Origin of the sequence: Bhargavaea ullalensis (assembly GCF_042432615.1) — a bacterium.
Classification (GTDB): Bacteria; Bacillota; Bacilli; order Bacillales_A; family Planococcaceae; genus Bhargavaea; species Bhargavaea ullalensis.
Map to the genome: position 1 here is coordinate 1 of NZ_JBHLWY010000006.1, position 95,715 is coordinate 95,715.

A 95,715-nucleotide genomic window follows, 5' to 3' on the forward strand; every position below is an offset into this window, starting at 1 on the left:
CTGCTTCATTTACTCTGTGCATCCTTCGGCAGAAAGGGCTTTGTTTTGTTATGCAAACTCACCCAAATGCACCTAGCCTTCTATGAAGTTCGTGTTCCTCAGACCGGAGGTTTGCCGCCCGCTTCCTTCAGATTCCACCTCACGGTGGACACCCTTGCGTTAAGCTAACTGTTACTTCTGCCTTCACAGCTCGGGACTTGCACCCTATAGACTGCGCCCATGCTGGGCGCACAAAAAGTGCCGCCGGGCAGCGGAATCCTGCACGGCGGCACTTGAAGGGATGATAGTCAGTTTGGCAGGATGAGTGCGGTCGCACGCGGGCCGGAAAACAGTTCGTGCGCCAGCCGGTCAACCTGTTCTTTGTCCACCCGGCCGAACGAAAGGAATACCTCTTCGGGAGAACGGTGCTCGCCGATGAACAGTTCCGTTTTTCCGTTGCGGTTCATCCGGGCATCCGGGTCTTCCAGGCCCAGCAGGAGACTGCCCCTCATCTGGCTGACCGCGTCTTCGATCTCCATGACGGCCGCTCCCCCATCCGCCAGTTTGCGGACCTCCTCGTCAATCGCCGTCCGCATTTCATCCAACCGTTCCGGCGATGTTCCTCCGTAGATTGTGACGGATCCGTTGTCAGAATAAGACGAGTGGTAAGAGTAGACGGAGTAGGCGAGCCCCCGGTCTTCCCTCAGCGACTGGAACAGCCGGGAAGACATGCTGCCGCCGAGCAGGCTGTTCAGGATGATGAGCCCGTAAATATCCTGACTGTGGACGTCGAGTCCCGGATACCCGAGACAGAAATGGGCCTGTTCGGCTTCCCGCCTTTTTAAGATTTCACCGGGATGAAACACCGGGGCTTCCTGTGTATGGAATCTTTCTATTGGCAGAGTCCAGCTTCCGAAGAGCTGTTCTGTTTTACGGATCAATGATTCGCTGATTTTCCCGGCCAGGGAAATCACGATGTTTTCCGGCCGGTAAAACCTGGCCATGAAATTCCGTGCCTGTGCGGGAGTGAACGAACGAACGCTCTGCCGGGTTCCGAGGATCTGCCTTCCCATCGGATGATTTGGATACATCGCCGCGATCAGCTGCTCATGGACATCGTCCTCGGGATCGTCTTCCACCATTGCAATCTCCTCGAGGATGACGGATTTTTCTTTCTCCATTTCCCCTTCGTCAAACGCCGAGGAGAAGAACATGTCCGCCAGCACTTCCAGCGCGCCTTCCGCATGCTCGTCCAGCACCTTCATGAAGTAACAGGTCTCTTCCTTGGAAGTGAAGGCGTTCACCCATCCGCCTGTTCTATCAAACGCCACGGCGATGTCCCTCGCCGACCGTTTCCCGGATCCCTTGAACAGCATATGCTCGATGAAATGGGCGAGGCCCGCTTCGGTCTCGTCTTCGTTGCGAGAACCTGCCTTCACCCAGATGCCCGCAGAAACGGAGGAGACGGACGGCATCTTTTCGCAGACGATCCGGACCCCGTTTGGCAAAGTCATTTTGTTGATCATCATTGCTCCCCCCTCAGGAATGTCCGTATACTGCCGGACAGATAAAAAGGAACCGGCCAGCGGTCACCGGCCGGTCCCATCTATAGGTGTTCAGGATTGTTCTTCCTTCTTTTCCTGCTCTTCTTTGAGAACGATTTTGCGGGACAGGTTCACCCGGTTGTGATTGTCGATCTCCACGACCTTCACCCGGACGACGTCCCCCATCTTCAGGACATCTTCGACTTTGTTCGTCCGCTCTTCCTGGATTTCGGAAATGTGAAGCAGTCCATCTTTTCCTGGGAACAGTTCCAGGAACGCGCCGAACTTTTCAATCCGCTTCACTTTGCCGTCGTAATACTCGCCGACTTTCGCTTCACGGACGATGTTCTCGATGATGGACTTCGCTTTTTCGTTCATCGCCTGGTCCACCGACGAAATGTAGATCGTGCCGTCTTGTTCGGTATCGATTTTGACGCCGGTCTCTTCGATGATCTTGTTGATCTGCTTGCCGCCCGGTCCGATGACGTCCCGGATCTTGTCCGGCTTGATCTTCACGACGAGGATTTTCGGCGCATAGTCAGACAGACGGGTGCGGGGCTCCGAAATGGCACTCATCATGTTTTCCAGAATATGCATCCGGCCTTTTTTCGCCTGGCCGAGCGCTTCCTCCAGAATTTCACGCGACAGGCCGGCCACCTTGATGTCCATCTGGAGTGCCGTGATGCCCTTTTCGGTGCCCGCCACTTTGAAGTCCATGTCGCCGAGTGCGTCTTCCATGCCCTGGATGTCGGACAGAACAGTGTAGTTCTCCCCGTTTTTGACGAGTCCCATCGCGATCCCGGCAACCGGTGCCTTGATCGGAACACCCGCGTCCATCATCGCCATCGTGGAAGCGCAGATTGATGCCTGCGAGGAGGAACCGTTCGATTCAAGCACTTCGGAAACCACTCGGATGGTATACGGGAACTGTTCTTCGGTCGGGATGATCGGCTCGAGCGCCCGTTCACCGAGTGCCCCGTGGCCGATTTCGCGGCGGCCCGGGGAGCGGATCGGACCGGTTTCTCCGACGCTGAACTGAGGGAAGTTATAGTGGTGCATGAACCGTTTCGACTCATCGAGTCCGAGGCCGTCGATGATCTGGACGTCCCCGAGCGCACCGAGCGTACAAATGCTGAGCACCTGCGTCTGCCCGCGTGTGAAGAGCGCGGACCCATGCGTGCGGCCGAGCACGCCGGCTTCGGAAGCAAGCGGCCGGATCTCATCCGGGCGGCGGCCGTCAGGACGGATTTTTTCATCCGTGATCAGCCGACGGACCTCTTCCTTGACGAGCTTGTCCAGGATGGCCCGGACCTGTCCGAGATCGGCATCCTCGTCGTCCGCATAGCTTTCGAGCACTTCTTTTTTCACAGCCTGGATGGCTTCTTCCCGGGCATGCTTTTCCTTCACCTGGATCGATTCGAGAAGACGCGCCTCGGCTTGCTCTTTCACAATGCCGAACAAGTTTTCATCCAGCTCAAACAGCCGGATTTCCCGCTTGTCCTTCGCCATTTCAGCGGCGATCTCTTCCTGGAAGGCAATGAGGCGTTTGATCTCCTCATGCCCGAACATGATGGCTTCCAGCATCACGGATTCCGGAACTTCCTGTGCCCCCGCTTCGACCATGTTGACGGCGTCTTTCGTGCCGGCGACGATGAGATCGATGTCACTCTGGGCTTCCTGTTCGATCGTCGGGTTGATGATGAATTTCCCGTCGATCCGGCCGACCTGGACACCCGCAATCGGGCCGCCAAACGGTATATCTGACACCATGAGTGCCAGCGAGGAACCGAACATCGCTGCCATCTCGGAGGAGCAGTCCTGGTCCACGGACATGACCATGGAAATTACCTGGACTTCGTTGCGGAAGCCGTCCGGGAACAGCGGACGGATCGGACGGTCAATCAGCCGGCTTGTCAGGACCGCCTTTTCCGACGGACGCCCCTCCCGCTTGATGAACCCGCCCGGTATCTTCCCGACCGCGTACAGCCGCTCCTCATAATTGACGGTGAGCGGGAAGAAATCAAGCGGTTTCGGTTCTTTGGAAGCGGTTGCCGTCGAAAGCACAGCCGTATCCCCGTACCGCACGAGAACCGCACCGTTTGCCTGCTTGGCAAACTTGCCGGTTTCCACGACCAGATCGCGGCCGGCCCAATTGAAGGTGTACTTCTTCTCATTGACGTTCAAACGGATGTCTCCTCTCTTTAAATACCCATATTCATTTTGGTCATTTGTTCTGCCGGAAATACAGGAGCAAGCCCTACGGGAGGACCGCATCAGCGGGTCAGCCAGCCTTTGCCGCAAATCGGTTGTCTTTGGCCGGCTTCCCATCTCGGCACGCTCCGCTTTTCTTTGTCCAGCTGCGTGGGCCAGACCCTCGGGGTCATAAGTCCGACGGCTACTCGAAGCAGGCTTCGCTCCGCCGGCGGACTTATGCCTGTCGGGTCTAGGCGGCCCGCTCCGCTTTTCTTTCTATGTATCTAATTTAGTGTACCAAAAATGGCGGTGGGATGCGAAGGGATTTCGGGCATAGAAAAAAGCGGGCCGAAGCCCGCTTTTTTTAAAGGTCACGCGATTATCGGCGGAGGCCGAGTTTCGCGATCAGGTCGCGATAGCGTTGAACGTCGTTTTCACGAAGGTACTTGAGCAAGTTCCGGCGACGGCCGACCATTTTGTAAAGGCCGCGGCGGGAGTGGTGGTCTTTCTTGTGCGTGCGCAAGTGTTCGTTCAGGTTGTTGATCTCTTCCGTGAGGATAGCGATCTGGATATCCGGGGAGCCCGTATCCGATTCATGCGTGCGGAACTCTTGGATGAGTTCGTTTTTACGCTCTTTTGTCAATGCCATCCTGTTCACCTCCAAAACATAAAATGATATCCCCAATTCCCCAGCAAACGTAGGTGAATCGATTGCCAAGCAACGGTTAAGTGCTTCAGCACAAATAAATCATATCACAGCATCGGGTCCGATTCAACCGCGGGCGTGTCCGGAAAGAAGTTTTTCTGCTTCTTCTTTGTCGCGACTGATTTGTTCTTTCAGCGCATCCACGCCGTCGAACTTTCGTTCCTCGCGGATCCGTTCCATCCAGAGAACCCGGACTTCCTTCCCGTACAGGTCCCCTTCAAACCCGATCAGATTCACTTCGACCGACAGCTCGGTCTCCCCGGGATTCTTGAACGTCGGACGATAGCCCGCATTCAGGACGCCCGGGTATTTCACTCCGTCCGTTTCAAAGAACACGGCATAAACACCGGGAGCGGGCAAGAAGGATTCCTTTACGGGCTTGACGTTCGCTGTCGGGAACCCGATCAGCCGTCCGCGCTTGTCTCCTTCTATGACGGTTCCGTCAGTCATGAGCGGGCGTCCGAGAAGTCCGGCGGCTCCCCGGACGTCCCCTTCTCCGAGCAGCCGGCGGATTCTCGTTGAGCTCACTTTGTCGCCGTCCTCCTCGACTTTTCCGATGACGGAAACGCCATAAGTTCCCTCCGCAAAGCGGCGGAGGTCTTCGGGTGTCCCCTTGCCGAACTTGCCGAACGTGAAATCAAATCCGGTCGTGATGTGCCGGACGCCGATGCCTTTCACATAAGCGTCAATGAACATCTCCGGAGTGAGCGATGCAAATTCTTTCGTGAACCGGATGACAAACACCGCTTCTACTCCCATGCCTTCAAGAATTTCCATCTTCTGATCAATCGGCGTTATGTAGGTCACTTCTTTCTTGTTGCCGAGAACGGCGGACGGATGAGGATCGAATGTCATGACGGCCGGGATCAGCCCTTCTCTTTCGGCGACTTCCAGCGCATGCCCGATCACTTTCTGATGTCCGCGGTGGACGCCGTCGAAAAATCCCGCCGCGACGGAATAGCCGCCGGCACCCGTATCCGGCATAGCCGGGTATAAGATATTAAAGATTTTCACTGGTTTTCCTCCTTCTCTTCAGGAGATCCGAACATTTTTTCCGGCTTCATCAGTCCCGGTTTTTCGGGGTGCCTGCGGTAAACCGCGACGGCTCTCCCCTGTTTTGTGAAGACCATCCGCTCATTTTCCTCAAGCTGCCCGTGAGCCGGCAATACTTGACCGTTCAGGACGCGCGCAAACAGATCGTCGTCCAATTCTTCTGCAGGGAAACCGTCGAGTGCCCGTTCCACCGGAAAAATCGCTTCATCGAGCCGGCCGGCCTCCCGGAGGCTCTCCACCTCTTGCAGCGTCAGGCAGTCGCCGGATGAAAAAAGTCCGGAAGCCGTCCTCACGAGCGACGCCATGTGGGCCGGATAGCCGAGCTCCTCGCCGATCCGAACGGCAAGCGTCCGGATATACGTCCCTTTTCCGCATTCCACCCGGATTTTAAACTGCGGCTCCTCTCCTGCAAAAACCGGTTCGCCCGATAGCAATTCCATGCGGTGGATGACGACCGTGCGCGACGGCCGTTCCACTTCAATTCCTTTGCGTGCATATTCGTAAAGCCGGCGGCCATTCACCTTGACGGCGGAATACATCGGCGGCGTCTGGACGATTTCGCCTGTCAGGCTTTCCAGGACCTCCCGGACCCGGTCCGCCGGGATTTGCTTCTCAGAGAGGTCCGAGTCGACTGTCGCGCCACCCGCGTCTTCGGTCTCGGTGGCGCGGCCGATGCTGATCACCGCCTCGTACGTTTTGCCGGCATCTGTTATGTACTCGGCAGCCTTGGTTGCTTTGCCGAGGCAGATCGGCAGGACGCCTTCCACGTCCGGATCGAGCGTGCCGGTATGGCCGATGCGCTTCATCCGCAAAATTTTCCTCAGCTTGAACACACAGTCATGAGACGTCATGCCTTTCTCTTTCCAGAGCGGCAAGATCCCTTCATGCATTGCGGAACCCCCTTTCTGTCCGGCAGAAACAGACACCGTCATCTGTGCCTTCTGCCGGCAGCCACTGCGTATGTACGGAAAATGAGCCTGCGCCGATCCGGCTGCAGGCTCTTTTCCATTATTCCTCTGTCTCCGGCTTTGATTCATTGACCTGCCTGAGAAGAGATTCGATCCGGTTCCCGTAATCGACCGACTCGTCGAACTCAAAGAAGATCTCCGGAGTTTTCCGCAGGCGGATCCGATGTCCGATTTCGGACCGGATATACCCTTTCGCCTTCGTCAGCCCTTTGAGCGTCTCTTCCTTCTGGCGGTCGTCGCCCAGCACGGAAATGAAGATGGTGGCCTGCTGGAGGTCGCCGGTCACTTCGACGTCCGTCACCGTGACGAATCCGATCCGGGGATCCTTCAGTTTTCTGGCGATGATCTCCCCAAGCTCTTTTTTCATCTGCTCCGCCACGCGGTTTGCCCTCATTGTCATATTGAACACCTCGGCTTCCGCTATAAGTCTTGCTTTGTGCTTTCAGTCATCTCCCAGCCGGAATGGGACATCAGGAAATTCAGCACGCGGTCGACTTCCCGTTCGGCCGCGGTCCTCGATGAAGCCACAGCGACAACCGAAATGCCGGCCCGCTGCCACAGATCCTGATAGGCTGTTTCGGCGATGGAGACATTATATTGCTGTCTGACCCTGGTGAGCATGCGCTGCAGGATGGCCCGCTTGTCCTTCAAAGAATGGGTTTCATAAAGATGAAACTCGCATTCGGCGAGGATGATCACGCCCGCTCGACCTCTTGCATGACGAAGGCTTCGATGATGTCGCCTTCCTTGACGTCATTGAAGTTCTTGATCGTCATCCCGCACTCATAGCCGCGGGAAACTTCCTTGGCATCATCCTTGAAACGCTTGAGCGTATCGAGCTCGCCCTCAAAGATGACGACACTGTCGCGGATCACGCGGACGCCGGAATCCCGTGTCACTTTGCCCTCGGTCACATAAGCGCCGGCAATTGTGCCGACCTTGGAGACTTTGAACGTTTCGCGCACTTCTGCCTGGCCGATGACTTTTTCTTCGAATTCTGGATCCAGGAGGCCCTTCATCGCGGATTCGATTTCTTCAATCACTTTGTAGATGACCTTATGCAGGCGGATGTCCACGCCTTCCTCGTCGGCCGCCCGCTTGGCATTGACGTCCGGTCGAACGTTAAAGCCGATAACGATGGCATTGGAAGCCGCTGCCAGGCTGATGTCGGATTCCGTGATGGCACCGACGCCTGTATGGATGATTTTTACGTTGACGCCTTCGACCTCAATCTTCATGAGGGAAGCGGCCATCGCTTCGACCGTACCCTGCACGTCTGCTTTGACGATGAGGTTCAGATCTTTCATTTCGCCCTGTTTCATCTGTTCGAACAGATTGTCGAGCGTGACGCGGGATTTCTCGCCGCGCTGTTCCTGGATGACGTCCATGGCGCGGGATTCCCCGACCTGGCGGGCCGTCTTTTCGTCTTCGAATACGACAAAGCGGTCTCCGGCGAGCGGCACATCATTCAGCCCGGTGATTTCAACCGGGGTGGAAGGTGCGGCGTCTTTTACGCGGCGGCCGACGTCATTGACCATGGCGCGGACGCGTCCGAATGCGGAGCCGACAACAATCGGATCGCCGATTTTGAGCGTGCCGTCCTGGACGAGCAGCGTAGCGACAGAGCCGCGGCCTTTGTCGAGCCGGGCTTCAATGACAGTGCCGCGTGCGCGTGTGTTCGGATTGGCCTTGAGTTCTTCCACTTCGGAAACGAGAAGAACCATTTCAAGCAGCGTGTCGATGCCTTCATCTTTCAATGCTGAAATCGGGACAAAGATCGTCTCCCCGCCCCAGTCTTCCGGCACGAGCCCGTGCTCCGTCAATTCCTGCATGACGCGGTCCGGATTGGCGGACGGCTTATCCATTTTGTTGACAGCGACGATGATCGGCACTTCCGCAGCTTTGGCGTGGTTGATCGCCTCGATGGTCTGCGGCATAACGCCGTCATCCGCTGCCACAACGAGAATCGTAATATCGGTGATTTTGGCTCCGCGGGCACGCATCGTGGTGAATGCGGCGTGACCCGGAGTGTCCAGGAAGGTGATCTTCTTGCCTTTGTCTTCAATCTGGTAGGCACCGATATGCTGGGTGATGCCGCCTGCTTCGCCTTCCGTCACTTTCGTGTTGCGGATCGAGTCCAGCAGGGTCGTTTTCCCGTGGTCAACGTGACCCATGATCGTCACGACCGGCGGACGTTCTTCTTTGAGTTCCTCCGCGCCTTCTTCTTCCTCGAAGTAAGTTTCCAGGTCGGTGATGTCCACGCGGATCTCTTCTTCCACTTCTACCCCGTAATCGGCACAGATAAGCTCAATCGCATCTTTGTCGAGTTCCTGGTTGATCGTGGCCATCACGCCGAGCATGAAGAGCTTTTTGATGATTTCCGAAGGTTCCCGGCCAAGTTTTTTGGCCAGTTCGGCCACGGAAAGCGATTCATAGAAGGTGATTTTCTCCGGCAGCGGTTTTGGCGTGCGCGGAACTTGCTGGACCGGCTGCCGTTTCTTTCTGCCCTGATGCGTGCCGCGGATTGGACGCCCGCCCGGTCCTCTGCGTCCGCCCTGGCCTTGGCGGTTGCCGCCACCCTGGCCTTGGCGGTTGCCTGTGCCCTGACTCTGGCCTGCCGGACGATTGCCGCCGCTCTGGCTTTGGCCTGCCGGTCGATTGCCGCCCTGGCCCTGGCGGTTGCCTGTGCCCTGGTTCTGGCCTGCCGGTCGGTTGCCGCCCTGGCCCTGGCGGTTGCCTGTACCCTGGTTCTGGCCTGCCGGTCGGTTGCCGCCCTGGCCCTGGCGGTTGCCTGTACCCTGGTTCTGGCCTGCCGGTCGGTTGCCGCCCTGGCCTTGACGATTGCCGCCTTGGCCTTGGCCTGCCGGACGATTGCCGCCCTGGCCTTGGCGATTGCCGCCTTGGCTTTGGCCTGCCGGTCGGTTGCCGCCTTGATTGCCCGTGCGGTTGCCGTCACGCTTTGGCTGTCCGCCTTCCCGGCCGAACTTTTGGTCCAGCTTGGTGGTAGCGTTCCCGTCCAGCATGGACATATGATTTTTAACGTCAATATTCATTTTGCTCAGTTCGTCGATGACTTCCCGGCTTGATTTATTGACCGTTCTCGCATATTCATGGACTCTGATCTTCGTCATTCGGTCACTCCTCCTCTTGTTCCCTTAGCAGGCTGGACAGCTTTTTTGCAAAACCGCTGTCCGTTATTGCCACTACGACGCGCGCCTCCTTTCCGATTGCATGGCCTAGCTCGCAACGGGAGCCGAATTCATGCAGTGGAATTCCGTAATGGCTGCACTTGTTCTTCATCTTGTCCGCCGTGTTGGCCGAAGCATCGTTTGAAAGGACGACCACTCTCGCCGATCCGTTCCGGATGGCGCCGAGTACCAGTTCTTCACCTGTCGTAATTTTGCGTGCGCGCGCCGCAAGGCCGATCAGGTTGAACACTTTTTGCCGGCTCATGTCTCTCATAACAGTTTTTCTCTCAGGATGAGGCGAAGAACCTCATCATATAATTCATCGGGCACTTTCACCCCGAGCTGGTTTTCAAGGGCATTCCGCTTTTTCGCCTGTTTGACAGCCTCTTCCGATTTGGAGATGTAGGTGCCCCGGCCGGACTTTTTGCCCGTCGGGTCAACGGACACTTCTCCGTCCTTGGAGCGGACGATGCGGATCATTTCTTTCTTCGGAAACATGCCGCCCGTTGCCGCACATCTGCGGAGAGGCACTTTCTTGGCATTCGCCATCGCTTGTCATCCTTTCCGGTCAGTCTTCGTCTGCCGGCTCCGCTTCATCTTCGCCGGCATCTTCACCGTACAGGTCGATCTCGCCGGACTCTTCGGATTCAGCTTCATCATACAAATCATACTCTGCTTCACCGAACACTTCATCTTCCAGCCACTCTTCCCCGGAGCCGTCTTCATCCGACATCGCATCGCCGGTCACCGTCCGCGGATAAATGCCGAGCTCGCGTGCATCGGCTTCGCTCTTGATGTCGATCTTCCAGCCGGTCAGCTTGGCGGCAAGGCGCGCATTCTGACCCCTCTTTCCGATCGCGAGGGAAAGCTGGTAATCGGGCACGACGACGGTCGTCGACTTTTCTTCTTCGTTGACGAGTACATCCAGCACCTTTGCGGGGCTCAGTGCATTGGCGACGAAGATTTCCGGATTCTCGGACCATTCCACGATGTCGATCTTTTCGCCGGACAGTTCATCGACGATCGTCTGCACACGGTTTCCGCGGGCGCCGACGCAGGAGCCGACCGGATCCACGTCTTCGTTGTGTGCACAGACCGAGATTTTGGAGCGGTCTCCCGCTTCGCGTGCGATTGACTTGATCTCGACGATGCCATCATAGATTTCAGGCACTTCCATTTCAAACAGCCGGCGCAGGAGTCCCGGGTGGGTCCGCGAAACAAACACTTGCGGGCCGCGCGATGAGCGCTCCACTTTCGTGATGTATACTTTGATGCGGTCGTGGGGCTTGTAGGTTTCGGACGGAATCTGTTCGTTCGAGGGAAGAACGGCCTCCACCTTTCCGAGGCTGACGTAAATGTTCCGCGGATCCAGCCGCTCGACGACACCGTTGACGATGTCGTCCTGACGGTCTACGTACTCATCATAGATCATTCCGCGCTCCGCTTCACGAACACGCTGCGTAACGACCTGCTTGGCGGTCTGTGCGGCAATCCGTCCGAATTCACGCGGCGTCACTTCTTCTTCCACGACGTCCCCGAGCTCATAGAGCGGATTGATCTTGCGTGCTTCTTCAAGCGAAATCTGCAGGAGGTCATCCTCGATGTCATCCTCCATCACGACATCTTTACGCGAATACACGCGCATCGTGCCGGCGTCCATGTTCAGATCCACACGGACATTCTGCGCCTGGTTGAAGTTCCGGCGGTAGGCCGTCACAAGTGCCGTTTCGATCGCTTCAATCAGCACCTCACGGGAAATCCCCTTTTGTTTTTCAAGGGCGGTGAGCGCCTCAAGAAGATCACTGCTCATCTGCTATTCACTCCTGTCCTGACTTTATGCCTAGAAATCGATGGCCAAGCGCGCAAACGCGATCTTGTCCTTCGGTATCTCGATCTTGACTTTGCGGGTCTTCACTCTCATCTCGATCTCCGCTCCCTCTTCCCCGTAGGAAAGCAGGTAGCCCTCAAACTCCTTCGAACCGCCGATGGGTTCATACGTCCGGAAGTGGACGAACGAACCCACCGCATTTTCAAAGTCTTTCTCCTTTTTGAGCGGCCGTTCGGCTCCCGGAGAAGACACTTCCAAAAAGTAGTTCTGCGGAATCGGGTCTGTTTCATCCAGCTTCATGCTGAGCTGCTCGCTGACAGCTGCACATTGCTCGATGTCGATTCCTCCGCCCGGCGTATCGATGAATACCCGGAGGAACCAGTCACGGCCCTCTTTGACGAATTCAATATCGACCAGCTCCAGCCCTTCCTGATCAAGGATCGGGCTGACGAGCTCTTCGACTTGAGATGTGATTTTGCTCATAAAAACCTCCTTGGTTCCCGGAAAAAAAGCTCTCGACAAACAGAAAAGAGCGGGAGATCCCACTCTTCTGCGCGCGACTATCCGAACTTGTTGAGACAATTTTACCATAGCCGCATAGGTGTTGCAACCGATCAGAACAGTGAAAGCTGGTTCGCTTCGGGCATGCCTTCGAGGCAGCCGAGCTCGTCCATATAGTCGATGATGGCCCTTGAAACACGGCCCCTTTGCTGAAGATCTTCCTTGGACAGGAATTCTCCTTCCGCGCGTGCTTCAACAATCTGCCGCGCGACGTTGTTGCCGAGTCCCGGAACCGCGTTGAACGGCGGGATCAGGGCGTCGCCTTCGATGACGAACTCGGTGGCCTTCGATTTGTACAAATCGACTTTCGCAAAACGAAAACCGCGCTCGCACATTTCCAGCGCGAGTTCGAGGACCGTGAGAAGGCTTTTCTCTTTTGGAGAAGCATCCAGCCCCTTGGCCTCGATTTCATCGATTTTCGCCCGGATCGTCGCCGATCCCTTGTTCATGCCGATCAGATCAAAGTCGGACGCCCTTACCGTGAAGTAGGCCGCATAGTACAAAAGCGGGCGGTGGACCTTGAACCAGGCGATCCGGACTGCCATGAGCACGTAAGCGGCGGCGTGCGCCTTCGGGAACATGTACTTGATCTTTTTGCAGGAATCGATGTACCAGTCCGGCACACCCTGCTTTTTCATCTCGGATTCGAATTCCGGTGTCAGGCCTTTCCCTTTCCGGACCGATTCCATGATCTTGAAGGCGAGCGACGGTTCGAGGCCCTGGTAGATCAGGTAGACCATGATGTCGTCCCGGCAGCCGATCACTTCGGACAAGACGCACGTTTTGTTGTGGATGAGTTCCTGTGCGTTGCCGAGCCAGACATCCGTGCCGTGGGAAAGCCCGGAAATCTGGACCAGTTCAGAGAAAGTCGACGGCCTGGTGTCTTCGAGCATCTGGCGGACGAAGCGCGTCCCGAATTCCGGGATGCCGAGCGTGCCGGTCTTGCAGCGGATCTGCTCTTCCGTGACGCCGAGCGATTCCGGTCCGCTGAAAATCTTCATCACTTCCGGATCGTCCGTCGGGATTGTCTTCGGATCCATCCCGGACAAGTCCTGGAGCATCCGGATGACGGTCGGGTCATCATGTCCGAGTATATCCAGCTTCAGCAGATTATCATGGATGGAGTGGAAGTCGAAGTGCGTCGTTTTCCAAGGGGACTCCTGATCGTCCGCCGGATACTGGATCGGCGTGAAGTCGTAAATGTCCATCGTGTCCGGAACGACGATGATCCCGCCCGGGTGCTGGCCGGTGTTCCGCTTGACGCCGCTGCAGCCTTGAACGAGGCGGTCGATCTCCGCTCCCCTGATCGTCAGGTTGTTGTCGTTCATGTAGCCGCGCACATATCCGTAGGCCGTTTTCTCGGCAACCGTCCCGATTGTCCCGGCACGGTACACATAGTCTTCACCAAACAGCTCTTTTGTATAATTGTGCGCGCGCGGCTGGTATTCGCCGCTGAAGTTCAAATCGATATCCGGGACTTTGTCGCCCTTGAAACCGAGGAACGTCTCAAACGGAATGTCGTGGCCGTCCTTTGTCATCGGGACACCGCAGTCCCCGCAGTCTTTTCTCGGCAGGTCAAACCCGGAACCGATGCTTCCGTCCGTGATGAACTCTGATTTCTTGCACGAAGGGCATACGTAGTGCGGCGGAAGCGGGTTCACTTCCGTGATTTCCATCATCGTGGCAACGAGCGAAGAGCCGACCGATCCCCTGGATCCGACGAGGTATCCGTCGTCAAGCGACTTTTTGACGAGCTTGTGAGAAATGAGGTAAATGACCCCAAATCCGTGCCCGATGATTGACTTCAATTCTTTTTCCAGACGTTCGGTGACGATTTCCGGCAGTTTTTCGCCGTAGATTGAATGGGCCATCGTGTAGGTGAGATCCCGCACCTCATCGTCCGCGCCTTCGATGACGGGGGTGAACAGTTCATCCTTGATGACCTGGACTTCTCCGATCTGTTCCGCCACCCATCTCGGGTTGTCGATGACGATCTCCTCGGCCTTCTCTTCGCCGAGGAACGCAAACTCCTCCAGCATTTCATCGGTTGTCCGAAAGTGGACATCGGGCAGAGAATGCCGGTTCAGCGGATTGGCACCGCCTTGCGAACCGATAAGAATCTTCCGGTAAGCAGCCTGGTGATCCTCGATGTAATGGACATTCCCCGTGGCAACGACCGGCAGTCCAGTTTTTTTGCCGAGCTTCATCATTTTGCGGATGATGTCTTCAAGGTTCCATTCATCCCGGACAAGCTCCAGTTCGATCAGATGGGCATAGACCGGTTTCGGGTGTACTTCGAGGTAGTCGTAGAACTTCGCAATCTCCTCCACTTCATCGAGCGGCTTCTGCATGAGCCCCTCAAATACCTCTCCCTTGTCGCAGCCCGAGCCGATGAGCAGACCTTCCCGGTGCCGCTGGAGCACCGAGCGCGGAATGCGGGGAACCCGGTAGTACGTCTCCGTATGGGAAGAGGAGACGAGCTTGAACAGGTTTTTCAGGCCGGTCTGGTTTTTCACGAGAATCGTGCAGTGGGACGGGCGGGCGCGCTTGTAGGCATCCCCGCCGCCGATATGCAGATTGAATTCATTGTGGTTTTTGATCCCCAGCTCTTCCGCCTCTTTCAGCAGATGGACAAGCAGATGGCCTGTCGCCTCACAGTCATAGATCGCCCGGTGATGCTGGGTGAGGTCGATGCCGAACTTCTTGCAAAGCGTGTTCAGACGGTGGTTCTTCAGTTCCGGATGAAGCATCCGGGCGAGTTCAAGTGTATCGATCACCGGATGCGACCTTTCCTCGATGCCCGCCTTTTTATAGGCTTCGTACAGGAAACCCATATCGAAGGAGGCGTTGTGCGCAACGAGGATCCCCGTTCCGGCCCATTCATGGAACCGCCGTGCGACTTCTTCGATCTGCGGAGTTCCCCGCACCATATCGTCGGTGATCCCCGTCAGGTCAATCGTCGTGGCGGACAGCGGATGGCCCGGGTCCGAAAAGCTCTCGAACGTATCGATGATCTCCCCGTCCTTCACGCGGACCGCCGCCAGCTCGATGATCTTATCGTAGACGGCGGACAGGCCGGTCGTCTCCACGTCAAAGACGATGTATTCGGCGTCATCCAGGTTTCTGTCCACTTCCTCATAGGCGACGGGAACGCCGTCATTCACAATGTTCGCCTCAAGGCCGAAAATGACTTTGATGCCGTGCTTCTGGCCGGCGGTATAGGCATCCGGAAACCCTTGTACGTTGGCATGATCTGTGATGGCGACCGCCGGGTGCCCCCATTTCGCCGCTTGGGCGACGATCTCGCCCGCTGAGACGACCGCGTCCATTTGGCTCATGTTGGAATGAGCATGGAGCTCGATCCGCTTGCGGTCTTCCGGCGCGGTGTCTTTCCTGATGGCCGGGGTGATTTCCATGATGTCCTGTGCCATCATGATGAGGTCGCGGACGAATGTGTCGTTCTGGATCGATCCTCTTGCACGGACCCAGGCCCCTTTTTTGAGTCCGGTCATCGCCTCTGCGTCTTCCTTGTCCCGGGAGAACATTTTCACCTGGATCGAGTCGGTGTAGTCGGTCACTTTTGCCGTAAGGAGGGACCTGCCGCTCCTGAGCTCCCGGATTTCCACATCAAAGACGACGCCCTCGATCGTCACCCTGCGCTCCTCGTCCTGGATGAGGCGGATGCCGGTGATCGGCTCATCCGGTTTGATCGGAAGGCCGATGGAAAATGGTCCGGACGGCTTGCCGGACTCTTTCTTTTCCTTCTCGCGTTTTTGAAGGTCCGCAAGTGCGCGGCTCGCAAGCGCCTCTTCCTCGGCGCGTCGTTGTTCCAAGAATTTCTTGCGTTCTTCTTCGGCCCCCTCATCCTCTTCACCGAGGACAAATTCCACAGGGACGGGCGCAAAGCCGAATCCCGCATAGACCTCCGCCAGAATCCGGGCGTATTTTCCCTTCATCGTCTGAAGCTCCAGCTCGGAGCCGCATGTGAGCTGAAGGGATTGGCCGTTCCATGACGGGAGCTGACCTGACAGACGAGCCCTTACGGGAGGCGACATGTCCGGCAGTTCTTCCAGCACAAAGGGCCAGTAGCCCTGCACCAGCTTCTCATCCGCCGCCGGCTCTTCCGCCCGGATGTCCAAAAGGACGCGGGCCACCGGACTGAATGTCGCATCGATTCTCTTCCTGAACTCCGAAAAAACCGTGACCGGCAAAATCCGTTTCAGCGTGACGCGAAAATGCCAGACGCGCGACTTCTTGTGAACATCCAGACGTTCAAGCGCAGCGCCTCCGAAATACCCGGCCATCCCGTCGTCGGTCATGCCGATATGCTGCAGCAGGATATTAAAGCGCATCTTTGGATCCTGTTCCAACAGCTTTCTCCCCCTTCCATGCCCGGAGAGAAAAAAGAAGGGAAAAGCCCAAACCGGGCCATTCCCATCTTTTCCGAGCGTCGATTAGCCAAAGAACGAACGAAGCTTGTCCGTCAGTTCTTCCTTTTTCCATTCGACCGTATCGCCGGTTTTGCGGAATTTAACTTCCACAATCCCTTCGGCCGCTTTTTTGCCGATCGTGATGCGGACCGGCAGGCCGATAAGATCGGCATCTGCAAATTTGACTCCAACACGTTCAGGACGGTCGTCATAGAGGCACTCATACCGGTAAGAAGTGAGGAGGTGATACAGTTCATCGGCAAGCTGGCGCTGGTCGTCATCTTTCATATTCACCGGCAGAAGATGGATGTCTGCAGGCGCCATCTCCTTCGGCCAGGCGAGGCCGCTCTCGTCGTGGAACTGCTCGGCCATTGCCGACAGGATGCGCGATACGCCGATTCCGTAGCAACCCATGATGTATGGTTGTTCCCGGCCGTTGCTGTCGAGGAACTTTCCGTCCATCGGCTCCGAATAAGTCGTTCCGAGCTTGAAGATGTGGCCGACCTCGATGCCGCGGGCGAACTTGATCGTCCCCTGGCCGTCCGGCGACGGATCGCCCTCCATGATGAAGCGCAGATCTTCATAGCGGTCCACCGAGAAATCCCTCTCCGGATTGGTGTTTTTGTAATGGAAGCCGTCTTCATTGGCTCCCGTCACGGCGTTTCGCACCGATCGGACGGCGTGGTCGGCGATGACCCTGAGTCCCGTCGGCAGCTTGACCGGTCCGAGCGAGCCGATGTCGGTGCCGGTCGCTTCCTTGACCTGTTCGGGCGTCGCCAGTTCGACGACTTTGCCGTCCAGTGCATTTTTTACCTTGATGTCGTTGATCTCGTGATCGCCGCGGCAGAGCACGACGACCGGCTCGTCATCCACGATGAACACAAGCGTCTTGAGGCAGTCTGCCGGCTCTACCCCGAGGAAAGCGGACACGTCGGAAATGGTGCGGACGTCCGGTGTTTCGACTTTCTCGAGCGCCTTTTCGGTTTCTTCCGGAACAGCGTAATCCACATTGACTTCCGCCATTTCGATGTTGGCCGCGTATTCGGACGAATCGCTGTAGGCGATCGTGTCTTCCCCGATGTCGGAAAGCACCATGAACTCATGCGTGTCCTTGCCGCCGATCGCGCCGGAATCCGCGATGACCGCCCGGAAGTTGAGGCCGAGTCGGGTGAAGATGTTCGTATACGCCTGCTTCATGTCCGCGTATGTTTCGTCCAGACTCTCCTTGGAATCATGGAAGGAGTAGGCATCTTTCATGATGAATTCCCGTCCACGGAGCAGGCCGAAGCGGGGCCGCTTTTCGTCACGGAACTTCGTCTGGATCTGGTAAAGCGTCAGAGGCAGTTTCTTGTACGACTTGACTTCGTCTCTCAGGAGCGACGTGACCACTTCCTCGTGTGTCGGCCCGAGGGCAAATTCCCGGTCGTGGCGGTCGTGCAGCCTCATGAGCTCCGGACCGTAAGTGTACCAGCGCCCGGTTTCCTGCCAGAGTTCGGCCTGTTGCAGGGACGGCATGAGCACTTCCGAACCGCCGATTGCGTCCATCTCTTCCCGGACGATCGTCTCGATTTTCCTCAGCATCTTTTTGCCGAGCGGCAGGTACGAATAAACCCCGCTCGTATTTTGCCGGATGTAACCTGCGCGCAGCAGGAACTGATGGGAACGGATCTCCGCATCAGCCGGCGTTTCGCGCAATGTTGGTATGAACGTTTTGCTTTGTCTCATCGGATTTTGCACCCCGGATTCGTGAGTTATAGTAATTCGTCAGAAGAAGAACCGCTGGATATCGTTCCACGTGACGACGATCATGAGCACCATGAGCAGCATGATGCCGACCAGATGGACCATGCCTTCTTTCTGCTTGTCGATCGGCTTGCCCCTGATGGCCTCAAAGCCGAAGAACAAGAGCCGGCCCCCGTCGAGCGCAGGCAGCGGCAGGAGGTTCATGATGCCCAGGTTGATGCTGAGCACCGCCGCCCAGCTCATCAGGTTGAAGATGCCGTACTGGGCAACCTGGCCGGTCGCCTGGTAGATCCCGACCGGCCCGGACAGCGCGTCAATCGAGAATTTCCCCGTGACGAGCATGCCGAGCAGTTCGAAGATCCGCTTGAACCAGAACCAGGTCTGTTCTCCGCCGTAGACAAAGGCTTTCAGTGGGTTCTTTTCATAGACCGGTTCGTGGATCACGCCGATCTGGCCGATCGTCTGTCCTTCGACGTCCACCGAATCCGCCGTGAGCGGAAATTCCAGATGTTTGCCGTCGCGGCCGACACCGATTTGCAGTTGCTCACCGGGACGGTCCTGGATGATGGCGGCGAAAGCATTCCACGAATCGATTTTCTTGCCGTCCACCGACTCGATGATGTCTCCCGGCTCGATTCCCGCCGAGACGGCAGGCCCGTCATCCGTGACATCCTTGATGAGGGCTTCGTTTGTCGGAATGCCCTGGAACAGGCCAAGCAGCGTGAAGATGACGAAGGCAAGGATGAAGTTGAACAGCGGGCCGGCAAAGATCGTCAGCGCACGTGCGCCGAGCGGCTTGGATTCGAACTGCCGGTCATGCGGCGCGATGATCGTCTCTTGGCCCTTTTCGGAAATGACCGCATTCCGGGCTACCGGATAGCGGACCTTCTGTTCCTCCTCGTCATAGCCTTCGATGTACAAATCCTTCTCCAGATCCGCTTTTTCCACTTCCAGATAAAGCATATCCGGTGTGCGGTCGTTCTGGTTCAGGACAATCCGCTCCGCGTTGCCGTTTTGGTCCAGGACGAGACCGATCCGGTGGCCCGGCTGCAGTTCGAATGTGTCAAAATCCTCTCCGGCCATCCGGACATAGCCGCCGAGCGGCAGGAGCCGGATCGTATAGAGCGTCTCGCCCTTCGTGATGCCGAGAAGTTTCGGACCGAAGCCGATGGCGAACTCGCGCACCATGATGCCCGTCCGCTTGGCGAACAGGAAGTGGCCGAGTTCATGGAAAAATACAAGTGTGCCGAAGACGACAACGAATGCAATGATTGTTTGCATGGGCACCCACCTTCACCCGGACTGATGCCGGATTTCATATCACATCATTTTACCATATCGAGTACACTTTTTCTTGCAAGCGAATCGGCCTCAAGCACCGTGCCGAGGTCCGGCGACGAGATGACGGCATGGCGGTCGAGCACGCGTTCCACGAGTCCTTCGATTTCCGTGAATGCGATCCGGCCTTCCATGAACAGACCGACCGCCGTCTCGTTTGCGGCGTTCATGACAGTCGTCGCCGTGCCGCCCGTCCGGCCCGCCTCAAATGCGATGCGGAGCGCCGGATAGCGATTCAGGTCGACTTCTTCGAAATGGAGCGTGCCGATTTTGGCCAGGTCGAGCCGCTCGGTCCCTTTTCTCGGGAGGCGGTCCGGCCAAGTGAGCGCATATTGGATCGGAACGCGCATGTCCGGCGAACCAAGCTGCGCCATGACGCTCGTGTCGGCGAATTCCACCATCGAATGGATGATGCTCTCCCGGTGGATCAGCACGTCGATCCGGTCATAGGGCATGCCGAACAGATGATGGGCCTCGATCACTTCAAGACCTTTGTTCATCATGGTCGCGGAATCGATCGTCAGCTTGCTGCCCATCGACCAGTTCGGATGGTCCAGCGCCTGCTCGATCGTCACGCCTTCCAGTTCATCGCGCGTCTTGTCGCGGAAACTCCCTCCGGAAGCCGTCAGGATGAGCCGTTCGGCACGTTCTGCTTTTTCGCCGTTCAACGACTGGAACAGCGCCGAATGCTCGCTGTCGACGGGCAGGAGGGAAATGCCGTGACGGCGGGCTTCCGCCGTCACGATGTCTCCCGCTGCGACAAGCGTTTCTTTGTTCGCAATGGCGATGTTTCGGCCGTTGCGGATCGCTTCAATCGTCGGCTCCAGCCCGAGGCTTCCGACCACGGCACTGACGACCACGTCGGCATCCGACCGGGCCGCTACTTCGATGAGCCCTTCGCGCCCGTGGACAAATTCCACTTTCGGGAACTCACCCGAAAGCAGGGTTGCATCCGCCGGGGCGTCCACCGAGACGATCTCAGGTTCCGTCTCCCGGATGATTTCCCGCAATTTCCCGATATTTTTACCGGCAGCAAGCGCGGTGATCTTAAACTGGTCCGGGGCTTCCCGGACCACATCGACCGTCTGGGTGCCGATCGAACCCGTGGCACCGAGAAGGCTGATTTTCTTTACCATATGAATCTTCCTTTCAGGTCATCCGACAAAATGAAGAAGATTGAGCAGCGGCAGGACAAACAGCAGGCTGTCGAACCTGTCCAGGATGCCGCCGTGCCCCGGCAGGATCTTGCCGGAATCTTTTACACCGTAGTACCGTTTCAGCGCGGATTCCACAAGGTCTCCGATCTGGCCCATCACTGATGCCAGAATGGTCACGCCGATCAGGATCAGATAAGAATGCGTCACCGGCATGAACACCTGGAAGATGCAGGCTGCGATGACCGCCGCCGCAATGCCGCCGATGAACCCTTCAACCGTCTTGTTCGGGGAAATCTCCGGCCAGAGCTTCCGCTTGCCGATTGCCCTTCCCGTAAAGTAGGCGCCCGTATCGGTGAGCCAGACGACGATCAGCGCGAAGACGATATATTCAAGTCCCGCATCCCTTGTGATGATGAGGTAGTAAAAGCCGATGCCGAGATAAAGCATGGCAAGCACCGTGAATGCCGCATGCTCGAACGTGAATCGGTTTTTCACGACGACCGTGTAGACGAGAAGCAGCAGAACGAGCGCATAGACGACCTCAATCTTCGTATATCCGGTGAATGAAGCCACTGCATCCGCCCAGTGCGGCTTCAGCAGGAAGCTGAACAGCGCCAGGACGGCGAGCAATCCGGGAATCGAGGCGATGGAAATGTGTTTCATCCGAAGGAGCTCATACATGCCGATGGCCGCCAGCAGGAACACCGCAAGCGTAAACGGCAGGCCCCCGATGATGACGAGAGGGACAAACAGGAGGCCGGCGACAACTGCCGTGATGATCCGTGTTTTCATTTGACCTCCTCCTTGCCGATGCCGCCGTAGCGGCGGTTCCTTGCCCGGTAGACGTCGATCGCCTCGCGCAGGTCGGCTTCGCCGAAGTCCGGCCAGAGCGTGTCGGTGAACCAGAGTTCTGTGTAGGCCAGCTGCCAAAGCATGAAGTTGCTGAGCCGCACTTCACCGCTCGTCCGGATAAGGAGATCCGGTTCAGGGAGATGGGCGGTCATGAGTGCTTCGGCGATCATGGCTTCATTGATCTCCTCCGGGCGGACCGTCCCCTCTTTCACCGAACGCGCGATTTCTTTCACCGCGCCGGCCAATTCTGCCCGGCTGCCGTAGTTCATGGCGAAATTCAGGATGAGTCCGTCGTTGGAGGCCGTTTCGTCCATCGCCCGCCGGATCGCCCGCTTCGTGTGCGGAGGCAGGCTTTCATAGTCTCCGATCATTTCCACCCGGACGTTTTGTTCGATGAGCTCCGGCAGGTAGGTGCCGAGGAACTCATCGGGAAGCTTCATGAGAAATTCCACTTCCGGCTTCGGCCTCTTCCAGTTCTCCGTGGAGAAGGCATACACCGTCAGGACTTTAACCCCGAGCCGGTTTGCCTCGCGCGTGATTTTCCGGACCGTCTTCATTCCCTCATGGTGTCCGGCAATGCGCGGCAACGCCCTTTTTTTTGCCCAGCGGCCGTTGCCGTCCATGATGATGGCAACATGGCCCGGTACTCCGCGGCTGCCGGCATCTGCCGGGTCAGGGGCTTCCGCTTCTTGCCGTCCGCCTCTTTTGCGGATCAGTTTATCCAACATATTCTGAAATCCTCCACTCAACTGCAATTCGAGATTCATGCCTTTGTCTATCATAGCAGTTTTTGCACCACTGCAAAAGGCGTCCTGTCAGATTAGGACGCCTCTTCGCGGAAATGGTTCGGTTGTCAAACTTCCATGATTTCCTGTTCTTTCTCTTTTGCAATTTCGTCGATTTCTTCGATGTGGCGGTCGGTCAGCTTTTGGATATCTTCTCCGTAGCCGCGCAGATCGTCTTCAGTGATCTCTCCGCTCTTCTCCATCTTTTTCAGGCTGTCATTGCCGTCGCGGCGGACGTTCCGGATCGCGATCTTCGCGTCTTCCGCTTCTTTTTTGACTTGCTTGGCGAGTTCCTTCCGGCGCTCCTCGGTGAGGGCCGGCACGGCGATTCGGATGACGTTGCCGTCGTTTGCAGGCGTGATGCCGAGGTCCGACTTCAGGATCGCTTTTTCGATGTCGTTGATGACCGACTTGTCATACGGCTGGATGACGAGCAGCCGGGCTTCAGGCACCGAAATGCCCGCAAGCTGGTTGACGGGTGTGGGTGCGCCGTAATAATCGACCGTGATGCGGTCGAGGAGCGAGGCGCTGGCGCGTCCGGCACGGATGCTGGCCAGTTCCCTCCTGTAAGATTGGATCGATTTCGCCATTCGGTCTTTCGTTTCTTCGATGATTGCGTTCACCATTACGAATTCCTCCTGACGACCGTCCCGATTTCTTCACCGAGGACGGCCCGTTTGATGTTCCCGTTCTCCATGATCGAGAAGACGATGAGCGGGATGTCATTGTCCATACAGAGCGAGGAAGCAGTCGAGTCCATGACCTGGAGTCCATCTTTGATGACGTCCAGGTAAGTGAGGGCATCATATTTCACCGCGTCCGCGTTTGTTTTCGGATCGTCCGAATAAACGCCGTCCACGTTGTTTTTCGCCATCAGGATCACGTCCGCTTCGATTTCCGCCGCACGGAGCGCAGCCGTCGTATCCGTCGAGAAGTACGGATTGCCCGTCCCCGCGGCGAAAATGACGACACGCTTTTTCTCCAGGTGGCGGATGGCCCGCCTGCGGATGTAAGGCTCGGCCACCTGGCGCATTTCGATCGAAGTCGACACGCGCGTCTCGATGCCGAATTTCTCCAGCGCATCCTGGAGGGCGAGTGAGTTCATGACGGTGGCCAGCATGCCCATGTAATCTGCCGTGGCCCGGTCCATCCCCATCTCGCTGCCGATCTTGCCGCGCCAGATGTTTCCGCCGCCGACGACAACCGCCACTTCGACGCCGAGGTCGACCACATCCTTCACCTGTCCGGCTACGGATTTGATGATCTCCGGCGACAGTCCGAAGCCTTGCTCTCCGGCCAGCGCTTCCCCGCTCAGTTTCAGGACGACTCTTTTATATTTCGGTACGCTCATGAGGTCTCCTCCATCATCGCTGTTTTTTATCGAAAAATAGGGAACACAAATTTCGTGTTCCCCATGGAAATATTCGGCTGAAGATCAGTTGCCTTTGACCTGGTTCATGACTTCTTCAGCAAAGTTGTCTTCGCGCTTCTCGATGCCTTCGCCCACTGCGTAGCGGACAAATGCCTTCAGTTCGCCGCCGGAAGACTTGACGAAGTCGCGGACTTTCTTGTCCGGGTCTTTGACGAACTGCTGGTCAAGCACACAGATCTCTTCGAAGAATTTGCCGAGACGGCCTTCAACCATTTTTGCAACGATGTTTTCAGGCTTGCCTTCATTGAGCGCCTGCTCCGTGAGGACTTTGCGTTCGTGTTCGACTTCCTCTTCGGAAACCTGGTCACGGGAAATATATTTCGGATTGAGGGCTGCGATGTGCATCGCCACGTCTTTTGCGACGTTTTCGTCTGTGGAGCCTTCAAGAAGCGTCAGCACGCCAATGCGGCCGCCCATGTGGATGTAGGCGCCGAAAGCGTCTGCGTCCGTCTTTTCCATGATTTCAAAGCGGCGAAGGGTGATTTTTTCACCGATTTTCGCAACCGCGTTGGAAATATGGTCGGCAACCGTGTTGCCGTTTTCCATCTTCGAGGACAGGGCAGCTTCAACATCAGCCGGCTGTTCGTTGAGGATGTGGTCGGCGAGATCGGAAACGAGCTGCTGGAACGCTTCGTTTTTCGCGACGAAGTCTGTTTCCGCGTTCACTTCAAGGATGACTGCTTTGTCGCCGTCAACCTTTACTGCCACCGAGCCTTCAGCCGCGATGCGGTCTGCTTTCTTCGCTGCACTCGAAAGGCCTTTTTCACGAAGGAAATCAACTGCGGCGTCCATGTCGCCGTCTGTCTGTGTGAGGGCTTTCTTGCAGTCCATCATGCCCGCGCCAGTTTTTTCGCGGAGTTCTTTGACCATTTGTGCTGTTACTGCTGCCATTGGGCATTCCTCCCGGTCTGGATAAAATTTATGTGAGGCGGAGCCGAATCAATCGGGCGCCCGGTTCACCTTGGATTGTTCAAAAAAAGCGATAAGTGACGGTGAGCCGCTTATCGCCTTTCTGACAGTCTTACTCGGCTGCGACTTCCTCTGCCTGAGCTTCGACTTCTTCTTCTTCGCCTTGCTTCGATTCTACGAGCGCATCCGCCATCTTGCTTGTGAGAAGGCGTACTGCACGGATCGCGTCGTCGTTCGCAGGGATGACGTAGTCGATCTCGTCCGGATCGCAGTTCGTGTCGACGATGCCGACGATCGGAATGTTCAGCTTGCGGGCTTCAGCGACCGCAATGCGCTCTTTGCGCGGGTCGACCACATACATAACGTCCGGAAGGCCGTTCATGTCGCGGATGCCGCCGAGGAACTTGACGAGGCGTTCATGTTCTTTTTTAAGCTGGATGACTTCTTTTTTCGGAAGTACGTCGAATGTGCCTTCCTCTTCCATCTTCTCGATGTCCTTCATGCGCTTGACGCGCTTCTGGATCGTGCCGAAGTTGGTGAGGAGGCCGCCGAGCCAGCGTTGGTTGATGTAGTATTGGCCTGCGCGTTCCGCTTCTTCGCGGATTGCGTCCTGGGCTTGTTTCTTCGTGCCGACGAAGAGCACTTTGCCGCCTTCAGCGCCTGTTTGACGCATGAAGTCGTATGCTTCCTCGAGTTTTTTGACCGTCTTTTGAAGGTCGATGATGTAGATGCCGTTACGCTCGACGAAGATATATTTCTTCATCTTCGGGTTCCAGCGGCGTGTCTGGTGACCGAAATGCACGCCGGCTTCCAGCAGTTGCTTCATTGTGATAATTGCCATGTGTGTTACCTCCGTTTTGGGTTTTTTGGTCCTCCGCGCCGTTCGTCCTTCCGGGCGGCCTGTCGGCACCTGCCCGTCCGTCCCGGCGCGTGTGTATTCACACCATTTGACAATATACCACGGATATACCCTTTTTGCAACCCGCAAACACTCCGAATCCACTCACTCCGGCAACGCGCCCACTCACGATACCTAATGATTCCATTCACCTCGTCAACGCGCTCACTCACGGCCGATATGATTCCACTCAGCCCGGGCAACGCCGTGGATTGCGTCCAAGAACTCCGTCAGTAGAAGAAACCCGTTCGCTTACCGCGGGCGTCGCCTCAGCCGAAGCGAATCATTTCCGAAAGAAACGAACGCTGTGGATCAAAGCCGATAGACCGTGTAGCTGTTCCGGGCGACGATTCAAAAAGGGCTGCCCTCGATGGGCAGCCCGGTTACCCGCAGTGCGGGGATTATTTGGATTTGAGTTCTTCGAGCTGGGCGAGGAACTTGTCGTTCAGCACTTTAATGTAGGTTCCCTTCATGCCGAGGGAGCGGGACTCGATGACGCCTGCGCTCTCCAGCTTGCGCAGTGCGTTGACGATGACCGAGCGGGTGATGCCGACGCGGTCTGCAATTTTCGACGCGACGAGGAGGCCTTCACTGCCGTCCAGTTCGTCGAAGATGTGTTCGATCGCTTCGAGTTCGCTGTAGGACAGGGAGTTGATCGCCATCTGGACGACCGCCTTGCTGCGCGCTTCGGCTTCGATCTCTTCGGACTTCTCGCGGAGGATCTCCATGCCGACGACCGTTGCACCGTACTCGGCGAGGACGAGGTCGTTCTCGACGAATTCATTTTTTGCGCGTCCGAGGATCAGCGTGCCGAGACGCTCGCCGCCGCCGATGATCGGAACGATCGTCGTAAGCGCATCCTGGAACAGGTCTTTGTTCTCAACCGGGAACACGGTGTGTTCGTTGTTGATGTCGAGGTTCGGGGACGTCTCGGTGACGTTGAACAGGTTGCGGGTATATTCTTCCGGGAACTGGCGCCGTTCAAGCATTTCCTGCATGCGCTCGTTCTGGATTTCCTGATGGATGGTCGCACCGAGGAGTTTGCCCCGGCGGCTGACGATGAAGACGTTGGCTCCGATGACATGCGAAAGCGTATCCGCCATTTCCTTGAAGTTAACCGGCTTCCCTGCGGATGCCTGGAGCATGGAGTTGATCTCCCGCGTCTGGTTCAATAGTGACATAAAAATAATTCCTCCTAAGATGGGTGTGTGTGCTTGTTGAATATTCTAAAGGTTTTTAATCGTTTTTGGAACTAAAACGGTTTGATTACAGGATGAATTGTGACAAATCTTTGTTCTTTACGATATTGCCCAATTTACCGTCGACATACTCCGGCGTGATCTGGATGGAAGCCGGAGAGATGTCCGATGCCTGGAAGCTGAGATCCTCCAGGAGCTTCTCCAGAATCGTATGGAGGCGGCGTGCCCCGATATTCTCGGTTTCCGCGTTGACTTCGGTCGCAATCTCCGCGATCCGCGCAATGGCGCCGTCCGTGAAGCTGATTTCGACTCCTTCCGTCGCCAGAAGCAGGCTGTACTGCCGGATAAGGGAATTGTCCGGTTCCTTCAAGATCCGGATGAAGTCGTCTTTCGTCAGCTTGTCGAGCTCCACACGGATCGGGAAGCGGCCCTGCAGCTCGGGAATGATGTCCGACGGCTTCGCGATATGGAAGGCCCCCGCACCGATGAAGAGCATGAAGTCGGTCTTTACGGGGCCGTATTTCGTGGTGACCGTCGTTCCTTCCACGATCGGCAGGATGTCTCGCTGCACGCCTTCCCGGGAAACGTCCGCGGAAGACGAGCCGCCTCCCTGCCTTGAAGCGATCTTGTCGATTTCATCAATGAAGATGATGCCGTGCTGTTCGGCGCGGCTGATCGCCTCCTGTGAAATCTCTTCCCGGTCGACGAGCTTTTCGGCTTCTTCGAGTGCCAGGACGCGGCGGGCATCCTTCACTTTCATCTCCCGCTTGCGCTTCCTTTTCGGCATGAGGCCGGACAGGGCGTCCTGCATATTCATACCCATTTGTTCCATTCCCGAACCTTGCATGGCGTCAAAAAGGGAAGGCGGCTCCTCCGACACTTCGACGGTCACAAGCTTCTCCTCCAGCTTCCCAGCCTTCAAGTCTGTTCGGACGTCTGACCGCTTCGTCCGGATTTCCGGGTCTTCCTCCGCTTCTTCCCCGGCCTGGTTCTGCTGGCCGAACAGCATTTCAAACGGATTCTGACCGGTCTTTTCTTTTTTCAAAGAAGGCACGAGCAGCTTGACGAGCCGCTCCTCGGCAAGTTCTGCCGCCCGGTCCTTCACTTCCTCCATCTTCTCGGTGCGCACGAGGCGGATCGATGCCTCGATCAGGTCGCGCACCATCGATTCCACGTCGCGCCCGACGTAGCCGACTTCGGTGAACTTCGTCGCTTCCACTTTGATGAACGGCGCGTCGGACAGCTTGGCGATCCTTCGGGCGATTTCCGTCTTGCCGACGCCCGTCGGTCCGATCATGAGGATATTTTTCGGAATGATCTCCGACCGCTCCTCCTCTGTCAGCAGGCTTCTGCGGTAGCGGTTGCGCATGGCGACCGCGACGGCCTTCTTCGCATCTTCCTGCCCGACGATGTGCCGGTCCAGGCTTTCCGTCAGCTGTTTCGGGGTCAGTTCCGAAGACTTCTTCATCAGCCGATCACCTCCAGGATAATCCGGTCGTTCGTGAATACGCAAATGTCCGCTGCGGTTTCCAGCGCCGCCCTGGCGATCTCCTCCGCTCCGAGCCGGTCGCCGGCATGTGTTTTCAGCGCCCTGCCGGCAGCGAGCGCATAGTTGCCGCCGGATCCGATTGCCAGGATGCCGTCGTCCGGCTCGATGACTTCGCCGGATCCGGAAACAAGCAGCATCGACTTTTCATCCATGACGATGAGCATGGCCTCAAGCTTCTGGAGCATTTTGTCCCCGCGCCATTCTTTTGCGAGTTCCACCGCCGCCCGCTGAAGGTTGCCGTCATATTCCATAAGCTTTGCTTCGAACAGTTCAAAAAGCGTGAATGCATCAGCGACGGAACCGGCGAAGCCGGCCACCACCTTGCCGCCGAACAGCCGCCTCACTTTCCGTGCCGTGTGCTTCATGACGACCTGATTCCCGAGCGTTACTTGACCGTCGCCGGCCATGGCTCCCTTGCCGTTATGGCGGACCGCAAAAATTGTGGTTGCGTGCAGTTCCATGCCGTTCCTCCTCACTATGCTCTTGGATGGGCATTCATATAAGTATTCCTGAGATGGTCTTTCGTGACATGCGTGTAGATCTGCGTGGACGACAGGCTTGCATGGCCAAGCAGTTCCTGGACCGAACGCATGTCGGCCCCGTTGTTGAGCAGATGGGTCGCAAAGGTGTGCCGGAACATATGCGGGTGGACCGGCGAATGCAGCGCCGCCCGTTCGACCATCCCGTCCAGTATGTAGCGCACTCCCCTGTCCGTCAGCGGTGTCCCTTTCATATTGACGAACAGCCGGTCATGCTTGTTCCCCTTGACGATCCGCGGACGCGCCTGACCAAGGTAATCCCCAAGCGCCTCATGGGCAAAATGCCCGAACGGGATATACCGCTCGCGACGGCCCTTTCCCATCACCCGGACGATGTCGAGGGACAAGTCCGGATCCGCAGCCGACAGACCGGTCAATTCCGACACCCGCATGCCCGTAGCGTAAAGCAGTTCCAGTATGGCAAGATCGCGCAATTCCTTCGGAGACGTTCCGCGATTCGCCTCGAAAAGCCGCTCCATCTCTTCCTCGTAGAAGAACTGGGGCAGCCTTTCTTCCTTTTTGGGATGGAAGAGCGAGCGGAAGGCACTGTCATCGATCCCGTGCCTGGCGCTCGCAAACTTAAAGAATGACCTGAGCGAGGAAATCTTCCTCGAGATGGTCGCCCTGGAAAGACCCCGGTCATAGAGCCGGGTTACGAAAAGGCGCGCTTCCGGATACCGGATGTCCGGCGAATCGCCGATTCCTTCACTTTCAAGAAAAGCGAAAAACTCTTCCATGTCCTTCCTGTACCCGTCGACGGTCAGCGGCGAGAAGTTGCGTTCAAGACGGATATACGCCTGAAACGCATCCGCCGCCTCCAGCAGCCTGCTGTTCATCGCCTTCTCCCCTTTCAAAAAAGCGTGGGGTGGTCCGTCCATTCCAAACATTTCAATCCATTCCCCGTGCAAATACAAAAGCCTCTAAAAGTATAAGACATTTAGAGGCTTTGCACAATCAATCAGCTATTGTATTCATGAAATTTCGAATTGTGCCGAGCGCCCGTTCAGCCTGTTTTTCTGCGCGTTCGGCTTTCTTGCGCACTTTTTCGCCGAGCGGCGGAAACAGTCCGAAGTTGACGTTCATCGGCTGGAAGTTGGTCGGATCCGCTTCACTGATGTAGCGGGCCATGCTGCCGAGCGCCGTTTCATGAGGAAAGACGACCGGCTCCTGTCCGAGCGCGACCCGCGCGGCATTGATGCCGGCGACAAGTCCGCTGCCTGCCGATTCCACGTAGCCTTCGACGCCGGTCATCTGTCCGGCGAAGAACAGGGTGTTGCGGCTCTTGAGCTGGTAGGTCGGCGCCAGGACTTTCGGAGAGTTGACGAACATGTTCCGGTGGATGACCCCGTACCGGACGATTTCCGCTTCTTCAAGCCCCGGGATGAGCCGGATCACTTCACGCTGCGGTCCCCATTTCATGTGGTTCTGGAAGCCGACGATGTTGTAGAGCGTGCCCGCCGCATTGTCCTGTCGCAGCTGGACGACCGCGTACGGCGTCTTGCCGGTTTTCGGATCTTCCAGCCCGACCGGCTTCATCGGACCGAAACGGAGCGTATCCTTCCCGCGGCGCGCCATTTCCTCGACCGGCATGCAGCCTTCGAAGTATTTCTCTTCTTCGAAGTCCTTCAGCGGGACGGTTTCGGCCGTGATCAACGCCTCGTAAAACCGGTTGTACTCTTCTTCGTTCATCGGACAGTTCAGATAAGCGGCTTCCCCTTTGTCGTAGCGGGACTTCAGATATACCTTGTCCATGTCGAGCGACTCTTTTTCGATGATCGGCGCGGCCGCATCATAAAAGTAAAGATCGTATTCGCCCGTCAGGCTGCCGATTTCCTTGGCAAGCGCCTCGGACGTGAGCGGGCCGGTCGCGATGACGGTGATGCCGTCCGGGATTTCCGTCACTTCCCCGCCGATCACTTCGACGAGCGGGTGGTTTTTCACCTGTTCGGTGACGCGGCCGGAAAAGTCATGCCGGTCGACCGCAAGCGCACCGCCCGCCGGGACGGCGCTTGAATCGGCCGACTGCAAGATGACCGAGCCGAGAATCCGCATTTCTTCTTTCAGGACGCCGACCGCATTGGTCAGGTTGTTCGCCCGGAGCGAATTCGTACAGACGAGCTCCGCAAACTGGTCGGTGTGGTGAGCCGGCGTCTGTTTGGCCGGCCGCATTTCGTAGAGTCGGACGTTGACGCCCCTCTTGGCGATCTGCCAGGCCGCCTCGCTCCCCGCGAGGCCGGCTCCGATTACATTGACGACTGGTGACATGTCCAGTCACCCCCCTTTTCGTTCACTGTTGAGGCTGTTCTTTATAATCACAGTCTGCACACTGGATCTGCTTGCCTTTTTTCAGCTTTTTCTCGACAAGCATCCCGCTGCATTTCGGGCAAGGCCTGGAGATCGGCTTGTCCCATGAGATGAAGTCACAGTCGGGATACCGGTCGCAGCTGTAGAAGATCCGCTTCGTCTTGCTTTTCCGCTCGACGACTTCGCCTTCTTTGCATTTCGGGCAAGTGACACCGATCTTTTTCAGGATCGGCTTCGTGTTGCGGCAGTCCGGGAAGTTGGAGCAGGCCATGAACTTGCCGTAGCGTCCAAGCTTGATGACCATCGGCGAACCGCATTTTTCGCAATCTTCGCCGGCCGGCTCGTCTTTGATGACGACTTTCTCCATTTCCTCATCTGCGACCTTCAGCCTTTTCTCGAAGTCTTTGTAGAACGAATCAATGACTTCAACCCAGCGGTTCTGGCCTTCCTCGATGCTGTCGAGGTCTTTTTCCATTTCCGCCGTAAACTCGATGTCGATGATCTCCGGGAAAAATTCCTGCACCAGCGAATGGACGATTTCTCCGAGTTCCGTCGGCACGAACCGCTTGGCGTCAAGTGATACGTAGCCCCTTTTCTGGATCGTGTCCAGCGTCGGCGCGTACGTCGACGGGCGGCCGATGCCGAGCTCTTCGAGCGTCTTGACGAGCCGGGCTTCCGTGTAGCGCGGAGGCGGCTGAGTGAAGTGCTGCTTCGGTTCCACTTTGACGCTCTTCACGATGTCGCCTTTCTCCATCGGCGGAAGCATTTTTTCCTTCTCGTCCGACTTGTCGTCTTCCCCTTCCACGTACACTTTCATGAAGCCGGGGAATTTGATCTGTGAGCCGGTCGCTCGGAACATGACGTCGCCCTGGACGAGGTCCGCCGTGACGGTGTCCAGGACCGCCGGCGCCATGCGGCTGGCGATGAAACGTTCCCAGATGAGCCGGTACAGCTTGAACTGGTCGTTGGACAGCACCGCCTTGAGCGATGCAGGCGTGCGGAGAACCGACGTCGGCCGGATCGCCTCGTGGGCATCCTGCGCATTTTTCTGTTTCGACTGCCGCTCACCCGGTGCCCCGAACTCCTTGCCGTATTCCGAATCGATGAAGTCTCCCGCCTCTTTTTTCGCGGTGTCGGAAATCCGGGTCGAGTCGGTTCTCATGTAAGTGATGAGTCCGACGCTTCCTTCCTTGCCGACGTTGATCCCTTCATAGAGCTGTTGGGCGAGCATCATCGTCTTGCGGGCGCGGAAGTTGAGCTTGCGTGCGGCTTCCTGCTGGAGCGACGAAGTGGTGAACGGCGGTGCGGGATTGCGCCTGCGCTCTTTCTTGATGAGTTCCGCCACTTCGAACTCGTCGCCTTTCAGCTGGCCGAGCACCTTGTCGACGGACGCCCGGTCCGGCAGCTTCACTTTCTTTTTGCCATCGCCGTGATAGCCGGCGGTGAATTCCTTTTTGCCTTTGCCGAACGTGCCGGTGATCGACCAGTATTCTTCCGGCTTGAACACCCGGATTTCGTTTTCCCGGTCGATGATGAGCCGGAGTGCAACCGATTGCACGCGCCCCGCGGACAGGCCCTTCTTCACTTTCTTCCATAGAATCGGGCTGATGTTGTAGCCGACGAGCCGGTCGAGCACGCGGCGGGCCTGCTGGGCGTCGACACGGTCGCGGTTGATCGGCCGCGGATGCTTGAACGATTCCACGATTGCGTCTTTGGTGATTTCGTTGAAGACGACCCGGCAATCGGTGTTTTCATCGATGCCAAGCGCCTGTGCGAGGTGCCAGGCGATCGCTTCCCCTTCGCGGTCGGGGTCAGATGCAAGGAAGACTTTCTTCGCTTTTTTTGCTGCGGTCTTCAGTTCCTGCAGAACCGGACCCTTGCCACGGATCGTGATGTACTTCGGCTGGTAGCCGTGTTCGACGTCCACGCCCATCTGGCTGCGCGGCAGGTCGATGACATGGCCGACAGACGCTTTCACTTTGTATTTCTTTCCTAGATATTTTTCAATCGTCTTCGCCTTTGCGGGCGATTCGACGATGACGAGATAATCCGCCATTCAAACTGCCTCCTGTCGAGGTTGGCATTGCCATTGTAAAGAAAGTCCTGTTGCAAAATGTAATATAACTTCTATTTAAATGCAACCATTTTCGGTTTTCGCCCGTTTCACGGCTCGCCGCCTGGAGGTCCCCCAAGTACGGTGTAGCCGTCCAGTGCAGGGGTTGCGCCTTCCAGGATAAGCCGGTTCGGACCGGCCGACAGCGGCGCGTTGACGGCCCCCGGGACGGCCAGGACATCCTTTCCGTGCTCGAGGGCATGGTCGATCGTGCTCATCGTGCCGCTTTTCACTGCCGCTTCGGTCACGATGACCAGGTCGGACAGGCCGCTGATGATCCGGTTGCGCATCGGGAACTGCCACCTTTTCGGTCCGGCATATGGAGGGTATTCCGTCAGGAGAAGGTGTTCGCTCCCCATCACTTCATAAAGTCCGTTGTTTTCTTTCGGGTAGCGGTGGAACAGGCCATGTCCGAGGACGCCGATCGTCTTGCCGCCGGACGCGATGGCCGCTTCGTGCGCCATCGCGTCGGCACCCTTCGCCAGTCCGCTGACGATCGCGATGCCTTGCGCGACAATCGGCGGCACGATCATTGCAATCGCCTGCCTCGAATAGGACGTCGCTTTTCTGGAGCCGATCACGGCCGCTTTTTTGGGAATCGAAAGGATGGTCGGATCTCCCGCCGCATACAGCACGGCAGGAGGATCGATGAGGCGGTTGAGTGAAGATGGATACAGGGGATGGGTGTACGGGATCGGGATGATCGAGCGGGCGGCATACATTTCGGTGTACGGGGGGTCCGCCTGCCGGGCGATCCGGCTTTGGATCAGCAAGGCCTTCTTTTGGTCGAGGCCAAGCAGGAAAGCAAGTTCCGCTGCGCCCATGCGGCCGGCATTCTCCAGCTCGGGATCCGCGGCAAGGAGACGGTCCAGCCGGTTAAGCGGGGCCGGATAGGCATAATGCAGGGCGAGAAGCCGTTCTTCAAATTCTCTGATCTCCACAACCTCCTGTCCGTCGGGGGCCGGATAATAGTAAAAGTGCGGCGCGAGATGCGCCGCACTTTCATTTTAGTTCGTTTTGCACTTTTCGTACAGGCCTTTTTCTTTCAGGACCTCGATCATCGTCTGGCCGATGACGGACGGTGTTTCGGCAACTTTGATGCCGGCCGCTTCCATCGCCTTGATCTTTTCTTTTGCTGTGCCCTTGCCGCCGGAAATGATGGCGCCTGCGTGGCCCATGCGCTTTCCTGGAGGTGCGGTCTGGCCGCCGATGAAGCCTGTGACCGGTTTCGTCATGTTGGCCTTGACCCACTCGGCTGCTTCTTCTTCGGCCGTTCCGCCGATTTCGCCGATCATGACGACCGCCAGTGTTTCAGGATCCTCGTTGAATTCTTTGAGGACGTCGATGAAGTTCGTGCCGTTGACCGGGTCTCCGCCGATTCCGACTGCCGTCGTCTGGCCGATGCCTTCGGTCGTGAGCTGGTGGACCGCTTCGTACGTGAGCGTCCCGGAACGGGAAACGACGCCGACGTGGCCCTTCGTGTGGATGTAGCCCGGCATGATGCCGATCTTGCACTCGTCCGCCGTGATGACGCCCGGGCAGTTCGGCCCGATGAGGCGGGTTTTCTTGCCTTCCATGTAGCGGACGACTTTCACCATGTCGAGCACTGGAATGTGCTCGGTGATGCAGATGGTCATGTCGAGTTCCGCATCGACCGCTTCAAGGATTGCATCGGCTGCGAATGGAGCCGGAACGTAGATGACGGAAACGTTCGCGCCCGTCGCCTTGACCGCCTCTTCGACCGTGTTGAAGACCGGAACCCCTTCGACTTCCGTGCCGCCTTTGCCCGGCGTCACGCCGCCCACGATCTTCGTGCCGTATTCGATCATTTGTTTCGTATGGAAGAGGGCTGTGGAGCCCGTGATTCCCTGTACCAGAACTTTTGTATCTTTATCGATATAAATGCCCATCGTTTTCCCGCCTTTCTTAGCCTACGAGTTCGACAATTTTTTGTGCACCGTCCGCCATGGAGTCGGCAGAAGTGATGTTCAGTCCGGATTCGTTCAGAAGTTTCTTGCCCGCGTCAACGTTCGTGCCTTCAAGACGCACGACGAGCGGCACTTCAAGGCCGAGCTGCTTCGTGGCCTGGATGACGCCTTCCGCGATGATGTCGCACTTCATGATGCCGCCGAAGATATTGACGAAGATCCCTTTGACGTTTGGATCGGACAGGATGATCTTGAACGCTTCGGTCACTTTCTCGGCCGTCGCGCCGCCCCCAACGTCCAGGAAGTTTGCCGGCCTTCCGCCGTAGAAGTTGATCGTGTCCATTGTGGACATGGCAAGGCCCGCACCGTTGACCATGCAGCCGATGTTGCCGTCGAGGGAAACATAGCTGAGGTCATATTTCGATGCTTCGATCTCTTTCGGGTCTTCTTCGTCGAAGTCGCGGAGTTCCACGACGTCCGGGTGGCGGTACAGTGCGTTGTCGTCGAAGTTGAACTTCGCATCCAGCGCCATGACCTTGTCGTCGCCCGTGACGACGAGCGGGTTGATCTCGACGATCGATGCATCTTTGCTGATGAAGGCATCATAAAGGCCGAGGAAAAGCTTCGCAGCCTTGTTGACGAGCTTCGAAGGGATGTTCATGTTGAAAGCCATGCGGCGTGCCTGGAAGCCTGTGAGGCCTACAACCGGATCGATGACTTCTTTGAAGATTTTTTCAGGATTGGTTTCCGCCACTTCCTCGATGTCCATGCCGCCCTCTTCGGAGCCCATCAGGACAACGCGGTCCGTCGAACGGTCCACGACGAGGCTGATATAATATTCTTTGAGGATGTCGGATCCTTCCTCGATGTAGAGACGCTTGACTTCTTTCCCTTCAGGACCTGTCTGGTGCGTAACGAGGATTTTGCCGAGAAGTTCCTTGGCATACTCGCGCACTTCATCGACATTCTTGGCGAGCTTGACGCCGCCGGCCTTCCCGCGGCCGCCCGCGTGGATCTGGGCCTTGACGACAGTGACATTGCTGCCGAGTTCCTTCGCAGCCTTTACGGCCTCTTCCGGGGAAAATGCCACCATCCCTTTCGGAACTTCGACGCCGAATTCGCGAAGAATCTGTTTCCCTTGGTACTCATGGATATTCATCTTACATCCTCCAATCGAACTGCTGATAATTTCTTGCCATTCCCCATTGTAATCAACATGTCATAAGTTGTCCATAAATGTTGACGCTCACGACCGAATTCCGCTGGATTCGGCCGCAAACTCGGTGACCGGGGCGAATGTTGTCCTGTGCTCCGGGCAAGGGCCGTGCCGCCTCAGCGCCTCGACATGCCGGGCGGTCGGATAACCGGCGTGCTGCGCAAAACCGTACTCGGGATAACGGTCGTGGAGCGCCTCCATATACCGGTCCCTGTCTGTTTTTGCAAGCACGGACGCCGCCGCGACGGCGAGGCTCTTCGCGTCGGCTTTGACGATGTTGGCGCACGGCATGCCCGCATCGGGGCTCATGGCGTCGGCGATGACCGCGTCCGGCCGCACGGCGAGTCCCCGGATTGCCTCTTCCATCGAACTTTTCGTCGCCCGGTAAATATTGACCCGGTCGATTTCGGCGGCGGACTGCACATGGACAGACCAGGCGACCGCTGTTTGCCGGATAAGCGCAGCCAGCCGCTCCCGTTCAGTGCGCGTCATCGCCTTGGAATCATCCAGCCCGACAAGCGCCGGTGCATGGGCAGGCAGGATGACCGCAGCCGTGACGACCGGGCCGGCAAGCGGTCCCCTGCCGGCCTCATCCACTCCGGCCACCAGGCCGTCCGGATCCCGCCTGAAGCCGTCATCAAATTTTTCTTTTTCCAGGTGGATGCGACGGAGCTTTTCCGCCTTCTCCCGGCGGCGCTCCCAGGAGGCGACCAGCTTCTGCACGCCTGCACGGCCGTCTTCCCTCAGCGAGGAAAACAACTCCTCGCTTCCATCCGCTTCTTCCAGCCAATCCTTCACTTCCCGCACCGTCATTTTCCCAATCATTCACCGACCATCCTTCCGGTATGTATGAGGCGGGTCTACGTGAGCTCCGCCAATAAAAAACGGGCACTCCCCATGGGGCATGCCCTTGTTCAACAGTTGGCTCAGCGGTCTTCGGCGAAGTCGAACGACAGCCTGCCGAGCTGCTGATCCCGGATATCCCGGACGATCAGTTCCGAGACTCCGTCATAGTCGATCGTGCCGCCTTTTTCATACACCCTGCGCCGCTCGCCGATTTTCTCGTATGCCTCCGGAATCCCTTCGGACAGGTCCGCCAGCCCGTAGCGCTCCTCGAGCCTTTCGGGGTAATGGGCCTCGAGGAACTTCAGCCCGTAGACGGCCAGATCCTGCTTTTCCGTGATCGTATCCTTGATCGCTCCGGTGAGCGCAAGCTTGTATCCCGCTTCAGGGTCCTCAAATTTCGGCCAGAGGATTCCCGGCGTGTCGAGCAGCTCGAGTTCCTTGCCGACCTTGATCCATTGCTGGGCCTTCGTTACGCCCGGCGTGTTTCCGGTCCGGGCGATGTTCTTCCCGGCGAGCCGGTTGATGAGCGTCGACTTGCCGACATTCGGAATGCCGACGATCATCGCACGGATCGCCCTCGGACGGATGCCCCGCGCCTTCATGCGGTCCCATTTGTCCTTCAGAATGATCTTTGCCGCCTTTGTCACCTGCTGAAGACCTTTCCCGTCAAGCGAATTGATGGCGACCGCCTCGATGCCGTCCTGCCGGAAACGCTCCAGCCAGCGGGCGGTTTCCGCGTCATCCGCCATATCTTTCTTGTTCAGGATGACGAGCCTCGGCTTCTGGCTGATCACTTCATCGATCATCGGGTTGCGCGAGGATTCGGGGAGCCGGGCATCGATCAGCTCAAAGACGATGTCGACCATTTTCAGTTTTTCCGTCACTTCCCGGCGGGCTTTCGCCATATGACCGGGGAACCATTGAATCGTCATGCTGCCACCTCCTACCGGACGATCCCGAAATCGTCCATCGGCCAGAACACCAGGCTCGTGTTACCGATGATTTCATCAAACGCGATGACGCCGATATGCCGGGAATCCTTGCTGTATCGGCGGTTGTCCCCCATGACAAACACATGACCCTCCGGCACGGTGGCGCGCTGGATCTTGTCTTCAAGGGTGAAGTCCTCCGTGAGGGGACCTTCGGAAAGGCCGGAGAGCGCGGCCTTGTATTCGTCGAGATACGGCTCGTCGTACGGCTTGCCGTTGATATAGAGCTGGTCGTCCCGGTATTCGATATGGTCACCCGGCAGTCCGATGACCCGCTTGATGTAGTCTTTGCGCTCGGGCGCATGGAACACCACAATGTCAAACCGTTTCGGCCCGCCGATGGTGTATCCGATTTTGTTGACGATCATCTTGTCGCCGTTTTCAAGCGTCGGCATCATGGATTCACCGTCGACGACAATCGGTGTGAAGAGGAAATACCGGATGAGGGCCGCAAGCCCGAAGGCGATCAGGAGGACCTTCGTCCACTCCCATAACTCGTTTTTCTGTTTCTCTTCTTTCATGCCTCCAGGCCTCCCTGTTTTGTTTCTTCTATTGTACAGTGTATGAAAGAGCGAGGCAAAAAGAAAAGGAGCCGCTGCGGGCTCCCTTTCGAAGTGGCTTATCGGATTTCTTTGATGCGGGCAGCTTTTCCGCGAAGGTTGCGGAGGTAGTACAGTTTCGCACGGCGTACTTTACCGCGGCGAATGACTTCAAGCTTTGCGATTTTCGGCGTGTGCACAGGGAACGTACGCTCAACCCCTACACCGTAGGAAATTTTGCGGACAGTGAATGTTTCGCTGATGCCGCCGCCGCGACGCTTGATGACAACCCCTTCGTAAACCTGGATCCGTTCGCGTGTTCCTTCGACGACCTTCACGTGTACGCGTACCGTGTCGCCGGGGCGGAACGTCGGGAGATCCGTGCGGAGTTGCTCCTTCGTGATATCTGCAATGATGTTTGTCATGTTTCCCTCTCCTTGCTACAGATGCTCATGCATTGTTGCGCTGCAGCGGAACACCGTAATCGAGTGCTTCGCATGGAAGCACAGAATGAATGATAACACAACCGGCGTCTGCCGGCAAGTACCAGTTGAATTGAATGGAGCTGGCAAAGAAAAATCAAACCGGAGAATGGCTGATTTCCGCTGCAGGTCCTCGCTTGCCGCGGGCGTCGCCTCAGCCTCCTCGAGCTCCGCTCTGCGGGGTCTTCGACGGACGCTTTTCCCGCAGGCGTCTCGGATCTTCCGCTGCCATCAGTTCCACAATTGAATTGTGAAGTCCCCGATTTCAGGGCAAAACACCCGTTCGGCTCAGCCTTTCCAGCCGATGCTTTTCAGGTAGTTTTTCTGGCGGTCGGTGAGGTTGGCTTTGTGGAGCAGGTCGGGACGCCGTTCGAATGTGCGGGTGAGCGACTGTTCCTCCCGCCAGCGGTCGATTTCGGCGTGGTTGCCCGACAGGAGGACGTCCGGAACCTTCATGCCCCGGAAATCGGCCGGCCGGGTGTAGTGCGGATGCTCGAGCAGGCCGGTCGAGAAAGAATCATGTTCCGGCGAGGCTTCATTGCCGAGAACGCCGGGCAGAAGCCGGACCACGCTGTCGATGACGTTCATTGCGGCAAGCTCACCGCCTGTCAGGACAAAGTCGCCGATCGAGATCTCATCGGTGATGAGATGCTTCCGGATTCGCTCGTCGTATCCCTCGTAATGGCCGCACAGGAAGATCAGGTCTTCTTCTTGCGACAGTTCTTCCGCCTTGCGCTGGGTAAAGCGCTCCCCCTGCGGGCACATGAGAATGATGCGCGGAGTGCGCCCTGCTGCCGCCGCCAGGCTCTCGACCGCACGGAACAGCGGCTCCGGCTTCAGCACCATGCCCGCTCCGCCTCCGTAAGGATAGTCATCGACTTTGTGGTGCTTGTCGGTGGCGAATTCACGGAAGTCCCGGACGCTCAGACGGGTGGCCCCGCTTTCCTGCGCCCGCTTGAGAATCGAGGAGTTGAACACCCCTTCGAACATTTCAGGGAAGATCGACAAAACGGAAATGTTCATCAGGACAGCAGCCCCTCGATCGGATCAATCACAATCCGCTTTTCCTCCGGGTCCACTTCCAGCACCACGTCATCGATGTACGGGATGTAGTGCATCTTGCCTTCCTTCGGCTTGACCGCCCATACATCGTTCGCACCGGTGCCGATCACTTCGGTGACTTCCCCGATCTCCGTGCCGTCTTCCGCGTAGACTGTGCAGCCGACGATTTCATGATAATAGTACTCGCCCTCGCCCAGCTCGCCGAGATCCGCTTCCGACACTTTCAGCACGCCGTCGCGGTACTTTTCGACGTCATTGATGTTCGGATGTCCTTCAAACGTCAGCAGGTCGAAGTTTTTGTGGACACGGTGTGAGGCGACCGTCAGGATGACCGGCTCTTGCGCCCCCGGCATGAACAGGCCGAGGCGGGCGCCTTCGGCATACCGCTCCTCCGGAAAGTCGGTCCTGGAGATCACCCGCACTTCACCGCGGATGCCGTGCGTATTGACAATTTTTCCGACGTTGTACCAATTCATTGGGATTCCTCCTTGGCATTCATCCGGCCCATAATGAAAGAAAAAGGAAGGAACAGATGCTCCTTCCTTCCAGTCAGTCCATGATGTCCACGCGCACCCGTTTCCGGCCGGCGGCGGAAGCTGAGTTCACAACGGTGCGGATCGCACTGGCGACCCGACCTTGCTTTCCGATCACTTTTCCCATGTCATCCGGATGGACGGACAGTCTGCAGACGAGTCTGCCTTCCTGTTCCTCCGTCTCCACCCGGACCTGATCCGGATGATCAACGAGCGGTTTGACAATCGTCTCGATCAGCCTTTTCATCATGTCGCCCCCGTGAATGAATTATTTTGCGGTCTTGGCGTTGTGGTATTTCTCCATGATTCCCTGTGTGGCGAGAAGGTTGCGGACCGTGTCGGACGGCTTTGCGCCGTCTTGGAGCCACTTGAGCGCAAGCTCTTCGTCGATCTTGAGTTCAGCCGGCTTCGTGAGCGGGTTGTATGTCCCGATCGTTTCGATTTGGCGTCCGTCACGCGGGGAGCGGGAGTCCGCTACAACAATACGATAGAAAGGCGTCTTTTTTGCGCCCATGCGTTTGAGTCTGATTTTAACTGCCATTTGATAGCACCTCCGAGTAGTTTCACACAAGATAGTATATTATCAAGGGTTTTTCCGTTTGTAAAGTGTTTTTTCTTAACACATCATTTAAACAGCGAATCGAGCCCCGGAAGTTTCATCTTTTTCCGGCCTTTGCCCTGCTGCATGTTTGACATCTGCTTCATCATTTTCTTCATCTCCTCAAACTGCTTGAGAAGACGGTTCACTTCCTGGATGGATGTGCCCGAACCGCGGGCAATCCGCTTTTTCCGGCTGGAGTTGATGATTTCCGGGTTCGTCTTTTCCGCCGTGGTCATCGACTTGATGACGGCTTCAACGCGGCCCATCTGTCCTTCGTCGACCTTGGCGTTTTCAAGCCCTTTGATCTTGCCGGCGCCGGGAAGCATCTTCAGGAGCTCATCAAGCGGCCCCATCTTCTTCACCTGCTCCAGCTGTTCCAGGAAGTCGTCGAACGTGAACGACTGCTCCCGGAATTTCTGTTCAAGCTCCTTGGCCTTCTCTTCGTCGACACCCGCCTGCGCCTTCTCGATGAGCGACATGACATCGCCCATGCCAAGAATCCGGGAAGCCATCCGTTCCGGGTGAAACGGCTCGATCGCGTCGAGTTTTTCTCCCATCCCCGCAAACTTCACCGGCTTGCCCGTGACGGACCGGATCGACAGCGCGGCACCGCCGCGCGTGTCGCCGTCGAGTTTCGTCAGGACGATGCCGGTCACGCCGACCTGCTGATCGAACGTCTCCGCCACATTGGCCGCTACCTGTCCGGTCATGGCGTCGACGACGAGGAACACTTCATCCGGCGCAACGGCTTCATGGATGTCTCTGAGCTCGCCCATGAGCGCCTCGTCGATCTGGAGCCGGCCCGCCGTGTCGATGAAGACCACATCGTAGTGCTCTTCCTTCGCTTTCTCGACCGCCTGTTTGGCAATGTCGACCGGAGATGCCTCCGTGCCGAGTGAGAATACCGGCACGCTGAGCTGCTTGCCGATCGTCTCCAGCTGCTGGATTGCGGCGGGCCGGTAGACGTCGGCGGCTGCAAGGAGCGGTTTCCGGTTGTATTTCTTTCGGATGAGGTTTGCGAGCTTGCCGGTCGTCGTCGTTTTACCGGCACCCTGCAGGCCGACCATCATGATGACGGTCGGCGGCTTTTTGGCGAACGTCATCGCTTCGGATTCTCCGCCCATCAGCTCGGCAAGCTCGTCACGGACGATCTTGACGACCTGCTGGCCCGGCGTGAGGCTTTCCATCACGTCCGAGCCGACTGCGCGCTCGCTCACCTTTTTGACGAATTCCTTGACGACTTTGAGGTTGACGTCGGCTTCGATGAGGGCAAAGCGGACTTCGCGCATCATTTCCTTGACGTCGGCCTCCGTCACCTTGCCCTTGCCCTTGATCTTCTGAAGCGTATTCTGAAGGCGCTCGGCCAATCCTTCAAATGCCATATGTGCCCGCCTCCCAGTTATTAATCATACTGTTTCAGTTCCTCCAGGCGGCTGATGATGTCATCCGGCGCCGCTTCGCCCGAACGCACCGTTTCCGACAGCGAATCGATCGCATCTCGCCGTCCGCGGAACTTGCCGAAGAGCTGGAGCTTTTCCTCATACTCCTCAAGCATCGCTTCGGTGCGCCGGATGTTGTCGTACACGGCCTGCCTGGACACGCCGTACTGCTCGGCAATTTCACCGAGCGACAGGTCATTCAGGTAATACAGTTCCATGTAGCTGCGCTGCTTCTCCGTCAGAAGCGCCTGGTAAAAATCGAACAGGAAGTTCATGCGGGTCGTCTTTTCAAGAAGCATCCGAACCCCTCCTCCCGTCTCTTGACGATGTCATTTTATACAGGAAAGAAGGTTCTGTCAAGGTAATCACCTTGTCTGTCATTCTTCTTCTCCGCCCCGCCCGTCTTCGGCGGACTCCTCCTGTTCAAGTCCTTCCGCAAACAGCCCGTAGACGTAGCGTTCGGCGTCAAACGGCTGCAGATCGTCCATGCCTTCCCCGAGTCCGACAAGCTTCACCGGAATGCCGAGCTTGTTCCGGATGGCAAGCACGATCCCGCCCTTCGCCGTGCCGTCCAGCTTCGTGAGGACGATGCCGGTCACGTCCGTCGCTTCCTTGAACGTCTCGGCCTGGATGAGGGCGTTCTGGCCCGTCGTCGCATCAAGCGCAAGGAGCGTCTCATGCGGCGCACCCGGGATTTCCCGGCTGATGACCCGGTGGACTTTCTGGAGTTCGTTCATCAGGTTGACTTTGTTCTGGAGCCGGCCGGCCGTGTCGCAGATCAGGACATCGACTTTCCGGTTTTTGGCCGCCCGGATGGCGTCATACATGACCGCCGCCGGATCGGATCCTTCCGTCTGGCGGATCACTTCGGCGCCGACCCGGTCGCCCCAGACCTGGAGCTGGTCGATCGCCCCGGCACGGAACGTATCCCCCGCAGCAAGCATGACCGTTTTCCCTTCTTCGATGAATCTGCGCGCCAGCTTGCCGATCGTCGTCGTTTTCCCGACGCCGTTCACGCCGACGAACAAAAGGACGGTGAGTTCGCCTTCTTGGATGTTGAGCGCGCTGTCTTCTTCGCCGCCGCCGCGGTAGATGTCGACCAGCTTCTGGGAGATGACCGACTGGATGCCTTCCGTGTCCTTCACGTTTTTGCGCTGGACTTCAAAGCGGAGGTCGTCCATCAGGTCCATGACCGTTTCGAACCCGACATCCGCCTGGAGGAGCAGGTCTTCCAGCTCTTCGAAAAAGTCCTCATCGACTTTACGGTATCGGGCGATCAGGTCATTGACTTTTGAGGTGAATGAAGTGCGCGTCTTTTCAAGCCCTTCTTTGTATTTCTCGGTTGTTTCATCCGGTTTGCCGGAGATTTTGTCTTTCAGTTTTTTGAAGAAGCTCATGGCCGTCCCCTTTCATCCCGCGCCGCCGGCCGGTACGGGCTCTTCATATTCTACGCCGTCCCCTTCGGTCAGCTTGACCGAGACCGGCTTGGAGATGCCGGATTCCTGCATCGTGATGCCGTAAAGGACGTCCGCTCCCTCCATCGTCCCCTTCCGGTGGGTGATGACGATGAACTGGGTTTCATCACTGAACTTTTTCAGATACTGGCTGTAACGGAGAACATTCGCTTCATCGAGTGCCGCTTCCACTTCATCGAGCACGCAGAACGGCACAGGCCGCACTTTGAGTATGGCAAAGAGCAGCGCGATCGCCGTGAGCGCGCGCTCCCCGCCGGACAGCAGGCTCAGATTCTGCAGCTTTTTGCCCGGCGGACAGGCGACAATGTCGATTCCCGTAGTGAGCATGTCATCCGGGTTCGTCAGGACGAGTTCCGTCCGGCCGCCGCCGAACAACTCGCCGAACACAGTGCCGAACTGGCGGTTCACCGCATGGAATGTGCTGCTGAAACGCTCGGTCACTTCGGCGTCCATTTCACCGATCGTTTCTTCCAGTGTGCCTTTCGCCTCCAGCAGGTCGCTGCGCTGATCCGACAGGAACCCATGCCGTTCGGAGACGGCGGCAAATTCTTCGATGGCCCCCGTGTTGACCGGGCCGAGTTCATCGATCGACTGTTTGAGCAGGCGGACTTTCCGGCGCGCCGAATCGGCGTCCAGCCCTTCGGGAAACGGAAAATCGGCAACAGGCGCCTCGTCGAGCCCATACGCTTCCTGGAGAATTTCAGAAAGCGTCTCAAATTCATAATCCAGGCGTCCCGCCCGCAGTTCCGCTTCGCGGACCGAGCGTGCATGTTCCGCCTGTGCGGAAGAGGCTTCTTTGAAGCGGGTCTGCTCAAGGGAGGTTTTTCTTTCGAGCGCCGCCCGCCGGTTCACGGCGTCGGCCACCGCCTGCTCCGCGGCCGCTCTGCGAGTTTTCCATTCCGAGAGTTCACGCTCGATCTCATCGGGTCCGGGGCCGTGGCTCCCGTCTCCTTCCAGCCAGCCGATTTCTTCTCTCAGCCGGTTGGCGCGGAGATCCAGCGCCTCAAGCTCCGACTGAAGTGCCGAAGCGGCCGCAGACGCCTGCACAGCCTGCTCGGAAAGCACGGCAGCCTCGGAGCGAAGTTCACCGAGCCGGTCCATCATCCGGTCTCGCTCGTTGCGCCCCTGTTCATACAGCTCGCCGAGTTTCTCAATCTCATCGGAAATGTCCCTCAGTTCACCTGCCAGCTCGGCTTTGCGTTTTTCCGCAGCTTCAAGACGTTCGCTCAGGCCGCCCGCAAGACCGGCGGTTCCTTGTTCTTCATCGGTGAACAAAGCAGCCCGGTCTGCGAGCCGGCGTTCCGAAGACTTCAGCTCGGCCAGCTGTTCCCCCGCAGACTGTTCCTCGGCGCGCAGTTCTGCAAGCCGGCCGCGGGCCGCATTGCGCAGCCCGGAGATCTCCTGTTTCTTTTCTTTCAATTGCCCGACCGACTGCTCCGCTTTCCGGATGGATGCTTCCAGGCGGTCCAGATCTGCCGATGTGCTTTCCAGTTCGGCCTTTCTCATGAAGATCGGATTGTTCCGTTCCGACCCGCCGCCCGTCATCGAACCGCCCGCATTGACCACGTCCCCGTCAAGCGTCACGACCCGGTAACGGTATCCGGCCATCTTGGCGATTTCGTTTGCCCCCTTCAGCGAGGCCGCAAGGATGACGTTCCCGAGCAAGTTGCGCACGATCACCGCGTATCTGTCCTGTGCAGTCGCCACGGAATCGCCTGTGCCCGCGAAATCGGCATGGCCGCTCACCCGCGACAAGGTCGGGGAGTCAATCTGGCGTGGCTTCATGACCGGGAGGGGAAGGAATGTCGCCCTGCCTTTCCGGCTTTCCTTGAGGAAGGCGATGGCGCGCCTGGCATCCGCTTCGGAAGCGGCAACAATATGCTGCATGCCGCCGCCGAGCGCGGTCTCGATCGCCTTGGCGAATTCAGGACGGACGTCAATCAGCTTGGCGACCGCCCCTTCGATCCCGGGCAGCCGTCCGGAATCCGCCGCACGGAGCACTTCCTTGACACCCGAATGAAAGCCTGCGTGTTCCGCTTCCATGGCGAGAAGGGCTTCCTTCCGCCCCTTCAGCTTCTCCTGCAGGCTATAGGCCTTATAAAGTTTTTCCTGCTTCTCCGCCAGCTCCACGGCGAGGGACCGTTCGGCCTCCTCCCGCTCCGAATCCGCACCGGCCGCTTCATCAAGCTGTTCCCGGAGTTTGCGGGCAAGCTTTTTCGCTTCTTCCAACCGTGCGCGGACGTCCTTCAGCTCGGCGGCTGTTTCCTCGGCCCGGGAACGGTTGCGCTCAGCGGACAGCTTCTGCTGATCCGCCTGCATGCGAAGATGCTTCCGTTCGTTGTTCACCGCGGCTTCTTCGCTGAGCCGCTCGATGTAAAGGGCCTTCAGTTCCTCGATCCGCTCCTCCGTTTCTCCGAGCGGACGACCCGCCACTTCCTGAAGCCGGCGGATTTCCTTCCGCGAGCCGGACAGTGCGGCTTTTTTCTCCGCAGCGTTTCTTTCTGCGTCCGCCTTTTTCTTGTGCGCGGAACGGATGGAGGCCTCTGTTTCGGAAAGGTCGCCCTGCAGCCGTTCCAGCTGCCGGACCGCATTTGTGCGGCGCTCCTGCATGACGAGCTTGCGCCCTTCCCACTTCTCGGTGTTTTCCACCGCCTCGGAAAGAGCCTGATGAAGCCCGTCCAGTTCATCGGCCAGCGCTGCCGATTCGCTGCGGAGTCCGTTCAGCGCCGCTTCCCTCTTTTCAGCCTCCGCCGCGGCGCTCTTCTCTTTCTCGGCCGCTTCCCGCAGGACGGCGCGCGCGGTTTTCCTCTGCTTGCGGTTTTCTTCAAGGTCATGGGCGATAAGGGCCGTCTCGGCCGCTTTCAGTTCGCTGCCCATCGCCAGGAAGTCTTCGGCCGCCGACGCCTGGATGCGAAGCGGCTCCAGCCGGGCCTCCAGTTCATGAAGGATATCGAGGACACGGTTCAGGTTGTCCTCTGTTTCAAAGAGCTTATGCTCGGCTTTCCGGCGGCGTTGCTTGTATTTCAGCACTCCGGCCGCTTCCTCAAAAATCGCCCGGCGGTCTTCCGGCTTGCTGTTGAGGATTTCATCCACCCGACCCTGGGAGATGACGGAAAACGCATCTTTCCCGAGACCCGAGTCCATGAACAGGTCGGTGATGTCACGGAGCCTGCACGGCTGCCGGTTGATCTGATACTCGCTGTCCCCCGACCGGAAAACGCGCCGGCTGACGCTGATTTCCTGAAAATCGAGCGGCACACGGCCGTCCGAATTGTCGAGGATCAGGGAAACTTCGGCAAAGTTGAGCGGTTTCCTGGAATCGCTGCCCGAAAAGATGACATCTTCCATCTTTCCGCCGCGGAGCGTTTTGGCGGACTGTTCACCGAGCACCCACCGGATCGCATCGGTGACGTTGCTCTTTCCGCTTCCGTTCGGCCCGACGACCGCCGTCACGCCCGGGACAAAATCAAGGCCGATGCGCTCCCCGAACGACTTGAAGCCGAAGATTTCCAGTCGTTTTAAATACAAATCAGTCCGCCTGCCCTTCCGTTTTCTTCAGCTCGGCGATGGCATGGCGGGCTGCAAGCTGCTCCGCTTCTTTTTTGGATTTCCCTTCCCCTTTTCCCAGTTCCTCATGATCAACGGACACGGAAGAAACGAAGATGCGGTCGTGGGCGGGGCCTTTTTCCTCGATGATCTGATATTGCAGGTTGCCGCCCGACTTTTGCTGGACGATTTCCTGAAGCTGGCTCTTATAATCCATCACATGGGAAAAAGCACCGACTTTCACTTTCGGGAAGACGACGCCCTCGAGGAACTTGAGGACTTCATCGAAGCCGTGGTCAAGATAAAGGGCGCCGACAAACGCCTCGAACACGTCGGCCAGCAGTGCCGGGCGCGTCCGGCCGCCCGTCTGCTCCTCGCCCTTGCCGAGCAGGACATACCGTCCGAAACCGAGCTCGCTTGCAAACTGGACGAGTGATGGTTCACAGACGATCGCGGCGCGGAGCTTGGTCAGTTCGCCTTCGCTCATGGATGGATACGTGTCAAAAAGAAAGCGGGAGACGGTCAGCTCAAGCACGGCATCGCCGAGGAACTCGAGCCGCTCGTTGTCATCACGGATCCGCTTCCGGTGCTCATTCACATAGGATGAATGCGTGAATGCCTTGTACAGAAGGGACGGGTCGCTGAAGGTGATTTCAAACTCCTCCTGGAATCCCTCAAATTTGCGTTGGACGGATTCCGGATAAGAATCACGGTGTTGCCGTTCTTTTCGATTCATGGTCATGATGATCTGCCTTTCGGTTGGATATATGCACAGTTTAACTGTTCCCGCCATTTTTCGCAAAATGGAAAAGAGGCGGCCCGCTTTCCCCGAAGGTACGGCAGCCGCCTCCATTAAGCCGGTCAGCCGACTTTTTGTTCGATATAGTTGACGGCGTCGCCGACAGTACCGATCTTCTCCGCATCTTCATCGGAAATTTCAAGATCGAACTCATCTTCCAGCTCCATGACGAGTTCCACGACATCCAGAGAGTCGGCGCCGAGTTCTTCACGGAAGGAAGCCTCAGGCTTTACTTCGCTTTCGTCTACGCCGAGGCGGTCGACGACCACTTTCGTTACGCGTTCGAGTACAGTTGCCAAACCATTCACCTCCTCTCACGGAATTCATCCTTTCTTACATTACCATACCGCCGTCCACATGGAGAGTCTGGCCTGTAATATAATCCGAATCTGCCGACGCGAGGAACAGCACCGCATTCGCCACGCTTTCGGCGGAACCGAGTTTGCCGAGCGGGATCTGGCCGAGCATGCCCTCTTTCACTTCTTCGGGAAGCTTGTCCGTCATGTCGGTTGTGATGAAGCCGGGCGCCACGGCATTCACACGGATGCCGCGTGCGCTGAGCTCCTTCGCAGCGGTTTTCGTGAGGCCGATGACGCCGGCTTTCGCCGCCACATAGTTGGCCTGGCCGGCATTGCCTGCCACGCCGACGACCGACGCCAAATTGACGATGGCCCCTGCGCGCTTCTTCATCATCGGGCGGGCGACCGCCTTCGTGCAGAGGAAGACGCCTTTCAGGTTCGTGTCGAGTACGTCATCCCATTCGTCTTCCTTCATGCGCATGAGCAGATTGTCTTTTGTAATGCCCGCATTGTTGACAAGTATGTCTACCGAACCGAACCGGGACACTGTTTCGTCGACCATCCGCTTCACATCGTCGGCATCGGTGACGGATGCGCGGATTGCGAATGCTTCCCCGCCCGCTTCCTCGATGAGGCTGACCGTTTCATTCGCTTTGTCTTCGCTCCCGGCGAAGTTGACGGCCACGCGGGCCCCTTCCGCAGCGAGCCGGATCGCGATCGCGCGTCCGATTCCGCGGGAGGCGCCGGTGACGATCGCGGCCTTTCCTTCAAGCTTGCCCATTCATGACCATCCTTTCGCGGCCTCGACGGCCTTGTCAAGCGACTCCGCATCTTCCACTCGCAGGACTGTGACCGACCGGTCGATCTTGCGGATAAGCCCGGCCAGCACGCCGCCGGGTCCGCATTCGATGAACAGCGTCACGCCGTTTTGGATCATTTCACGGACCGATTCTTCCCAGCGCACCGGGGAATACAGCTGCTCGACGAGAAGTTCCTTCATCTTGGCCGGATCATGCTCCGGCCGGGCCGTGACATTGGAGACGACCGGATAGTCCGGTTGTTTAAAGATGACGGAATCCAGTTGTTCCCGGAGTTTTGACGAGGCCGGCTTCATGAGCGAGGAATGGAAGGGGCCGCTGACGTCAAGCGGGATCGCCCGCTTCGCACCCGCTTCCTTCGCCGCCTCGCATGCCCGCTCCACGCCTCTCTTGCTGCCGGAGATGGCAATCTGGCCCGGGCAGTTCAGGTTGGCCGGCTGTACCGGGTCGCCGCTTTCTGTAATGTTCTCCGTCACCCGGCCCAATTCCTCCGCGCCGAGCCCGAGAATTGCCGCCATCGCCCCTTCTCCGGCCGGTACGGCTTCGTTCATGTAGAGCCCGCGGCGGTGAACGGTTTGGGCCGCGTCGCCGAATCCGAGGACGCCGGCAGAAACGAGTGCCGTGTACTCCCCGAGGCTGTGGCCCGCCGCATAGTCGGGGCGGATGCCCGCCGACTTGAGCGCCGCGTCGATTGCCGCTCCCGCAGTCAGCAGTGCCGGCTGCGCGTTGTATGTAAGGGTCAGTTCTTCTTGCGGCCCTTCGATCATGAGTGTTCCAAGACCAAACCCGAGCCGTTCATCCGCTTCTTCCCGGAAATGTGCTCCGGACTTTCCTTCGCCGATGAAATCGGCAGCCATTCCTGCTTTCTGTGCTCCCTGTCCAGGGAATACGAATGCGATTTTACTCATGTTCCCCCATCCTTCCGATCGTTTCTCCGATCCTGGCCGCCACTTCAAACTCCGCCATCGTCTTTGCCTGCCGGATGGCGTTTTTGATCGCATTGGCGTTCGACGATCCATGTGCTTTGATCAGCGGGGCTTTCAGTCCGAAAAGGCCCGCCCCTCCATATTCCGTGTAATCCATTTTCTTTTTGAGGCCGCCGAGGTTGTCCTTGGCGAGAAGCCCGGCGATTTTGCCTTTCGTCGTCGCCATGAAGGCTTCCTTGATCATGTACATGAGCCCCTGCGCGGTGCCTTCGATTGTCTTGAGGACCATGTTGCCCGTGAATCCGTCGGTGACGACAACGTCTGCCACACCGTTCAGGAGATCGCGCGCTTCCACGTTCCCGATAAAATTGACGGGCGCGCGGCTGATCAGCCGGTGCGCTTCTTTTGTCAGTTCGTTGCCTTTGTTTTCTTCGGTGCCGATATTCAGCAGGCCGACACGCGGTTCCCGGATGCCGCGGACCTGTTCGGCATAGACGCTTCCCATGACGGCATACTGGGCAAGATGCTGGGCCTTTGCGTCCGCGTTCGCGCCCATGTCGAGCATCAGGAAGCCCCGGCCGTCAACCGTCGGCAGCGTCGGTGCGAGTGCCGGACGGTCGACGCCGTCCATCCGGCCGACAACGAACAGGCCGGACGCCATGAGGGCGCCGGTATTCCCGGCGCTCACCCCTGCGTCCGCCTCTTTGTCGCGCACGGACTGTGCCATCCGCACCATCGACGCATCCTTTTTCCTCCTGACCGCACGCACCGGCTCGTCTTCGCTCTCCACCTTCTCGGAGCAATGAACGACTTCAAGCCGTTCATGCCCGCCGGTGCGGGCTTCGATCGCCCCGCGGTCGCCGTAAAGGCGCACCCGGATATCGGAGAATTCCGCAAGCGCCTCCATGACGCCGTCCACAACCGCGTCCGGCGCGTGGTCGCCGCCCATCGCGTCTACTGCAATAATCATCGCTGTCCCTCTTTTCCGCGCTCATGGGTCCGGTACATCTCGAATGTCCCGGTGAAAACAGTGTCTTCCCCGACGGTCGAAACCACCTTGACGATGGACCGGCGGGGCTTTTCCGATCCCGGTTCCACTTCGGCCTTCGCCACGACACGGTCCCCCGCATGCACAGGCTTTCTGAACTCAAGCTCTGATCTGGCGGTCAGGGCGAGGTCGTCGTCGATCACCGCGACCGCCAGCGAATTCGCCTGCGCAAACAGATGGTGGCCGCGCGCGATGCCGTTCCGCTGAAAGACATGGTCCTCCGAAACATCAAAGACCGACACCGCACGCTTGTCCAGTTCGATGTCGAGAATGTCGCCGATCACTTCATCGATCGGCAGCGCCTTCACATCATCGAGCGTGCGGGCCGCCATGTCTTTCAGCCGCTCCCGCAATTCCGGGATGCCGAGCTCCAACCGGTCAAGACGGACTGTCTGGACACTGACGGAAAAGTGCTCCGCCAGGTCACCGTCCGTCAGCACCGGGTTTTCCCGGAGCAGCGCCGCCAGCTTCTGCTGCCGCTCCCTCTTCTGCAATCGCATGTTTTCACCACCGGATTAGCACTTGGTACTAACATCAGTATATAAACTCGGTTGGGAGAATGCAAGCAGGTTTCGGTGCGCCGGAACGGGGATTTCCGCAGTCGGCGGCTGCCGTTCCCCCAGATAGGGGTCCGGTTTCTTCTTGTTCTTTGTCATCCGGGACAAAAAATATCCGATGAACAGAGAGATTCAATCGATCCGTTCATCGGACATCGCCCCGGAATCTTCGACCATCTTCCGCAGGCAGGCATATTCGGTTTCATTCCAGAACTCATCGCTTGCGATGAGCCGTTCCGCATCCAGCCGGGCCGTGTTGAGCGCCCGGTAATCATGGACGGGATCGGCAACCTTGAAGTCGGGCATGCCGCTTTGCCGCTTGCCGAAAAAGTCACCAGGCCCCCGGAGCTCCAGGTCTTTTTCGGCAAGGCGGAAGCCGTCGTTCGTCTCCGTCATCGACTGCATCCGCTCCTTGCCGACTTCGGTTTTCGGGTCGGCCAGAAGCACACAATAGGACTGTTGCGTCCCGCGGCCGACCCTGCCCCGCAGCTGGTGCAGCTGGGCAAGCCCGAAACGCTCGGCGTCTGAAATGACCATGAATGTGGCATTCGGCACGTTGACGCCGACTTCGACGACGGTCGTCGAGACGAGCACATTCAGCCGGCCCTCTGCAAATTCACGCATCACCTGTTCTTTTTCATCGGGATGCAGCCGTCCGTGCATGAGTCCGACCCGGAAACGGCCGCCAAAGTATTGTCGGATCTGGTCGTACATATCAACAGCGTTCTGGACATCCAGTTTGTCGGACTCCTCGATGAGCGGACAGATGACATACGCCTGCCTGCCTGCGCCGAGTTCGTCCCCCATTCTGCGGAGCACGGCGGTGAGCGAGTCGCGCTTTGTCCAGTACGTTTCGATCGGCTGGCGGCCCGCCGGCATCTCGTCCAGCACCGAGACATCCATTTCTCCGAATGCGGTGATGGCAAGCGTGCGCGGGATCGGGGTCGCGGTCATGAACAGGACGTCCGGATCCTCGCCCTTTTCCTTCAGGACGCGGCGCTGGGCCACCCCGAAACGGTGCTGCTCGTCGGTGATGACGAGGCCGAGCCGCTTGAATGAAACATCAGGCTGGATGAGGGCATGCGTGCCGATCACGAGATCCAGTTCCCCGGACGCCAGCTGTTCAAGGATGATGCGACGGGCCTTCGCCTTCGTGGAGCCCGACAACAGGGCAATCCGGACTCCGTGCGGCTCCAGCCAGTCTGCCAGTGTCTGGGCATGCTGTTCAGCCAAAATTTCGGTCGGGGCCATGAGCGCCCCCTGAGCGCCGGCAGTGATGGCGGCATAGAGCGCAATCGCCGCCACCGCCGTTTTGCCGGAACCGACATCACCCTGGAGAAGCCGGTTCATGCGCACGGGTTCCTTCAGTTCCGCGCACAATTCGTTGACGACGCGTTTCTGCGCGCCCGTCAATTCAAACGGCAGCGAGTCGATGAACCGTCGGAGCCTGTCGATGTCATAATGCAGCACCGCCCCCTGCCCCGCTTCCTTCCTCACTTTTTTCATCGCCTGCATCTTGAGCTGATAGCCGAGGAATTCCTCATAGACAAACCGGCGGCGGGCGTGCTTCACGTGTTCGGCGCTCTTCGGGAAGTGCATGCCTTCGATGGCTTCTTCCATGCCGGGCAGCCGGTAGCCGTCCCGGATTTCAGCGGGCAGGCAGTCTTCAATCTCTCCGGCGACCGCATCCAATGCGGCCCTCATGTATCTCCTGAAAGTCTTCTGGTGCATGCCGCCTTTCAGGCTGTACACCGGCTCGAAATCCTCGCCTTCCCGCTTCGGGCCGTCCTTGAACGAGCTGACGTTGATGATTTGCCGGCCGCGGTCCCATTTTCCGGTTACGGTGATCGTCATGCCCGGGGCGAGCCGGTCTTTCAGATAATGCTGGTTGAAAAACACGGCCTTGACGAGATGGCGTCCGGCCAGCATCCGGATCTGCAGGCGGGATTTATTGCGCCCGGAAAAGAAAACGGAAGGTTCGCTTTCGACCCTTCCTTCAATGGTGACGCGTTCTTCATGCGGCGTTTCCGCCAGGTCTTTCAAACGGTTGTCATCGTGCCGGTACGGAAAGTGCATGACCAGGTCACCGACTGTTTCGATTCCGAGTTCCCCCAGATTCTTCGCCGCTTCCCTTCCGATTCCCTTCAGGGTATCGACAGGGTCACTCAACGCCACTTTCGGCTGCCTTCTTTCCGAAGATTTCCGATTCGAGCCGCTTGCCGGTCGGCGTCGCCGCAAGGCCGCCCTTGGCCGTTTCACGCAGTGCGGAAGGCATCGAACGGCCGATCCGGTGCATCGCCTCGATCACTTCGTCCGTCGGGATCACGCTGACGATACCCGCAAGCGCCATGTCCGCACCGACGAGCGCCTTCGCGGCTCCCATTGCGTTACGCTTGACGCACGGCACTTCGACAAGGCCGGCAACCGGGTCACAGACGAGGCCGAGCATGTTTTTCATGACGATCGAGAAGGCATGCGCGCTCTGCTGGGGCGTACCGCCCGCCATCTCCACGATGGCGGCCGCAGCCATCGAGGCGGCGGAGCCGGTTTCCGCCTGGCAGCCGCCCGCCGCTCCCGAGATCGACGCGTTGTTAGCGACAACGAAACCGAAAGCGCCCGACGTGAAGAGGAAGTTGACCATCTGCTCCCGCGTCGGATTCAGCTTTTCCTTCACCGCGAACAGCGTCCCCGGCACGATGCCTGCTGCCCCGGCGGTCGGCGTGGCGCAAATCATGCCCATCGCCGCGTTCACTTCATTGGTCGCGACGGCTTTGCTGACCGCGTCGAGCAGCAGATCGCCCGACAGCGAATTGCCGCTCTTGATATACGTCTGGAGCAGCACCGCATCTCCGCCGGTCAGTCCGGAAGTCGAGTGGACGCCCTTCAGCCCCTTCTCAACCGCCTCCTCCATGACTTCCAGGTTGCGTTCCATCTGCGAGACGACCTGTTCTCTCGTCCGCTTTGTAATCTGCATCTCCTGCTCGATCATGATTTCCGAAATCGGCTTGCCGGATTCCTCCGCAAGCGCGACCAGCTCTTTGACCGATGAGAATAAAATATCCAACGGGATTCCCCCTTTGTTAGTCTGCAAGAATCGAGACTTGCGTCACATTGTCCAGTCCGGAGATCAGGCGGATCATGGCCTCGTCGATGATCTGGTCAACCTCGATGACCATGAGCGCCATCTCCCCTTTTTCTTTCCGGCCGCATTCCATATGGGCGATGTTGATGCCCTCGGCGGCCAGTGCGTTGCTCACGCCGGCAATCACGCCGGGCCGGTCATGGTGCACGATGAGAAGCGCCGGATAATGGCCGGTCAAACGGAGTGGAAAGCCGTTCAGCTCGGTCACTTCCATCTTGCCTCCGCCGATCGAGATGCCCGTCAGTTCCATTTCCCCGTCTTTGTCGCCGATCCGCAGCTTCGCCGTGTTCGGATGCTCCGGCTCCTCTTCCTCGGCTATGAATTCATACCGCATTCCGAGCCGTTCGGCATCTTCAAAGGCCGTGCGGATCCGGTCGTCATCGGTATCATAGTCAAGCAGGCCGCCGACAATCGCCACATCGGTTCCGTGGCCTTTGTATGTCTCGGCAAACGATCCGTACAAACGGATTTCCGCCCATTCCGGCTGACGGCCGAACAGGGTCCTGGCGACGCGGCCGATCCGGGCGGCGCCCGCCGTATGGGATGAAGACGGCCCGACCATGACCGGGCCGATGATATCGAACACTGATCTGAATTTCATCGATGGTTGTCCTCCTTCAGGACTCTCTTTTCTTATTTTACACGATTTCGGCACCAGACTCAAAACACACGTTCGTCTTGAAAGCGCTTTCCGGCGCTTTGTTGAAACGGCACACCGGAATGCGGTGCGCCGTCCATTCACTCCACCGAGAGGATATACGGGTAAAGCGGCTGTTTGCCGTCGTGGATTTCCACTTCCACTTCCGGGTGGCTTGCTTCGATATGGGAAGCGAGCCGCTCTGCTTCTTCAGCGGTCGCACCGGTGCCGTACAAGATGGTCACAATCTCCGAATCGCCGTCGATCAGACCGTCGAGCAGGGACCGGGTCACTTCGTCGAGAGAAGCCCCGGACTTGACGATTTTCCCTTCCGCAATCGCCATGAAGTCGTCTTTTTGGATGGCGACGCCGTCGATTGTGGTGTCGCGAACCGCCGTAGTCACCTGGCCTGTCCGCACATGGGAAAAAGCGGATGTCATCGCATTGGCATTTTCCTCGACAGTGGCTTCCGGATTGAATGCAAGAATGGCCGCCAGGCCCTGCGGCACCGTCTTTGTCGGCACGACGGCCGCTTCGATTCCGGCCATTTCCGCCGCCTGTTCGGCAGCCATGATGATGTTCTTGTTGTTCGGCAGGATAAGCGCCCGTTCGGCGCCGACCCGGCGGATCGCTTCAACGATGTCTTCTGTCGACGGATTCATCGTCTGGCCGCCTTCGATCACCGCGGAGGCACCGATGCTCTTGAAGAGTTCTGCGATCCCCGGTCCCATCGACACCGTGATGACGGCATACGGATGGGTCTCGCCAGTCTTTGCCGGCCGTTCTGCCCGGTGGCCTTCCCCGACGATTGCGGTGTGCTGCTGGCGCATGTTCTCGATTTTGATGTTGATGAGACTGCCGTACCGTTGGCCGTAGGTGAGCACGTCGCCCGGCTCTTCGGAGTGGATATGTACTTTTGCGAGTTCGTCATCCGAGATGACGAGCAGCGAATCTCCATATCCGCTCAGGTCTTCGCGGAATTTCTGTTCATCGAACGGATGGTTCTCCGTCTTGTCCTTTTCAAAGCGCACCATGAACTCCGTGCAGTAGCCGAATTCGATGTCGGATGTATCCATGAAGGCCTGCACACTTTTGTGGTGCTCGGCGCTGATGAGGTCGTCCATCGAAACTTCTGCGCTGCGCTCGGGAAGCTTTTCGCCCTTCATCGCCGCGAGGAATCCTTCATAGACGAACACGAGTCCCTGTCCGCCGCTGTCGACAACGCCGACTTCCTTCAATACGGGCAGCAGGTCCGGCGTGCGCTTGAGGGATGCCCTGGCTTCGTCGGTGAGCGCTTCCATGACACGAATGAGGTCTTCATCTGCCTCGGCCGTTTCGACCGCTTTTCTTGCCGCGTCTTTCGCGACTGTCAGGATGGTCCCTTCCACCGGCTTCATGACCGCCTTATAGGCCGTGTCCACGCCTGCCTGGAAAGCGCCTGCGAATGTTTTGGCGGTCAGCTCTTCCTCCTGCTCGATCTCCTTGCTGAAGCCACGGAAAAGCTGGGACAGGATGACGCCCGAGTTTCCGCGGGCGCCCATCAGGAGACCCTTCGCCAAAGCCTGCGCGGTTTTGCCGATATGATCTTCTGCGACGCGTTCCGTTTCTTTTGCGCCGGAAGTCATGGACAAGTTCATATTCGTTCCCGTGTCGCCGTCCGGGACCGGGAACACGTTGAGCGAATCAACGTAATCTGCGTTATCGGACAGGTGATGGGAGCCCATCTTCACCATCTCCGCAAATCGATGCCCGTTTAAATGTTTCATAACCGTTCGCTTCCTCCTTTTACAGGTTCGTCACACGGACTCCCTGGACAAAAATGTTGACGGAGCCTACCGCCATTCCGAGCAGCCTGCTCAGCGTATATTTCACTTTTGACTGGACCTGGTAAGCGACTTCGGTAATTTTCGTTCCGTACCCGACGATCACATACATGTCGATATGGAGGTCATCGCCGACATTTCGCACGATGACGCCTTTGGTGAAGTTCTCTTTCCGGAGAATATCAGTCAGGCCATCGCGGATCTGATGCCTCGATGCCATTCCGACGATTCCATAGCATTCAACGGCTGCGCCGCCGGCCGCCTGGGCGATCACATCATTCGAAATTTCAATTTTGCCGAATTCATTTTCCAGTCCGATCGACATGGTAACGCCTCCTAAAGTCCAATTTGACTATCGTCATTGTACTATACCGTCCACTATTAGAAAAGGCGCATCCCGACGGGGTCTTTCGCAGTGTAAAGGTTTTTTTCTTGATGAACTCCCTGTTTCGTGTTGCAACGGCTCCCTCTTTGTGATAAATTATTTTAGTATGTGAGATGACGCAAGGAAGAACCGTCTTCATCTTCACCGAAGAGGAGGGAAATCATATGTCCAAGCAATGTGTAGTGACCGGACGCAAAGCCGTTGCAGGCAACAAGCGCTCCCACGCTATGAACGCCAACCGCCGCACTTGGGGTGCCAACCTCCAGAAAGTGCGCATCATGGTCGATGGCAAGCCGAAGCGTGTATGGGTATCCGCCCGTGCGCTGAAATCCGGCAAAGTCGAGCGTGTGTGACCTTTGATAAAGCAAGTGAAAATGCCGGGCTGACATAATGTCAGCCCGGCATTTTGCGTTTGCGCTTCTTCTTTTGGACGGTCGGGGCACTGCTGCTGCTTTCCTCCTTGAAGAACAGCTGCATGCATCTTCTAGCAACGCTGCTCACCATTTTGGGCAGCCGGAACGTGTACACTCTCATTTTTTCCGCTCCTTTCAGGCATCGGTGCTTCTTATCATCAAACATATGCCTGTCTGGAATGAGATAGTACAGACCTCCGAAAGCAGCTCATTGCTCGTATATAGGGTCGTGCCCGGCAAGAGAAGGCCGCCGTCCGCTTCATAGCGGAACCCGCGAAGGGTCATCCCCTCCACCCGTTCCCCGAAAGAAAAGAAAGAGACATAAGGAAATTCCGCCCGCTTTCTGATCCTGTTCTCCCCGGGGAGCAGAAAAGTCAGCTCATTGAACCGGTCGAGGATCCTGAAGCGGATCTCCGGATGGGCGGCCTGCAACCGGCATACCGCGTGCAGGGCGGACTGGGCGTGGTCAAGCCGGCCGCCCGTCACACCGGTCAGCGTGATCCGATCCGGCCCCGCAGCCACCGCCTCAAGCAGCGCCAGCTCGGTGTCGGTTTCGTCTTTTTCCGCCGGCATCCGGAGAAGACGGCCGCTCCCCGAACGGATCTCCTCGAGCTCCAGCTCCGAAACAGAGTCAAAATCACCGACGGAAACGACCGGTCGGATCCCGCTCCTCACAAGACGCAGCGCTCCCCGGTCGGCTCCGTAAAACACGGCATCCGGCCGGGAGAGGTTTTCAAGCGGCGGGATGCCGCTCTTTGGGCCCCCCGCCACGATCACCGCTTCCGCCGTCATTGCAGGGCAGCTGCAGCCGCGTTCCGGATTCCCTGAAGGGCGGCCGGCCGGTCTTCCTTCCCGAAGATGGCGGAACCGGCGACGAATACCGTGGCGCCGGCACGCGCACATTCGGCGACGGTGTCTTCGGTGACGCCGCCGTCCACTTCAATTTCGGTGTCCAGGCCGCGTTCTTTGATCATGGCCGCAGTGCGCTCGATCTTCGGCACGACTTCCCGGATGAACGACTGTCCGCCGAAACCGGGGTTCACCGTCATGATCAGGACCATGTCCAGCTCGCCGATCACATAATCCAGCACATCCGGCGGTGTGTGCGGGTTCAGCACGACCCCCGCCTTCACGCCGTGCGAGCGGATGAGCTGGACGGTTCTGTGCAGATGCGGGCATGCTTCTGCATGCACGGTGATGATGTCCGCCCCCGCTTCAGCAAATTCCGGGATATAGCGGTCCGGATTCTCGATCATGAGGTGAACGTCAAGCGGCAGCTCCGTCACGGGACGGAGCGCCCGGACGGCCAGCGGGCCAAATGTGATGTTCGGAACGAAATGGCCGTCCATGACATCGATATGGATATAGTCTGCGCCCGCACGTTCGACTTCTTTCACTTCTTCTGCCAGTTTTGCGAAGTCTGCGGACAAGATGGAGGGTGCGATTTTGATCATGAAGGATACCTCGGCTTTCGGTCAATGATTTCCTGCAGGAACAGCACATAGTCGTCGTAGCGGAACCGGGCGGCATCCCCGGCTTCGACTGCGGCCTTCACTGCGCATTTCGGTTCTTTCAGGTGCAGGCAGCCCCTGAACTTGCACTGTTCGGACAGCTCGGCAAACTCGATGAAACAATCCGACAGGTCTTCTTTTTCCATATGTTCAAAATCAAGAGAGCTGAATCCGGGCGTGTCCGCCACGAGGCCGCCGCCGTATTCGATGAGCTCCACATGGCGGGTCGTATGGCGCCCGCGGCCGAGCGCATCCGAAATCTCGTCCGTCTTCAGTTCCAGCTCCGGCATGAGCGAGTTCAAAAGCGTTGACTTCCCGACCCCGGACTGACCGGTGAGGACGGTCGTCTTCCCCTCCAGGAACGGCCGGATTGTTGCTGCGAGCCCGTCGTCCCCGATCCGGGTTTCAATGACCGGATAGCCGATTCCACTGTAGTAATCAACATACGGCCGGAGCTTCCTGGAATCTTCTTCGCCGAGCAGGTCCCCTTTGGTCAGGCAGATGATCGGCTCCACTCCGTACGATTCGATGACCGTCAGGAAGCGGTCCAGCAGCCTCGGTGCAAAGTCGGGTTCTTTCATTGAAAAAACGAGCAGCGCCTGATCGACGTTGGCGATCGGGGGCCGGACAAGTTCGTTTTTCCGCTCGTGGACGTGCGTGATCACGGCGTCATTGTCCCCGTCCGCCTCATAGTCCACGAAGTCGCCGACGAGCGGGGTCACCCCCCGGTTGCGGAACACGCCCCTTCCCCGGCTTCGGATGACCCGGCCGTTGTCGTACACGTAGTAAAATCCGCTCAGCGCTTTTCGGATCTGTCCGTTCTCCAAACTTTCACCTTCCCTTTCCTTGTCCGCCGTCATTCATACGGGATCGTCTCCTCGGCAATGACCTGGCCGTCCCGTTCGATCCGGTACGAGGCGCTTCCGCCTTCCTTGATCTCCATGCGGATCCGCTTTGTCGTGTCTTCCGTGATCTTGAACTCTTCGGCAGGTTCCTCGATTTTGTGCGACAGGTCACTGATATAGATGGTCACGGTTTGCTCGGCGCCTTCTTCCGCCGGCTCATACGGGATTGTGACGCCCTGGATGAACGTCTTGACCGGATTGGACTCAGGACCTTTGGAAAGCACCACCTGGATCGTCTCTCCGCGCTCCAGTTCCGTTCCGGCTGCCGGCTCCTGGGAAATGACCTTCCCCGCCTCGACCGAATCGGATGGACGTTCCGCCGTGATCCGGATGTTGAAGCCGGAAGTCCGGGCGTATTCATTCAGCTCGGCCTCATCGAATCCGGACAAATCCTTCGTCTTGATTTTCTCGATGCCGCTGCTCAAGGTCAGGACGAGCTCGGTTTCGGAAGGGATGATCTCCTCTTCCGCTTTTGGATCCTGGCGGATGATGGTCCCCTCCGGCTCATCGGAAAACTCGTTCTCGGTCCGGACGTTTTTAAAGCCGAATTCATCCAGGATATCCGAAATGGAATCCAGGTCGCGGCCGGTGAAGTCGGTCAGTTTGACGGGCTTTTCCCCTGCGCTGACGACCAGGTCGATCCCGGTTCCAAGGTCTCTCGTCTTGCCTGCCGCCGGTGAAGTGCGGATCACGGCGCCTTTTTCCACGTCGGGCGAATTTTCTTCGGTCTGCTTGCCGATTTCAAATCCTGCATCCTGTATGAGCGACACCGCTTCCTCGAGCGGCTTGCCGGCGACATCGGGCACATCCGCCTGTTTCGGGGCAAACACACCGAGCGAATAAAGCAGGATGGCCACGAGCGCAGCGAGGAGGACGACGCCTCCGATGAGCCAGGGCCATTTTTTCTTTTTCCTTTTTTTCTCTTCTTTCGGCACCGGCGGCACGGCGGTTGCCGGTGCTGCGGGTTCGGGCACCCGGGTGTCCCCCGGATCCGCACCCGGCAGATCCCGGATGGCCGGCATCGCCTTCGTCGCATCGTCATCAGGGGGAGGCGGGATGAACTTTGCCTCGTCCTTGCGCTCCGGCGACAGCACGGTCCTGAGGTCCTTCAGCATCGCCTCGGCGGACGGATACCGGTGCGCCGCGTCTTTTGCGGTTGCCTTCAAAATGACATTTTCCAGGCTCTGCGGAATATCCGGCCGCTCATCCCTGACCGGCGGCGTCTCTTCCTGGAGGTGTTTCAGGGCGATCGACACCGGCGACTCCCCGGAAAACGGGAGCTTTCCGGTCAGCATTTCATAGAGGACGATGCCGAGCGAATACAAATCCGACCGCTTTGTCGCAATGCCGCCGCGTGCCTGCTCCGGCGAGAGGTAATGCACGGTCCCCATGACGGAATTCGTGCGGGTGAGCGCCGTGGCGGAAAGCGCCATCGCGATGCCGAAGTCGGTGAGCTTCACGTTCCCGTCAAGGTCCATCAAGATGTTCTGCGGCTTGATGTCGCGGTGGATGATGCCGTGAAGATGGGCTGCGGAAATCCCTTCGCACAGCTGCATCATGATGTCCACTGCGCGGGCGGCGGGAAGAGGGGCTTTTTCCTGAATATATTCTTTGAGGGTCTGTCCCTCTACATACTCCATGACCAGATAGTGAAGGTCTCCGTCTTCCCCGACATCGTAAATGTTGACGATGTTCGGGTGGATGAGACTCGTGGCGGACAGCGCTTCCCGGTGGAACCGCTTCCTCAATTCTTCTTCGTCCGCCAGGTCGTATCGGAGGATTTTGATTGCGACCGGGCGGTCCAGGATCATATCCCTGGCAAGATAAACCGTGGACATCCCGCCGCCGCCGAGCAGGCCGAGGACTTCATAGCGCCCGCTGATCCGCTTTCCGATCATCGGACATCCCCCTCCCGGACACCGCGGTCCACGAGGACGACGGAAATATTGTCTTCCCCGCCCCGTTCATTCGCGGTGCCGACGAGCGCATCCGCCCGTTCACCGGCCGTGCCGCCCGAAAGGACCGCATCCGCCATTTCGTTTCCGGTCAGCTTGTTGCTCAGTCCGTCAGAACAGAGAAGAAGCGCCGTGCCGCGATCGAGCTCGGCAGGCAGGATGTCCGGCTCCGCTTCCGCATCGGTCCCGAGCGCTTTCATGATCACATTGCGCTTCGGATGCAGCACCGCTTCCTCTTCCGTGATTTCCCCGTTCTCCACGAGCATATTCACGAGGGAGTGGTCTTTCGTCAGCTGCACTGCACCGTCGCGGCGGATGAGATAGGTCCGGCTGTCCCCGAGATGGCAGACTGTCGCCTCGGCACCCGAGACGATCGCCGCCTCCAGCGTCGTGCCCATCCCCCGGCATTCTTCGTGTTCAAGCGAATGCTCGTACAGTTCGCGGTTGAGAAGCTCGGCCGTGCCGGACAGCCAGGCGGCCCGGCCTTCATGCGTCGAGAGCGTGACGATGTCGGCTTCCTCGAACTTCCGCTTCATGCCCTCCACCGCCATGCGGCTCGCCGTGTCTCCGCCTTTATGGCCGCCCATTCCGTCGGCGACGATCGCCAAAAGAATACGGCCGTTTTCTCTTGTAAAAACGGATGCATGGTCCTCGTTGATCCGCCTTTTCATTCCTACATGTGTTCGCACTGCAAATTCCAAATGAATCCCCCGCTTCCCCGGCAGGTGCCGGCGGCTCATTCCGTTCGTTTCCTGAATGCGGCGACGAAGAACCCGTCGCCGCCGAAATCCTGCGGCAAAACCTGGAGCATCCCGTCTTCAAGGCGAAGCCCATCCGGAAGGACATTGCCCAGTCCGAGCTTCTCCATGTCCGGGAATGCTTTAAGGAACCTTGCGGCCGTTTCCCTGTTTTCTTCCCGGTCCACCGTGCACGTGCTGTAGACGAGGATCCCGCCCGGCCTCAGCAGCTTTTGGGCCTCGCCGAGCAGGCTCAGCTGGATGTCCGGCAGGCCGCTGATGTCCTGTTCGGATTTTGCATATTTGATGTCCGGCTTGCGCCGGATCACTCCCAGGCCGCTGCACGGGGCATCCACCAGGATCCGGTCAAATGAACCCGGTTCCAGTTCTCCGGACAGTTTCCGGCTGTCGGCAGTGCCGGTCCGGATGCTGCGGAGCCCGAGCCGTTCCGCGTTCTCCTCGATCAGCTTCACTTTGTGCGGATGGAGATCATAGGCGAACACTTCGCCCCGGTCGTCCATCAGTTCCGCGATATGCGTTGTTTTCCCGCCCGGTGCGGCGCACATGTCGAGCACCCGCATACCGGGCTCTGCGCCGAGCGCCATCGCCGGCAGCATCGAGCTTTCATCCTGGATCGTGATGAGGCCTTCGCTGAACGCCCGGCTTCTGGCCGCATTGCCGCCGCTGATCCGGACGGCGCCGGGCACGACCGGGCTCGCCTGCGCCTCAAAGCCGTCTTCGCGGAGCGACGAAAGAGCTTCTTCCGCACTCCCTTTCGTCCGGTTCACCCGGACCGTCTGGACGGGCGGCGTGTTGTTCGCGGCCGCCATACGCTCTGTTTCCCCGCGTCCGTACTGATCCGCCCATCTGCGGATGAGCCATTCCGGGTGGCTCGATTCGATTGAGACCCGTTCCGTCCAGTCCCGGATTTCATCTGTGCCGGGAACGCCGTTGCGGATCACGGCACGCAGGACGCCGTTCACCATGGAAGCGATTCCTTTGTGACCGCGGCGCTTGGCGATTTCCACCGACTCGTTGACGACTGCGTGGTCGGGAATGCGCTCAAGGTACACGAGCTGGTAGACGGACAGCCGCAGCAGTTCGCGCACCCAATCCTCAATTTTTCCCCGGATGAACGGTTCCAGGTAATAATCCAGCGTCAGTCTGTGCTGCAGCGTGCCGTAGGTCAGTTCGGTCAGAAGCGCCCGGTCCTTCGCATCCAGCTTGTAATCTTCGATTGCCCGGTGCAGGAGCAGGTTGCTGTAGGCCTGGTCCCGGCTCACCGCCATCAGGATATCCAGCGCCGCGTCCCGGACAGATCCTTGGCGTTTGCCGTCTCTCCTGCGGCTCATCCGAACCGCACTCCTTCGGCAAGCGAAGCGCCGGCACCGTTCAGGAACCCGGCTGCGTCCATCCGTTTTTTGCCGGACGGCTGAAGCTCCGTGATGCGCAGGGCATGTCCGTCGCCGGCCTGGACGGTGATTGCCCCGCCTTTGACGGAGATGACTTCACCCGGTTCCGCCCCTTTCCTTCCCGGAACGGTCTCCGAGCGCCAGATCTTCATCGTTTTTCCTTCATGCTCTGTGAAGGCGCCCGGCCACGGCCGCAGTCCCCGGATCTGGTTGTGAACGGAAGCGGCCGGCATCGACCAGTCGATCTTTTCCTGCTCCCGCCCGATGTTGCCGGCGAACGTTGCCCTGGAATGATCTTGCGGGATCCGGTCATTTTCGCCGGCCACGACGGATGGCAGCGTTTCTTTCAGGAGCCGCGTCCCGGCTTCGGACAGACGTTGGAACAACTCTCCCGTGTCATCATCCGGACCGATCGGCACGCGGATCTGGGAGATGATGTCGCCGGCGTCCAGTTTTTCCGCCATGTACATGATCGTGACGCCCGTCTCCGTGCAGCCGTCGATGATCGCCTGGTGGATCGGTGCACCGCCGCGGTATTCCGGCAGGAGCGAGGCATGGACGTTGAGGCAGCCGAGCCGGGGGGCATCGAGTAACTCGTTCGGCAGAATCTGTCCATATGCCGCCGTGACGACGAGATCAGGCGCGAGTGCAATGATTTCGTCCAATTCTGTTGAACCCCTCAGTTTTTCCGGCTGGAGGACGGGCAGACCGAGGCGGAGCGCCTCTTCTTTCACGGGAGGAGGCGTCAGGATCCGCTTTCTCCCGACGGGGCGGTCCGGCTGCGTGACGACCGCCGGCACTTCATAGCCCTCTTCGATGAGCATGCGGAGAACGGGCGCCGAAAAATCAGGCGTGCCCATGAATATGATGCGGGTCATTCGCTCCCCTCCTCTTCGGCCGCCATTTCTTCCAGTTCCTCTTCGGTCACGATGCGGATGATTTTCGAGTCAAACAGAACTCCGTCGAGGTGGTCGATCTCATGCAGGATCGCCCTCGCCTCATAATCCTCCGCCTCCAGCTCGTACCAGGAGCCGTCCCGCTCCTGTGCATGGACCTTCACATGAAACGGGCGCTCCACTTCACCGTACAGTCCCGGAAAGCTGAGACACCCTTCGATGTCCGTCTCGGATCCCCCGGTTGCCACAACTTCCGGGTTGATCAGCCAGATCGGATCCTGGCCTTCTCCGAGGTCGACGATCGCCGCACGGATCCCTTCCCCCACCTGGGGTGCCGCTATGCCGATGCCGTCCGCCTCGATCATCGTTTCATACATGTCATCGAGCAGCGCATGCAGTTCCGCGCCGAAATCAGTCACCGGTTTGCACGGCTTGCTCAGGATCGGCGACGGGTGTTCCACTATTTTCCGGATTGCCATTTGAACATTCCTCTTTTCCGCTTAGCCGGCTCATGAAATGGAAGAAGGGTTCATATCGATCGACATGAGGAGCCCTTCCTTCATCCAGGTGTTCCGGTAAATCTGCACGAGATCCGTCAGAACGCCGGCCAGCTTCGGTTCTTTTTTGTATTTTATCAGACATTGATAGCGATATCTATTGTTCACGCGGGCCACTTCCGATGCGGTCGGACCGATGATGAGCGAGTCCGGTCCCAGCTTGTCCGTGAGCCAGGCGACTGCTTTTTGAGCCCTGTCCGACACAGTCATCAGGTCCTCATGGGAAAAGCGGATGAGCGTTATATAGTAGAAAGGCGGATAGGAGAATCGTTTCCGGTTGGCCATCTCGATGCCGTAGAACGGCTCGAACGCCTGGTCCTTGGCCAGTTCCACCGCATAATGCTCCGGCGCGTAGGTCTGGATGTACACTTCGCCCTCTTTTTCATGCCGCCCGGCGCGGCCGCTCACTTGGGTGAGCAGCTGGAATGTCTTTTCGGCGGCACGGAAATCGGACAGGCGCAGCATCGTATCGGCCGAAAGCACTCCGACAAGGGTGATGTTCGGAAAGTCCAGGCCTTTTGCAATCATCTGCGTCCCGAGCAGAATGTCGGCCTCCCCTTCGCCGAACTGCCGGAGCAGCTTTTCGTGGGAGCCTTTCTGCCGGGTCGTGTCCACATCCATCCGGAGCACGCGCGCCTCGGGCAGGAGTCGGTGAAGCTCCTCCTGCACTTTCTGTGTCCCGGTGCCGAAAAAGCGGATGTGTTCGCTTCCGCATTCCGGACAAGTGAGCGGGACTTGCTCTTCGTGTCCGCAGTAATGGCACTGCAGCCGTTCGGTCGCCCGGTGGTACGTCAGCGAAATGTCGCAGTTCGGGCACTGGACGGCGGTTCCGCAGTCCCGGCAGAGGACAAACGACGAATAGCCTCTTCTGTTCAGGAACAGAACGGTCTGCTCACCCTTTTCCAGCCGGTCCCGGATCGCCTCCGCCAGCTCGACGGAGAACATCGACCGGTTGCCGTTTTTCAGCTCCTCCCGCATATCGACGATCCGGACTTCCGGAAGCGGCTGCTGCTTTGCCCGCTCCGTCAGGCTCAAAAGCGTGTAGACGCCCTTGTGTGCCCGGGCGAACGATTCAAGCGACGGGGTGGCGCTCCCGAGGATGACCGGGCAGCCGTGCATTTTTGCACGCCGGATCGCCACATCCCGCGCATGATAGCGGGGGCTGTCTTCCTGCTTGTAGCTCGATTCGTGCTCTTCATCGAGGATGATGACCCCTATATTCCTGAAGGGCGCGAACACCGCGGATCTCGCGCCGACGACGACCTTGACTTCACCGCGCTGGATTTTCCGCCATTCATCGTATTTCTCTCCGGCGGACAGCCCGCTGTGCATGACCGCCACGAGCGGGCCGAACCGTTTTTTGAAACGGGAAGTGATCTGCGGTGTCAGCGAAATCTCCGGAACGAGGACGATCGCTTCCTTTCCCTGCTCGAGCACACGTCGGATCACCTGCATGTACACTTCCGTTTTGCCGCTTCCCGTGATTCCGTGGAGGAGGAACGTTTCTTCCCGGCCTTCGTCGGCAGATGCGGAAATGCGGCCGACCGCATCTGCCTGCTCACCGGTCAGGACGACCGGATCGCCGGCCGCCTCCGGCAGAAGGCCGACTTCCGGCTTCCGGTACACTTCCACCTGCTCCTCGGCCGCCGCGCCTTTTTCGATGAGCGCCCTGACGGTCGCACGCGTCGTGCCGGTCATTTCCATGACGTCACGTGAAGGAATCGTTTCACCTGCATGCGACTGCAGCCATTCCAGCAGTTCCGCCTGGCGACGGGCCCCTTTTTTCACCAACGCATGGACATGATCCAGTTGTTCAGGCCCGGCAATTACAAGAACCCGTTCCTTTTTGACCGCTGTCCGCTGACGGATCGCCGTTTCGATGGAGACGGCCCCTTCTTTTGCCAGCCGTTTCAGTGCCGGCAGCATCGGTTCGGGGAATTCCTTCACGGCGACTGTTTTCCGGCTGCCGACAAACCGGGCGACCTCTTCTCCCAGTTGCTCCGCCCGGATTATGTGGATGACCTTTTCGTATTTTGCCCGCAGTGCGGACGGAAGCATCACCTGCAAGGCATCGATTTCAAAGCAGAGTGTCGTCTCCCTCATCCAGTCGGCAAGCTCCAGCATTTCCGTCGACAGGACGGGCTCCAGGTCGAGCAGTTCGTCGACCGGCCGCAGCTTGTTCACCGGAACATCGCTCGTGTCTTTGAATGCCGTGACGAACCCGAGCACTTTCCGGTTGCCGAACGGAACCTTCACGCGTGCGCCGCGTTCGATCACCGCCTCCATCCGTTCGGGGACGATATAGTCGAACGGCCGGTCGACAGGGTGTGCCGATACATCGGTGATCACTTCAGCGATCATCCCGGGCACCCCCGAAAATCCGTTCGAGCAATTTCATCGCAAGCGCTTTTTTGTCCATGGCCGGGAACGGAACGGCCGTGCCGTCCCTGCCAAACAGTGTGACGACATTCGTTTCGCTGCCGAAGCCGCCGGCAGGGTCCGTCACGTCGTTGGCGATGATGTAATCCAGATTTTTGCGCTCCAGCTTGCCTCTCGCATATTCTTCGACACGGTCCGTTTCCGCCGCGAATCCGATGAGACACTGGTGATTCTTCCGCCGTCCGAGCGTCTTCAGGATATCCGCCGTCCGTTCAAGCTCGATGAGAGAATCGCCTTCCTGCTTTTTCATCTTGCCGGCATGGACGGTCTTCGGCCGGTAGTCGGCGACGGCCGCCGCCTTGATCACTGCATCGGCCGAGTCAAATTCCGCAAGGACGGCCTCCAGCATGTCCTGTGCGCTTTCCACCCGGACCGCCCGGACTCCCACAGGGACTTCCAGCTCGACGGGACCGGTCACGAGCACCGTTTCGGCGCCGAGTGCCGCTGCGGCTTCCGCCATCGCATAGCCCATTTTGCCGCTTGAGAAATTCGAGACATAGCGCACCGGATCGATGCGCTCCCGCGTCGGCCCGGCGGTCACGATGACCTTCTTCCCTTCAAGAATCTGCGGAAGGTCTTGTTGGCCTTCTTCCCGGAAGCGGGCTTCCACAAGCTCCACGATGCGTTCGGGTTCTTCCAGGCGCCCTTTTCCGACATAGCCGCAAGCGAGGAATCCCTCCGACGGCTCGATGAAGCGGAAGCCGTCTTCATGCAGCCGGCCGATGTTGCGCCCGACGGCCGGATGTCCGTACATATGCACATTCATCGCAGGGGCGATCCACACTTCCGAAGTGGCTGCGAGCAGCGTCGTCGTCACCATGTCGTCCGCAATCCCGTTTGCCAGCTTACCGATGACATTGGCGGTTGCCGGGGCGACGATGACGAGGTCGGCCCAATCCGCCAGGTCGATATGGGCGACGACGGACGGATCTTTTTCATCGAACGTATCCAGATACACATCATTTCTCGACATGACCTGAAAGCTGAGCGGATTGACGAACCGGGTCGCGGATTCGCTCATGATCACTTTCACATCCGCCCCCGCCTGCGCCAGCTTGCTTGTGAGTGCCACGGCTTTGTATACGGCGATGCCGCCCGTCACACAAACGAGGATCTTTTTGTTTTTCAGCATTCCGCAACTTCCTTTCAGAATGAAAACTCCCAAAGAACGAAGATTCTCGGGGAGTTTTCATTGTCGCTATGTTTACATCTCGTCTTCGTACTGGACGTTGGCGTCTGCGGCTTCCTTTGTCAGGACCCCTTCCGCCACTTCCTCAAGTGCCATGCCGACGAACTTTTCGGCTTCGTAGTCGCCGAGCAGGGGATTGTTTTTTTCCTGCAGCTCCCGCGCCCTCTTGGATGCGATGCTCACCAGGGTATATTTTGAGTCGATCTGGCGTTTCAGCGAATCGATTGACGGATAAAGCATGGTCATCGGATCATTCTCCCTCCAACATGAGTTTATAGCGTTGTTCCACACGGGACCGGCGGCAGTGCTCGGCCGTGATGATCGCGTTGACGCGGTCGCAGGCCCGGCCCACTTCGTCATTTTCCACGACATAATCATACAGATGCATCATGTCGAGTTCTTCCCTCGCTTTTTCCACGCGGGATCGGATGACCTCGTCGGTCTCGGTCCCGCGCCCGATGAGCCGCTGCTCGAGTTCGGAAAGATCCGGCGGAGCCAGGAAGATGAAGACGCCGTCGGGCATTTTCTCGCGCACTTTCGCCGCGCCGACGACTTCGATCTCCAGGAACACGTCGCGCCCCGCCTCGAGCGTCTCATTGACGTAGTCGAGCGGAGTGCCGTAATAGTTGCCGACATATTCAGCGTACTCCAGCAGCTTCCCCTGCCCGATGAGCCGCTCGAACTCCTCCCGTTCCTTGAAGAAGTAGTCCTTGCCGTCCACTTCTCCTTCCCTCGGCTTCCGGGTTGTCATCGAAATCGAGTATTCGTAGTTGGTGTCCGGCTGTGAAAACAATTCTTTGCGCACCGTGCCCTTGCCGACGCCGGAAGGCCCCGACAGGACGATGAGCAGGCCGCGTCCTTTTTTCATAAACGATTGATCCCTCTTCAATTCATTGTCCGCCTCACACAGCCCGGACCTTGCCGGTTGTGCTGCGGGAATGTTGTCGTTGATAGAAGCAATTATACCATATTCATCCCCCTGAATGCTAAAATGGGAACAAACGCAATGAAAGAGGCAAAACAGATGGCATTTGACGGTTTATTCACCATGGCAATGACAGCGGAGCTCCAGCAGCTCACCGGCGGGCGGATCTCCAAGATCCAGCAGCCGAACCTGCAGGAAATCCTGTTTACAATCCGGGCGGCACGGACCAACCACCGGCTGCTCGTCTCGATCCACCCCTCCTATTCCAGGATCCAGCTGACCGATGAGCCGGTCGACAATCCTGCACAGCCCCCGACTTTCTGCATGTTCCTGCGAAAACATCTGGAGGGCGCAGTCATCACGTCGATCCGGCAGCCCGGCGCAGACCGGATCGTCACGATCTCGGTCCGGGGCCGTGATGAGATCGGTGACGACACCGAGCGGGAGATCCACGTGGAAGTGATGGGCCGGCACAGCAACCTGATCCTGACCGATCCGTCGCGCAACCTGATCCTCGACAGCATGAAGCACCTCCCGCCGTCCGTGAACAGCTACCGGACGGTCCTGCCGGGCCAGCCGTTCGTGCCGGCACCGCCCCAGGACAAGCTGGATCCTGCCGGGGCGGACGACGGGGAGATCTTGGGCGTCCTCGGCGGGGCCGGCAATCCCGGTGACATTGTCCGCAGCATCGCCGGATTCTCCCCACTGCACGGCCGGGAGCTGCTTTACCGGATTCGGAATCTGACTCAGCAAGAGCAGCTGGCCGCCTACCGTGCCTACATCGGCGAGTTCCAAAAAGGCGGCGACTGCCCGAATTTGTGCGAGTCCGGCGGAAAAACGTTCTTTTCGGCCAACGAACTGCTGCACCTGGACGGCGAAGTGCGAAGGTTCCCTTCCTTGTCGGCGCTGCTTGACAAGGTGTATCACGCCAAGTCGGAGCGGGACCGGGTCAAGCAGCAGGCGGGCGACCTCGAGCGCTGGCTGCAGAACGAAATTGCGAAGCTGAAAAACAAAATGGTCAAGCTCCGCGCCGAGCAGGAACAGGCCGGACGCCTGGACCGCCATCAGCTGTACGGCGAGCTGATCACCGCCAACCTGTACCGCGTCAACAAAGGCGATGCGGTGCTGGACGCGGTCAATTACTACGACGAAGAAGGCGGGACGGTTGAAATTCCGCTTGACCCCCGTCTCACTCCGTCGGAGAATGCCCAGAAATACTACTCAAAATACAACAAGGCCAAGCATGCGCTCATCAAGATCGCAGAGCAGCTCGAGCAGGCCGGGGAAGACATCGGCTATTTCGAATCGTTGCTCCAGCAGGTGATCCAGGCATCCGCCTCGGACATCGACGAAATCCGCGATGAGCTGGCCGAACTCGGCTATATGAAGGCACGCAAGTCGAAAAAGAAGAAAAAGGACGCGAAACCCGCTCCCGAGTCGTTTGTGTCTTCAAGCGGCATTCCGATCTCCGTCGGAAAAAACAACAAGCAGAACGATCACCTCACGTTCAAGACTGCCGGTCGCAGTGACACGTGGCTGCATACGAAAGACATCCCGGGCTCCCACGTCGTCATCCACTCCAAGGATCCGGACGAGCAAACGATCCAGGAGGCCGCATCGCTTGCCGCCTGGTTCAGCAAAGCACGGGAATCTTCCTCGGTGCCGGTCGACTACACGGAAATCCGTCATGTGAAAAAGCCGAACGGAGCCAAACCCGGATTCGTCATTTACTTTGAACAGAAGACGATCTTCGCCGATCCGGACGAGGACCTCGTGAAAAAGTTAAGAAAGTAACCTAAAAGACGTTCCGTCCGCCAGCTGAAACCGGTGGTGCGGAACGTCTTTTAGGTTAAAGCGGGTGAAGGGCCTCTGTCCGGTTGAAAAAGACGAAGCCGTCGTATCTTTGCCCGACACGAGAGGAGACAAAATTGCCGTATGCCTCAAACTCAGGGTTGTAGACGACACCGATCGCACGGTGGCCGGTCCATCCAGAGAACAGCCGCCGGTTTTCTTCATCAAACAACAGAACTCCGTCATCACCGAGCGCCGCGTGGCATTGCCCTTCCCACGTGCCCAGCTTGGCCGGCGGCACCGTCATCCGCTCAAAGGGAAGCCCCCATTCCTCCGCGGCGATGACTGATCCGGCGTACGTGCCGAAGCCAAGCGCAAACACCCGGTCCTTTCCGTACCGTTCGCGCACAAGCTGTCCGAGATTGATCATGCCGTCCCGGTTCATCGAAGTTTCGGAAGCATCGCCGACATGGGTATTGTGCGCCCAGATGATGACTTTTGTGCCGTTCCCGTGATGATCGATGAGGCCGGCCGCCACTTCCGCCATGTGGGTGTCCCGGATGTTCCAGGAGACTGCGTCGTCCTGCAGCATCGAGCGGTAATACTCTTCCGCATTTTTCGCGACGAGCGCATTCATTTTCAGGTCAAGGTCCCCTTCGGTTCCGTTTCCGTCCCGCTCTTCGCGCACACGGATGGAAGCAAGCAGATCTGCCACTTCCCCGATGCACTCATCCGTGAGGCGCGCGGCCGAAAGCGCATAATGCTCCGGCATCCGGTTGTACGGTTCAAAGCAGGAAAACGCCTTGCGGGCCTTATTTAAATCCACCCCGTAGGAAGGGCGCGACTCCAGGAACCCCAGAACCTCATCGATCGATTCATACAGGCTATACAGATCGAGCCCGTAGAAGCCCGCTTTTTCGCCATCCGCCCTGGTTCGGTTTTCCTCCCTCATCCATTGCAGGAAATGCTCCGCTTCACGGTTCGCCCACATCCACTCCGGCCAGCGCACGAACGAAGCCTTAAGCATCGCGCCGGCCGAACTGTACGCGGAGAGGCCCCTGACGTATCGGTTCACCTGCTGCGCGGACGGCCAGTCCCCTTCAACCGCGACGACCGTAAAGCCCTTTTCCCGGATCAGCCGCTTCGACAGCTCCGCCCTCAACTCGAAGAACTCCGCGGTGCCGTGCGATGCCTCCCCGAGCAATACGAGATCCGCCTCTCCCGCCTCTTCGACCAGCCTGCCGATGGACGTCTCGTCAAGCGGCAGCGCATGCTCCCGGATGGCCTTCATCAGTTTTTTCGGCACGCCCGATCCCTCCTCTTATCCACAGCCTACCCTCACTTCAGGTTCGAGAATCGTCAGCCTGTCATCTTTCCGCTCAATGTCCATGCCTCCAAGCAATCTGTTCATACGTTATAGAGAATCAGATTGCGGCTAAACAAGAAAGGATGACCAGCGATGACAAGACGAGTGAATCCGGCCGATCCGTCGACGATTCCGAAGTTCGTCGACGGACTCCAGAAACCGCCTGTTGCACAGCCAGTCGCCAACAGGGAGTATCCCGGCGGCCAGTATTATGAACTCGAAATGAAAGAGAACCTGCACCGGTTCCACCGTTCGTTCCCGGCGACCTCCATCTGGGGGTACAACGGCCTTCTTCCGGGCCCGACAATCGAGGCCAGAAAAGACAGGACGACTCATGTAAAATACTTGAACCGGCTCCCCGAGGAGCACTTTCTCCCCATTGACCGGACGCTACATTCCTCATTTGATGCACCGGACGTGCGGACCGTCGTCCATCTGCACGGCGCAAACGTTGCCTGGGAAAGTGACGGACATCCGGAGGCGTGGTACACGAAAGACTATGAGTTGACCGGACCGAAGTTCACGAAAGCCGTCCACTCCTACACGAATCACCAGCCCGGTACCACTCTTTGGTACCATGACCACGCCATGTCCCTCACCCGCCTCAACGTATACGCGGGCCTTGCCGGCTTTTATCTGCTGCGGGATGCGCTTGAAGACCGGCTCGGACTTCCGGGCGGCGACTTTGAGATCCCGCTCATGATCCAGGACCGTTCGTTCAATGAAGACGGCAGCCTGTTTTATCCCGATTCCCCTCCGTTTCCGGTGACGGTCCATCCGTCCATCACGCCGGGCGTGCTCGGCAACACCATCACAGTGAACGGAAAAGTGTGGCCGCATCTATGCGTAGAGCCGAGAAAGTACCGGTTCCGCATTCTGAACGCCTCCAACAGGCGGCCCTATATCCTGAGCCTGTCAAACGGCGCCGTGTTCCACCAGATCGGAACGGACGGCGGATTTCTTGAGGCACCCGCGGAACTGGCATGCATCGAGCTGCTGCCCGCGGAGCGGACGGATGTCATCATTGACTTCTCCGGCATGAACGGACAGTGTTTCGAGCTCATCAATGAAGACACTGAATTCCCTCCCGATGAGCACACAGGCGTCGTCATGCAGTTCCGCGTATGCCTTCCGCTGAGCGGAGAAGATACAAGTCGGATTCCCGAAACCCTCAGACCCGGCATGGAACTCAATGAAGAGCTTGTCCAGGTTGTCCGGGACCTGCCGCTCACGGCTTCGACCGATGAATACGGCCGGCCGATGCTCATGCTCAATGACCGGATGTATCACGATCCGGCTTCCGAAAAGCCGGCGCTCGACAGTATGGAGAAGTGGAATTTCTTGAACCTGACGCCGATCCAGCACCCGATCCATGTGCACCTTGTTCAGTTCAAGATTTTGGGGAGACGCCCGTTTGATACGGAGCTATTTGAGAGTGAAGGCATCCTCAAATGGACCGGACCGTTCGAGCCGCCGCGTGACTATGAACGCGGATGGAAAGATGTCGTCAAAGCCGATGTCGGCAAAATGACCTCGATCCTTATGCATTTCAAGGAACACGCCGGCCACTATATTTGGCACTGTCACTTCCTCGAACATGAAGACCACGACATGATGCGCCCGGTCACGGTCATCGAAGACAGTCATCCGATGTTGCCTCCCCCGCTGCAGCACGAAACCGGGCAGTTGCAGGAAAATCCGGATGGTCCGCCGGATGTGCCGGTTGCCGACGAACCCGTAACCGAAGCGACCCCGCCGGAGACGGAAAACCGGACGGACGGCGACGGAGAGCCGGAGCTTGAAAAGAGTTTCCGGTCCTGCCGGGAAGCGGCGGGCAAGCTCGCGCCAGAAAAGATTCCGTGCGGAAAACCCCTGGATCCGAATCGGACTGAGGGCGAGGCGGATACCCCGGCGGACGCAAGGCCCGGGTCAACGCCTCCCGCCATGCAGCAAAAGCGCAGGCGACGAAGAAGAAGGAAAAAATATTGAGCGGACACAAAAACCGTACGACGGAAAGCTTTGCTTCCGGCCGTACGTTTTTTTTGCTTGTGTCCAGTTCTCCCTGTGAAAGTTTTAGTCAGAAGGGGAAGAAATACGCAGAGCGTTGCTGTCCAACGCTTCGCTTTTGGACGCAGTCAGAGCGTTGCTGTCCAACGCTTTGCTTTTGGACGCAGATGTCTTAATCTTCGTATTGCCGCCGGCTGAGGCGATTCCAGCGGTAAGCGAGCGGATTTCTTTGTCTGATTAGAGTTCTTGGACACAATCCAAGTGCTGTCCGGGATGAGTGGAATCATTGAGGCTGTGAGTGAGCGCGTTGACGAGGTGAGTGGAATCATAGACGCCGTGAGTGAGCGCGTTGACAGGGTGAGTGAATTCATGAAGCGTGGCTGTCCAACGCTTCGCATTGTCCGCGACGATCAATGCACCGGGAACCGCCAGCCGGACCCAAATAAGTAGCCCTCTTGACACTTTCGCATTTCTCAATGACATGGAAGAAGCCGCTTGACTTAATGCGCTTGGAGCCGATTGAAGCGGAGGGACCGAGACACCTGCGGGAAAAGCGTTCGTCGAAGCCCCCGCAGAGCGAAGCTCGAGGAGGCTGAGGCGACGCCCGCGGTAAGCGAGGGCCCGCAGCGGAATTCCGAAGGTTATTCAGGAAAAGGAAAAACTGCAATCAAAAGAGCATAGGCTCATTTCGTCTGCAGTGATTAAACTCGTTGATGTATCGCTAACCGGGACAATCAGTCGGTTAAACATAAATACTGCAGTCAAAGGAGCATAGAGCTGCTCACTTGACTGCAGTATGAGAAGGGGGAAAAGAGTGTTCTCGCCCCCGGAATCATTCATTCAATTCGCCGGTTTTCAGCTTGCGGTGCCATTCGACCAAACCGGGCAGCTTGTCGCCTTCAACGGCGCCGCTTTCTGCGGCTGCTTCGGCAAGTGCCTCAAAGTCCGTCAGACTGAAGTGCGGCAGGGAGGCTTCCCTGAAGTTGTCTTCTGCCCGGTCAAGGCCGTACGTGAAGATCGAGGCGACGCCGAGCACATCGGACCCCGCTTCCGCAGCGGCTTTGGCTGCGGTGAGGCTGCTGCCGCCGGTCGAGATGAGGTCTTCGATGATGACGGTTTTGGCGCCTTCCCCGATTTCCCCTTCGATCTGGTTGCCGCGGCCGTGGCCTTTCGGTTTTGATCGGATATAAATCATCGGCAGGTCCAGCTCTTCGCTCACCCAGGCGGCATGCGGGATGCCGGCGGTTGCCGTTCCGGCGACCACTTCGGTTTCCGGAAATTCTTCCCGGATCCGCCCGGCAAGTGCTTTGGCGATGAGGCGACGGACTTCCGGGTGGGACATCGTCAGCCGGTTGTCGCAGTAGATCGGCGACTGAATGCCCGATGCCCATGTGAACGGTTCGTCCGGGCTGAACCGGACCGCTCCGATCGAAAGGAGCGCCTCTGCGATTTCTTTTTTGTTTGTCATCGGTTCCATTCCTCCCATTGCCGCTTCACTGCGCCGTAGGCCTCTGCCGGATCGGCCGCCTTCGTGATGGCCCGTCCGACGACGATGTGCGTCGAGCCGGACTTTCTGGCTTCAAGCGGCGTTGCGATTCTTTTCTGGTCCTGCGATTCCCCTCCGGCAAGCCGGATGCCCGGTGTCACCTTCAGGAACGATTCTCCGCAGGCGGACCGGATGGCAGCCGCTTCATGCACCGAGCAGACGACGCCGTCCAGCCCGGAATCCTTCGCGAGTCGGGCGTAGCGGAGCACGGATTGTTCAAGCGTGCCCGCGATCCCCTGCTCGAGACGCATCTGGTCTTCCCCGGTCGAAGTGAGCTGCGTGACGGCGATCAGCGCCGGACGCTCCGCTCCCGCAGGTGTTCCGGCTTCGAGCCCTTCAAGCGCCCGTTCCATCATTTCCCGCCCGCCCGCCGCATGGACGTTCACCATGCCGACGCCGAGTTGCGCCAGGCCCTTCATTGCCTGGCCGACCGTGTTCGGGATGTCATGAAGCTTCAGGTCGAGAAAAATGTCATGGCCGGCTTCCCGGATTCTTTCCACGACCGACGGTCCGTTCTGCAGGTACAGTTCCATCCCGATTTTCACGGACAGCCTGCCGGGGATGTCCCGGAGGAATTCCAGCGCATCATCCGGGGCCGGAAAATCAAGTGCGATGATCGGTGAGTCATTCATAGCCGGTGGCTCCTTCCGGTCAGTTCGGTAATGTTTCCGATGCCGAGTTCGTCCAAGCGTCCGGGCAGCGCATCAATCAGCTTCGGACAGACAAAGTGATCAACGAAGTTGGCCGTGCCGACCGCGACGGCGCTCGCGCCCGCCGACATGAAGTCGATGACATCATCCACTTCGGCGACACCGCCCATGCCGATCACGGGGATCGAGACGGAACTGGTCACTTCATACACCATGCGGAGCGCCACCGGCTTGACTGCGGGACCGGACAGGCCGCCTGTGCCGTTCGCGATGACCGGCCGCCCGGTGCGGGGATCAAAGCGCATGCCGACAAGCGTGTTGATGAGCGTCAGTCCGTCCGCGCCGCCTTCTTCGACCGCACGGGCAATCGCCGTCACATCCGTGACGTTCGGCGAGAGCTTGACATACACCGGCACCGAAGACACGGCCTTGACCGCCTGCGTCAGTTCCTTGGCGATCGCCGGATCCGTGCCGAACGTGATGCCGCCGCATTTGACGTTCGGGCAGGAGATATTGAGCTCGATCGCATGGACATTCGGCGACTTGGAAATCCGCTCGCAGACCGCCACGTAATCTTCTGTTTCGGAGCCCGCCACATTTGCGATGATCGGCACGTCAAACTGCTCAAGCCACGGCAGTTCTTCCGAAACGACCTTTTCAAGGCCGGGATTCTGAAGGCCGATCGCATTCAGCATGCCGGACGGCGTTTCCGCGACGCGGGGCGTCGGGTTGCCGTAGCGGGGCTCAAGCGTCGTCGCCTTCACCATGATGGCGCCGAGCTTTGACAGATCGTACAACTGTGCATATTCTTTGCCGAACCCGAAGCAGCCGCTTGCCGGCATGATCGGGTTTTTCAGATTGAGTCCAGGCAGTTCCACCTGCAGCCGGTTCATAGTTTCACCACCCCCGCCCGGAACACAGGTCCGTCCGAGCAAACTTTCACATAGCCTTTTTCATTTGCATCGGTGTGGCACACGCAGGCGAAGCAGGCGCCGATCCCGCAGCCCATCCGTTCTTCGAAGCTCAGATAGCCTTCCGTGCCTTCCATCATGTCCGATACGGCCGTAAGCATCGGGATCGGCCCGCAGCTGTAATACAGATCAAAGTCGCCGAGTTGCCGGATCACGTCCGTGACGAATCCCCGGGTGCCCGCGGAACCGTCGACGGTCGTGATATGCGTTTCCCCGAGCCCGCTGAACTCTTCCTCATAAAAAGCGACGTCCGCCGACTGGAATCCGAGCACATGAACCGGTTCGGCACCGGCCGCCTTCAGCTTTTTCGACAGGCCGTAGAGCGGAGGCACGCCGATTCCGCCGCCGACGATGAGCACCCGGTCGCCGGACTTGGCCGGCGCGAGCGGGAACCCGTTGCCGAGCGGACCGAGCACGTCGGCCTCTTCGCCGGCCGTCTTTTGCGCCAGCAGAGAAGTCCCTTTGCCTTCCGCCCGGTAGATGAGCGTCATCGTGCCCTCCCCGCTGTCCGACGATGAGATGCTGATCGGGCGCCGGAGCAGCGGATCGAAGCCGTCCGTCGTCCGGATGTGGACAAAACGACCGGGGGTTCCGATGTCTTCGACCAGTTTCCCCTTCAGGACGAGCTCAAAGATGTTTTGGGCGATTTCTTGTTGGGCCACGACTTCCATCCGTTCGTTCCGGATCATGCGCGGACCTCTCCTGCCGGCATGGCGTCCGCGGAGAATGTCATCGATTCGAGGACGCGGAGGACCGCCTTCGCCGTATCGAGCGAGGTCATGCACGGAACGCCGTTTTCAACCGTTTCCCGGCGGATCCGGAAGCCGTCTCTTTCCGGCTGCTTGCCTTTTGTCAGTGTGTTGATGACAAACTGGGCTTCGCCTTTCTGGATGACATCAATGAGCGTCTGGCCCTCACCGCCGATCTTGCCGACGGTTTGGACGCGGAGGCCGGCTTCCCGTAGCGCTTCCGCGGTTCCGGCCGTTGCGAGGAGCTGGTAGCCGATATCGGCGAACCGCGCAGCGATTTCCGCCGCTTCATCCTTGTCTTTGTCGGCGACCGTGAGGAGCACCGTCCCGTGGTTGCGGATTTCCATGCCCGATGCGACAAGTCCTTTGTAAAGCGCCTTTTCAAGCGTCGTGTCCTTGCCCATGACTTCACCCGTCGACTTCATCTCAGGTCCGAGCGTGATGTCGACACGTGCGAGTTTCGCGAAGCTGAACACCGGCACTTTTACGTACACGCCTTCGCCCGGCTCGACGAGACCCGTCGGGTAGCCCTGTTCCGTGATCGACTGTCCGAGGATCGCCTTCGTTGCAATGTTGGCCATCGGGAGCCCCGTGATCTTCGAGAGGAACGGAACCGTCCGGCTTGAGCGCGGGTTCACTTCGATGACGTATACCTTGCCTTCCGCGATCACGTACTGGATGTTCAGGAGGCCGACGATCTTGAGGCCCCTTGCCAGCCGTTCCGTGTAGTCCGCGAGCGTGTCAATATGCTCCAGCGACAGGCTCTGCGGCGGGTAGACCGCAATCGAGTCGCCGGAGTGGACGCCCGCCCGTTCAATGTGTTCCATGATCCCGGGAATCAGGACGTTCTCGCCGTCGCAGATCGCGTCGACTTCGATTTCCTTCCCGGTCAGGTAACGGTCGATGAGCACCGGATGTTCAGGGCTGGCCTCGACGGCGTGGTCCATATAATGGAGGAGCTCTTCCTCGTTATAGACGATTTCCATCGCGCGGCCGCCGAGCACGTACGATGGCCGGACGAGGACCGGGTAGCCGATGTCGTTTGCGATGACGGCAGCTTCCGGGGATGAGACGGCAGTTTTACCGAGCGGCTGAGGGATGCCGATTTCATGCAGCGTTTGTTCGAACTTGTCGCGGTTTTCCGCACGGTCGAGGTCTTCGAGCGTCGTGCCGAGAATCTTCACGCCGCGTGCTTCAAGCGCCGCTGCCAGGTTGATCGCCGTTTGGCCGCCGAACTGGACGATGACGCCCTTCGGCTGCTCGAGGTCGATGATGTGCATGACGTCTTCAATCGTCAGCGGCTCAAAGTACAGCTTGTCGGAAATCGAGAAGTCGGTGGACACCGTTTCCGGGTTGTTGTTGATGATGATCGCCTCGTACCCGGCTTCCTGGATGGCCCATACCGAGTGGACGGTCGCGTAGTCAAACTCGACGCCCTGGCCGATGCGGATCGGGCCGGAGCCGAGGACGATCACGCTCTCTTTGTCCGTCTTGACGGACTCGTTTTCATCTTCGTATGTGCCGTAGAAGTAAGGTGTCTCGGATTCGAACTCGCCCGCGCACGTATCCACCATCTTGTACACCGGGATGAGGCCCTGCTCGGTGCGCCATTCGTATACCGAGCGCTCGTCGCTGTTCCAGAGCGCGGCGATCGTCCGGTCGGAGAAGCCCATCCGCTTCGCCTTGCGGGCGGACATGCGGTCAAACGGATTGTCCGCAAGTGTTCCTTCGTAGGCAACAATCTTGGCAAGCTTGTTCAGGAAGAAGAAGTCGATCTTGCTCCAATCATGGATCGTCTCGACCGTCACGCCTCGGCGCAGCGCTTCGCCGATGAAGAAGAGCCGTTCATCGCCCGCGCGGCGGATGCGCTTCTCGATCCAGTCCATCTCGAGTTCCTCACCGTGCTTCAGTGCGAGGTGGTCGAGTCCGGTTTCAAGGGAGCGGACCGCTTTCAGGATCGCTTCCTCGAACGTGCGGCCCATCGACATGACTTCGCCGGTCGCTTTCATTTGAGTGCCGAGGTTCCGTTTTGCGCTTTCGAACTTGTCGAATGGCCAGCGCGGGATTTTGGCGACGATGTAGTCAATCGTCGGCTCAAAGCATGCATAGGTCTTGCCCGTTACCGGGTTCAGCATTTCATCGAGCGTCAAGCCGACTGCGATCTTCGAGGCGAGCTTGGCGATGGGATAGCCTGTTGCCTTCGATGCGAGCGCGGACGACCGGCTGACGCGCGGGTTCACTTCGATCGCGTAGAAGTTGAAGCTGTCCGGGTCGAGTGCGAGCTGGACGTTGCAGCCGCCTTCGATGCCGAGTGCGCGGATGATGTTCAGCGAAACGTTGCGGAGCATCTGGACTTCGCGGTCCGACAAGGTCTGGACAGGCGCCACGACGATCGAGTCGCCGGTGTGGATGCCGACCGGGTCGACATTTTCCATGCTGCAGACAACGATTGCGTTGTCCGCGGAGTCACGCATCACTTCAAACTCGATTTCCTTGAAGCCGGCGATCGACTTCTCAAGGAGGCACTGTGTGACCGGGCTGTATTTCAGACCGCTTGCCACGATTTCTTCGAGTTCCTGGGCGTCGTGGCAGATGCCGCCGCCCGTGCCGCCGAGCGTGAAGGCCGGACGGACGATGACCGGATAGCCGATCTGCTCAACGAATGCCTTGGCTTCGTCGAGGTTGTGGATGATCTCGCTTTCGGGAACCGGCACGTTGAGGTCGTTCATGAGCGAGCGGAACAGTTCTCGGTCTTCCGCTTTGTTGATCGCGTCGAGCTTCGTGCCGAGAATTTCGATGCCGAGCTCGTCCAGGATGCCCGAGTTGTGCAGCTCGATCGCCATATTGAGTCCTGTCTGGCCGCCGAGCGTCGGGAGAATGGCGTCCGGGCGCTCTTTGCGGATGATGCGAGATACGAAGTCAAGCGAGATCGGCTCGATGTATACTTTGTCCGCGATTTCCGTGTCGGTCATGATCGTGGCCGGGTTGGAGTTGATGAGGATGACCCGGTATCCCTCTTCTTTCAGTGAGAGGCAGGCCTGTGTTCCTGCATAGTCGAATTCTGCGGCCTGGCCGATGACGATCGGGCCCGAGCCGATAACGAGGATGGTTTCGATGTCTGTACGTTTAGGCATTGATGTGCTGCTCCTTTCCGTTTTGGCGCTCCATAAGGTCGATGAACCGGTCGAACAGGTGGTTCGAATCTTCCGGCCCAGGAGAAGCTTCCGGGTCGAACTGGACGGAGAAGGCCGGGTGTTCCCGGTGTTTGAGCCCTTCGACCGTACCGTCATTCAATGCAGTGTGGGTCACTTCAAGGCCCGTGCCTTCGAGGGAATCCGCATTGACGGCAAACTGGTGGTTCTGTGCGGTGATCTCCGTACGGCCGGTCGAAAGGTCCTTGACCGGGTGATTTCCGCCGTGGTGCCCGAACTTCATCTTGTAAGTGGTCGCGCCGCAGGCGATGGCGAGCAGCTGATGGCCGAGGTTGATGCCGAACACCGGCACTTTGCCGAGGATGCCGCGGATGAATTCCGGAGCCGCCTCGACGTCTTGCGGGTTGCCGGGTCCGTTTGAGAGAAGGATGCCGTCCGGATGCCAGGCAAGCACATCTTCGGCTTTCGTGTCATGCGGGACGACGAGCACGTCGCAGCCGCGGTTGTTCAGCTCGCGGAGGATGCCGTGCTTCATGCCGTAGTCGAGAATGGCCACGCGCTTGCCGCGGCCCGGGCTCGGGTATGGACGCTTTGTTGAAACGGACTCCACCTGGTTGGTCGTGAAATCCGAGGCTGCCAGCACAGTGAGCGCCGTTTCGACATCAACGTCTTTGCCCGCTTCCGTCAGCATCCCTTTCATCGTGCCTTTGTCGCGGATGATGCGGGTCAGCTTGCGGGTGTCGATCTCCGCGATGCCCGGAATGTTCCGGTCTTTCATATAAGAGGCGAGGTCCTGGTCGCAGCGGAAGTTTGACGGCTGGCCGGTGATCTCCCGCACGGCGAGTGCGCCGAGATGGAAATCGACCGATTCGGAATCATCCCGGTTGACGCCGTAGTTGCCGATCATCGGGTAAGTCATCACCGTGATCGCCCCGATGTTCGACGGATTGGTGAGCGCCTCCTGATAGCCGCTCATACCGGTGGAGAAGACCACTTCCCCGACCATGCCGCGTCCGGCGCCGAACGCCTCGCCTTCAAATACCGTGCCGTCTTCCAGGATCAGATATCTTTTTTCAGTCATCATTGTTCCTCCTGCCATACAATTTTTCCGCCAAATACCGTCATGACGGGCCAGCCCTTGCAGACCTTGCCGCCGAACGGAGTGTTTTTCCCTTTTGATGCGAATTCTTCCGGTTGGATCGCCCGTTCGGTCCCGAGGTCGAGCAGCACAAGGTCCGCCGGTTTCCCTTCTTTGATCTCACCGAATTCAAAGCCGAACACGTCTGCCGGCTTTGCCGTCAGCCAGTCCGTCAGCTGTTTCAGCGTCCACTTGCCGGTTTGAACGAACTCCGTATACAAGAGCGGGAACGCCGTCTCAAGGCCCGTGATGCCAAACGGCGCTTTTTCCATGCCGGCCGCTTTTTCGTCGGCCGTGTGGGGGGCATGGTCCGTCGCGATCACATCAATCGTGCCGTCAAGCAGCCCTTCATGGAGCGCCTCGAGGTCTTCCTTCGCCCGGAGCGGCGGGTTCATCTTCCAGTCGGCGTCATCGCCGGGGATGTCATCTTCGGTCAAGAGGAGATGGTGCGGCGTCACTTCCGCCGTCACCCGGATGCCGGCACGCTTGGCGTCGCGGATGACCCGGACCGACTCTTTCGTGCTCACATGGCAGACGTGGTAGTGGGCTCCCGCCGCCTCTGCGAGCAGCACGTCGCGCGCGATATGAACAGACTCGGCGATCGATGGGATTCCGGGAATGCCGAGCTCGCGGCTGCGCTTCCCGTCATGCATCGCCCCGCCGTAGATGAGCGTGTTGTCTTCGCAGTGGGCGACGACCGGCATGTCCAGCTTTGCGGCGTCCTGCATCGCCTCAAACATCATGCCCGCTTCCTGGACGCCGACGCCGTCGTCCGTGAAGGCGAACGCACCGTGGGTCTTCAGTTCTTCCATGTTGGTCCGCTCTTTGCCGGCCTCCCGGATGGTGATCGATGCGTAAGGGAGAACGCGGACAAGCGCTTTTTCTTCGATGAGCCGGTTCACTGTGCCGAGAGTTTCCGCCGTGTCCGGCACCGGACGGGTGTTCGGCATGGCACAGACGGTCGTGAAGCCGCCTTTCGCTGCCGCAAGCGTGCCGGTTTCAATTGTTTCCTTGTGCTCCCCGCCCGGTTCGCGGAGATGGATATGGACATCGATGAATCCCGGTGCGGCAAAGCGCCCTTCGCCGTCCAACACTTCTTGGCCTTCCGGGCTGATTTCCGCGGCGAGTTCCTTGAAGATGCCGTCCTCGATCAGAATATCGGTTTCCTTCAGTTCCCCGTTCGGGTCAAGCGTGCGTACGTTTCGGATCAGTGTGCCCATCTCAATCTCTCCCTTTCAGTATCGTCTCAAGAACTGCCATTCTCACATAAACGCCGTTTTCCACTTGCCGGAAGATCCTCGACCTCGGAGCTTCGACGAGCGATCCGGCGATTTCCACGCCGCGGTTCACGGGGGCCGGGTGCATGATGATCGCCCCTTCCTTCATCCGGGCGGCCCGGTCCTCCGTCAGGCCGTAGCGTGCATGGTACGCTTCCGGCGCGAAGTCTTCGCCGCCTCCGTGCCGTTCGTGCTGGACGCGGAGCAGCATGATGGCATCGGACTCGCCGAGCACGTCCTCCCAGTCATCCACCGCCTCGAAATCTCCCCGCCATTCCGGCGGACAGAGGTAGCGGACTTCCGCTCCGAACAGCTCGAGCGCATCGCGGTCCGACTTGGCGACGCGGCTGTGGGCCACATCGCCGGCGATCGTCACCTTGAGGCCTTCGAGCTTTCCGAACTCCTCCTGCAGCGTGAACAGGTCGAGCAGCGACTGTGTCGGATGCTGGCCCGAGCCGTCTCCGCCGTTGATGATCGACACCGATGTGCGGCCCTCAAGCTCTTTATAGTAGCCGTCTTCGGGATGGCGGATGACGAGCGCATCCAGTCCGATCGCCTCCAGCGTCTTCACCGTATCGTACAGCGACTCTCCCTTGAGCGTGCTCGAGAACCCCGCTTCAAACGGCAAAGGAGACAGCCCGAGTTTTTGCTCCGCCATTTCAAAGCTCGTCTTCGTCCGTGTGCTCGGTTCAAAGAACAAGTTGCTGACGGCGTAGTCCCGTCCGAGTGCATGGGGTTCGCCCGCCTTCAATTCGGCGGCCCGCGCCAGCAGGCTGCGGATTCCCTCTTTCCCGAGCTGTTTCATCGACAGCAGATGGTCCATGATGTCCGTCCCCCTTAATATGTATCAAAAAAGCCTTTCCCGGGTGCGGAAAGGCTCCAGCCGGACCCGCCGGGGCAAACTGCGCCCGCCGTCCGTTGCATGAAGGCCTTTCCGCATCTCCCGGATGCAGTTAAAAGGCGTTGATTATTCGGTGTCGCCCGCTTCCTTCCCCTCCGGCTTGCCCGGCAGGATCTGGTTGAGCAGGACGCCGAGGATGGCGGCGAGCGCCATGCCCTCGATCTTGAAGGTTTCGCTGATCTGGATGGCCGCCCCGCCGATCCCGGTCACGAGAATGACCGAGGCGATGACCAGGTTGCGCTGATTGTCGAAGTCGATCCCGTGCTCCACGAGCATGCGAAGCCCCGAGGAGGCGATGATTCCGAACAGGAGGATCGAAATGCCCCCGAGCACCGCCTGCGGGATGGTCGCGATGAGCGCCATCAGCTTTCCGAGGAAAGAGAAGACGATCGCGAACACCGCAGCCCCGAAGATGACGTGGATGCTGAACACCCGGGTGAGCGCCAGGACGCCGATGTTTTCGCCGTATGTCGTCTTTGGCGGCCCGCCGACGAGCCCGCTGATGAGCGTCCCGATGCCGTCGCCGAGGAGTGAACGGTGGAGGCCCGGCTCCTTGATGAAGTTCCGGTCGACGATCCGGCCCAGGACAAGCTGGTGCCCGATATGCTCGGAAATCGTCACGATCGAGATCGGCACCATCACGAGAAGGATGGTCGGCGTGATGTGGAAGCTGTAGTCGATGCCCGGTAGAAGGAACTCCGGCACCTGGAACCAGCCCGCTTCCCGGACCGGTGTGAAATCAATGATGCCGATCGCCGCAGAATAGATATAGCCGGCGACGATGCCGATCAGCACCGGCATGAGGCTGATGATGCCCCGGAAGAAAATGATGCAGACGACCGCTGTTGCAAGCGTCACGAGTGCCGCAGAGAAGTGCAGGAAGCTGTACGTGTTCGTGCCGTCCACGTCGATCGTGCTGGCCATCTGGACCGCCGTCGGCGCAAGCGCCAGCCCGATCACCATGATGACCGGCCCGACGACGACCGGCGGCAGGATCTTCATGATCCACTTGTAGCCGGTTTTCCAGATGACCAGCGAGACGATCGCATACACGAGCGAGACGAACAGGCTGCCGATGAGCGCACTGCCGATCCCTCCCGCCTGTGTCGCCACCTGAATCGGGATGATGAACGCGAACGAGGAGCCGAGATAGGCCGGAACCTTGAACTGCGTCACGAGAATGAACACGATGGTCGCAATCCCGCTCGTGAGGAGCGCAATGGCCGGGCTAAGCCCGACGAGCTGGGGCACGAGGATGGTGGAGCCGAACATTGCAAACATATGCTGAAGGCTGAGCGTCAGCCATTTGCCGTTTGACGGCCGATCATTGATGTCGAGAACTGCTTTTGCCATGTTATCCGGTCTCCTGTCTTTCTGTAGAGTTTCGGTTTATCGGATGGGCGATGCGCCCGGGTCAGGCCTTTTCAAGAGAGACGCTGTCCGTCCCGTCCGTCTCCGCCAGTTCCACTGTGATCCGCTCTTCGCTCGATGTCGGCACGTTCTTTCCGACGTAGTCCGGACGGATCGGCAGTTCGCGGTGTCCCCGGTCAACGAGGACTGCGAGCTGAATGCTCGACGGCCGTCCGATGTCCATCACCGCATCCATAGCGGCCCGGACTGTGCGGCCCGTGTAAAGCACATCGTCGACAAGGATCACTTTCCGGTCGCTGACGTCCTGCTCGATGTCGATCTGCTGCACGAGCGGCGCCTCCATCCCTTGCTTGCGGATGTCGTCCCGATACAGCGTGATATCGAGTTCACCCTTTTCAATCGGCATGCCCTCGATCTGTTCAATCTTGTCCGCAAGCCGGCTGGCGATGTGGACGCCCCTTGTCTTGATGCCGACGAGGATGCAGCCCTCCACGCCTTTGTTGCGTTCGATGATTTCATGGGCAATCCGGGTGATGGCCCGGCTGATCGCCTTTTCGTCCAGCAGGTTTGTTTTTTGTCCCACACCGGTTCCTCCTTCATGAATAAATGAAAAACCCTCCCGCCGGAATGGCAGGAGGGCATATGTGCAGAATTCGGTCCGGCAGGCCATGCATTCAGCATGGGCTGGCGGACTTCCCGTACAACCTTCCCGGCCTCTCCGGACCGAATTTAAAGGTTCGTATTTGATTGATTCGCCTAACTATACACCTTTGCCGGGCGGCCTGTCAACGGCGGGAACGAAGTTTTTCAAGAAGTGCCCGGAAGTCCTCCGGCAGCGGCGTTTCGAACTCCATGTACTCACCCGTTTCCGGATGGACGAAACCGAGCACGCCGGCGTGGAGCACCTGGCCGCCGAATTCGATCGTGTTCCGCGGGCCGTATTTCGGATCCCCGGCAAGCGGATGGCCGATGTACTTCATGTGGACCCGGATTTGATGGGTGCGGCCGGTCTCAAGGCGGCATTCGATGAGCGTGAAGTCGCCGAATCGCTCAAGGACGGTGAAGTGCGTCACCGCCGGCTTGCCGCCGTCAATCACCGTCATCTTCTGGCGGTCTTTCGGATCCCTGCCGATCGGCGCATCGACCGTTCCTTTGTCATGGTCGATATTGCCGTGTACAAGCGCGGTGTACTTGCGCGTCACCGTTTTTTCCGACAGCTGACCGGCAAGCGACACATGGGCCCGGTCGTTTTTCGCGACAGCCAGGAGACCGGTCGTGTCTTTGTCGATCCGGTGGACGATGCCCGGCCGGAGCACGCCGTTGATGCCCGACAGGTCGGTGCAGTGATGCATGAGCCCGTTGACGAGCGTACCGGTCGCATGCCCTGCCGCCGGATGGACGACCATGCCTCGCGGCTTGTTGACGACGAGCACATCGCCGTCTTCATAGACGATTTCCAGGCCAAGGTCTTCCGGAACGATTTCAAGCGGTTCAGGTTCCGGCACGCCGATCTCCACCAGGTCGCCCTCTTTCAGCACATGGTTCGGCTTCACCTGCCCGCCGTTGACACGGACGAGTCCGTCTTTGATCCAGCCCTGGATCTTGGAGCGGGTCCAGTCGGGCTGGACGGACGGCAGCGCCTTGTCTATGCGTGTGCGGTCCAGATCCGCCGTTACTGTGATTGAATAGTTTTCCATCAAGACACCTTTTTCTTATTCTTTTCTTTGACTTCTTCCAGCAGCATATGGAGGATCAGCATGATGACCCCGAATGTCAGAGCGGCATCGGCCACGTTGAAGATCGGAAAATCGTAGCGGATGACCGGGATGAGCACATCGACAAAGTCGACGACCTCTCCCATGCGCAGCCGGTCGATGAAGTTGCCGATTGCGCCGCCGAGCAGCAGCATGAGGCTCGTCCGGAAAGCGGCGCCGCCTTCTCTGCCGTGACGGTGAAAGTAATACAGGATGCCGCCCACGACAATGATCGTCACAATATAGAAGAGCCACATATGCCCCTGCAGCATCCCCCAAGCCGCCCCCCGGTTCCGGTGGGACAACAGCCCGAGGTACGGATCAAGAATCCCGACCCGCTCGCCGACCTCCATATGTTTGACGACAAGCCACTTCGTCCACTGATCAAGGACGACGACGGCTGCCGCAATGGCGTAATAAAAAATATTCACAGTTTATCCTCCGTCGGTTGGAATCTAACCCATTTTACCACACGGAGCGGAGTGGCGCAGTGCAAGTTCACCGCTTGCCCGGGCAGGAAGCCCGGAATGAATCGATGCGTACGGTTTATCGGGGCGTGAACCGTACGCATCGGGGAGAGAATGTATCCGGTTCTCGGAATAATTTCACTCAGGTTAAGAAATCTGCATGACCGGCGGGAAAAGCGTCCGTCGAAGATCCCGCAGAGCGCAGCCCGGGGATCGGCCCGCGGGAAGCGAGCGGATTTCTTCGGCTGATGGGGTTCTTTGACACGATACAGGGTGCTTATGGGACGAGTGGAATCATAGACCCCGTGAGTGAGCGCGTTGACAAGGCGAGTGGAATCATAGACCCCGCGAGTGAGCGCGTTGCCGGTTCGAGTGAATTCGTGGAGCGATAACCTCCGGTTCCTTGTGTGATTTCTTCGCCGGATGGAAAACACAGACACAATGAATGCCGATTCGCATGATCTGCTCCGAAACCCTTCTCCATCAGAAAAGCCGTCCTCGATGGACGGCTTTTCCTTGGTCATTATTCGTAATGGTTGGCCACGACTTCCGCACAGCGGGCGCAGAGGTCCGGGTGGGACGGGTCGTCTCCGACCGTGCCGGGGACGGACCAGCAGCGTGCGCATTTTTCGCCGTCGGCTTTTTCGACGGTGACTCGGACGACGGAGCCCGTCGCATCCGCCGGCGAATGTTCAAGGTTGCCGCCGACGGTAAATTTCGAAACGATGAAGAACTGGGCGAAATCGATGTCTTCCGCTGCAAACTGCGCCTTCAGGTCTTCCGGCACATACAGCGTGACGGCGGCTTCAAGCGACTTGCCGATCGTCTTTTCGTTCCGTGCTTCTTCGAGCGCCTTCAGCACGTCGTCGCGGACTTCCATGAGACGGCCGAAACGTGCGAGGAGCGCCTCGTCCTCCTGCGTTGCCGGGCGGGCATCCGGCATGTCGGTCAGCTGGACGCTTTCTTCCGCTTCGTGCTCGAGGTAGCTCCACATTTCATCGGCCGTGTGCGACAGGATCGGCGACATGAGCTTGAGCAGTGCGATGAGCGTGTCGTACATGACGGTCTGCATCGCGCGGCGGTGTGCATTGTCCGGTGCTTCGATATAGACGACGTCTTTCGCGATATCCAGATAGAACGAGCTGAGATCCGCCGTGCAGAAATTGTTCACTGCGCTGTAGACCGTCATGAACTCATACCGGTCGTACGCGCCGCGCACCGTGCGGATCAGGTTCTGCAGCTTGAGGTCCATGTACTTGTCGACCGGACGGAGATCTTCATAGGCCACACGGTCCTTCGCCGGATCGAAGTCGAACAGGTTGCCGTGAAGGAAGCGGAGCGTATTGCGGATTTTCCGGTACACTTCGGACACTTGCTTGAAGATGCTGTCGGCGACATGCACATCGGCCGTGTAGTCGCAGGAAGCGACCCACAGACGGAGAATGTCTGCCCCCATCTGGTCCATCACCTGCGCCGGCACGATGACATTGCCGAGCGACTTGCTCATCTTGCGGCCTTCGCCGTCAAGCGTGAAGCCGTGGCTCAGGATGCCTTTGTACGGCGCGCGGCCGCAGACGGCGACGCTCGTCGTGAGGGACGAGTTGAACCAGCCGCGATACTGGTCGGACCCTTCGAGATAAAGATCGGCCGGATAAACGAGATCGTCACGCTCCACAAGCACGCCCTGGTGGGTGGAGCCGGAGTCGAACCAGACATCCATGATGTCGGTTTCCTTCGTGAACTTGCCGTTCGGGCTGCCCGGATGCTCGAAGCCTTCCGGCAGCAGGTCTTTCGCCTCGCGTTCGAACCAGATGTTTGAACCGTGCTCACGGAACAGTTCCTGGATATGGCCGATCGTTTCGTCGGTGATGACCGGCTCGCCGTTTTCCGCATAAAACACCGGAATCGGAACGCCCCATGCACGCTGGCGGGAAATACACCAGTCGCCGCGATCGCGGACCATATTATACAGACGCGTCTCGCCCCATGCCGGGGTGAACGAGGTTTCCCGGATCGCCTTCAGCAGGTCTTCCCGGAATGATTCGATCGAGGCGAACCACTGGGCCGTCGCCCGGAAGATGACCGGCTTCTTTGAACGCCAGTCGTGCGGGTACGAGTGGGTGATGAACTCGAGCCCGAGCAGCGCGCCTTTTTCCTTCAGTGCTTCGGTGATCGGCTTGTTCGCCGCATCGTAGAAGAGGCCGGCAAAGCCCGGTGCCTCTTCGGTCATATACCCTTTGTCGTCGACCGGGCAGAGGACGTCCAGACCGTTCGCCTTTCCGACCCTGAAGTCATCTTCCCCGTGTCCCGGCGCCGTGTGCACGCAGCCGGTTCCGGCATCGATCGTCACATGGTCGCCGAGGATGACGAGGGAGTCCCGGCCATAAAGCGGATGTTCGGCCACGATATGGGCAAGTTCCGCGCCTTTCAGTTCCTTCACGGTTTCCACGCTGTTCCAGCCGAGCTTTTCGCCGACCTGCCCGATGAGGTCCTTTGCGATGACGTATGTTTCCCCGTCCGCTTTCACGACGGAATAAACGAATTCCGGATGAACCGAGATGCCGAGGTTTGCCGGGATCGTCCAGGGGGTCGTGGTCCAGATGATGAACTTCACGCCTTCCTCGAGGACGCCTTTTCCGTCTTTCACAGGAAAAGCCACGTAGATCGACGGGGACCGTTTGTCTTTGTATTCAATTTCGGCTTCCGCCAGCGCAGACTCGCTTGACGGAGACCAATAAACCGGTTTTTTTCCTTTATAGATATAGCCTTTTTTGGCCATGTCGCCGAAGACGCCGATCTGGCGCGCTTCGAACGCCGGCTTCAGGGTGATGTACGGATTGTCCCAGTCGCCGCGGACGCCGATGCGCTTGAACTGCGTGCGCTGGCGGTCGATCTGCTCGTAGGCGTATTCTTCGCACAGCTTTCGGAATTCCGCGACCGACAGTTCCTTGCGGTTGACGCCCTTGTTGACGAGCGCCTGCTCGATCGGCAGCCCGTGCGTGTCCCAGCCCGGCACATAAGGGGCGTGGAACCCGGTCATCGAACGGTGCCGGACAATGATGTCCTTGAGCACCTTGTTCAGCGCGTGGCCCATGTGCAGGTCCCCGTTCGCATAAGGCGGTCCGTCGTGGAGAACGAAGAAGGGACGTCCTTTCGTCCGCTCCTGGACTTTTGCATAGATGTCCATTTCCGCCCACTTCTCCTGCATCTTCGGCTCGTTTTTCGGCAGATTTCCTCTCATCGGGAAGTCGGTCTTCGGCATGAGCAGCGTGCTCTTGTAATCCATCCTGTTTCCTCCTCTGAAATAAACGGCGTGCCCGGCACCCGTCCTCGTTTTAGACAAAACAAAAAGCGCCCGTCCACAAAGGGACGAGGCGCTCTGCCCGCGTTACCACCCTCATTGCGGCACACAAATGCATGCCGCCTCTCGGACACCGTAACGGGGTGTTACCGGGAATGCGTACTCGGGTTCCGCATTCCGGCTGTGGAGGGATCTTCATGTACGGCTTCTGCACCGGGCTCGCACCTTCCCCGGCTCGCTTGGGCATCCGCCGCCACTACTGTCTCCGTCATCGCCATTTTTCAAAAAATCGATTCTTTCAGCTTGACGTTATTATAATGAATCCGTGATTCCAGGTCAAGGACCGGTCATTCTTCCCCGTCCCTCTCCAGCTTCTCGAGTTCGGACGTGTCCACTTCATAACCCATGAGGACGTCCCAGTCATCCGTCTGGATCAGCTCAAGCTGCGCCTCGACGAGCATCCGGAAACGGTTCCGGAACACTTTCGACTGCTTTTTCAGTTCCTCGATCTCGATGGCGATCCTGCGGGCCTTCGACAGGGCGTCATTGACGAGACGGTCGGCGTTCTTCTCCGCTTCCTTCACGATGAGCTTCGCTTCTTTCTGGGAATTGCGGCGCACTTCCTCCGCCGCCTCCTGTGCGATGAGGATCGAGGACTGGAGCGTGTTTTCGATCGTCGTGAAATGAGTGACCCGCTCCCTCTCATTTTTCAGCTGGCTCTCCAGCTGCTTGGTTTTTTCGAGGGCTGCCTCGTAGTCCTTCATCACCTGTTCCAGGAAATCATTCACTTCGTCCTCATCATACCCGCGGAACGAGCGGCCGAATTCCTTGTTATGTATATCAAGCGGTGTCAGAGCCATTGCGTTGCATCTCCCCTTTAAGTGTTCTCTGTTGCCCCTATTATACATGCCCCCGGAGCCGGTGACACGGATATTTGAAAAAATTCAGGGACGGCGGGTCATACCAGCCGGCCGACATCCAGGCGGATCCGCCCCTTCCTCGTGCGGTCGCCGATTTCATCGACCCGGATGCGGCCATGTCCGCGCACAGACAGCAGATCGGCTTCGGACAGTTCAAACGAGGGAGACTCGCGGACCGTGTGGTTCACCTTCACCTTGCCGGACTGGATGAGTGACGCCGACTTCTGGCGCGACAGATTGAGCACGGCAGCCAGCACCGCGTCCAGCCGGAGCGAAGCCGCTGTCACCGATTGCTCTTCCCATTCTTCCATTTCCTCGATCAGCGCCGACGGCTCCTTCAGCTGCGAAACACGCACTTTCGTCTTTCCGACCGACAGGAGGTTGGCAATGAGGTAATCGCGCAGGTGAACGTCTGCCGCAAACTGGATGATCCCGTCACCGGCACGGATATCCCCGAACCGGGAACGGTCGATCCCGAGCCCGGTGAGGGAGCCGAGCACATCCCGGTGACTGATCTCCGCGAATTTCACCGGGTAGCGGATTTCCATGACGGCAATCTCAAAGTCCTCTTCCGCCGGCTCCAGATAAGGCGGCGCAATGAGCAGCCGGCGCCGCTCCGCACCGGGAAGCCCGCCCGATTCCGCAATTACGAAATCGCGTCCGCCCGCAACCGACCGGACGATGAACCGCTGACGCGGATCCAGGAAGCCGGTGAGCTTCGGCGCATACCGGTCCTCGACTTCCGACGCCCAGCCGGCCGCCGCATCGAGGAACGGCTGCTCCTCTTTTCTGAAATGCTGTTCTATCCCCTGTTCCATCCTCTTTACCTCCCTGTGTACTCCAAAACGTTCGAAACGGGCCGGCCATCCGGACAATCACGTCCTGTTTCCCGGCATTCACAGCCAGTATCCTCGCTTCCGCCCGGCTTAACCCGGCCAGTCTCGCCCGCCTGCCAATCGAGTAGGAGGGGGTGACTAACCCCCGACCTCTCACACCACCGTACGTACCGTTCGGTATACGGCGGTTCAATCAAGATGAATAACGCAAAGTTTCGTAA

The 95,715-nt window shown here is 58.4% G+C and carries 88 protein-coding genes and 1 other annotated feature; of the genes, 3 read left to right on the plus strand and 85 right to left on the minus strand.

All coding sequences use genetic code 11. From position 1 onward, the window contains the following. Nucleotides 1-287 precede the first annotated feature (287 nt). The 55 genes from ACFFIY_RS01435 to ACFFIY_RS01705 form a co-directional block, all read right to left on the minus strand. Nucleotides 288-1,505 carry a M16 family metallopeptidase gene (locus tag ACFFIY_RS01435; RefSeq protein ID WP_354196337.1) on the minus strand — a complete coding sequence of 406 codons (1,218 nt, stop codon included), beginning with the start codon at nt 1,503-1,505 and terminating at the stop codon, nt 288-290. A 90-nt stretch (nt 1,506-1,595) separates the two neighbouring features. Then, nucleotides 1,596-3,707, minus strand: coding sequence for a polyribonucleotide nucleotidyltransferase (locus tag ACFFIY_RS01440; protein WP_354196335.1), 2,112 nt, complete (start codon nt 3,705-3,707; stop codon nt 1,596-1,598). 388 nt (nt 3,708-4,095) lie between these two features. Beyond that, a complete protein-coding gene (gene rpsO / locus ACFFIY_RS01445) occupies nt 4,096-4,365 on the minus strand; it encodes a 30S ribosomal protein S15 (RefSeq protein ID WP_076756497.1) in 270 nt (89 codons plus the stop codon). Nucleotides 4,366-4,488: 123 nt separating this feature from the next. Next, nucleotides 4,489-5,436: a bifunctional riboflavin kinase/FAD synthetase gene (locus ACFFIY_RS01450; protein ID WP_354196333.1), complete on the minus strand. Its 948-nt coding sequence runs from the start codon at nt 5,434-5,436 to the stop codon at nt 4,489-4,491. Next, nucleotides 5,433-6,365, minus strand: coding sequence for a tRNA pseudouridine(55) synthase TruB (gene truB, locus ACFFIY_RS01455; RefSeq protein WP_354196331.1), 933 nt, complete (start codon nt 6,363-6,365; stop codon nt 5,433-5,435). The genes ACFFIY_RS01450 and truB overlap by 4 nt, the downstream gene beginning before the upstream one ends. A gap of 118 nt (nt 6,366-6,483) precedes the next feature. Continuing rightward, on the minus strand, nt 6,484-6,843 hold the full coding sequence (gene rbfA / locus ACFFIY_RS01460; RefSeq protein WP_354196329.1) for a 30S ribosome-binding factor RbfA: 360 nt from the start codon (nt 6,841-6,843) through the stop codon (nt 6,484-6,486). A 20-nt stretch (nt 6,844-6,863) separates the two neighbouring features. Further along, entirely contained in the window at nt 6,864-7,142 is a 279-nt protein-coding gene (locus tag ACFFIY_RS01465; protein WP_354196327.1) for a DUF503 domain-containing protein, read from the minus strand. After that, nucleotides 7,139-9,574, minus strand: a complete 2,436-nt coding sequence (gene infB, locus ACFFIY_RS01470; RefSeq protein ID WP_354196325.1) for a translation initiation factor IF-2 — start codon at nt 9,572-9,574, stop codon at nt 7,139-7,141. The genes ACFFIY_RS01465 and infB overlap by 4 nt, the downstream gene beginning before the upstream one ends. A gap of 4 nt (nt 9,575-9,578) precedes the next feature. Next, nucleotides 9,579-9,896, minus strand: coding sequence for a YlxQ family RNA-binding protein (locus ACFFIY_RS01475; protein ID WP_354196323.1), 318 nt, complete (start codon nt 9,894-9,896; stop codon nt 9,579-9,581). A gap of 5 nt (nt 9,897-9,901) precedes the next feature. Next, nucleotides 9,902-10,180, minus strand: a complete 279-nt coding sequence (rnpM, locus tag ACFFIY_RS01480; RefSeq protein ID WP_354196321.1) for an RNase P modulator RnpM — start codon at nt 10,178-10,180, stop codon at nt 9,902-9,904. 19 nt (nt 10,181-10,199) lie between these two features. Beyond that, nucleotides 10,200-11,441, minus strand: coding sequence for a transcription termination factor NusA (nusA, locus tag ACFFIY_RS01485; protein ID WP_354196319.1), 1,242 nt, complete (start codon nt 11,439-11,441; stop codon nt 10,200-10,202). Nucleotides 11,442-11,471: 30 nt separating this feature from the next. Next, on the minus strand, nt 11,472-11,942 hold the full coding sequence (gene rimP / locus ACFFIY_RS01490) for a ribosome maturation factor RimP (protein ID WP_354196317.1): 471 nt from the start codon (nt 11,940-11,942) through the stop codon (nt 11,472-11,474). A gap of 131 nt (nt 11,943-12,073) precedes the next feature. Next, nucleotides 12,074-16,372: a PolC-type DNA polymerase III gene (locus ACFFIY_RS01495; RefSeq protein ID WP_354196347.1), complete on the minus strand. Its 4,299-nt coding sequence runs from the start codon at nt 16,370-16,372 to the stop codon at nt 12,074-12,076. Between the two features lie 102 nt (nt 16,373-16,474). Continuing rightward, nucleotides 16,475-18,175: a proline--tRNA ligase gene (locus tag ACFFIY_RS01500; protein ID WP_354196315.1), complete on the minus strand. Its 1,701-nt coding sequence runs from the start codon at nt 18,173-18,175 to the stop codon at nt 16,475-16,477. Between the two features lie 39 nt (nt 18,176-18,214). Then, entirely contained in the window at nt 18,215-19,474 is a 1,260-nt protein-coding gene (gene rseP / locus ACFFIY_RS01505) for an RIP metalloprotease RseP (protein WP_354196313.1), read from the minus strand. A gap of 44 nt (nt 19,475-19,518) precedes the next feature. Further along, nucleotides 19,519-20,667 carry a 1-deoxy-D-xylulose-5-phosphate reductoisomerase gene (locus ACFFIY_RS01510; RefSeq protein WP_354196311.1) on the minus strand — a complete coding sequence of 383 codons (1,149 nt, stop codon included), beginning with the start codon at nt 20,665-20,667 and terminating at the stop codon, nt 19,519-19,521. Nucleotides 20,668-20,685: 18 nt separating this feature from the next. Beyond that, nucleotides 20,686-21,480, minus strand: a complete 795-nt coding sequence (locus tag ACFFIY_RS01515) for a phosphatidate cytidylyltransferase (RefSeq protein ID WP_354196309.1) — start codon at nt 21,478-21,480, stop codon at nt 20,686-20,688. Continuing rightward, nucleotides 21,477-22,268: an undecaprenyl pyrophosphate synthase gene (uppS, locus tag ACFFIY_RS01520; protein WP_354196307.1), complete on the minus strand. Its 792-nt coding sequence runs from the start codon at nt 22,266-22,268 to the stop codon at nt 21,477-21,479. The genes ACFFIY_RS01515 and uppS overlap by 4 nt, the downstream gene beginning before the upstream one ends. Before the next feature lie 125 nt (nt 22,269-22,393). Then, entirely contained in the window at nt 22,394-22,951 is a 558-nt protein-coding gene (gene frr / locus ACFFIY_RS01525; protein ID WP_354196305.1) for a ribosome recycling factor, read from the minus strand. Beyond that, complete coding sequence (gene pyrH, locus ACFFIY_RS01530) at nt 22,951-23,676, minus strand: UMP kinase (protein ID WP_354196303.1); 726 nt, start codon at nt 23,674-23,676, stop codon at nt 22,951-22,953. The genes frr and pyrH overlap by 1 nt, the downstream gene beginning before the upstream one ends. Before the next feature lie 84 nt (nt 23,677-23,760). After that, on the minus strand, nt 23,761-24,648 hold the full coding sequence (gene tsf, locus ACFFIY_RS01535) for a translation elongation factor Ts (protein ID WP_354196301.1): 888 nt from the start codon (nt 24,646-24,648) through the stop codon (nt 23,761-23,763). A 130-nt stretch (nt 24,649-24,778) separates the two neighbouring features. Beyond that, nucleotides 24,779-25,507: a 30S ribosomal protein S2 gene (rpsB, locus tag ACFFIY_RS01540; RefSeq protein WP_354196299.1), complete on the minus strand. Its 729-nt coding sequence runs from the start codon at nt 25,505-25,507 to the stop codon at nt 24,779-24,781. 458 nt (nt 25,508-25,965) lie between these two features. Then, nucleotides 25,966-26,745: a GTP-sensing pleiotropic transcriptional regulator CodY gene (gene codY / locus ACFFIY_RS01545; protein WP_354196297.1), complete on the minus strand. Its 780-nt coding sequence runs from the start codon at nt 26,743-26,745 to the stop codon at nt 25,966-25,968. Nucleotides 26,746-26,830: 85 nt separating this feature from the next. Further along, on the minus strand, nt 26,831-28,231 hold the full coding sequence (gene hslU, locus ACFFIY_RS01550) for an ATP-dependent protease ATPase subunit HslU (protein WP_354196295.1): 1,401 nt from the start codon (nt 28,229-28,231) through the stop codon (nt 26,831-26,833). After that, nucleotides 28,231-28,773 carry an ATP-dependent protease subunit HslV gene (gene hslV / locus ACFFIY_RS01555; RefSeq protein ID WP_354196293.1) on the minus strand — a complete coding sequence of 181 codons (543 nt, stop codon included), beginning with the start codon at nt 28,771-28,773 and terminating at the stop codon, nt 28,231-28,233. The genes hslU and hslV overlap by 1 nt, the downstream gene beginning before the upstream one ends. Before the next feature lie 14 nt (nt 28,774-28,787). Beyond that, a complete protein-coding gene (gene xerC / locus ACFFIY_RS01560; protein WP_354196291.1) occupies nt 28,788-29,687 on the minus strand; it encodes a tyrosine recombinase XerC in 900 nt (299 codons plus the stop codon). Between the two features lie 118 nt (nt 29,688-29,805). Further along, a complete protein-coding gene (trmFO, locus tag ACFFIY_RS01565) occupies nt 29,806-31,116 on the minus strand; it encodes an FADH(2)-oxidizing methylenetetrahydrofolate--tRNA-(uracil(54)-C(5))-methyltransferase TrmFO (RefSeq protein WP_354196289.1) in 1,311 nt (436 codons plus the stop codon). 22 nt (nt 31,117-31,138) lie between these two features. Continuing rightward, nucleotides 31,139-33,211 (minus strand): type I DNA topoisomerase, encoded by a 2,073-nt coding sequence (topA, locus tag ACFFIY_RS01570; protein ID WP_354196287.1) that lies wholly within the window; start codon nt 33,209-33,211, stop codon nt 31,139-31,141. Between the two features lie 107 nt (nt 33,212-33,318). Next, nucleotides 33,319-34,209 carry a DNA-processing protein DprA gene (dprA, locus tag ACFFIY_RS01575; protein WP_354196285.1) on the minus strand — a complete coding sequence of 297 codons (891 nt, stop codon included), beginning with the start codon at nt 34,207-34,209 and terminating at the stop codon, nt 33,319-33,321. A 66-nt stretch (nt 34,210-34,275) separates the two neighbouring features. Beyond that, a complete protein-coding gene (gene sucD, locus ACFFIY_RS01580) occupies nt 34,276-35,172 on the minus strand; it encodes a succinate--CoA ligase subunit alpha (protein WP_354196345.1) in 897 nt (298 codons plus the stop codon). Beyond that, nucleotides 35,094-35,267, minus strand: coding sequence for a KxYKxGKxW signal peptide domain-containing protein (locus ACFFIY_RS01585; protein WP_354196343.1), 174 nt, complete (start codon nt 35,265-35,267; stop codon nt 35,094-35,096). Before ACFFIY_RS01585 ends, sucD begins: the two co-directional genes overlap by 79 nt. Next, nucleotides 35,195-36,355 carry an ADP-forming succinate--CoA ligase subunit beta gene (gene sucC / locus ACFFIY_RS01590; protein WP_354196283.1) on the minus strand — a complete coding sequence of 387 codons (1,161 nt, stop codon included), beginning with the start codon at nt 36,353-36,355 and terminating at the stop codon, nt 35,195-35,197. Before sucC ends, ACFFIY_RS01585 begins: the two co-directional genes overlap by 73 nt. An 87-nt stretch (nt 36,356-36,442) precedes the next feature. Next, nucleotides 36,443-37,237 (minus strand): ribonuclease HII, encoded by a 795-nt coding sequence (gene rnhB, locus ACFFIY_RS01595; protein ID WP_354196281.1) that lies wholly within the window; start codon nt 37,235-37,237, stop codon nt 36,443-36,445. A gap of 101 nt (nt 37,238-37,338) precedes the next feature. Further along, entirely contained in the window at nt 37,339-38,190 is an 852-nt protein-coding gene (gene ylqF / locus ACFFIY_RS01600; protein WP_354196279.1) for a ribosome biogenesis GTPase YlqF, read from the minus strand. A gap of 11 nt (nt 38,191-38,201) precedes the next feature. Beyond that, complete coding sequence (gene lepB / locus ACFFIY_RS01605; protein ID WP_354196277.1) at nt 38,202-38,768, minus strand: signal peptidase I; 567 nt, start codon at nt 38,766-38,768, stop codon at nt 38,202-38,204. Between the two features lie 98 nt (nt 38,769-38,866). Then, entirely contained in the window at nt 38,867-39,211 is a 345-nt protein-coding gene (gene rplS / locus ACFFIY_RS01610) for a 50S ribosomal protein L19 (protein WP_354196275.1), read from the minus strand. Between the two features lie 345 nt (nt 39,212-39,556). Further along, nucleotides 39,557-40,291 (minus strand): tRNA (guanosine(37)-N1)-methyltransferase TrmD, encoded by a 735-nt coding sequence (trmD, locus tag ACFFIY_RS01615; protein ID WP_354196273.1) that lies wholly within the window; start codon nt 40,289-40,291, stop codon nt 39,557-39,559. Beyond that, nucleotides 40,291-40,806, minus strand: a complete 516-nt coding sequence (rimM, locus tag ACFFIY_RS01620; protein ID WP_354196271.1) for a ribosome maturation factor RimM — start codon at nt 40,804-40,806, stop codon at nt 40,291-40,293. The genes trmD and rimM overlap by 1 nt, the downstream gene beginning before the upstream one ends. 73 nt (nt 40,807-40,879) lie before the next feature. Beyond that, nucleotides 40,880-41,110 (minus strand): KH domain-containing protein, encoded by a 231-nt coding sequence (locus ACFFIY_RS01625; protein WP_354196269.1) that lies wholly within the window; start codon nt 41,108-41,110, stop codon nt 40,880-40,882. 21 nt (nt 41,111-41,131) lie between these two features. Then, nucleotides 41,132-41,404, minus strand: a complete 273-nt coding sequence (gene rpsP / locus ACFFIY_RS01630; protein ID WP_354196267.1) for a 30S ribosomal protein S16 — start codon at nt 41,402-41,404, stop codon at nt 41,132-41,134. Between the two features lie 83 nt (nt 41,405-41,487). Next, nucleotides 41,488-42,846 carry a signal recognition particle protein gene (ffh, locus tag ACFFIY_RS01635; RefSeq protein ID WP_354196265.1) on the minus strand — a complete coding sequence of 453 codons (1,359 nt, stop codon included), beginning with the start codon at nt 42,844-42,846 and terminating at the stop codon, nt 41,488-41,490. A 20-nt stretch (nt 42,847-42,866) separates the two neighbouring features. After that, complete coding sequence (locus tag ACFFIY_RS01640) at nt 42,867-43,202, minus strand: putative DNA-binding protein (protein WP_354196263.1); 336 nt, start codon at nt 43,200-43,202, stop codon at nt 42,867-42,869. 78 nt (nt 43,203-43,280) lie between these two features. After that, entirely contained in the window at nt 43,281-44,300 is a 1,020-nt protein-coding gene (gene ftsY / locus ACFFIY_RS01645) for a signal recognition particle-docking protein FtsY (RefSeq protein WP_354196261.1), read from the minus strand. 12 nt (nt 44,301-44,312) lie between these two features. After that, entirely contained in the window at nt 44,313-47,906 is a 3,594-nt protein-coding gene (smc, locus tag ACFFIY_RS01650) for a chromosome segregation protein SMC (protein ID WP_354196259.1), read from the minus strand. Between the two features lies 1 nt (nt 47,907). Beyond that, nucleotides 47,908-48,666, minus strand: coding sequence for a ribonuclease III (gene rnc, locus ACFFIY_RS01655; RefSeq protein ID WP_376837152.1), 759 nt, complete (start codon nt 48,664-48,666; stop codon nt 47,908-47,910). 119 nt (nt 48,667-48,785) lie between these two features. Beyond that, nucleotides 48,786-49,022 (minus strand): acyl carrier protein, encoded by a 237-nt coding sequence (gene acpP / locus ACFFIY_RS01660; protein WP_354196255.1) that lies wholly within the window; start codon nt 49,020-49,022, stop codon nt 48,786-48,788. Between the two features lie 34 nt (nt 49,023-49,056). Then, nucleotides 49,057-49,803, minus strand: coding sequence for a 3-oxoacyl-[acyl-carrier-protein] reductase (gene fabG / locus ACFFIY_RS01665; protein WP_354196253.1), 747 nt, complete (start codon nt 49,801-49,803; stop codon nt 49,057-49,059). Further along, nucleotides 49,804-50,748, minus strand: a complete 945-nt coding sequence (gene fabD, locus ACFFIY_RS01670; RefSeq protein ID WP_354196251.1) for an ACP S-malonyltransferase — start codon at nt 50,746-50,748, stop codon at nt 49,804-49,806. Beyond that, nucleotides 50,741-51,736, minus strand: a complete 996-nt coding sequence (plsX, locus tag ACFFIY_RS01675; RefSeq protein ID WP_354196249.1) for a phosphate acyltransferase PlsX — start codon at nt 51,734-51,736, stop codon at nt 50,741-50,743. The genes fabD and plsX overlap by 8 nt, the downstream gene beginning before the upstream one ends. Further along, nucleotides 51,733-52,314 carry a transcription factor FapR gene (gene fapR, locus ACFFIY_RS01680; protein ID WP_354196247.1) on the minus strand — a complete coding sequence of 194 codons (582 nt, stop codon included), beginning with the start codon at nt 52,312-52,314 and terminating at the stop codon, nt 51,733-51,735. Before fapR ends, plsX begins: the two co-directional genes overlap by 4 nt. Before the next feature lie 189 nt (nt 52,315-52,503). Then, nucleotides 52,504-54,546: an ATP-dependent DNA helicase RecG gene (gene recG, locus ACFFIY_RS01685; RefSeq protein ID WP_354196245.1), complete on the minus strand. Its 2,043-nt coding sequence runs from the start codon at nt 54,544-54,546 to the stop codon at nt 52,504-52,506. Next, nucleotides 54,533-55,435 carry an L-serine ammonia-lyase, iron-sulfur-dependent, subunit alpha gene (gene sdaAA, locus ACFFIY_RS01690; protein WP_354196243.1) on the minus strand — a complete coding sequence of 301 codons (903 nt, stop codon included), beginning with the start codon at nt 55,433-55,435 and terminating at the stop codon, nt 54,533-54,535. Before sdaAA ends, recG begins: the two co-directional genes overlap by 14 nt. A 16-nt stretch (nt 55,436-55,451) precedes the next feature. Further along, nucleotides 55,452-56,114 (minus strand): L-serine ammonia-lyase, iron-sulfur-dependent subunit beta, encoded by a 663-nt coding sequence (gene sdaAB / locus ACFFIY_RS01695; protein ID WP_354196241.1) that lies wholly within the window; start codon nt 56,112-56,114, stop codon nt 55,452-55,454. Nucleotides 56,115-56,251: 137 nt separating this feature from the next. Beyond that, on the minus strand, nt 56,252-57,916 hold the full coding sequence (locus ACFFIY_RS01700) for a fatty acid kinase ATP-binding subunit FakA (RefSeq protein WP_354196239.1): 1,665 nt from the start codon (nt 57,914-57,916) through the stop codon (nt 56,252-56,254). Between the two features lie 19 nt (nt 57,917-57,935). Then, entirely contained in the window at nt 57,936-58,298 is a 363-nt protein-coding gene (locus ACFFIY_RS01705) for an Asp23/Gls24 family envelope stress response protein (RefSeq protein WP_354196237.1), read from the minus strand. A 224-nt stretch (nt 58,299-58,522) separates the two neighbouring features. Between ACFFIY_RS01705 and rpmB the strand changes: the two genes are divergently transcribed. Then, nucleotides 58,523-58,711, plus strand: a complete 189-nt coding sequence (gene rpmB, locus ACFFIY_RS01710; RefSeq protein WP_354196235.1) for a 50S ribosomal protein L28 — start codon at nt 58,523-58,525, stop codon at nt 58,709-58,711. A 40-nt stretch (nt 58,712-58,751) separates the two neighbouring features. Here the strand turns inward: rpmB and ACFFIY_RS01715 are convergent, their stop codons facing one another. From ACFFIY_RS01715 to gmk, 13 genes are all read right to left on the minus strand, one after another. After that, on the minus strand, nt 58,752-58,892 hold the full coding sequence (locus ACFFIY_RS01715; protein ID WP_354196233.1) for a stage V sporulation protein SpoVM: 141 nt from the start codon (nt 58,890-58,892) through the stop codon (nt 58,752-58,754). 14 nt (nt 58,893-58,906) lie between these two features. Further along, nucleotides 58,907-59,542, minus strand: a complete 636-nt coding sequence (locus tag ACFFIY_RS01720) for a thiamine diphosphokinase (protein WP_354196231.1) — start codon at nt 59,540-59,542, stop codon at nt 58,907-58,909. Nucleotides 59,543-59,559: 17 nt separating this feature from the next. Then, nucleotides 59,560-60,225 carry a ribulose-phosphate 3-epimerase gene (gene rpe, locus ACFFIY_RS01725; protein WP_354196229.1) on the minus strand — a complete coding sequence of 222 codons (666 nt, stop codon included), beginning with the start codon at nt 60,223-60,225 and terminating at the stop codon, nt 59,560-59,562. Next, complete coding sequence (rsgA, locus tag ACFFIY_RS01730; RefSeq protein ID WP_354196227.1) at nt 60,222-61,109, minus strand: ribosome small subunit-dependent GTPase A; 888 nt, start codon at nt 61,107-61,109, stop codon at nt 60,222-60,224. The genes rpe and rsgA overlap by 4 nt, the downstream gene beginning before the upstream one ends. Nucleotides 61,110-61,138: 29 nt before the next feature. After that, entirely contained in the window at nt 61,139-63,085 is a 1,947-nt protein-coding gene (pknB, locus tag ACFFIY_RS01735; RefSeq protein ID WP_354196225.1) for a Stk1 family PASTA domain-containing Ser/Thr kinase, read from the minus strand. Continuing rightward, on the minus strand, nt 63,082-63,831 hold the full coding sequence (locus tag ACFFIY_RS01740) for a Stp1/IreP family PP2C-type Ser/Thr phosphatase (RefSeq protein ID WP_354196223.1): 750 nt from the start codon (nt 63,829-63,831) through the stop codon (nt 63,082-63,084). Before ACFFIY_RS01740 ends, pknB begins: the two co-directional genes overlap by 4 nt. A 47-nt stretch (nt 63,832-63,878) precedes the next feature. Next, nucleotides 63,879-65,231 (minus strand): 16S rRNA (cytosine(967)-C(5))-methyltransferase RsmB, encoded by a 1,353-nt coding sequence (gene rsmB, locus ACFFIY_RS01745; protein WP_354196221.1) that lies wholly within the window; start codon nt 65,229-65,231, stop codon nt 63,879-63,881. Further along, nucleotides 65,228-66,169: a methionyl-tRNA formyltransferase gene (gene fmt / locus ACFFIY_RS01750; protein WP_354196219.1), complete on the minus strand. Its 942-nt coding sequence runs from the start codon at nt 66,167-66,169 to the stop codon at nt 65,228-65,230. Before fmt ends, rsmB begins: the two co-directional genes overlap by 4 nt. Next, complete coding sequence (gene def / locus ACFFIY_RS01755) at nt 66,166-66,666, minus strand: peptide deformylase (RefSeq protein WP_354196217.1); 501 nt, start codon at nt 66,664-66,666, stop codon at nt 66,166-66,168. The genes fmt and def overlap by 4 nt, the downstream gene beginning before the upstream one ends. Nucleotides 66,667-66,696: 30 nt before the next feature. Next, nucleotides 66,697-69,105 carry a primosomal protein N' gene (gene priA / locus ACFFIY_RS01760; protein WP_354196215.1) on the minus strand — a complete coding sequence of 803 codons (2,409 nt, stop codon included), beginning with the start codon at nt 69,103-69,105 and terminating at the stop codon, nt 66,697-66,699. Then, complete coding sequence (gene coaBC, locus ACFFIY_RS01765) at nt 69,095-70,315, minus strand: bifunctional phosphopantothenoylcysteine decarboxylase/phosphopantothenate--cysteine ligase CoaBC (RefSeq protein ID WP_354196213.1); 1,221 nt, start codon at nt 70,313-70,315, stop codon at nt 69,095-69,097. The genes priA and coaBC overlap by 11 nt, the downstream gene beginning before the upstream one ends. A 72-nt stretch (nt 70,316-70,387) precedes the next feature. Further along, nucleotides 70,388-70,612: a DNA-directed RNA polymerase subunit omega gene (rpoZ, locus tag ACFFIY_RS01770; protein WP_354196341.1), complete on the minus strand. Its 225-nt coding sequence runs from the start codon at nt 70,610-70,612 to the stop codon at nt 70,388-70,390. 10 nt (nt 70,613-70,622) lie between these two features. Beyond that, on the minus strand, nt 70,623-71,240 hold the full coding sequence (gene gmk, locus ACFFIY_RS01775) for a guanylate kinase (RefSeq protein WP_354196211.1): 618 nt from the start codon (nt 71,238-71,240) through the stop codon (nt 70,623-70,625). Between the two features lie 156 nt (nt 71,241-71,396). Here gmk and ACFFIY_RS01780 point away from each other — a divergent pair, with 156 nt between their 5' ends. Then, complete coding sequence (locus ACFFIY_RS01780) at nt 71,397-73,091, plus strand: Rqc2 family fibronectin-binding protein (protein ID WP_354196209.1); 1,695 nt, start codon at nt 71,397-71,399, stop codon at nt 73,089-73,091. A 55-nt stretch (nt 73,092-73,146) separates the two neighbouring features. On the opposite strand, the gene ACFFIY_RS01785 is transcribed toward ACFFIY_RS01780, so the two are convergent. After that, nucleotides 73,147-74,394, minus strand: coding sequence for an erythromycin esterase family protein (locus tag ACFFIY_RS01785; RefSeq protein ID WP_354196207.1), 1,248 nt, complete (start codon nt 74,392-74,394; stop codon nt 73,147-73,149). Nucleotides 74,395-74,547: 153 nt separating this feature from the next. Between ACFFIY_RS01785 and ACFFIY_RS01790 the strand changes: the two genes are divergently transcribed. Further along, entirely contained in the window at nt 74,548-76,443 is a 1,896-nt protein-coding gene (locus ACFFIY_RS01790; RefSeq protein WP_354196205.1) for a multicopper oxidase family protein, read from the plus strand. A gap of 255 nt (nt 76,444-76,698) precedes the next feature. Here ACFFIY_RS01790 and ACFFIY_RS01795 read toward each other — a convergent pair whose 3' ends face one another. The 16 genes from ACFFIY_RS01795 to ACFFIY_RS01870 all read right to left on the minus strand — a co-directional run bounded on the left by ACFFIY_RS01795 (nt 76,699) and on the right by ACFFIY_RS01870 (nt 95,476). Then, nucleotides 76,699-76,944 carry a hypothetical protein gene (locus ACFFIY_RS01795; protein ID WP_354196203.1) on the minus strand — a complete coding sequence of 82 codons (246 nt, stop codon included), beginning with the start codon at nt 76,942-76,944 and terminating at the stop codon, nt 76,699-76,701. A gap of 349 nt (nt 76,945-77,293) precedes the next feature. After that, nucleotides 77,294-77,929: an orotate phosphoribosyltransferase gene (gene pyrE, locus ACFFIY_RS01800; RefSeq protein ID WP_354196201.1), complete on the minus strand. Its 636-nt coding sequence runs from the start codon at nt 77,927-77,929 to the stop codon at nt 77,294-77,296. Beyond that, the gene (gene pyrF / locus ACFFIY_RS01805) at nt 77,926-78,639 is read right to left on the minus strand and encodes an orotidine-5'-phosphate decarboxylase (RefSeq protein WP_354196199.1); all 714 of its coding nucleotides are present in this window, start codon (nt 78,637-78,639) and stop codon (nt 77,926-77,928) included. Before pyrF ends, pyrE begins: the two co-directional genes overlap by 4 nt. Continuing rightward, on the minus strand, nt 78,636-79,550 hold the full coding sequence (locus tag ACFFIY_RS01810; RefSeq protein ID WP_354196197.1) for a dihydroorotate dehydrogenase: 915 nt from the start codon (nt 79,548-79,550) through the stop codon (nt 78,636-78,638). The genes pyrF and ACFFIY_RS01810 overlap by 4 nt, the downstream gene beginning before the upstream one ends. After that, complete coding sequence (locus ACFFIY_RS01815) at nt 79,547-80,317, minus strand: dihydroorotate dehydrogenase electron transfer subunit (RefSeq protein WP_354196195.1); 771 nt, start codon at nt 80,315-80,317, stop codon at nt 79,547-79,549. The genes ACFFIY_RS01810 and ACFFIY_RS01815 overlap by 4 nt, the downstream gene beginning before the upstream one ends. Further along, nucleotides 80,314-83,511 carry a carbamoyl-phosphate synthase large subunit gene (carB, locus tag ACFFIY_RS01820; RefSeq protein ID WP_354196193.1) on the minus strand — a complete coding sequence of 1,066 codons (3,198 nt, stop codon included), beginning with the start codon at nt 83,509-83,511 and terminating at the stop codon, nt 80,314-80,316. The genes ACFFIY_RS01815 and carB overlap by 4 nt, the downstream gene beginning before the upstream one ends. Beyond that, nucleotides 83,504-84,610: a carbamoyl phosphate synthase small subunit gene (locus ACFFIY_RS01825; RefSeq protein ID WP_376837155.1), complete on the minus strand. Its 1,107-nt coding sequence runs from the start codon at nt 84,608-84,610 to the stop codon at nt 83,504-83,506. Before ACFFIY_RS01825 ends, carB begins: the two co-directional genes overlap by 8 nt. Beyond that, nucleotides 84,610-85,887: a dihydroorotase gene (pyrC, locus tag ACFFIY_RS01830; RefSeq protein WP_354196189.1), complete on the minus strand. Its 1,278-nt coding sequence runs from the start codon at nt 85,885-85,887 to the stop codon at nt 84,610-84,612. The genes ACFFIY_RS01825 and pyrC overlap by 1 nt, the downstream gene beginning before the upstream one ends. Before the next feature lies 1 nt (nt 85,888). Next, nucleotides 85,889-86,767: an aspartate carbamoyltransferase catalytic subunit gene (locus ACFFIY_RS01835; RefSeq protein ID WP_354196187.1), complete on the minus strand. Its 879-nt coding sequence runs from the start codon at nt 86,765-86,767 to the stop codon at nt 85,889-85,891. A 144-nt stretch (nt 86,768-86,911) separates the two neighbouring features. Then, nucleotides 86,912-88,198, minus strand: a complete 1,287-nt coding sequence (locus ACFFIY_RS01840; RefSeq protein ID WP_354196185.1) for a uracil-xanthine permease family protein — start codon at nt 88,196-88,198, stop codon at nt 86,912-86,914. A gap of 61 nt (nt 88,199-88,259) precedes the next feature. Further along, a complete protein-coding gene (gene pyrR / locus ACFFIY_RS01845) occupies nt 88,260-88,799 on the minus strand; it encodes a bifunctional pyr operon transcriptional regulator/uracil phosphoribosyltransferase PyrR (RefSeq protein WP_354196183.1) in 540 nt (179 codons plus the stop codon). A 202-nt stretch (nt 88,800-89,001) separates the two neighbouring features. Then, the gene (locus ACFFIY_RS01850; RefSeq protein ID WP_354196181.1) at nt 89,002-89,913 is read right to left on the minus strand and encodes an RluA family pseudouridine synthase; all 912 of its coding nucleotides are present in this window, start codon (nt 89,911-89,913) and stop codon (nt 89,002-89,004) included. Continuing rightward, a complete protein-coding gene (gene lspA, locus ACFFIY_RS01855; RefSeq protein WP_376837157.1) occupies nt 89,913-90,401 on the minus strand; it encodes a signal peptidase II in 489 nt (162 codons plus the stop codon). Before lspA ends, ACFFIY_RS01850 begins: the two co-directional genes overlap by 1 nt. Before the next feature lie 559 nt (nt 90,402-90,960). Next, a complete protein-coding gene (ileS, locus tag ACFFIY_RS01860) occupies nt 90,961-93,723 on the minus strand; it encodes an isoleucine--tRNA ligase (RefSeq protein ID WP_354196179.1) in 2,763 nt (920 codons plus the stop codon). A gap of 76 nt (nt 93,724-93,799) precedes the next feature. Beyond that, nucleotides 93,800-94,019, minus strand: a binding site (T-box leader). A gap of 66 nt (nt 94,020-94,085) precedes the next feature. Next, nucleotides 94,086-94,598 (minus strand): DivIVA domain-containing protein, encoded by a 513-nt coding sequence (locus tag ACFFIY_RS01865; protein WP_354196177.1) that lies wholly within the window; start codon nt 94,596-94,598, stop codon nt 94,086-94,088. Nucleotides 94,599-94,696: 98 nt separating this feature from the next. Then, entirely contained in the window at nt 94,697-95,476 is a 780-nt protein-coding gene (locus tag ACFFIY_RS01870) for a YlmH family RNA-binding protein (RefSeq protein WP_354196175.1), read from the minus strand. Between the last annotated feature and the right edge of the window lie 239 nt (nt 95,477-95,715).

Coding starts and splice junctions, on each gene's coding strand:
- pyrF (WP_354196199.1), bottom strand. CDS start 78,639: ATGAATGACTCACCGATCATCGCACTTGATTTTCCGGCCCCGGATGAT.
- priA (WP_354196215.1), bottom strand. CDS start 69,105: ATGATCGCTGAAGTGATCACCGATGTATCGGCACACCCTGTCGACCGG.
- ACFFIY_RS01640 (WP_354196263.1), bottom strand. CDS start 43,202: ATGCTTCTTGAAAAGACGACCCGCATGAACTTCCTGTTCGATTTTTAC.
- tsf (WP_354196301.1), bottom strand. CDS start 24,648: ATGGCAGCAGTAACAGCACAAATGGTCAAAGAACTCCGCGAAAAAACT.
- rimM (WP_354196271.1), bottom strand. CDS start 40,806: ATGAATTGGTACAACGTCGGAAAAATTGTCAATACGCACGGCATCCGC.
- pyrH (WP_354196303.1), bottom strand. CDS start 23,676: ATGAGCGTACCGAAATATAAAAGAGTCGTCCTGAAACTGAGCGGGGAA.
- ACFFIY_RS01625 (WP_354196269.1), bottom strand. CDS start 41,110: ATGAAAAGGCTGATCGAGACGATTGTCAAACCGCTCGTTGATCATCCG.
- rpe (WP_354196229.1), bottom strand. CDS start 60,225: ATGATCAAAATCGCACCCTCCATCTTGTCCGCAGACTTCGCAAAACTG.
- ACFFIY_RS01700 (WP_354196239.1), bottom strand. CDS start 57,916: ATGAAACATTTAAACGGGCATCGATTTGCGGAGATGGTGAAGATGGGC.
- infB (WP_354196325.1), bottom strand. CDS start 9,574: ATGACGAAGATCAGAGTCCATGAATATGCGAGAACGGTCAATAAATCA.
- ACFFIY_RS01500 (WP_354196315.1), bottom strand. CDS start 18,175: ATGAGACAAAGCAAAACGTTCATACCAACATTGCGCGAAACGCCGGCT.
- ACFFIY_RS01790 (WP_354196205.1), top strand. CDS start 74,548: ATGACAAGACGAGTGAATCCGGCCGATCCGTCGACGATTCCGAAGTTC.
- codY (WP_354196297.1), bottom strand. CDS start 26,745: ATGTCACTATTGAACCAGACGCGGGAGATCAACTCCATGCTCCAGGCA.
- pknB (WP_354196225.1), bottom strand. CDS start 63,085: ATGATCGGAAAGCGGATCAGCGGGCGCTATGAAGTCCTCGGCCTGCTC.
- ACFFIY_RS01515 (WP_354196309.1), bottom strand. CDS start 21,480: ATGAAAACACGGATCATCACGGCAGTTGTCGCCGGCCTCCTGTTTGTC.
- rseP (WP_354196313.1), bottom strand. CDS start 19,474: ATGCAAACAATCATTGCATTCGTTGTCGTCTTCGGCACACTTGTATTT.
- rimP (WP_354196317.1), bottom strand. CDS start 11,942: ATGAGCAAAATCACATCTCAAGTCGAAGAGCTCGTCAGCCCGATCCTT.
- hslU (WP_354196295.1), bottom strand. CDS start 28,231: ATGAAGAAGTCTTCGGAACTGACCCCGAAACAGCTGACGGAAAGCCTG.
- fapR (WP_354196247.1), bottom strand. CDS start 52,314: ATGCGATTGCAGAAGAGGGAGCGGCAGCAGAAGCTGGCGGCGCTGCTC.
- rsmB (WP_354196221.1), bottom strand. CDS start 65,231: ATGAGCCGCAGGAGAGACGGCAAACGCCAAGGATCTGTCCGGGACGCG.
- xerC (WP_354196291.1), bottom strand. CDS start 29,687: ATGAACAGCAGGCTGCTGGAGGCGGCGGATGCGTTTCAGGCGTATATC.
- ACFFIY_RS01435 (WP_354196337.1), bottom strand. CDS start 1,505: ATGATCAACAAAATGACTTTGCCAAACGGGGTCCGGATCGTCTGCGAA.
- rnpM (WP_354196321.1), bottom strand. CDS start 10,180: ATGGCGAATGCCAAGAAAGTGCCTCTCCGCAGATGTGCGGCAACGGGC.
- lepB (WP_354196277.1), bottom strand. CDS start 38,768: ATGAAAGAAGAGAAACAGAAAAACGAGTTATGGGAGTGGACGAAGGTC.
- rbfA (WP_354196329.1), bottom strand. CDS start 6,843: ATGACAATGAGGGCAAACCGCGTGGCGGAGCAGATGAAAAAAGAGCTT.
- ACFFIY_RS01815 (WP_354196195.1), bottom strand. CDS start 80,317: ATGATCCGGAACGAACGGATGGAAGTCGTGGCCCAACAAGAAATCGCC.
- rpsO (WP_076756497.1), bottom strand. CDS start 4,365: ATGGCATTGACAAAAGAGCGTAAAAACGAACTCATCCAAGAGTTCCGC.
- def (WP_354196217.1), bottom strand. CDS start 66,666: ATGGCAATCCGGAAAATAGTGGAACACCCGTCGCCGATCCTGAGCAAG.
- ileS (WP_354196179.1), bottom strand. CDS start 93,723: ATGGATTACAAGAGCACGCTGCTCATGCCGAAGACCGACTTCCCGATG.
- ACFFIY_RS01825 (WP_376837155.1), bottom strand. CDS start 84,610: ATGACTGAAAAAAGATATCTGATCCTGGAAGACGGCACGGTATTTGAA.
- trmD (WP_354196273.1), bottom strand. CDS start 40,291: ATGAACATTTCCGTTTTGTCGATCTTCCCTGAAATGTTCGAAGGGGTG.
- fabG (WP_354196253.1), bottom strand. CDS start 49,803: ATGGGCAAGCTTGAAGGAAAGGCCGCGATCGTCACCGGCGCCTCCCGC.
- ACFFIY_RS01705 (WP_354196237.1), bottom strand. CDS start 58,298: ATGTCGATCGGACTGGAAAATGAATTCGGCAAAATTGAAATTTCGAAT.
- rpoZ (WP_354196341.1), bottom strand. CDS start 70,612: ATGCTTTATCCGTCAATCGATTCGCTGAAACGCCAGATCGACTCAAAA.
- ACFFIY_RS01870 (WP_354196175.1), bottom strand. CDS start 95,476: ATGGAACAGGGGATAGAACAGCATTTCAGAAAAGAGGAGCAGCCGTTC.
- ACFFIY_RS01510 (WP_354196311.1), bottom strand. CDS start 20,667: ATGGTAAAGAAAATCAGCCTTCTCGGTGCCACGGGTTCGATCGGCACC.
- fabD (WP_354196251.1), bottom strand. CDS start 50,748: ATGAGTAAAATCGCATTCGTATTCCCTGGACAGGGAGCACAGAAAGCA.
- truB (WP_354196331.1), bottom strand. CDS start 6,365: ATGCATGAAGGGATCTTGCCGCTCTGGAAAGAGAAAGGCATGACGTCT.
- pyrC (WP_354196189.1), bottom strand. CDS start 85,887: ATGGGCACACTGATCCGAAACGTACGCACGCTTGACCCGAACGGGGAA.
- fmt (WP_354196219.1), bottom strand. CDS start 66,169: ATGACCCGCATCATATTCATGGGCACGCCTGATTTTTCGGCGCCCGTT.
- ACFFIY_RS01795 (WP_354196203.1), bottom strand. CDS start 76,944: ATGTCATTGAGAAATGCGAAAGTGTCAAGAGGGCTACTTATTTGGGTC.
- pyrE (WP_354196201.1), bottom strand. CDS start 77,929: ATGACAAACAAAAAAGAAATCGCAGAGGCGCTCCTTTCGATCGGAGCG.
- coaBC (WP_354196213.1), bottom strand. CDS start 70,315: ATGCTGAAAAACAAAAAGATCCTCGTTTGTGTGACGGGCGGCATCGCC.
- hslV (WP_354196293.1), bottom strand. CDS start 28,773: ATGGAACTGCACGCAACCACAATTTTTGCGGTCCGCCATAACGGCAAG.
- uppS (WP_354196307.1), bottom strand. CDS start 22,268: ATGTTGGATAAACTGATCCGCAAAAGAGGCGGACGGCAAGAAGCGGAA.
- sdaAB (WP_354196241.1), bottom strand. CDS start 56,114: ATGAAATTCAGATCAGTGTTCGATATCATCGGCCCGGTCATGGTCGGG.
- ACFFIY_RS01475 (WP_354196323.1), bottom strand. CDS start 9,896: ATGAGCCGGCAAAAAGTGTTCAACCTGATCGGCCTTGCGGCGCGCGCA.
- sucC (WP_354196283.1), bottom strand. CDS start 36,355: ATGAATATCCATGAGTACCAAGGGAAACAGATTCTTCGCGAATTCGGC.
- rnc (WP_376837152.1), bottom strand. CDS start 48,666: ATGACCATGAATCGAAAAGAACGGCAACACCGTGATTCTTATCCGGAA.
- carB (WP_354196193.1), bottom strand. CDS start 83,511: ATGCCTAAACGTACAGACATCGAAACCATCCTCGTTATCGGCTCGGGC.
- plsX (WP_354196249.1), bottom strand. CDS start 51,736: ATGATTATTGCAGTAGACGCGATGGGCGGCGACCACGCGCCGGACGCG.
- frr (WP_354196305.1), bottom strand. CDS start 22,951: ATGGTGAACGCAATCATCGAAGAAACGAAAGACCGAATGGCGAAATCG.
- gmk (WP_354196211.1), bottom strand. CDS start 71,240: ATGAAAAAAGGACGCGGCCTGCTCATCGTCCTGTCGGGGCCTTCCGGC.
- nusA (WP_354196319.1), bottom strand. CDS start 11,441: ATGAGCAGTGATCTTCTTGAGGCGCTCACCGCCCTTGAAAAACAAAAG.
- ACFFIY_RS01810 (WP_354196197.1), bottom strand. CDS start 79,550: ATGAACCGGCTGCAGGTGGAACTGCCTGGACTCAATCTGAAAAACCCG.
- ACFFIY_RS01495 (WP_354196347.1), bottom strand. CDS start 16,372: ATGCGCTTTAATATCCTGCTGCAGCATATCGGCATGACCGACGACGGG.
- ACFFIY_RS01835 (WP_354196187.1), bottom strand. CDS start 86,767: ATGGACCATCTGCTGTCGATGAAACAGCTCGGGAAAGAGGGAATCCGC.
- trmFO (WP_354196289.1), bottom strand. CDS start 31,116: ATGTCACCAGTCGTCAATGTAATCGGAGCCGGCCTCGCGGGGAGCGAG.
- rpsP (WP_354196267.1), bottom strand. CDS start 41,404: ATGGCAGTTAAAATCAGACTCAAACGCATGGGCGCAAAAAAGACGCCT.
- ACFFIY_RS01840 (WP_354196185.1), bottom strand. CDS start 88,198: ATGGCAAAAGCAGTTCTCGACATCAATGATCGGCCGTCAAACGGCAAA.
- rpmB (WP_354196235.1), top strand. CDS start 58,523: ATGTCCAAGCAATGTGTAGTGACCGGACGCAAAGCCGTTGCAGGCAAC.
- rnhB (WP_354196281.1), bottom strand. CDS start 37,237: ATGATTGGGAAAATGACGGTGCGGGAAGTGAAGGATTGGCTGGAAGAA.
- ACFFIY_RS01715 (WP_354196233.1), bottom strand. CDS start 58,892: ATGAGAGTGTACACGTTCCGGCTGCCCAAAATGGTGAGCAGCGTTGCT.
- ACFFIY_RS01865 (WP_354196177.1), bottom strand. CDS start 94,598: ATGGCTCTGACACCGCTTGATATACATAACAAGGAATTCGGCCGCTCG.
- rplS (WP_354196275.1), bottom strand. CDS start 39,211: ATGACAAACATCATTGCAGATATCACGAAGGAGCAACTCCGCACGGAT.
- ftsY (WP_354196261.1), bottom strand. CDS start 44,300: ATGAGCTTCTTCAAAAAACTGAAAGACAAAATCTCCGGCAAACCGGAT.
- ACFFIY_RS01780 (WP_354196209.1), top strand. CDS start 71,397: ATGGCATTTGACGGTTTATTCACCATGGCAATGACAGCGGAGCTCCAG.
- ylqF (WP_354196279.1), bottom strand. CDS start 38,190: ATGACGATTCAATGGTTCCCCGGTCATATGGCGAAAGCCCGCCGGGAA.
- rpsB (WP_354196299.1), bottom strand. CDS start 25,507: ATGGCAATTATCACAATGAAGCAACTGCTGGAAGCCGGCGTGCATTTC.
- ACFFIY_RS01850 (WP_354196181.1), bottom strand. CDS start 89,913: ATGGAAAACTATTCAATCACAGTAACGGCGGATCTGGACCGCACACGC.
- topA (WP_354196287.1), bottom strand. CDS start 33,211: ATGGCGGATTATCTCGTCATCGTCGAATCGCCCGCAAAGGCGAAGACG.
- ffh (WP_354196265.1), bottom strand. CDS start 42,846: ATGGCATTTGAAGGATTGGCCGAGCGCCTTCAGAATACGCTTCAGAAG.